This is a genomic window from Acinetobacter ihumii, from assembly GCF_900625095.1.
GTDB lineage: Bacteria > Pseudomonadota > Gammaproteobacteria > Pseudomonadales > Moraxellaceae > Acinetobacter > Acinetobacter ihumii.
Genome location: NZ_LR130760.1, coordinates 614,417 through 729,759 on the forward strand (window position 1 = coordinate 614,417; position 115,343 = coordinate 729,759).

General features: G+C 39.7%; 108 protein-coding genes (1 of these 108 cut by a window edge). 57 read left to right on the forward strand and 51 right to left on the reverse strand.

Annotation, left to right across the window (positions count from 1 at the left end):
* A partial coding sequence (locus tag E0D95_RS02845) for an FAD-dependent oxidoreductase (RefSeq protein WP_130804823.1) occupies positions 1-151 on the reverse strand: 151 nt, incomplete at its 3' end.
* 135 nt (positions 152-286) lie between these two features.
* Positions 287-1,534, reverse strand: coding sequence for an MFS transporter (locus tag E0D95_RS02850; RefSeq protein ID WP_431830752.1), 1,248 nt, complete (start codon positions 1,532-1,534; stop codon positions 287-289).
* Positions 1,535-1,884: 350 nt separating this feature from the next.
* Here E0D95_RS02850 and E0D95_RS02855 point away from each other — a divergent pair, with 350 nt between their 5' ends.
* Together E0D95_RS02855 and E0D95_RS02860 are read left to right on the forward strand one after the other, a co-directional pair.
* Positions 1,885-3,102, forward strand: coding sequence for a CaiB/BaiF CoA transferase family protein (locus E0D95_RS02855; RefSeq protein ID WP_130802453.1), 1,218 nt, complete (start codon positions 1,885-1,887; stop codon positions 3,100-3,102).
* A 130-nt stretch (positions 3,103-3,232) separates the two neighbouring features.
* Positions 3,233-4,078 (forward strand): IclR family transcriptional regulator, encoded by an 846-nt coding sequence (locus E0D95_RS02860; RefSeq protein ID WP_130802454.1) that lies wholly within the window; start codon positions 3,233-3,235, stop codon positions 4,076-4,078.
* Positions 4,079-4,208: 130 nt separating this feature from the next.
* Here E0D95_RS02860 and E0D95_RS02865 read toward each other — a convergent pair whose 3' ends face one another.
* Positions 4,209-5,390, reverse strand: coding sequence for an MFS transporter (locus E0D95_RS02865; RefSeq protein ID WP_130802455.1), 1,182 nt, complete (start codon positions 5,388-5,390; stop codon positions 4,209-4,211).
* Between the two features lie 197 nt (positions 5,391-5,587).
* On the opposite strand from E0D95_RS02865, the gene E0D95_RS02870 reads away from it, so the two are divergent.
* Positions 5,588-6,811 carry a CaiB/BaiF CoA transferase family protein gene (locus E0D95_RS02870; RefSeq protein WP_130802456.1) on the forward strand — a complete coding sequence of 408 codons (1,224 nt, stop codon included), beginning with the start codon at positions 5,588-5,590 and terminating at the stop codon, positions 6,809-6,811.
* A 42-nt stretch (positions 6,812-6,853) separates the two neighbouring features.
* Here E0D95_RS02870 and E0D95_RS02875 read toward each other — a convergent pair whose 3' ends face one another.
* The 5 genes from E0D95_RS02875 to E0D95_RS02895 all read right to left on the reverse strand — a co-directional run bounded on the left by E0D95_RS02875 (position 6,854) and on the right by E0D95_RS02895 (position 12,212).
* Positions 6,854-7,699 carry an IclR family transcriptional regulator gene (locus tag E0D95_RS02875; protein ID WP_130802457.1) on the reverse strand — a complete coding sequence of 282 codons (846 nt, stop codon included), beginning with the start codon at positions 7,697-7,699 and terminating at the stop codon, positions 6,854-6,856.
* A gap of 121 nt (positions 7,700-7,820) precedes the next feature.
* Positions 7,821-9,026, reverse strand: a complete 1,206-nt coding sequence (locus tag E0D95_RS02880) for a 3-oxoadipyl-CoA thiolase (RefSeq protein WP_130802458.1) — start codon at positions 9,024-9,026, stop codon at positions 7,821-7,823.
* Between the two features lie 20 nt (positions 9,027-9,046).
* Positions 9,047-10,564, reverse strand: coding sequence for a 3-hydroxyacyl-CoA dehydrogenase (locus tag E0D95_RS02885; RefSeq protein WP_130802459.1), 1,518 nt, complete (start codon positions 10,562-10,564; stop codon positions 9,047-9,049).
* 64 nt (positions 10,565-10,628) lie between these two features.
* Positions 10,629-11,390, reverse strand: a complete 762-nt coding sequence (locus tag E0D95_RS02890; RefSeq protein ID WP_130802460.1) for an SDR family oxidoreductase — start codon at positions 11,388-11,390, stop codon at positions 10,629-10,631.
* Between the two features lie 33 nt (positions 11,391-11,423).
* Entirely contained in the window at positions 11,424-12,212 is a 789-nt protein-coding gene (locus E0D95_RS02895) for an enoyl-CoA hydratase (protein WP_130802461.1), read from the reverse strand.
* 318 nt (positions 12,213-12,530) lie between these two features.
* On the opposite strand from E0D95_RS02895, the gene E0D95_RS02900 reads away from it, so the two are divergent.
* The 7 genes from E0D95_RS02900 to E0D95_RS02930 all read left to right on the forward strand — a co-directional run bounded on the left by E0D95_RS02900 (position 12,531) and on the right by E0D95_RS02930 (position 20,445).
* Positions 12,531-13,685, forward strand: a complete 1,155-nt coding sequence (locus E0D95_RS02900; RefSeq protein WP_130802462.1) for an acyl-CoA dehydrogenase family protein — start codon at positions 12,531-12,533, stop codon at positions 13,683-13,685.
* A 62-nt stretch (positions 13,686-13,747) separates the two neighbouring features.
* Entirely contained in the window at positions 13,748-15,028 is a 1,281-nt protein-coding gene (locus E0D95_RS02905) for an MFS transporter (protein ID WP_130802463.1), read from the forward strand.
* Between the two features lie 101 nt (positions 15,029-15,129).
* On the forward strand, positions 15,130-16,404 hold the full coding sequence (locus E0D95_RS02910) for an MFS transporter (protein WP_130802464.1): 1,275 nt from the start codon (positions 15,130-15,132) through the stop codon (positions 16,402-16,404).
* A gap of 51 nt (positions 16,405-16,455) precedes the next feature.
* Complete coding sequence (locus E0D95_RS02915; RefSeq protein WP_130802465.1) at positions 16,456-17,124, forward strand: 3-oxoacid CoA-transferase subunit A; 669 nt, start codon at positions 16,456-16,458, stop codon at positions 17,122-17,124.
* Positions 17,124-17,774 carry a 3-oxoacid CoA-transferase subunit B gene (locus E0D95_RS02920; protein WP_130802466.1) on the forward strand — a complete coding sequence of 217 codons (651 nt, stop codon included), beginning with the start codon at positions 17,124-17,126 and terminating at the stop codon, positions 17,772-17,774. Before E0D95_RS02915 ends, E0D95_RS02920 begins: the two co-directional genes overlap by 1 nt.
* A gap of 98 nt (positions 17,775-17,872) precedes the next feature.
* Entirely contained in the window at positions 17,873-19,201 is a 1,329-nt protein-coding gene (dcaP, locus tag E0D95_RS02925) for an outer membrane trimeric porin-like protein DcaP (RefSeq protein ID WP_130802467.1), read from the forward strand.
* 23 nt (positions 19,202-19,224) lie between these two features.
* Positions 19,225-20,445: an MFS transporter gene (locus tag E0D95_RS02930; protein WP_130802468.1), complete on the forward strand. Its 1,221-nt coding sequence runs from the start codon at positions 19,225-19,227 to the stop codon at positions 20,443-20,445.
* A gap of 26 nt (positions 20,446-20,471) precedes the next feature.
* Here E0D95_RS02930 and E0D95_RS02935 read toward each other — a convergent pair whose 3' ends face one another.
* Positions 20,472-20,894 (reverse strand): PaaI family thioesterase, encoded by a 423-nt coding sequence (locus E0D95_RS02935; RefSeq protein ID WP_130802469.1) that lies wholly within the window; start codon positions 20,892-20,894, stop codon positions 20,472-20,474.
* Positions 20,895-21,224: 330 nt separating this feature from the next.
* On the opposite strand from E0D95_RS02935, the gene E0D95_RS02940 reads away from it, so the two are divergent.
* From E0D95_RS02940 to E0D95_RS02955, 4 genes are all read left to right on the forward strand, one after another.
* Positions 21,225-23,027 carry an acyl-CoA dehydrogenase C-terminal domain-containing protein gene (locus tag E0D95_RS02940; RefSeq protein WP_130802470.1) on the forward strand — a complete coding sequence of 601 codons (1,803 nt, stop codon included), beginning with the start codon at positions 21,225-21,227 and terminating at the stop codon, positions 23,025-23,027.
* 62 nt (positions 23,028-23,089) lie between these two features.
* The gene (paaG, locus tag E0D95_RS02945) at positions 23,090-23,878 is read left to right on the forward strand and encodes a 2-(1,2-epoxy-1,2-dihydrophenyl)acetyl-CoA isomerase PaaG (protein WP_130802471.1); all 789 of its coding nucleotides are present in this window, start codon (positions 23,090-23,092) and stop codon (positions 23,876-23,878) included.
* 56 nt (positions 23,879-23,934) lie between these two features.
* Positions 23,935-24,693 carry a class II aldolase/adducin family protein gene (locus tag E0D95_RS02950; RefSeq protein ID WP_130802472.1) on the forward strand — a complete coding sequence of 253 codons (759 nt, stop codon included), beginning with the start codon at positions 23,935-23,937 and terminating at the stop codon, positions 24,691-24,693.
* On the forward strand, positions 24,690-25,613 hold the full coding sequence (locus E0D95_RS02955; RefSeq protein ID WP_130802473.1) for a 2-hydroxyacid dehydrogenase: 924 nt from the start codon (positions 24,690-24,692) through the stop codon (positions 25,611-25,613). Before E0D95_RS02950 ends, E0D95_RS02955 begins: the two co-directional genes overlap by 4 nt.
* Positions 25,614-25,730: 117 nt before the next feature.
* Here E0D95_RS02955 and E0D95_RS02960 read toward each other — a convergent pair whose 3' ends face one another.
* Positions 25,731-26,624 carry a LysR family transcriptional regulator gene (locus E0D95_RS02960; protein ID WP_130802474.1) on the reverse strand — a complete coding sequence of 298 codons (894 nt, stop codon included), beginning with the start codon at positions 26,622-26,624 and terminating at the stop codon, positions 25,731-25,733.
* A 169-nt stretch (positions 26,625-26,793) separates the two neighbouring features.
* Between E0D95_RS02960 and E0D95_RS02965 the strand changes: the two genes are divergently transcribed.
* Together E0D95_RS02965 and E0D95_RS15655 are read left to right on the forward strand one after the other, a co-directional pair.
* A complete protein-coding gene (locus E0D95_RS02965) occupies positions 26,794-27,963 on the forward strand; it encodes a YbfB/YjiJ family MFS transporter (RefSeq protein ID WP_228258885.1) in 1,170 nt (389 codons plus the stop codon).
* A complete protein-coding gene (locus E0D95_RS15655; protein WP_165443229.1) occupies positions 27,963-28,100 on the forward strand; it encodes a hypothetical protein in 138 nt (45 codons plus the stop codon). Before E0D95_RS02965 ends, E0D95_RS15655 begins: the two co-directional genes overlap by 1 nt.
* 339 nt (positions 28,101-28,439) lie before the next feature.
* Here the strand turns inward: E0D95_RS15655 and pcaU are convergent, their stop codons facing one another.
* Complete coding sequence (pcaU, locus tag E0D95_RS02970; protein ID WP_130802476.1) at positions 28,440-29,264, reverse strand: IclR family transcriptional regulator PcaU; 825 nt, start codon at positions 29,262-29,264, stop codon at positions 28,440-28,442.
* A gap of 297 nt (positions 29,265-29,561) precedes the next feature.
* On the opposite strand from pcaU, the gene E0D95_RS02975 reads away from it, so the two are divergent.
* The 13 genes from E0D95_RS02975 to E0D95_RS03035 all read left to right on the forward strand — a co-directional run bounded on the left by E0D95_RS02975 (position 29,562) and on the right by E0D95_RS03035 (position 44,122).
* Complete coding sequence (locus E0D95_RS02975) at positions 29,562-30,248, forward strand: 3-oxoacid CoA-transferase subunit A (RefSeq protein ID WP_130802477.1); 687 nt, start codon at positions 29,562-29,564, stop codon at positions 30,246-30,248.
* Positions 30,249-30,258: 10 nt separating this feature from the next.
* Positions 30,259-30,912: a 3-oxoadipate CoA-transferase subunit B CatJ gene (catJ, locus tag E0D95_RS02980; RefSeq protein WP_130802478.1), complete on the forward strand. Its 654-nt coding sequence runs from the start codon at positions 30,259-30,261 to the stop codon at positions 30,910-30,912.
* Between the two features lie 209 nt (positions 30,913-31,121).
* A complete protein-coding gene (gene pcaF, locus E0D95_RS02985; RefSeq protein ID WP_130802479.1) occupies positions 31,122-32,327 on the forward strand; it encodes a 3-oxoadipyl-CoA thiolase in 1,206 nt (401 codons plus the stop codon).
* Between the two features lie 11 nt (positions 32,328-32,338).
* Entirely contained in the window at positions 32,339-33,694 is a 1,356-nt protein-coding gene (gene pcaB / locus E0D95_RS02990) for a 3-carboxy-cis,cis-muconate cycloisomerase (RefSeq protein WP_130802480.1), read from the forward strand.
* Positions 33,691-34,491, forward strand: coding sequence for a 3-oxoadipate enol-lactonase (pcaD, locus tag E0D95_RS02995; RefSeq protein WP_130802481.1), 801 nt, complete (start codon positions 33,691-33,693; stop codon positions 34,489-34,491). Before pcaB ends, pcaD begins: the two co-directional genes overlap by 4 nt.
* Positions 34,492-34,532: 41 nt before the next feature.
* Complete coding sequence (locus tag E0D95_RS03000) at positions 34,533-35,888, forward strand: 4-hydroxybenzoate transporter PcaK (protein WP_130802482.1); 1,356 nt, start codon at positions 34,533-34,535, stop codon at positions 35,886-35,888.
* Positions 35,889-35,903: 15 nt separating this feature from the next.
* The gene (gene pcaC, locus E0D95_RS03005) at positions 35,904-36,305 is read left to right on the forward strand and encodes a 4-carboxymuconolactone decarboxylase (protein WP_130802483.1); all 402 of its coding nucleotides are present in this window, start codon (positions 35,904-35,906) and stop codon (positions 36,303-36,305) included.
* A gap of 39 nt (positions 36,306-36,344) precedes the next feature.
* Positions 36,345-37,070 carry a protocatechuate 3,4-dioxygenase subunit beta gene (pcaH, locus tag E0D95_RS03010; protein ID WP_130802484.1) on the forward strand — a complete coding sequence of 242 codons (726 nt, stop codon included), beginning with the start codon at positions 36,345-36,347 and terminating at the stop codon, positions 37,068-37,070.
* A gap of 17 nt (positions 37,071-37,087) precedes the next feature.
* Positions 37,088-37,717 carry a protocatechuate 3,4-dioxygenase subunit alpha gene (pcaG, locus tag E0D95_RS03015; protein ID WP_130802485.1) on the forward strand — a complete coding sequence of 210 codons (630 nt, stop codon included), beginning with the start codon at positions 37,088-37,090 and terminating at the stop codon, positions 37,715-37,717.
* Positions 37,718-37,777: 60 nt separating this feature from the next.
* Positions 37,778-38,647, forward strand: coding sequence for a type I 3-dehydroquinate dehydratase (gene aroD / locus E0D95_RS03020; protein ID WP_130802486.1), 870 nt, complete (start codon positions 37,778-37,780; stop codon positions 38,645-38,647).
* Between the two features lie 19 nt (positions 38,648-38,666).
* Positions 38,667-40,127: a NosD domain-containing protein gene (locus E0D95_RS03025; protein WP_130802487.1), complete on the forward strand. Its 1,461-nt coding sequence runs from the start codon at positions 38,667-38,669 to the stop codon at positions 40,125-40,127.
* 62 nt (positions 40,128-40,189) lie between these two features.
* Positions 40,190-41,509 carry a carbohydrate porin gene (locus tag E0D95_RS03030; RefSeq protein ID WP_130802488.1) on the forward strand — a complete coding sequence of 440 codons (1,320 nt, stop codon included), beginning with the start codon at positions 40,190-40,192 and terminating at the stop codon, positions 41,507-41,509.
* 180 nt (positions 41,510-41,689) lie between these two features.
* Positions 41,690-44,122 carry a glucose/quinate/shikimate family membrane-bound PQQ-dependent dehydrogenase gene (locus E0D95_RS03035; RefSeq protein WP_130802489.1) on the forward strand — a complete coding sequence of 811 codons (2,433 nt, stop codon included), beginning with the start codon at positions 41,690-41,692 and terminating at the stop codon, positions 44,120-44,122.
* 48 nt (positions 44,123-44,170) lie between these two features.
* Here E0D95_RS03035 and pobR read toward each other — a convergent pair whose 3' ends face one another.
* Entirely contained in the window at positions 44,171-44,986 is an 816-nt protein-coding gene (gene pobR / locus E0D95_RS03040) for an IclR family transcriptional regulator PobR (protein WP_130802490.1), read from the reverse strand.
* Positions 44,987-45,126: 140 nt separating this feature from the next.
* Here pobR and pobA point away from each other — a divergent pair, with 140 nt between their 5' ends.
* Positions 45,127-46,341 (forward strand): 4-hydroxybenzoate 3-monooxygenase, encoded by a 1,215-nt coding sequence (pobA, locus tag E0D95_RS03045; RefSeq protein ID WP_130802491.1) that lies wholly within the window; start codon positions 45,127-45,129, stop codon positions 46,339-46,341.
* A gap of 893 nt (positions 46,342-47,234) precedes the next feature.
* Here the strand turns inward: pobA and E0D95_RS03050 are convergent.
* Both E0D95_RS03050 and E0D95_RS03055 read right to left on the reverse strand, forming a co-directional pair.
* On the reverse strand, positions 47,235-47,696 hold the full coding sequence (locus tag E0D95_RS03050) for a MarR family winged helix-turn-helix transcriptional regulator (RefSeq protein ID WP_130802492.1): 462 nt from the start codon (positions 47,694-47,696) through the stop codon (positions 47,235-47,237).
* Positions 47,697-47,978: 282 nt separating this feature from the next.
* Positions 47,979-48,869, reverse strand: a complete 891-nt coding sequence (locus tag E0D95_RS03055; protein ID WP_130802493.1) for a LysR substrate-binding domain-containing protein — start codon at positions 48,867-48,869, stop codon at positions 47,979-47,981.
* A gap of 134 nt (positions 48,870-49,003) precedes the next feature.
* On the opposite strand from E0D95_RS03055, the gene E0D95_RS03060 reads away from it, so the two are divergent.
* A complete protein-coding gene (locus E0D95_RS03060; RefSeq protein WP_130802494.1) occupies positions 49,004-50,419 on the forward strand; it encodes an aspartate ammonia-lyase in 1,416 nt (471 codons plus the stop codon).
* Positions 50,420-50,477: 58 nt separating this feature from the next.
* Here the strand turns inward: E0D95_RS03060 and E0D95_RS03065 are convergent, their stop codons facing one another.
* Positions 50,478-51,677, reverse strand: coding sequence for an MFS transporter (locus E0D95_RS03065; RefSeq protein WP_130802495.1), 1,200 nt, complete (start codon positions 51,675-51,677; stop codon positions 50,478-50,480).
* Positions 51,678-51,986: 309 nt separating this feature from the next.
* Between E0D95_RS03065 and E0D95_RS03070 the strand changes: the two genes are divergently transcribed.
* On the forward strand, positions 51,987-52,985 hold the full coding sequence (locus E0D95_RS03070; protein WP_130802496.1) for an NAD(P)H-quinone oxidoreductase: 999 nt from the start codon (positions 51,987-51,989) through the stop codon (positions 52,983-52,985).
* Between the two features lie 44 nt (positions 52,986-53,029).
* Here E0D95_RS03070 and E0D95_RS03075 read toward each other — a convergent pair whose 3' ends face one another.
* Positions 53,030-53,893 carry a hypothetical protein gene (locus E0D95_RS03075; RefSeq protein ID WP_130802497.1) on the reverse strand — a complete coding sequence of 288 codons (864 nt, stop codon included), beginning with the start codon at positions 53,891-53,893 and terminating at the stop codon, positions 53,030-53,032.
* 295 nt (positions 53,894-54,188) lie between these two features.
* Between E0D95_RS03075 and E0D95_RS03080 the strand changes: the two genes are divergently transcribed.
* The 10 genes from E0D95_RS03080 (at position 54,189) to gcvH (ending at position 63,412) form a co-directional block, all read left to right on the forward strand.
* Positions 54,189-54,752 (forward strand): TetR/AcrR family transcriptional regulator, encoded by a 564-nt coding sequence (locus E0D95_RS03080; protein WP_130802498.1) that lies wholly within the window; start codon positions 54,189-54,191, stop codon positions 54,750-54,752.
* 469 nt (positions 54,753-55,221) lie between these two features.
* Complete coding sequence (locus E0D95_RS03085) at positions 55,222-55,536, forward strand: ArsR/SmtB family transcription factor (RefSeq protein WP_130802499.1); 315 nt, start codon at positions 55,222-55,224, stop codon at positions 55,534-55,536.
* A 114-nt stretch (positions 55,537-55,650) separates the two neighbouring features.
* On the forward strand, positions 55,651-56,853 hold the full coding sequence (gene sstT / locus E0D95_RS03090) for a serine/threonine transporter SstT (protein ID WP_130802500.1): 1,203 nt from the start codon (positions 55,651-55,653) through the stop codon (positions 56,851-56,853).
* Positions 56,854-56,867: 14 nt separating this feature from the next.
* Positions 56,868-57,539, forward strand: coding sequence for a YoaK family protein (locus E0D95_RS03095; RefSeq protein WP_130802501.1), 672 nt, complete (start codon positions 56,868-56,870; stop codon positions 57,537-57,539).
* 16 nt (positions 57,540-57,555) lie between these two features.
* Positions 57,556-58,092, forward strand: coding sequence for a DUF2058 domain-containing protein (locus E0D95_RS03100; protein ID WP_130802502.1), 537 nt, complete (start codon positions 57,556-57,558; stop codon positions 58,090-58,092).
* A 171-nt stretch (positions 58,093-58,263) separates the two neighbouring features.
* Positions 58,264-59,529, forward strand: coding sequence for a mechanosensitive ion channel family protein (locus E0D95_RS03105; RefSeq protein ID WP_130802503.1), 1,266 nt, complete (start codon positions 58,264-58,266; stop codon positions 59,527-59,529).
* A gap of 9 nt (positions 59,530-59,538) precedes the next feature.
* Entirely contained in the window at positions 59,539-61,401 is a 1,863-nt protein-coding gene (locus tag E0D95_RS03110; protein WP_130802504.1) for an ABC transporter ATP-binding protein, read from the forward strand.
* Positions 61,388-61,828, forward strand: coding sequence for a MaoC family dehydratase (locus E0D95_RS03115; RefSeq protein WP_130802505.1), 441 nt, complete (start codon positions 61,388-61,390; stop codon positions 61,826-61,828). Before E0D95_RS03110 ends, E0D95_RS03115 begins: the two co-directional genes overlap by 14 nt.
* A 109-nt stretch (positions 61,829-61,937) precedes the next feature.
* Positions 61,938-62,963, forward strand: coding sequence for an AraC family transcriptional regulator (locus tag E0D95_RS03120; protein ID WP_130802506.1), 1,026 nt, complete (start codon positions 61,938-61,940; stop codon positions 62,961-62,963).
* 74 nt (positions 62,964-63,037) lie between these two features.
* Positions 63,038-63,412, forward strand: coding sequence for a glycine cleavage system protein GcvH (gene gcvH, locus E0D95_RS03125; RefSeq protein WP_130802507.1), 375 nt, complete (start codon positions 63,038-63,040; stop codon positions 63,410-63,412).
* Between the two features lie 62 nt (positions 63,413-63,474).
* On the opposite strand, the gene E0D95_RS03130 is transcribed toward gcvH, so the two are convergent.
* The 3 genes from E0D95_RS03130 to E0D95_RS03140 form a co-directional block, all read right to left on the reverse strand.
* Positions 63,475-64,533 carry a 3-deoxy-7-phosphoheptulonate synthase gene (locus tag E0D95_RS03130; RefSeq protein WP_130802508.1) on the reverse strand — a complete coding sequence of 353 codons (1,059 nt, stop codon included), beginning with the start codon at positions 64,531-64,533 and terminating at the stop codon, positions 63,475-63,477.
* A 561-nt stretch (positions 64,534-65,094) separates the two neighbouring features.
* A complete protein-coding gene (locus E0D95_RS03135; protein WP_130802509.1) occupies positions 65,095-66,204 on the reverse strand; it encodes an S-(hydroxymethyl)glutathione dehydrogenase/class III alcohol dehydrogenase in 1,110 nt (369 codons plus the stop codon).
* Positions 66,205-66,222: 18 nt separating this feature from the next.
* Positions 66,223-66,498 (reverse strand): metal/formaldehyde-sensitive transcriptional repressor, encoded by a 276-nt coding sequence (locus E0D95_RS03140; protein WP_130802510.1) that lies wholly within the window; start codon positions 66,496-66,498, stop codon positions 66,223-66,225.
* Between the two features lie 314 nt (positions 66,499-66,812).
* Here E0D95_RS03140 and E0D95_RS03145 point away from each other — a divergent pair, with 314 nt between their 5' ends.
* The gene (locus E0D95_RS03145) at positions 66,813-68,303 is read left to right on the forward strand and encodes a phospholipase D family protein (protein ID WP_228258824.1); all 1,491 of its coding nucleotides are present in this window, start codon (positions 66,813-66,815) and stop codon (positions 68,301-68,303) included.
* Between the two features lie 188 nt (positions 68,304-68,491).
* Here E0D95_RS03145 and E0D95_RS03150 read toward each other — a convergent pair whose 3' ends face one another.
* Positions 68,492-69,103 carry a uracil-DNA glycosylase family protein gene (locus E0D95_RS03150; RefSeq protein WP_130802512.1) on the reverse strand — a complete coding sequence of 204 codons (612 nt, stop codon included), beginning with the start codon at positions 69,101-69,103 and terminating at the stop codon, positions 68,492-68,494.
* A gap of 201 nt (positions 69,104-69,304) precedes the next feature.
* Positions 69,305-69,508: a hypothetical protein gene (locus E0D95_RS03155; protein ID WP_130804824.1), complete on the reverse strand. Its 204-nt coding sequence runs from the start codon at positions 69,506-69,508 to the stop codon at positions 69,305-69,307.
* 308 nt (positions 69,509-69,816) lie between these two features.
* Here E0D95_RS03155 and E0D95_RS03160 point away from each other — a divergent pair, with 308 nt between their 5' ends.
* Positions 69,817-70,260 (forward strand): GNAT family N-acetyltransferase, encoded by a 444-nt coding sequence (locus E0D95_RS03160; RefSeq protein ID WP_130802513.1) that lies wholly within the window; start codon positions 69,817-69,819, stop codon positions 70,258-70,260.
* Positions 70,261-70,325: 65 nt separating this feature from the next.
* On the opposite strand, the gene E0D95_RS03165 is transcribed toward E0D95_RS03160, so the two are convergent.
* From E0D95_RS03165 to E0D95_RS03180, 4 genes are read right to left on the reverse strand one after another with little or no spacing between them, the layout of a single operon-like run.
* A complete protein-coding gene (locus tag E0D95_RS03165; protein WP_130802514.1) occupies positions 70,326-71,069 on the reverse strand; it encodes an SDR family oxidoreductase in 744 nt (247 codons plus the stop codon).
* A gap of 15 nt (positions 71,070-71,084) precedes the next feature.
* Positions 71,085-71,783, reverse strand: a complete 699-nt coding sequence (locus E0D95_RS03170; RefSeq protein WP_130802515.1) for a histidine phosphatase family protein — start codon at positions 71,781-71,783, stop codon at positions 71,085-71,087.
* Complete coding sequence (locus E0D95_RS03175; protein WP_130802516.1) at positions 71,780-72,901, reverse strand: phosphotransferase family protein; 1,122 nt, start codon at positions 72,899-72,901, stop codon at positions 71,780-71,782. Before E0D95_RS03175 ends, E0D95_RS03170 begins: the two co-directional genes overlap by 4 nt.
* 29 nt (positions 72,902-72,930) lie before the next feature.
* On the reverse strand, positions 72,931-74,172 hold the full coding sequence (locus tag E0D95_RS03180; protein ID WP_130802517.1) for an acyl-CoA dehydrogenase family protein: 1,242 nt from the start codon (positions 74,170-74,172) through the stop codon (positions 72,931-72,933).
* Between the two features lie 91 nt (positions 74,173-74,263).
* Between E0D95_RS03180 and E0D95_RS03185 the strand changes: the two genes are divergently transcribed.
* Both E0D95_RS03185 and E0D95_RS03190 read left to right on the forward strand, forming a co-directional pair.
* Entirely contained in the window at positions 74,264-75,193 is a 930-nt protein-coding gene (locus tag E0D95_RS03185; RefSeq protein ID WP_130802518.1) for a LysR family transcriptional regulator, read from the forward strand.
* Positions 75,194-75,346: 153 nt separating this feature from the next.
* Entirely contained in the window at positions 75,347-77,008 is a 1,662-nt protein-coding gene (locus tag E0D95_RS03190) for a phosphoethanolamine transferase (protein ID WP_130802519.1), read from the forward strand.
* Between the two features lie 75 nt (positions 77,009-77,083).
* Here the strand turns inward: E0D95_RS03190 and E0D95_RS03195 are convergent, their stop codons facing one another.
* From E0D95_RS03195 to galE, 4 genes are all read right to left on the reverse strand, one after another.
* On the reverse strand, positions 77,084-77,686 hold the full coding sequence (locus E0D95_RS03195) for a nitroreductase family protein (RefSeq protein ID WP_130802520.1): 603 nt from the start codon (positions 77,684-77,686) through the stop codon (positions 77,084-77,086).
* A 142-nt stretch (positions 77,687-77,828) separates the two neighbouring features.
* Entirely contained in the window at positions 77,829-78,320 is a 492-nt protein-coding gene (locus E0D95_RS03200; protein ID WP_130802521.1) for a hypothetical protein, read from the reverse strand.
* An 88-nt stretch (positions 78,321-78,408) separates the two neighbouring features.
* A complete protein-coding gene (gene fumC / locus E0D95_RS03205) occupies positions 78,409-79,803 on the reverse strand; it encodes a class II fumarate hydratase (RefSeq protein ID WP_130802522.1) in 1,395 nt (464 codons plus the stop codon).
* Between the two features lie 111 nt (positions 79,804-79,914).
* A complete protein-coding gene (gene galE / locus E0D95_RS03210) occupies positions 79,915-80,922 on the reverse strand; it encodes a UDP-glucose 4-epimerase GalE (protein WP_130802523.1) in 1,008 nt (335 codons plus the stop codon).
* Positions 80,923-80,994: 72 nt separating this feature from the next.
* Here galE and tusD point away from each other — a divergent pair, with 72 nt between their 5' ends.
* From tusD to E0D95_RS03230, 4 genes are read left to right on the forward strand one after another with little or no spacing between them, the layout of a single operon-like run.
* A complete protein-coding gene (gene tusD, locus E0D95_RS03215; protein ID WP_130802524.1) occupies positions 80,995-81,363 on the forward strand; it encodes a sulfurtransferase complex subunit TusD in 369 nt (122 codons plus the stop codon).
* A gap of 45 nt (positions 81,364-81,408) precedes the next feature.
* Positions 81,409-81,759 (forward strand): hypothetical protein, encoded by a 351-nt coding sequence (locus E0D95_RS03220; protein WP_130802525.1) that lies wholly within the window; start codon positions 81,409-81,411, stop codon positions 81,757-81,759.
* A 13-nt stretch (positions 81,760-81,772) separates the two neighbouring features.
* Complete coding sequence (locus E0D95_RS03225) at positions 81,773-82,054, forward strand: hypothetical protein (protein WP_130802526.1); 282 nt, start codon at positions 81,773-81,775, stop codon at positions 82,052-82,054.
* 31 nt (positions 82,055-82,085) lie between these two features.
* Complete coding sequence (locus tag E0D95_RS03230; RefSeq protein ID WP_130802527.1) at positions 82,086-82,397, forward strand: TusE/DsrC/DsvC family sulfur relay protein; 312 nt, start codon at positions 82,086-82,088, stop codon at positions 82,395-82,397.
* 15 nt (positions 82,398-82,412) lie between these two features.
* Here the strand turns inward: E0D95_RS03230 and E0D95_RS03235 are convergent, their stop codons facing one another.
* Positions 82,413-83,282 carry a DMT family transporter gene (locus E0D95_RS03235; RefSeq protein ID WP_130802528.1) on the reverse strand — a complete coding sequence of 290 codons (870 nt, stop codon included), beginning with the start codon at positions 83,280-83,282 and terminating at the stop codon, positions 82,413-82,415.
* Positions 83,283-83,411: 129 nt separating this feature from the next.
* Here E0D95_RS03235 and E0D95_RS03240 point away from each other — a divergent pair, with 129 nt between their 5' ends.
* Complete coding sequence (locus E0D95_RS03240) at positions 83,412-84,806, forward strand: aminotransferase-like domain-containing protein (RefSeq protein ID WP_130804825.1); 1,395 nt, start codon at positions 83,412-83,414, stop codon at positions 84,804-84,806.
* Positions 84,807-84,823: 17 nt separating this feature from the next.
* Here the strand turns inward: E0D95_RS03240 and E0D95_RS03245 are convergent, their stop codons facing one another.
* The 12 genes from E0D95_RS03245 to E0D95_RS03300 form a co-directional block, all read right to left on the reverse strand.
* Positions 84,824-85,309 carry a winged helix-turn-helix transcriptional regulator gene (locus tag E0D95_RS03245; RefSeq protein ID WP_130802529.1) on the reverse strand — a complete coding sequence of 162 codons (486 nt, stop codon included), beginning with the start codon at positions 85,307-85,309 and terminating at the stop codon, positions 84,824-84,826.
* Positions 85,310-85,404: 95 nt separating this feature from the next.
* The gene (gene modA, locus E0D95_RS03250; protein ID WP_228258825.1) at positions 85,405-86,133 is read right to left on the reverse strand and encodes a molybdate ABC transporter substrate-binding protein; all 729 of its coding nucleotides are present in this window, start codon (positions 86,131-86,133) and stop codon (positions 85,405-85,407) included.
* Between the two features lie 80 nt (positions 86,134-86,213).
* Positions 86,214-87,437 carry a molybdopterin molybdotransferase MoeA gene (locus E0D95_RS03255; protein ID WP_130802531.1) on the reverse strand — a complete coding sequence of 408 codons (1,224 nt, stop codon included), beginning with the start codon at positions 87,435-87,437 and terminating at the stop codon, positions 86,214-86,216.
* On the reverse strand, positions 87,437-88,360 hold the full coding sequence (gene moaCB / locus E0D95_RS03260; RefSeq protein ID WP_130802532.1) for a bifunctional molybdenum cofactor biosynthesis protein MoaC/MoaB: 924 nt from the start codon (positions 88,358-88,360) through the stop codon (positions 87,437-87,439). Before moaCB ends, E0D95_RS03255 begins: the two co-directional genes overlap by 1 nt.
* A gap of 21 nt (positions 88,361-88,381) precedes the next feature.
* On the reverse strand, positions 88,382-88,873 hold the full coding sequence (locus tag E0D95_RS03265; RefSeq protein ID WP_130802533.1) for a molybdenum cofactor biosynthesis protein MoaE: 492 nt from the start codon (positions 88,871-88,873) through the stop codon (positions 88,382-88,384).
* A gap of 1 nt (position 88,874) precedes the next feature.
* The gene (locus E0D95_RS03270) at positions 88,875-89,126 is read right to left on the reverse strand and encodes a MoaD/ThiS family protein (protein WP_130802534.1); all 252 of its coding nucleotides are present in this window, start codon (positions 89,124-89,126) and stop codon (positions 88,875-88,877) included.
* A 2-nt stretch (positions 89,127-89,128) separates the two neighbouring features.
* The gene (gene moaA / locus E0D95_RS03275) at positions 89,129-90,157 is read right to left on the reverse strand and encodes a GTP 3',8-cyclase MoaA (RefSeq protein WP_171478527.1); all 1,029 of its coding nucleotides are present in this window, start codon (positions 90,155-90,157) and stop codon (positions 89,129-89,131) included.
* Positions 90,158-90,317: 160 nt separating this feature from the next.
* A complete protein-coding gene (mobA, locus tag E0D95_RS03280) occupies positions 90,318-90,926 on the reverse strand; it encodes a molybdenum cofactor guanylyltransferase (RefSeq protein ID WP_130802536.1) in 609 nt (202 codons plus the stop codon).
* Complete coding sequence (locus E0D95_RS03285; RefSeq protein WP_130802537.1) at positions 90,923-93,721, reverse strand: nitrate reductase; 2,799 nt, start codon at positions 93,719-93,721, stop codon at positions 90,923-90,925. The genes mobA and E0D95_RS03285 overlap by 4 nt, the downstream gene beginning before the upstream one ends.
* A gap of 34 nt (positions 93,722-93,755) precedes the next feature.
* On the reverse strand, positions 93,756-95,378 hold the full coding sequence (gene nirD, locus E0D95_RS03290) for a nitrite reductase small subunit NirD (protein WP_130802538.1): 1,623 nt from the start codon (positions 95,376-95,378) through the stop codon (positions 93,756-93,758).
* Positions 95,379-95,389: 11 nt separating this feature from the next.
* On the reverse strand, positions 95,390-97,930 hold the full coding sequence (gene nirB, locus E0D95_RS03295; protein ID WP_130802539.1) for a nitrite reductase large subunit NirB: 2,541 nt from the start codon (positions 97,928-97,930) through the stop codon (positions 95,390-95,392).
* Positions 97,931-97,972: 42 nt separating this feature from the next.
* A complete protein-coding gene (locus E0D95_RS03300) occupies positions 97,973-99,313 on the reverse strand; it encodes an MFS transporter (RefSeq protein ID WP_130802540.1) in 1,341 nt (446 codons plus the stop codon).
* Between the two features lie 443 nt (positions 99,314-99,756).
* Here E0D95_RS03300 and E0D95_RS03305 point away from each other — a divergent pair, with 443 nt between their 5' ends.
* Positions 99,757-100,347, forward strand: coding sequence for an ANTAR domain-containing response regulator (locus E0D95_RS03305; protein ID WP_130802541.1), 591 nt, complete (start codon positions 99,757-99,759; stop codon positions 100,345-100,347).
* 1 nt (position 100,348) lies between these two features.
* On the forward strand, positions 100,349-101,380 hold the full coding sequence (locus E0D95_RS03310; protein WP_130802542.1) for an ABC transporter substrate-binding protein: 1,032 nt from the start codon (positions 100,349-100,351) through the stop codon (positions 101,378-101,380).
* Between the two features lie 81 nt (positions 101,381-101,461).
* On the opposite strand, the gene E0D95_RS03315 is transcribed toward E0D95_RS03310, so the two are convergent.
* From E0D95_RS03315 to E0D95_RS03345, 7 genes are all read right to left on the reverse strand, one after another.
* Positions 101,462-103,366: an esterase/lipase family protein gene (locus E0D95_RS03315; RefSeq protein ID WP_130804826.1), complete on the reverse strand. Its 1,905-nt coding sequence runs from the start codon at positions 103,364-103,366 to the stop codon at positions 101,462-101,464.
* A 143-nt stretch (positions 103,367-103,509) separates the two neighbouring features.
* Positions 103,510-104,781 (reverse strand): D-amino acid dehydrogenase, encoded by a 1,272-nt coding sequence (locus tag E0D95_RS03320; RefSeq protein WP_130802543.1) that lies wholly within the window; start codon positions 104,779-104,781, stop codon positions 103,510-103,512.
* Between the two features lie 261 nt (positions 104,782-105,042).
* Positions 105,043-105,771: a 2-C-methyl-D-erythritol 4-phosphate cytidylyltransferase gene (gene ispD / locus E0D95_RS03325; RefSeq protein WP_130802544.1), complete on the reverse strand. Its 729-nt coding sequence runs from the start codon at positions 105,769-105,771 to the stop codon at positions 105,043-105,045.
* A complete protein-coding gene (gene ftsB, locus E0D95_RS03330) occupies positions 105,737-106,126 on the reverse strand; it encodes a cell division protein FtsB (RefSeq protein WP_130802545.1) in 390 nt (129 codons plus the stop codon). Before ftsB ends, ispD begins: the two co-directional genes overlap by 35 nt.
* Positions 106,127-106,138: 12 nt before the next feature.
* On the reverse strand, positions 106,139-107,428 hold the full coding sequence (gene eno / locus E0D95_RS03335) for a phosphopyruvate hydratase (protein WP_130802546.1): 1,290 nt from the start codon (positions 107,426-107,428) through the stop codon (positions 106,139-106,141).
* A gap of 96 nt (positions 107,429-107,524) precedes the next feature.
* Positions 107,525-108,382 (reverse strand): 3-deoxy-8-phosphooctulonate synthase, encoded by an 858-nt coding sequence (gene kdsA / locus E0D95_RS03340; protein ID WP_130802547.1) that lies wholly within the window; start codon positions 108,380-108,382, stop codon positions 107,525-107,527.
* A 25-nt stretch (positions 108,383-108,407) separates the two neighbouring features.
* The gene (locus tag E0D95_RS03345; protein WP_130802548.1) at positions 108,408-110,045 is read right to left on the reverse strand and encodes a CTP synthase; all 1,638 of its coding nucleotides are present in this window, start codon (positions 110,043-110,045) and stop codon (positions 108,408-108,410) included.
* A gap of 226 nt (positions 110,046-110,271) precedes the next feature.
* On the opposite strand from E0D95_RS03345, the gene E0D95_RS03350 reads away from it, so the two are divergent.
* Complete coding sequence (locus E0D95_RS03350; protein WP_130802549.1) at positions 110,272-110,712, forward strand: superantigen-like protein SSL4; 441 nt, start codon at positions 110,272-110,274, stop codon at positions 110,710-110,712.
* A 61-nt stretch (positions 110,713-110,773) separates the two neighbouring features.
* On the opposite strand, the gene E0D95_RS03355 is transcribed toward E0D95_RS03350, so the two are convergent.
* Positions 110,774-111,172 (reverse strand): nuclear transport factor 2 family protein, encoded by a 399-nt coding sequence (locus tag E0D95_RS03355; protein WP_130804827.1) that lies wholly within the window; start codon positions 111,170-111,172, stop codon positions 110,774-110,776.
* A 61-nt stretch (positions 111,173-111,233) separates the two neighbouring features.
* Positions 111,234-113,258, reverse strand: a complete 2,025-nt coding sequence (locus tag E0D95_RS03360; protein ID WP_130802550.1) for an NADPH-dependent 2,4-dienoyl-CoA reductase — start codon at positions 113,256-113,258, stop codon at positions 111,234-111,236.
* A 125-nt stretch (positions 113,259-113,383) separates the two neighbouring features.
* Between E0D95_RS03360 and E0D95_RS03365 the strand changes: the two genes are divergently transcribed.
* The 3 genes from E0D95_RS03365 to E0D95_RS03375 all read left to right on the forward strand — a co-directional run.
* Complete coding sequence (locus E0D95_RS03365) at positions 113,384-113,956, forward strand: PadR family transcriptional regulator (protein ID WP_130802551.1); 573 nt, start codon at positions 113,384-113,386, stop codon at positions 113,954-113,956.
* 13 nt (positions 113,957-113,969) lie between these two features.
* Positions 113,970-114,890 (forward strand): alpha/beta fold hydrolase, encoded by a 921-nt coding sequence (locus tag E0D95_RS03370; RefSeq protein ID WP_130802552.1) that lies wholly within the window; start codon positions 113,970-113,972, stop codon positions 114,888-114,890.
* Positions 114,891-115,256: 366 nt separating this feature from the next.
* Positions 115,257-115,343: the 5' end (the start) of an MFS transporter gene (locus tag E0D95_RS03375; protein WP_130802553.1), read on the forward strand. 1,215 nt of this gene lie beyond the right edge of the window; 87 of the gene's 1,302 nt are visible here — the first part of the coding sequence; it begins with the start codon at positions 115,257-115,259; the stop codon falls past the right edge of the window.

Below are 115,343 nucleotides of genomic sequence, written 5' to 3' on the forward strand. Positions count from 1 at the left end.
CAGACCCTTTTTCGACGACGCAGACGGACAAATCGGGTAGATTCTTTTCAATCGCAAGTTGGCGAATTTTAATCGCAGCCGATAGACCGGCAGGTCCAGCACCAACGATGACGACGTCAAATTCCATTGATTCTCGTTCAAGATTATCCATAATAAAAAAGAAATTAAGTTTCGCTTGTCGATATTTTAATTTGTTAATTTAAATAAGACAAGCCTTATTTATATATAAAAAAAGCCAGTAGGGCTAATACTGGCTATAAACTGAAATGTTTTAGATAATTGTTAATTATGATTTTTGTGGATCATATTGTTTCTCTTTAATGAAAAGAGCAGGAATTACACCACAAATAAAGTAAGCAGCGCCCATGACGATAAAACCGAGTCCAATCGAGCCGCCAGAAGCGAGGAAACCGATGGTGGCTGGAGCTATAGCTGCACCTAAACGACCCACATTATATGCACCACCAATTGCTGTGCCGCGAATTGCTGTTGGGAAACTTTCTGTCATATAGGTGGCATTTACCCCGTATGGAATTCCATACAAGAAACCAAAAATGACCAATAAATACAGAATATTGTCAGGAGAGTTGTAGAAAACAATTAAAGGTAGAAAGATAGCTGTTCCAATCGCGCCAAAAGCATATGTAAATCGGCGACCCAGCTTATCTGCCATGTAACCTGCCAATATTTTCCCTAGAATCATGGCGGTATAAGTACCCACCATATAAGCGGTCATTTCTTTGAACTTCATACCGAGTTCACTTTCAAGATATGACGGCATCCAGTTATTTACACCATAGTAGCCAAACTGTAGGAAACCTGCGGTCAATGCCCATAAGATAAACATATTGCGATTCCGTTTATCTTGGAAAATCAGTTTAAATGCAGATTCTTTTTCCTGTTGTTGGTTTTGTATTGGTTGTAAGCGAGATTGTCTCCATGCTTCTGGCTCTGGCACCATAAGATGCATCAAAATTGCCATAAATACAGGAATAATCGCCACGTAAAACAACATACGCCAGCCATGATCTGGAATCAGCCAGCCAGCCAATAATGTCGCAACGATATAGCCCACTGTCCAGCCGGCCTGCAAAGTCCCTAAAACTGTGGTGCGATATTTTGTTGGAACATATTCAGCCATTAATGTATTACAGGCAATATATAATGAACCCAATCCCAATGAGGCGAAGAAACGTAAAACACCAAACTGTAAAAAGCTTTGAGTCAAGCCAAGCCCACAAGTCAATAATGAAAAGGTGAGGATTGAAATGACGACAATACGGACGCGACCAAAACGGTCACAGGCCCAGCCTCCAAAAATTCCACCAATGGCCATACCTGCCAAGGTAAAACTACCTAACATCCCCGCTTCAACTGAAGTTAATCCAAAATCTGCTTTAATGCTGTTCAAGCTATAAGACAGCAACATTAAATCGGCACCATCGACTAACAGTGCTAAAAAAGCAAATATAAATGCAATTTTCCATGTGTTCGATCCAGCTTTGGACACGGATTGATTTGAGTTCACAGCTATATTCCTTTACTACAAATGAAATGACCTGCATCTAAATCCCGTTACATACTGAACAGGCACATACATGAGGAGATTTGTAAAAATTTTTCGGATAGTAAAACAAAGATTGCAATAAAACAATAATTATAAAAATAAATATCGCATAGCGATACTTTGTTATAAATATTAAATTTATGTTTTTGAATAAGAAATTCTTAAAATGAGTACATTTAAGACTTTAGTCTTGAACTTGTCAGTATTTGCTATTAGGGATAATGAGTGTATATTAGTTCTTTAATATCGCTATGCGAAACTACGTGTTGTATTTTTGCATTAATTGATTTAGTCAGTTGTGTTTTATAGGAATAGGTATGGGTGCTCTTGAGGGATATCGTGTTCTGGATTTAAGTCGAGTTTTGGCTGGACCATGGTGTGGTCAAATTCTTGCTGATTTAGGTGCAGAAGTCATTAAAGTCGAGCGTCCTAAACGCGGTGACGATACACGTTCTTGGGGACCGCCTTGGATGAAAGATGATGCAGGTCATGACACTCATGAGGCTGCTTATTATCAATCGACCAACCGTAACAAACTTTCTGTCGCCATTGATATTGCCACTCCAGAAGGTCAAGAAGTAGTCCGTGCTTTGGCACTTGAGTCCGATGTTTTAATTGAAAACTATAAAACAGGTTCACTTAAAAAATATGGTCTGGACTATGAAACACTGTCCAAGCTCGATCCTAAACTCATTTATTGTTCGATTACAGGGTTTGGTCAGACAGGACCACGAGCAGAAGAACCAGGATATGACTTTATCATACAAGGTATGGGCGGTTTGATGTCGGTGACAGGTGAAAAAGATGATTTGCCCGGTGGTGGACCACAAAAATTAGGCATTGCATTTTCTGATATTACCACAGGATTATATTCAACCATCGCTATTCAGGCGGCTTTACTGAATCGGAATATTACAGGCTTGGGTCAATACATTGATATGGCACTGCTCGATGTGCAAATTGCGACATTAGCCAATCAGGGCATGAATTATCTGGCATCTGGTAAAGTGCCGGGTCGTTATGGTAATGCACATGCCAATATCGTGCCTTATCAAGTGTTTAAGGCATGTGATCGCGATTTTATTATTGCTTGTGGCAACGACACACAATTTATTCAGTTGTGTCAGGCGATCGGTTTACCAGAACTGCCAAATAATCCAAAATTTACTCGAAATGCTGATCGTATTAAGCACCGTGAAGAAATTACAGATTTACTTTCCGCACATTTTTCTCAAAAAACAGCAGATGAATGGGTCGCTGCAATTCATGCTGCAAAAGTGCCAGTGGGCGTGATTAATAACCTTGAACAAGCATTTGAAGAACCACAAGTCGTGGAACGTAAAATGCTGGTTGATATGCCACATCCACAACGTGAGCATCTAAAAGTGATTGGATCTCCCATTAAAATGTCACGTACCCCCATTGAATATAAACATGCGCCTCCAATGTTAGGTCAGCATACCGATCAGATACTTTCACGAATATTGTCGAAACAAACACTGGATGAGTTAAAATCGAAAGGGATTGTAGAATAATTCTACATAGAGGCGGAAATAGCAAAAGAAGTAAACGTATTTATACATGCTTCTTTTGCTATTAATAGAATAAATAGATTATAATTTTCGCAATGCGAAACATTAACTGAATTGAGTGCGCTCTAACATCATGACTGATTTAAACGAAACCGAACAAACCGAAAAACTACTGGTTCCGCTGCGCCATGAATTGCTTCATCCAATTGAAGATATGCAGGAAGAAGATGACCGTCAATTTATTACTGCGTTAGCGCGTGGTTTAGAATTGCTGCGTTGTTTTTCTGCCAAGCAGCCACATTTAGGCAATCAGGAATTGTCACAAATGACAGGCTTGCCTAAACCAACCATTACCCGTTTAACGCATACTTTGTCGCGTTTGGGTTATATTCGCCAAGTACCCAACTCAACCAAATTTCAACTGTCGGTGGGAGTCTTGGCTTTTGGTTATTCAATGCTTGCCAATGTTTCTGTACGCTCTATTGCCCAGCCTTATATGAAAGAACTGGCAGACTATGCAGGGGCGGCAGTGGCGATGTCAACACGCGATCGTTTGAATATGATTTATCTGGACGTGGTACAGGGTAAGGGTAATGTTACCATGCGTCGTCAGGTTGGAACTTATTTGCCAATACATCTCAGCTCAATGGGACGCGCCTGTTTAGCTGCAATGCCTGAAGATGAGCGTGAATTTCTACTCAACGCGATTCGCCAAAAACATAAGGAAGACTGGATTAAGATTAATCGTGATCTGGACAAGGCATTTAAAGATTATCAGGACTTTGGTTATTGTTTCTCTATGGGTGACTGGCATAAGGATGTGAACTCTGTGGCGGTACCTTTATTGCACGAACAGCATGGTTTGTTGGTATTTAACTGTGGTGGTCCAAGCTTTATTATGAAACGTGAAAAGCTCGAAGAAGATATCGCGCCACGTTTATTACATATGGTTAATAATATTAAAACAGAAATTGGTTAATCTTATTTTTGAATAGATGTTATTCACACGCTTTTTTTATTTCTTACATTTAAGAAAAATAAAAAGGTGTCAATAGTCAGAAAAGAAGTCTAATACTGAACCAGTAATACCAAAAGGGTTACTGGTTTTTTTATTGGGCTAAAACAGGGGAAAGCTTGGCATCACGAATGCAAAAAACAAGTGTCAAAACAGCCAAAACAAGACCTAAAATGCAGACACCATGCCAACCAAAATGTCGCCATGCATAGCTTCCTAGTGTGGTTCCAAGCGCACCGCCAGTGAAGTAGCCTGTCATATAAATTGCATTAAAGCGCGACTTAAGCTGTTGATTGAGTTTAAAAACAATGCTTTGATTGGTGACATGCACGGCAGATAAACATGAATAAATCAAAATAGTTCCCATCACATAAAAAATAAAGGAAATAGGTAGTAGCACATAAAACAGCCAGCTTAAAATAATCCCTAATCCACAATAGATTGAAATTTTGTGAATATAGCCTTGATCAATATATTTACCTGAAAAATTGGCAATAAATGTTCCAATAATGCCCACGAAACCAAATAAACCAATTGTAAAATCACTAAAATGATAGGGCGCTGGTGCAAGCAAAAGTGACATAGTGGTAAAAGTCATACTGATGCCTGCAAAGGTCAAAAAGCCAATATAGGTTCGAGTACGTAAACGTTGATTTTCTTTAAAAATAGCTGGAATTGAACCTATTGTTTTAAAGTAGCTTTCTGACTGTGTGGCAGGAAAAGAGCTTATTTTGTTGTACAACACAATTGCAATCAGTAGTAATAAAAAACCACTGACCAGATAAATCACATTCCATGCAAATAAAGTTGACATCAATCCAGATAAAGAACGTGCCAATAAAATACCAATCATTAAGCCGCTAATAAGAAAACCGACGACACGACCACTATGCTGAATTGGAACTAAACTGGCGGCCAAGGGCAATAAAAGTTGTGCAGATACCGAAAATAAACCCGTGATTAACGTCCCTAACATGATCAGACCGATATGACTGGAAAAGCCACTAATCAACAAACCTAAGGAGGCTAGCAACATCAGAATAAATAAGAGCCGTCTTTTTTCAAGAATATCACCTAATGGCATTAAAAAAAGCAAACCGCAGGCATAGGCAATTTGAGCGAGCGTGGGCACCCATGCGATCGTAGTTTCTGAAAGATTTAAGGCCAATGCCATTGAATGCACTAGTGGCTGACTAAAATAATTACTTCCTGAGCAAATACCAGCCGCTACTGCCATTAAAATAACGGTTGGTGTGTAGATACTCGACGATTTCATGCAAGTTCACTTGATTTTTTGCAGTGCAATCATATTGCACCAAGAAGGGATCAATAAGCTTAATCAAAAACAAAGTTTTTTACAATAATAATAGAATTTTATTTTGCAATGCGATATTTTAATTTATTATAAATATATCGGAAAGCTAAATTCGATATCAAAGCGTTACGGAATAATGAACAACAATGAGGAAGAATATGGGTGCCTTAACAGGATTTAGAGTGCTGGACTTAAGTCGGATTTTAGCTGGTCCTTGGTGCAGCCAAATTTTGGCAGACTTGGGTGCAGAGGTCATTAAAATTGAAAAGCCTTTTCAAGGAGATGACACACGCATTTGGGGACCTCCATTTCTCAAAACAGATGATGGACAAGACACGTCTGAGTCAGCCTATTATTTATCGGCAAATCGTGGCAAACACTCGGTTGCAATTGATATGGCAACCTCAGAAGGTCAGGCACTGATTAAAAAAATGGTGCTTGAAAGCGATGTTTTAATTGAAAATTATAAAGCTGGTTCGCTTAAGAAATATGGTCTGGACTATGAGAGCTTAAGCCAAATTAATCCCAAACTCGTATATTGCTCAATTACAGGCTTTGGACAACAAGGACCTCGCGCGACTGAACCCGGCTATGATTTTATTATACAAGGGATGGGTGGCATGATGAGTGTCACTGGTGAGCGTGATGATTTACCCGGCGGTGGCCCACAAAAAGCAGGTTTGGCATTTGCAGATTTGACTACAGGTTTATATGCTGCAATTGCGATTCAGGCAGCATTATTATCGCGTGTCACTACAGGGGAAGGTCAACATATTGATATGGCATTACTGGATACCCAAGTCGCTTCACTTTCAGTTTTGGCCATGAATTATTTAACTTCTGCAAAGGTACCGGGACGTTTTGGTAATGCACATGCCAACATTGTGCCTTATCAAGTGTTTAAGGCTCAACAGGGCGAATTTATTATTGCTTGTGGGAATGACCAGCAATTTAAAGCGTTGTGTGAAAGTATTGGTTTAGCTAAGCTTTGTGAAGATCCTAAATTTGCTAAAAATAAAGGTCGTGTCACCCATCGTGAGGAAATCAGTGACATTCTGCAACAGCATTTTATGACGCAAACTGCACAAACTTGGGTGGATCGTATTCATGCGGTAAAAGTACCCGTCGGCATGATTAATAATTTGCAGCAGACATTAGAAGAAGAACAGGTGGTTTTTCGGGAAATGGTGGTGAATATGCAACATCCATTGCGTGCTGACTATGTCTCGATTGGCTCACCGATCAAACTTTCTAAAACGCCAGTGCAATATGTTAAAACACCGCCTTATTTGGGTGAGGACACCGATTCCATTTTAAATCGGTTTTTATCTGCAAATGAATTGCAGGACTTAAAGGACAAAAAAGTAGTTCAACAAGGCTAATGTAAGAGGAGCATTGATATGAATCAAATGTTCCTTTTTTATTTATAAACTCTCAGTTAAAGCATCCTGAATGCTATGCACCATATATTTTAAACGTGGGCCAATCTCTTCAATGGTTTTTTCAGCACTTAATAAATAAGAGGGCGAACCACAGTTAAACACATATAAACCATGTTTTGAGCTAACCAATGGCACAGCCACAGAATTAATGCCTTGCTGCCATTCACCTAAAGAAAGGCAATAACCATGTTTTGCATATTGTTCAAAAGCACGTTCAAGCTGCTCTTTAATCTCTGGCCATTGTTCTGGTTCACGTTTTTTAATCGCTTCTAAAATTAGATTGCGTTTATATTCTGGAGTTGCTGCCAAACAGGCTCGACCCATTGAGCTTGTATGCAAAGGCAGGGTTGAGCCAATGGGACGACGTAAGGTGCTATTGGTCTGTACTACATCCAAATACAGCATATTTAAACGATCACGAGCAGCCAGTGCTACAGGTGCCTGCGCATAAAGACTCATTTCTTCCATAAATGGATGTGCTGTAGTTCGAATAGTTAGATTCGATAGCGCAGCATAACCTAAAGAAAGTACGCCGATATCCAGCATATATTTGGGAGAATCTGGCATCTGTTTCAAATAGCCTAAGCTAACTAATGTATTACAAAGGCGGGCAATGGTCGGCTTGGGTAAACCCGTCATTTTTGCCAGTTCCAGATTACCTAATACTTGATGTTGTAAAGAAAAACAGCGTAGAAGTTCTAAACCACGTGCCAACGATGCAATAAATTGAGGGTTATTTTCACGATGAATATGTGAAATAGGATCTAAACGAATTTCATCAAAATTAGGGGTTTTATCATTTTTTTTAGTATTACTACTTTGCGACATTGAATTCTCAAATTAAAGGTCTAGTGCCGATCATAGAGCATTTTATTTCGCATTGTAAAATAAATGAATCCATTCATCACTGCTGTGGTGATGAATGGATATTTTTAGGGATCAGTTAGGGTTAAGCGACGTTTTCAATCACCATGGCCAAACCTTGACCTACACCGATACACAGGCTGACAACCGCATATTTTTTATTACGGCGTTGTAATTCACGAGCAACTGTCAGTGCTAAACGCGCACCAGATGCACCCAACGGATGGCCAACCGCAATTGCACCACCATTTGGATTAACACGTGGATCATTAAAGTCAACACCTAGACCTTTTAGGCAAGACAAAACCTGTGAGGCAAATGCTTCGTTAATTTCAATAATATCCAAATCATCCAGTGTTAAGCCTGCACGAGCAACTGCTTTTTTAATGGCTTCGATTGGACCTGCACCCATAATGCGTGGTTCAACACCAGCCGCAGCCGCAGAGAGAATTTTTGCCATAGGTTTTAAACCGTATTTTTGACCAGCAGCTTCTGAACCGACCAATACCGCAGCGGCACCATCATTAATGCCTGAAGCATTGCCTGCTGTGACTACACCACCTTCAAATAAAGGCTTTAACTTGGTTAATGCTTCAACCGTTGAACTTGGGCGAGGATGTTCATCTTCAGTCACTTGTTTGGGTGGTAATTTTTTACCTTGAGAAACTTCAACAGCCGTAATTTCACCTTCAAAAAAGCCTTCCTCGAATGCTTTTTGATATTTGGCTTGAGATTGAGCAGCAAATAAATCGGCTTGTTCGCGGGTAATGCCATATTCAACCGCAACATTATCACCAGTTTCAGGCATAGAATGACCGCCATATTGCGCTACGATCTTCTTATTTGGAAAACGTGAACCAATGGTGGTGTCATAAATTTTAGCATCACGGCTATAGGCACTTTCTGCTTTGCCCATGACAAAAGGTGCACGAGACATGCTTTCTACGCCACCAGCCACGTATAAATCGCCTTCACCACACGTAATGGCACGTGCTGAATCGATAATTGCACCTAAACCACTGGCACATAAGCGGTTGACTGTTTGACCCGGAACAGTCACAGGTAAACCTGCCAATAAGGCAGCATGACGCGCGACGTTACGACTGTCTTCACCTGCCTGATTGGTATCACCAAAAATTACATCTTCAATATCTGCACCCGGTACGCCTGTTTTTTCAATCAAACGCTGAATGACCAAACCCGCAAGATCATCAGGACGTATAGACGCAAGTTCACCAGCATGACGACCAAATGGTGTACGTAAACCGTCATAAATATATGCATTTAACATGGAAAAGTTCCTTTTTAAAATTAAGCAGTAAATGTGAGTGGAAGATTCAATGCGACACGACGTTGCAACCACGGGCTAGGGCGGTAACGTGGGTCGTAAGTCAATTCGGAAATACGGTTTAAAATGAGTAAAATTTTGTTTGAACCGACTACATCGCCCCATTCGATTGGGCCATATGGATAACCTAGGCCTAAACGCACAGCCGCATTGATGTCATCGACGGTTGCGATATTTTGTTGCGCGATGTCACAACCTAAATTAATGACCATTGCCAAGACGCGTTGCGCGACAAAACCTGTACTTTCAGCAATCGTGCTGACGATTTCACCATCAAGATTGAAGATTGAATGTGCTGCTTGAGCATAATCTGCTTTAGTCGCAAGTGATGGCATGAGGGTACGATGTTTTTCAATGCCGTATAGCATATCAATCGCGACACTATGTGCAGGATTGACCTGTAAGCGTTGCGCGGCATGCGTGGTGTCTTCACCATAACAAGCTAAAAGACATAAGCTCTCTGCCTGAGGTGTTGCACCTGTATCCAGTTGAATATTTTGCGCAGTCAGATAAGCTTCAAGTGCTTTTTTGTCATCGGCAAAATCAGCCGCAATCCAGACAGTGGGATAACGTTCTAATCGCTCCACCAATTTAGCTGGTGTTTCACCCGTTTTGCTTCCCGTGCGGTAGTCATAAAAACCTTGTCCGACTTTGCGACCTAACTGTTTTGCTTCCAACATTTGTTTAGTCAATGGACTTGGACGATAACGCGCTTCTTCATAATATTGATGATAGATTGATTCCATCACAGGATGTGAAACATCCAGTCCTGTTAAGTCCATCAGTTCAAATGGACCCATTCTGAAACCGACACCATCACGTAAAATTCGGTCGATTTCGCTTATGTCTGCAACATTTTCATTTAGAATTTTTAGGGCTTCTGTACCATAAGCACGACCTGCATGATTAATAATAAATCCAGGTGTGTCTTTTGCCACAACAGGGCGATGCCCAAATACACGCGAAAGTTGATTTAAAGTTTCAACATGTTTGGGATCAGTTTTTAAACCCTGAATCACTTCAACGACTTTCATCAGTGGTACAGGATTAAAGAAGTGATAACCAATCACACGTTCAGGATGCTGACAATTCGCTGCAATCGCTGTAATCGAGAGTGACGAAGTATTTGAAGCCAAAATTGTAGTTTCAGGGACAATTGCTTCAAGTTGATCCATTAAGGATTGCTTAATATCCAGACGTTCAATAATTGCTTCAACAATCAAATCACAGTCTTTTAACTCACTAAGTTCATTGGCAATTAAAAGATTCGCATTGGCTGCATCTGCCTGTTCAGCGGTGATTTTATTTTTATCCAGCAACTTTTGAAATGTCGCAGCCAACTTTTCTTTGGCTTGCTGTGCTGCACCAGCTTTAGCATCGTATAAATAAGTGGTGTGACCTGATTGCGATGCAATTTGAGCAATACCGCTACCCATTACACCGACACCAATAATGGCCATAGTTTTGATCTGTTGAGTCATGATAACTGTCCTAAAATACGGTAATCATCTAAAAATAAAGAGATAGAAATGAAAAAAATAAAATTTACGTCAAGCGCTGTTTATCGCCATCAATCGGTAATATCTGTCCTGAGATTGAACGACCACTGTCTGATGCGAGAAAAACGCATAAATCAGCAATATGCTTTGGATTTACAAACTGTTTAAGCGACTGGTTTGCTAATGCATTTTGAGTGGCTTGTTCTAGCGAAATATTGCTGGCATCTGCTCTGGCTTGTAAAACACGTTGCACACGTTCGCCATCGACTGCACCCGGAAGTACTGCATTTACAAGAATATCAAAAGCACCAAGTTCCATCGAAAGTGTTTTGGTAAAGCCAATAATTCCCCACTTTGAAGTCGAATAGGCCAATCTAAATGGATAACCCATGCGTCCTGCAATTGAGGAAAGATTAATAATGACACCAGCATCAGATTGTTTTAGATAGGGAATCGCTAATTTTGTCATGACAAAAGTGCTGTTCAAATTCAGATTTAAGACTTGAGACCAGTCTTCAAAACTGAGTTCTTCAGCAGCCACTGTTGGGCCAGAAATTCCTGTGTTATTCACCAGAATATCTAAACCACCGAGTTGTTGCAGCGCGCTCTCAAACATCGGTTGAATGGCATCCATTTGACTCAAGTCACATGAGGCAGTCTGCAATTGTGGGTAGTCTTGTTTAAACTGATTTAAGCTTTCTTCATTGATGTCGCAAACAAAAACCTGATCACCTTGCTTGAGAAAAGCTTCAGCGATACATCGTCCAATCCCTGAACCACCAGCACTAATAAAAACTTTACGCGCCATTATTTCATTCCCTAAATATTTGCTTGCGAAGATTTATTTACCTTGGTAAGACGCCTTACGCTTCTCGATAAATGCATTGATTCCTTCATTTTTGTCTTCGGTAGAAAATAGCAATTGGAAGGATTTTCGCTCTAAAGTGAGACCAGCATTCAGAGGAACATCTTCACTCATGAGTGCAACTTCTTTAATTTGCTGTAAGGCGATTGGTGGCATTTTTGCGAGACTTTGCGCCATTTTGATGGCGGTTGGAATGGTTTGATCATCTTCAGTCACCTGAGACACTAACCCCATAACATAAGCTTCTTCAGCTGGAACCATGGCACCCGTCATAATCATACGCATGGCATGAAACTTACCCACAGCCCGGAACAAACGCTGCGTACCACCTGCACCTGGCATTAAGCCGACTTTAATTTCAGGTTGTCCAAAAATTGCGCCTTTACCTGCAATAATAATGTCGCTATGCATGGCAAGCTCACAACCTCCGCCCAATGCATAACCATTGACCGCAGCAATGACTGGTTTAGGGCACTGAGAAATTGCATTCCAGTAACGTTCAGTACGACGTAGCATCATATCTGTAGAACCAGCAGTTGCCATTTCTTTTAAATCTGCACCCGCTGCAAAAACTTCATTACCACCTGTCAACACAATGGCATGAATATCGTCATTAAAACTCAACTCAGTAAATGCCTGCGCCAGTTGTTTACGCACTTCTGTATTTAAAGCATTTTTTGATTCTGGTCGATGAATTTTAACAATTGCGATTTTTTCAATTGAATAATCAATGTTAACGAAATTTTCCTTGTTAATATCTAACATTTTTACATCCTTTGTTTCGCATATCAAAACTATATTCCTCATATAATGCTTAATCAATCAAAAATTTCAAGTGTTTTTTATAACAATAATTGATTGAAACTTTTGATTAATCAGTAAATGCCTGAAAAATAAAGGTCATACGGCATTTAATTTCGTTTAACGAAATTTATTTTTAAAAAAGTATTGAAAAATGAGTTTTAATTCTCGTAGTATGAAACAAATTTAATGCAGAACTAGATTTTGTGAAATCATTGTTAGTCAATTGCTTTGTAAAACAGTTGGCGACAATAGCGAAATAGATGATATGGGAGATCACGTATGATCCGCGATGAAGGAATGTTGCAACAATTACTCTCGACGATTCGAGATTTTGTCAAAAATGAATTGATTCCAAGAGAACATGAAGTTGCTGAAACAGATCGTATTCCTGACGATATTGTTCAGCAAATGCGTGAACTTGGTCTATTTGGTTTGACTATTCCAGAAGAATACGGCGGTTTGGGTATTACCATGGAAGAAGAGGTCAATGTTGCTTTTGAATTGGGTCATACTTCTCCTGCATTTCGTTCTTTAATTGGTACAAATAACGGAATTGGTTCAAGCGGTCTCATCATTGATGGTACTGAAGAACAAAAGCAAAAATATTTACCACGTTATGCCAGTGGCGAAATTATTGGTTCGTTCTGCTTGACTGAACCAGAAGCAGGTTCTGATGCTGCATCTTTAAAAACGACTGCGGTTAAAGATGGTGACTTTTATGTATTAAATGGCACAAAACGCTTTATTACCAACGCACCGCATGCAGCGACCTTTACCGTTATGGCACGTACAAATCCTGAAATTAAAGGTGCAGGTGGTATTTCAGCATTTTTAGTTGAAGCCAATACGCCAGGAATTACGCTGGGTAAAATTGATCAAAAAATGGGTCAGAAGGGCTCACATACCTGTGATGTCATTTTTGAAAACTGTCGCGTACCAGCATCAGCATTAATTGGTGGGGTAGAAGGTGTTGGCTTTAAAACAGCCATGAAAGTTTTGGATAAAGGTCGTCTACACATTGGTGCATATAGTGTTGGTGTTGCAGAGCGTATGCTGGATGACGCGCTTCGTTATGCAGTAGAACGTAAACAGTTTGGTCAACCGATTGCAAACTTCCAGTTGATTCAAGCCATGCTGGCAGATTCGAAAGCTGAAATCTATGCAGCGAAATGTATGGTTTTAGATGCGGCTCGTCGTCGTGATGAAGGTCAGAATATTAGTACCGAAGCATCTTGCGCAAAAATGTTTGCAACTGAAATGTGTGGTCGTGTTGCAGATCGCTGTGTACAAATCCATGGTGGTGCAGGCTATATCAGCGAATATTCAATCGAACGTTTTTATCGAGATGTACGTTTGTTCCGTCTCTATGAAGGAACAACCCAAGTTCAACAAATCATTATTGCAAAAAATATGATTAGGGAAGTCACTGCTTAACGTTTTGATATACCAACATGAGGCAATTGGATGCCTCATGTCTTTTGTCTGAGGAAAGAGACATGTCAACGGATACAATTACACCAAGTAGCCCAAATGCAGCCATTCAAACACCTAAAAAAGTCTGGATTACTGCATTTATATTTGCTTTTTTAGCATTACTTTGTGATGGCGCAGATTTAGGTTTTTTGGCACTAAGTTTGACCAGTTTAAAAGCAGAGTTTCAGTTAACAGGATTACAAGCTGGGACTTTGGGGAGTCTTACTTTATTTGGTTCAGCCATTGGTGGACTATTAGGCGGCTGGGCCTGTGACCGTTTTGGTCGCGTTCGTGTCATCGTATTTTTTATCGCTTATTCTTCTATTTTAACTGCTGCTTTAGGATTTACTCATTCCTACGAGCAATTTGCATTTGTTCGCGTATTTGGTTCGATGGGACTCGGGGCTTTATATATTGCCTGTAATGTTTTGATGTCTGAAATGGTGCCGACTAAACATCGAACCACGGTTTTAGCAACTTTAATGACAGGCTATACCTTAGGCTCGTTACTTGCCACTTTATTGGCAGGACATATTATTCCTGAGCATGGCTGGCGTTATTTGTACTGGCTGGCAATTATTCCAATAGTTTTATCTGTATTCATGCATTTTATGGTGCCTGAGCCTGAGTCTTGGAAAAAATCACGTCAACTCCGTGCTGCCCAAACTGAAGGGGGCATGAAAACGGTTAAACGTGAAAATCCATATCGTGAAATCTTCAAAGAGAAGAAACACGGCATCATGTTTGTGTTATGGGTGATTAGTACAGGGGCATTGCAATTTGGTTACTACGGTGTGAGTAACTGGTTGCCCGCTTATCTGGAGTCAGATTTAGGCATTAAGTTTAAAGAAATGGCCATGTACATGGTCGGTACTTTCATCATCATGATTTTTGCCAAAATCATTGCAGGGATGATTGCAGATCGACTGGGTCGTCGTGCTGTATTTGCGTTCGGAACTATTGGTACTGCGTTATTTATTCCAGTCATTGTGTACCTGAATACACCTGCAAATATTCTTTGGCTCATGCTGTTCTTTGGCTTGCTTTACGGTATTCCATACGCCATTAATGCCACTTATATGACCGAAAGCTTTCCAACTTCGATTCGTGGTTCAGCGGTTGGCGGGGCATACAATGTCGGTAAAGTACTATCTATTTTCTCTCCATTAACCATTGGTTATTTGTCACAAAGTGGCTCGATTGGTCTTGGGCTTTTAGTGATGGCAGCTGCATATTTTATTTGTGGTGTGATTCCTCTGTTATTCATTAAAGACCGACTCTACAACCCTCAAAAAGCAGATTAGTGCTGACTTGCAGACGAATGATGGATCATCCGTCTGCCAAGGAAAAATGACTCAATATTTAACAAGTACAACAAATTCATCTATATGAAATGGGTGGCAACATGAAAATGGAAGTTTTAGGTTTTGAGAAAGATACAGTTATTCAGACACCAAAAAGAATCTGGATGACCGCATTTGTATTTTGTTTTCTTGTACTGCTTTGTGATGGAGCAGATATTGGAATTTTGGCTTTTACACTGACCAGTTTAAAAGCAGAATTTGGATTGACCAGTGTACAGGCAGGCGCATTAGGGAGCTGGTCAATTTTTGGTATGGCAGTGGGTGGTTTGATTGGTGGCTGGGCAAGTGACCGTTTTGGACGAGTTCGTGTCATTGTCATTGCAACAGCGATGTTCGCCATTCTTTCGGCATGTACGGGTTTTGCTCAGTCTTATGAGCAAGTTGCCATTCTGAGAACCATTACCTGTCTAGGTTTAGGGTCACTTTATATTGCATGTAATACGCTCATGTCGGAATTGGTTCCCACTAAATATAGAACAACGGTTTTAGCCACCTTAATGACAGGCTACACCTTAGGTTCTTTGGTCATTACCGCATTATCTGGCTGGATTATTCCTGAGTTTGGTTGGCGGATGCTGTATTTCATTACCATTATTCCGATCATTTTTGCCATTTTGATGTTCTTTCTTGTTCCAGAGCCTGCCTCATGGAAAAAAGCACGTGCGCTCAAATTGGCTCAGCCACAGGCAGGTAAAACACAAAAATTTGAAAATCCGTATGTTGCATTATTTAAGGATAAACAACACGGCAAAATGTTGATGTTATGGACTTTTAGTTCTGGATTTTTATTGTTTGGTTATTTCGGCGTAAGTAACTGGTTGCCATCTTATTTAGAAGCTGAACTGGGTATCAAATTCAAAGAAATGGCGATCTATATGATCGGGACTTTCCTGACCATGATGTTTGCCAAAGTCATTGCAGGTTTTGTTGCAGACAAAATTGGGCGTCGCATTGTATTTGCATTTGGAACCATGGGGACTGCCTTATTTATTCCAGTCGTTGTTTACTTTCACACGGCTGAAAATATTGGCTGGTTGATGCTCATTTTCGGATTTTTATACGGCATTCCTTATGCCATCAACGCGACCTATTTAACCGAGAGTTTTCCAACTTCTATTCGAGGAACGGCAGTAGGCGGCGCATTCAATATTGGACGGATTGGTGCGATTTTTGCCCCGATTGCGATTGGTTATTTAGCGACTCACAACTCCATTGGTGCAGGCTTACTCCTCATGGGCGTTGCATACTTCTTATGCGGCTTAATTCCAACCTTATTTATTAAAGACAGATTATACGACCCACAAAAGGCCGAGTAATGAATCATTTACTCATGATTTTGTAAATGAAGACAGAAGGAATGAATTGATATGATTAATAAAATCACCAGTGATATTGAATCGGTCTTAAAAACGATTCCTGATGGTGCCACCATTATGACCAGTGGTTTTGGTACAACAGGTCAACCAGAAGCGCTACTGGAAGCACTTATTGATATTGCACCGAAAGAGTTGACCATTATCAATAACAATGCGTCCTCTGGTCCAAATGGTTTAACCAAATTATTTACCGCTGGATTGGTGAAAAAGCTGATTTGTTCTTTTCCAAAGTCGGTCAGTTCAACTGTTTTTCCAGATATGTATCGTGCTGGAAAAATTGAACTGGAACTGGTGCCACAGGGCAATCTGGCATGTCGTATTCAGGCGGCTGGTGCAGGACTAGGTGCTGTGTTTACACCTACTGCATATGGGACAAAAATTGCTGAAGGTAAGGAAACCCGTAATATCAATGGGAAAAATTATGTCTTGGAATATCCTTTACATGCAGATTTTGCGTTCATTTATGCAGACAAAGCCGATCGCTGGGGCAATTTAACCTACCGTAAAGCCGCACGTAACTTTGGTCCAATCATGGCAAAAGCCGCGACCACGACAATTGTACAAGTCAATGAAGTAGTAGAGTTGGGGAGTCTTGATCCCGAATGTATCATTACACCGGGAATATTTGTAAAACATGTTGTAACAGTGGGAGATATCTAATGAGCATACAAAAAAGAACGCGTGAAGAGATTGCCGCTGTTATTGCCAGAGACATCCCAGATGGTTCTTATGTCAATTTAGGAATTGGTTTACCGACCAACGTTGCCAAATATCTACCTAAAGACAAGGAAATTTTTTTACATTCTGAAAATGGTGTGTTGGCATTTGGCCCACCACCAGTAGCTGGTGAAGAAGATCCAGATTTGGTCAATGCCGGTAAGGAGTTGATTACCTTATTGCCGGGTGGCTGCTTTATGCATCATGGCGATTCTTTTGACATCATGCGTGGTGGGCATCTGGATATCTGCGTACTCGGTGCTTTTCAGGTCGCCATTAATGGTGATTTGGCAAACTGGCATACAGGTCGTGAAGATGACATACCTGCGGTCGGTGGCGCGATGGATTTGGCAGTGGGGGCTAAACGTATTTTTGTTTATATGGAACATACCACAAAAAAAGGCGAGCCTAAAATTGTCAATCAGTTGACCTATCCTATTACGGGAGAACAATGTGTCGATCGTATTTATACTGATTTATGCATTATCGAACTCAAAGATGGACAGGCTCAGGTCATTGAAATGGTCGAAGGTTTAACTTTTGATGAGTTGCAAGCTGTAACCGAATGTCCTTTAGTGGATGCGCGTTCTTAAAACGACTCAAAACTTTGAAACTAACTTGTATATGAAAATTTGGATATTCAGGGGCATATACAAGTTGATTGATTAAACTCTATCTTTAAGGAATAAAGATGAAAAAACTTATTTTAGCTGCGGCTTGTGCCGCGGTCTCAGGGAGTGTTTTTGCAAATTCTGTTGAAAATACCACCGAGCAACGAATTAATGCACTTGAAGCAGAATTACAGCGTTTGAAAACTGAGCTTGAACTGCAAAAAACCAATCAGCAAAAAATCTTGGCGACTACTGCCCCATTAGCTGAACAAAAAACAACAGCACCAGTAAGCACTCCAGTAAAAACAGAAAAAGCCATTCCACCGTCATGGGTCACATGGACGGACAATGTCAAAGTCTATGGAATTGCACGTCTCGATGCTGCGGTGGATTTTAAATCTTCACCAGACACAGGGGGACGTACCACCAGCAGTATTAATCGGACACCTTTTGAAAGTGATAAACGCGCGAATCATGCACGATCTGATGCCAGTATTAATGCCAGCCGTTTAGGCGTGTATTTTACCAGTCCAGATAAAAAAGTGACGGGAAATGTTGAGGCTGACTTTTTTGATAGTTCCAATATGGGAACAGGCGATGGTAAGTTCCGTATTCGTCATGCATTTTTTACCTATAAAGACTGGACTTTTGGTCAAACATGGTCACTCATGTCCAATATGGAAACCCGTACAGAATCGGTGGACTATACCCAGTTCATGGGAACATCATATACACGTTTACCGCAAGTACGTTATGACTGGAAAATTGATAAAAATCATGACTTAAAACTCGCACTCGAATATACAGGTTCACGTGTTTCTGCTTTTCCTTCTTTAACAGGTCGTTATTCTTATAAAGAAGGGCCATTATTGTTACTGGCTCAAGGTTTTGTAAATGAAAAATCAGTAAGTGTTGGTCGTGATGACGTCAAAAAGGTGAGTTGGGGTGCGGGTGGTGGACTAAAATATCAACTTAGTCCAAAGCAATCGATACAGGCGAACTATCAACATATTGTGGGCGATCAGAAATTTATGCCTTACACTTCACAAAGCGGTTTGCTCAATGCATCTAACTTAAATGCCGCAGGTGACTTTTCCTTAAATCAAGAGAAAACCGATCTAGTAATGAATACACTGGATTCATTTAATCTCGGTTATACCTATAAATTTAATGATCAATGGCGCACCAACTGGTCAGCATCAATCTTTAAATATGATGATCTTAGCCAATATGCTGAATTAAATCAGGATGCTAACGATCGGTTAACTGATTATGCGGCGAACCTGTTTTATAGTCCAACGGCACAAATGGATTTAGGCGTGGAATACCATCATGGCGAACGCAAGGTATTTGACGGCAGAACAGCAGATGTATCACGAGTCAATTTTGTGTCGATGTATAAATTCTAAATCAGTTATAGAGTAATAAACGGATGTCTAAAGTCATTCAGACCAGCACAGAACACATGGATATGTCTAAAGGTCTGATTTTTTTATTGGCCATGACCTGTGGTATCAGTGCTGGATCGAATTATTATAATCAACCGTTAATTTATTCAATCGCACATGCTCTGGGAGTCAATCCTGAACAGGCGGCATTAGTCATTGTCATCGGGCAATTATCTTATGCTGTAGGGTTATTTGTATTGGTTCCCATGGGCGATTTTTTTGAAAAAAGATCTTATATCGTTTCCTTAATGGCTTGTACAGGGCTGGCGCAAATTGGACTGTCGTTTAGTCCCAATTTAACTGCACTGTATAGTTTAACTTTTCTTTCCACTTTTTTTTCTGTTTCAACACAGGTGCTAGTTCCATTTGCCGCTGGTTTAGCAACACCGCAAAAAAGCCCGCAAGTTGTTGGTACGCTAATGAGTGGCTTATTCATGGGAATCTTGCTGGCGCGTTCAATTGCAGGATTAATTTCTACGGTATGGACTTGGCATGCCGTGTATTTATTAAGTGGCTTTATACTTTTACTATTTGCGGTGCTGGTCTGGTTTAAACTGCCTGTTGCCAAAAAAACAGTCAAATTAAAAGTCTGGCAAATTTATGCATCATTATTTACTTTGGCAGTCCATGAACCCCATTTAATTCGGCGTGGTTTAGTGGGCGGAATTGGTTTTGGTATTCTGGCACTTATTTTCACCACAATGACCTTTTTACTCGCAAATGCACCTTATTATTTTAATGATTTTCAAATTGGTTTATTTGGGATCGTGGGTTTGGCTGGGGTGTTTGCAACCCCTTGGGCGGGTAAAAAAATTGCACGACAGCAAGAAAATGTAACCGCACTGGTAAGCCTCATCTTGCTCATTTTGGCGTGGATTCCATTATTCTTTGCTCAGAAATTTCTAGTACTGTACGCGATTGGGGTTATTTTGGCGTATTTTGGTTTGTCTGCTTTACATGTGCTCAATCAAAATCTGGTGTATCGCATTTCTGCTCAGGCCCGTTCCCGCATCAATTCAATTTATATGACGTTATATTTTGGTGGTGCTGCATTAGGCTCTTTTGTCGCAGTCTATGCATGGAAGCACTGGGGCTGGGTTGCTTGTGCCAGTATTGGCATGTGCATGGCAATCATTAGTTTTGCGATTGACCGCTATGATTTTTATAAAATGAGACAGCCGCATTTGAAAAGATTAAGTCGTTAGGACTTAATCTTTGTTGGGTTTTTAGTTCAACGACGAATAATCATAAAGGTTGCAGAGGCAAAGGCATAAATTTTGCCATTGTCATCTACAATTTTTCCTTCAGTGGTAATAATATTTCGCCCAGCATGAATCAGTTCGCCATGCGCATAATATGCTGTGTCAATTTGCATAGGACGAATCATTTTCACATTAAGGTCAATCGTGCCGTATCCCACATTGCCCTCAAGTACAGAGTGTGCTGCACCACCTGTTGCCGTATCCAGTGCAGTGGCACAGAAACCACCATGAACTCCGCCTTGCACGTTTAAGTGGCTCTGATTTGGAATCACTTTATAGGTTACTTTCCCTTGTGATGCTTCAACCAATTGCATTGGAAGAGTCTGAGCCATAGGGGATGCAGAAATATCACCATTTTTTAGGGCTGTTAAAAATTCTAAACCAGTTTGCATAAGTCATCCTTGCTGTGAAACATATGCTGCACCATACTATAAAAACAAATTAATCGAAATAAAATTTTGCATAACAAAAATAAAAATTTATTTAAATTAAAAACAATAAATTCTAAATGATTTTAAGTAAATGTAATTTAATAAAAATTTTTAAATTAATTTTTTATAGTTGAAAATACAGAGTGGGAATAGCATTAAAGATTTAGTAATTTTCAAAAATTAATTTTGCATTATGGAATAAATTTATATATTTTTAGTTGATGAGGAGAATAAATTTTTAACTCACTTATCAGATGTTTTAAGTGAAATACAGACTCAAGGAAATAGGATATGCCTGTATATAAAGCCCCACAGCGTGATATGCAATTTGTTTTACATGAAATGTTAGAGGTCGAAAAAAGTTACCAACAATTCCCTAAATATGCAGATCAGTTGAATCGTGACCTGATTAATCAATATTTAGAGGCCGCTGCCGATTTTTGTGAAAATGAAATTGCGCCGATTAATCAAAATTGTGATCAGGAAGGTTGTCATTTTGATAAAGGAGTGGTGACCACACCAAAGGGCTTTAAAGAAGCCTATAACAAGTATGTTGAGTTAGGTTTTACGTCATTGACGGCTGATCCTGAATATGGCGGTCAGGGCATGCCAACCTTATTACGTATTGCCATTTCAGAAATGCTTTGTGGTTCAAATTGGTCATGGGCAATGTATCAGGGACTTTCACATGGTGCGATGCGTACACTGGAACATCATGGAACTGAGCAACAAAAGCAGACATTTTTGACTAAACTGATTTCAGGTGTCTGGACAGGAACCATGTGTTTAACCGAATCACATGCAGGTTCAGATTTAGGTCTTATTCGTACCAAAGCTGAACCACAGCCAGATGGTAGTTACAGCATTACAGGCGAGAAAATTTTTATCTCTGCTGGTGAACATGATCTGGCTGAAAATATTGTACATATCGTTTTGGCACGGTTGCCAAATGCTCCAGCAGGAACAAAAGGAATTTCATTATTTATCGTGCCAAAGTTCAATGTCGATGAATCTGGTGATCTTCAAGAGCGTAATCAGGTGGTGTGTAGTGCGATTGAACATAAAATGGGAATTCATGGTAATGCCACTTGTGTTATGAATTTCGATGCTGCCAAAGGTTATCTGATCGGCCCTGAAAATCGTGGCTTAAATTGCATGTTTACCTTTATGAATACTGCACGTATTGGTACAGCAGTTCAGGGACTTGCTGCATCTCAAATTGCTTTTCAGGGTGCACTTGAATATGCCAAAGAACGTGTTGCGATGCGTGCTTTAACTGGAGCCAAATGCCCAGAAAAAAATGCAGATCCGATTATTGTACATCCTGCTGTACGTAGCATGTTAATGACTCAAAAAGCCTTTGCTGAAGGGGGACGCGCCTTGGCTTATTTTCTGGCACAACATGCAGATATTGTTGAAACATCAACCGATGAAAATCAAAAAAAACTATCGGATGAATTGCTGGCGTTTTTAACCCCAATTGCCAAAGCATTTTTAACCGAATCAGGCAATGAATCTGCTAAACATGGTGTACAAATTTTTGGTGGGCACGGTTTTATTGTTGAACATGGTATGGAACAAATTGTTCGAGATGCACGTATTTCTACTCTGTATGAAGGCACCACAGAAATTCAGTCACTCGACTTACTGGCGCGTAAAGTGCTCAAGTCAGAAGGTAAGTTGCTCAAAAATATGACTGATTTAATTGATCAGTTTGTCATTGAAAATCAGGCTGATCGCAACTTAGCCCCTTATCTTGATCAATTATCCAAGCTCAAAAGCGAATGGCTTGAAATCACCAAGTACATTGCGGAAAAAGCACAGCACAATCCTGAAGAAATTGGAGCAGCTTCGGTCGATTATCTGTATTACTCAAGTTATATTGTTTATGCATACTTATGGGCGCGTATGGCAAAAGTGGCGCAGCAAAAACTGGATGAGAATACAACTGAAGCCAAGTTCTATCAGGCTAAACTCAAAACTGCAAAATTCTTTTACCAGAAATTATTAAATCGAACTCAACAACATCTAGCCTCAATGAAAACAGGGGCCGATGCTGTTATGGCACTGGATGCAGAAGACTTTGCTCTTTAATTATAGGTAAGATAGAGAGATGGAAAAAATCCATCTCTTCATAGAATAGATGAGTATTGAATATGAATTTTCAACATATTTTAGTTCGTGTTGAGCAGCGTATCGCTTATTTAACGTTTAATCGACCTGAAGTTTTAAATAGTTTTAATGAACAGATGCATCAGGAAGTTGCCCACATTTTGTCTGAATGGGAAACATCTGAGCAGATCAAAGTGATTGTAATTTCGGGGATGGGAAAAGGGTTTTGTGCAGGGCAGGATTTGTCTGCTCGTAATCCAGAAGTGATTGAGCATCCAGATTATGATGCAGGCGCATCTCTGGGACAGTATTACAATCCTTTAATCTTAAAAATCGCCAATATGCCTAAAGTGGTTGTAGCTGCTGTCAATGGGGTTGCCGCAGGAGCGGGAGCAAATATTGCATTGGCCTGTGACATTGTTGTTGCCAAACAGTCAGCTTCATTTATTCAGTCATTTTCCAGAGTGGGATTAATTCCAGATGCAGGGGGTACGTGGATATTACCGCGTTTGGTCGGACATGCGCGAGCCAAGGCATTAACCTTACTTGCCGATAAACTTAGTGCCGAAAAAGCCTATCAATGGGGTATGATTTGGGAGGTTTATCCAGATGATGAATTTCAGAATCAAGTGACTGCTTTGGCTGAGATGTTGGCGTTGAAGCCATCGTCCTCAATGAAATTGATAAAAAAAGCCTTGAATCTTTCTCAGCAAAATTCGCTTGAACAGCAGCTTGATCTTGAACGAGACTTGCAACGTGAAGCAGGTCAGTCGGCCAATTATAAAGAAGGCGTGCGGTCATTTATGCAAAAACGACAACCAAATTTCGACTAAATTTGTAGATTTTTATAAGATTCACAAAATAGTCATAACATGCAAAGGATGCAACTATGTCAAGTTTACAACAACAAGTTTCTGCGAGTGAGTGGGCTGCGAGATGTCAATTAGCAGCTTTATATCGTTTAATTGCCTATTATCGAATGACTGACTTGATTGATACCCATATTAGTTTGCGAGTGCCTGATGAAGAGGGTCATTTTTTAATTAACCAATATGGTATTCCTTTTGAAAAAATGACGGCTTCTCATTTGGTCAAAATTGACTATGACGGCAATATTGTCGATGAACATGATCAAGGGAAAATGGTCAATGTTGCAGGATTTGTGATTCATTCAGCCATTCATTCAGCACGTCACGATCTACATTGTGTGATTCACACCCATACGGCTGATGGCATTGCGGTATCTGCACAAAAACAAGGATTACTCCCAATCTCGCAACATGCCTTAAAGTTTTATAACAAAGTGAGCTATCACGACTACGAAGGTGTTGCCTTATTGACCGAAGAACGTGAACGCCTCGTTCAGGATTTTGGTCAGAATCGAGTCATGATTTTACGTAATCATGGATTATTGGCAGCAGGTGATAGTGTACAACGCGCTTTCCATGAAATTTACTTTTTGGAACGTGCTTGTCAGGCACAAATTAAAGCACTTGCAGGCGGATGTGAATTGCATTTTCCAACTCAACAGGTCTGTGAGCATACCGCAGCCCAGTTTGAATCCAAAGGAATTGAACGTATTATTGCAAATGCGTGGAATGCTGCATTATCACTGATTGAAGGGCAAAAAGAGGAATATTGTTCATGATTGTGATAGCAACTACTGTTCCTAAAGTACAAAAATGGCTGGAAGATGCATTGGCTGAATATGCACCGCAAAATGCTTATTGTTTGGCGCATAGCGAACAGGCGCAATATGCAACCACTGCCATTTCGTGGTTTCCAGATCTGGATTATCTGGAAACATTACCAAATCTAAAATTGATTCACTCGATGGCCGCAGGTGTTGAACACTTAAACCTAAAACGAATTGGCGAGCGTTATGCAGTATGCCGTGTGGTAGATGAATCGCACCAGAAAGGCATGTACGACTATTTGCAATGGTGTGTCTTATATTATCAGCGTTTTTTTGATGTGTTGATTCCGCAACAACAACAGCAACGCTGGAAGCAACCTCCACAGAAATCCAGTTCAGATATCAAAATTGGTATTATGGGTTTAGGGCAAATGGGAGGTTATATTGCTGAAAAATTTGCAAAATTGGGTTATCAAGTTTCGGGTTGGTCACGCAGCTTAAAGCAAATTGAAGGTGTGAATTGCTTTGCAGGCAATCAACAACGACAGGATTTTCTCTCACAAAGTGAAATTTTAATTAATTTACTTCCTTTGACAGAAGATAATTTTGGCCTATTAAATGCTGAATTGTTCCAACAACTTCCAAAAGGTGCTTGCATCATCAATTGTGGTCGTGGGCAGCATTTAAATGAACAGGATTTACTTGACGCTTTAGATTCTGAGCAATTGCGTGGTGCGGTTCTGGATGTATTTGCAAAAGAACCTTTGACGCAAGATCATGTCTTTTGGCAACATCCTAAAGTTTTAGTGACACCGCATGTTGCTTCACACGCACCTTGGTCGGCTGTGATTGGACAAATTCTTGAAAATGATCATCGTATTCAGCATGATTTGGCTTTGGTGAATCAAGTCAGTGTATTAAACGGTTATTAAAAACTACAATATCGTTTGAGTCGCATCCATATATCAAATCAGTAAAAAGATGAATGTCACATATGGCATTCATTTTTATACTTAAATTCAAGAATATATCAATGCTGTGCAAATGCCTTAGACAATTTCTAAAGTTCTCGGCTGTTCCAAAATATCGCTGACTTGTTCAATAAAATGTTTGAGATTACCACTCCAGCTTTGTGGCTTGTTGGCGATTAGATAGGTATTGATTTCACCAATTTGATCGTCAATATTAAAAAATCGCAATGCATCTTTATAAGATGATTTCTCAATGTACGAGCGTGGCAATATGGCGTAGCCCATTCCCAAATGTACACAGCTTAAAATCGCATCCAGATTGCCCATTTCAGTGAGTTGTGATGGCGGCAAATCATAACGCTGTAAAAAAGACTCGATGCATTTTCGATAAAAACAGCCCTGACGAATCGCAAGAAAAGGGGTTTTTAACAAAACCTTTTTATCAGGAAACGCATCAACTTCTTTAGGACATATCAGCACCAAATGCTCAGTCCATGCATGTAAATGATAAAAATCAGGCAAGACTTGTGAACTGGCAATAAAAGCACAATCGAGATCACCTGTATAAACGCGGTCGATCAATTCGCGTGTTGTCCCCGTATTCAAATGCAGTCGTAATTCAGGTAGTTGTAAAAGTACCGATTTAAACAATTGTGGTAGACGTGTCGCTGCCGTGGTTTCCATGCTTCCAATTTTTAATGGAATGTCCCGACATAAAGTCTGATCCGAAAAATGAAATTTGGCTTGCTGATGCAGTTCAAGCATTTGCTGCGCATAATGGCGCAATTGTTGACCTGCACTAGTAGGGCGAATAGGGGATTGACGCGACAATAATTCACAATTTAATTCATCTTCAAGCTTTTTTATATGATTGGTGATATTAGATTGCACCGTATGCATTTGTGTGGCTGCATGTGAAAAACTGCCACATTCGACAACTTTTAAAAAGATTTCCAACGACTTTAATTGCATTGTTGTTCACTCAGTAGTTCAACAATCGTTTTCTCAAAACAATACGACTATCTTAAAATAAGATACTGACTATCATTATAAATCATTTTACCAGATAGAGAGAATACGCTTTAATTTATTCAAGTTAAACAGAGATTTGTCTATGCAAAATACATCCAGATTGTTTGGGATGGCATTTTTGTCAACCTGTCTAGGTATTGGATTGTTTCGATTTTCATATAGCTCGCTAATGCCGCTTTTAGTTGAACAAAAATGGTTTACAGTGACCTTTGCCAGTTATTTAAGCAGTGCAAATTTATTGGGTTATTTGATTGGAGCCTTATTGGCGCATCCAGCCTCACGCTATATTCAAGATAAAAAGTTAATTAATATCAATGCATTTTTAGGCACTCTAAGTCTTTTACTGTGCGCTATACAGAATTTACCAGAAGCTTTATATATTGTTTTACGGCTATTTTCGGGTATCTCAGGCGCGACGTTAATGGTACTTGCACCCAGTTATGCATTAAGAGGTGTAGCGACTGAAATGCGACCTCGACTGAGTATGGTGGCTTTTAGTGGAATTGGTGCAGGCGTGGTCATTTCAACCTTTATCGTACCTTATGCCGCCAAAATAAATGTGGGATTAGGTTGGTTGTTTCTGGGCGTTTTAAGTTTGATCTTGAGTGGTTTGATTTTTTTGGGATTATTGCATCAGCCAAAAATAACTGTAAGCAATCATCAATATCACTCGACTATTTCGTTGCAACCAAAGCATATTCAAATGGCCGCATTGATTATCGCTGCGTATGCCTTAAGTGCTATGGCTTATATTCCGCATAGCCTGTTCTGGATTGATTTTATAAAAAGTGAATTACATCAAACCATTCAATTTGCCAATCAGCAATGGGCTTTTTATGGAGTGGGGTCGATGTTAGGTGCTGTTTTTGCTTTTTATTGTGTAAAGCATTGGCAGCTTACAGGTGCTTTATGGCGATGCTATTTACTTTATAGTCTTGCTATTTTTATTCCTGTTCATCTGCACAGTTTTTATAGTCTGGCACTTTCATCTTTTTTAACGGGTTTATTAAATCCTGCTGTGGTTTCCCTGAGTTCAAACGCGTTGCTAAGTATATTGGGTACTCAAAATCATCAATCTGCATGGAGTATCGCCACCGCAGCATTCGCAACAGCACAGCTTTTAGGAGGTCTGATCATGAGCTTTTTACATACACATGGCAGTAATTACCCTCATTTGTTTTTTCTTGGTGCAATGATTATGACACTCGGCTTCATGTGTAGTGGGTGTTTTTACATGATTTATAAAGCAAATTTAAGTCTAGTTAAAGGAGAAGCTTAATGCATTATATCCTTGGAACTTTAAGAATCATTGCAGTGTTAATTGTAGCGATGATGATTCTACTTGCTTTAACTGAATGGGATCAATTTTTTGCTCCTCAACATCTGAGTAGTCATCCAGAATCTTTTCTACAATAAAAATCTGCAATTAAAATACCAAATTATGCTCTGAGATATGGAATCATTCATTCAAGCATAAACTGAGGTATCGAATAGATTTCTTTCATCGTTGTTTAGACACTATTTATTTTTCTTCACAACAAGGAAATAAATAGGGCAGATGAAAGAAATCTAATGACTATTCACATAAATCATCGAAATATGTTTAGCCATCCAATTTATCGCAGTGTTAATTTATAAAGCAAAAGTTAATGAAATATAGATATTTATGTATTTTTTCTAATCAAAAACAACCATTAGATATTTCCAAAAAAAATGTAAAAGTTCGATCATCGAACATGAAGTTTAAATTTTGAATTATAAAATATTGCGTAATTCTCGCGCTGTTTCCTGCAATAGCGGCAAGATATGCTGGATTAAATATTCTTTTGTGGTTCGCATAGTGGGGGACACAATGTTGAGTGCCGCAACTACACGGGATTGTTGCCCATAAATCGGTACAGCCAAGGCATGTACGCCTAATTCATGCTCCTCACAGGAATAACACCAGCCTTGTTCCTTAATTTCAGATAGAAGCTCAAGAAACTCGTGATTATTGGTATGCGTATACTTGGTAAGTCGTTGTAATGGATGCTGTGAAAGCCATTCTTGTTGTTCATGATCATCTAGATAGGCTAAAAGAATTTTTCCAGCCGAAGTAGCGTGTGCGGGCAAGCGATTGCCTAAATGCAGACCGTAAGGATTGACGCGATCGGTTTGTTGATGTGCAGCACTTCTGGCAATTGTAATGGCTTCATAACCGTCAAGTACCATCACAGAATAGATCAGCGAAGTTTGTGTGGTCAACAAATTGAGCAATGGTTGAGAAATCTTTGGAAGATGTGCGCCACCCAAATAAGAGCCTGAAAATTTTAATATTTTTGGTGTTAAATAAAAATAATGACCATCAGATTCAAGATAACCGAGATATTCTAATGTAAGTAAATGTCGACGTGCAGCAGCGCGAGTCATTCCTGTTTTTTCGGCAGCCATGGTAATATTTAAACGATGGCGGTCTGTACCAAAACTATCTAAAATAGCCATGCCTTTACCAATACCCGCAACAAAATCTTCATGACGAATGGTTTTTTTATTACTTGAATTATGAATAATTTTTTCTTGTTTCTCTGTGTTTTTGTCCATATCTACTCAAATTCCTATCATTTCATGCATTCGTCTCGTTGATCACAATACTATAACGCCAAACTTGAGTAATTAAATCAGGTTTTGTTCGATAGTCGAACAAATTATTCATACATCGAACAAAACCTACCAAACTACTCTGGAACTGGAACAAAAAATTATAAAAAATGATCAGACAAGGGAATCCTAGCGAATGACTAAGGAATAGTATTTGAACTTTTATGAAATGTTCTTCCTTAGCCATGCTCTAGTTTTTCTACTTTCTAATTTTGCTTGATGCACAATGGAGTTATCTAAATGATAGATAAAAGTGCAGCGACCCTAACGGAAGCGCTTTCCCAGATTAAAGACGGTGCCACTATATTAATTGGCGGCTTTGGTACAGCAGGCCAACCTGCTGAACTGATTGATGGACTGATCGAACTTGGACTCAAAGACCTGACCATCGTCAGCAACAACGCAGGCAATGGCGACTATGGACTGGCCAAGCTCCTCAAAGCGGGTGCAGTCAAAAAAATCATTTGTTCTTTCCCACGTCAGGCCGACTCTTACGTGTTTGATGAACTGTACCGTGCGGGCAAAATCGAACTGGAAATCGTACCACAAGGTAACCTCGCATGTCGTATGCAAGCCGCAGGCATGGGACTTGGCCCGATCTACACCCCAACCGGCTTTGGAACACTACTGGCAGAAGGTAAACCAACTGTTCAATATGAAGGCAAAGACTACGTACTAGAAAACCCAATCAAAGCCGACTTCGCCTTAATTAAAGCGCATAAAGGCGACCGCTGGGGCAATCTGGTCTATCGCAAATCTGCACGCAACTTCGGTCCAATTATGGCGATGGCTGCCGACATTACCATTGCCCAAGTCAGTGAAGTGGTCGAACTGGGCGAACTTGACCCAGAAGTGATCGTGACCCCAGGCATCTTCGTCCAACACGTGGTACAGGTACAAGCTGCACCAGCACCTGTCTCAGCATAAGGAGAACGACATGAGTTACCAAAAACTAAGCCGTGACCAGATTGCACAGCGTGTGGCACAAGACATCCCAGAAGGCTCTTATGTCAACCTCGGCATCGGCTTACCGACCAAAATTGCCAGTTACCTGCCTGCGGACAAAGACATCTTCCTGCATTCAGAAAATGGCTTATTGGCTTTTGGCCCACCGCCTGCAAAAGGCGAAGAAGATCCAGAACTGATCAATGCAGGCAAAGAATACGTCACCATGTTCAAAGGCGGTAGCTTCTTCCACCATGGAGATTCCTTCGCGATGATGCGTGGCGGACACCTCGACATCTGCGTATTGGGTGCTTTTCAAATTGCAGCCAATGGTGACCTGGCCAACTGGCATACCGGTGCGCCTGATGCGATTCCATCGGTAGGTGGAGCGATGGACTTGGCAGTGGGTGCCAAGAAAGTTTTTGTGACCACGGATCATGTCACCAAAAAGGGTGAACCGAAGATTGTGGCAGAACTGACTTACCCTGCTACAGGACAAAAATGTGTGGATCGCATCTACACCGATCTTTGCATCATTGATGTCACACCAGAAGGCCTGAAAGTGACTGAGAAAGTGGAAGGTTTAAGTTTTGAAGAATTACAAAGCTTGACGGGTGCAACGTTGATTGATGCAACGACAATCTAACTTAAAAGTTTTTAAATGTAATGAACTATCGTGACAGGCGACATGGATGTCGCCCGTTGGGCAGGGAGGCAAGGAAGCTTCCTCTGTTCAACAACGGGTTTTGTCACTTTTCCCTGTCAAAAGTGAGGCGTTGCCTACGCGAAGGAAGAATGACTAAACTCGTAATTTGTGGCAGTGATCACAATAGCTTTAGAAATGGAAATGTAAGAATGAAAAACGCCTATATCGTAGATGCGATTCGTACCCCATTTGGCCGTTATGCAGGTGGTTTAGCTCCTGTACGTGCTGATGATTTGGGTGCTTTGCCAATTGCTGCATTGATCGAGCGCAACCCAACTGTCAACTGGCAACAAGTCGATGACGTGATCTATGGTTGTGCCAATCAAGCCGGTGAAGACAACCGTAATGTTGGACGCATGTCAGCACTGCTTGCAGGCTTACCTGTTGAAGTCTCTGCAAACACAGTCAATCGTTTATGTGGATCATCGCTGGATGCGATTGCTATGGCGGCTCGTGCCATTAAAGCAGGTGAAGCTAACTTAATCATTGCAGGCGGTGTCGAAAGCATGAGCCGTGCACCGTATGTGATGGGCAAATCAGAAGGCGCATTTGGACGTACTCAAAAGATTGAAGACACCACCATGGGCTGGCGTTTTATCAATCCAAAACTCAAAGCCATGTATGGTGTCGATACCATGCCACAAACGGCTGAAAACGTAGCAGAGCAGTTTGGCATCAATCGTCAAGATCAAGACCAGTTTGCCTATACCAGCCAACAACGCACAGCGGCAGCACAAGCCAAAGGTTACTTTGCCAAGGAAATCGTGCCTGTCAGCATTCCACAGCGTAAAGGTGATCCTGTCGTAATCGATACCGATGAACATCCACGCGCATCAACCACATTAGAAGCATTGGCCAAACTCAAAGGCGTGGTTAAGCCGGAAGGTACAGTCACCGCGGGCAATGCTTCAGGCATTAACGATGGTGCAGCAGCCTTACTGATTGCTTCTGATGAGGCGATTGAACAATACAATCTAAAACCACGTGCCAAAATCATTGCAGCCACCACAGTGGGTATTGAACCACGCATTATGGGTTTTGCACCGGCACCTGCGATTAAAAAATTACTCAAACAAACCAACATGACTTTAGATCAGATGGATGTGATTGAGCTGAATGAAGCATTTGCAGCGCAAGCTTTGGCATGTACCCGTGATTTAGGTCTACAAGATGATGATGCACGGGTTAATCCAAATGGTGGTGCGATTGCACTCGGTCATCCCTTGGGTGCATCAGGGGCGCGTTTGGTCACAACCGCATTGAATCAGCTTGAACAAACCGGCGGTCAGTATGCTTTGTGTTCAATGTGTATTGGTGTGGGTCAGGGCATTGCCCTGATTATTGAGCGGGTTTAAAGGAAGCCATCATGAGCCAGTTATATGCCAGCTTGTTTTACCAAAAAGAGGTGACTGAAATTTTCAGTGATCGCGGCTTGGTTTCATACATGATTGAGGCTGAGGTTGCGTTGGCGCAAGCACAGGCGGAGGTTGGGGTAATTCCTCAATCTGCTACTAACGTGATTGAACATGTTGTAAAAACAGCGATCGATCAGATCGACTTCGATGCCTTAGCCATTGCCACAGGTCTGGCAGGAAATATCGCGATTCCTTTTGTAAAACAGTTGACTGCGATCGTCAAAAAAAATGATGAAGATGCGGCTCGTTATGTCCATTGGGGTGCAACCAGTCAGGATATTTTGGATACAGCCTGTATTTTGCAATGTCGTGCGGCATTAGACATTGTGCAAAACCAAGTCCAACAATGTTATGACGTTGCATTAACGCAAGCCCAAACCTATCGTCATCAAGTGATGATGGGACGTACATGGCTCCAACAAGCTTTACCGATTACTTTAGGTCATAAACTGGCACGTTGGGCCTCTGCTTTTAAACGTGATCTGGATCGTATTGATGCCATGAAAGATCGTGTTTTAACGGCGCAACTGGGTGGTGCTGTAGGTTCATTAGCATCATTGCAGAATCAAGGCTCAATGGTTGTGAAGGTTTATGCAAAGCAATTAAATCTGACTGCGGCAGCTTGTACATGGCATGGTGAACGTGATCGGATTGTTGAAATCGCAAGTGTACTTGGCATGATTACAGGCAGCGTAGGCAAAATGGCTCGTGATTGGTCATTGATGATGCAGACTGAGATTGCAGAAGTTTTTGAGCCAACAGCCAAAGGGCGTGGCGGTTCATCCACCATGCCTCATAAGCGTAATCCTGTCGCGGCGGCATCTATATTGGCAGCAGCAAATCGTGTGCCAGCACTGATGTCGAGTATTTATCAGAGTATGGTGCAAGAGCATGAGCGCAGCTTGGGTGGTTGGCATGCAGAATGGTTGTCTTTGCCTGAAATTTTTCAACTCAGCGCAGGTGCATTAGAGCGCACTTTAGATGTATTGCAAGGCATGCAAGTCAATGCTGAAAACATGCATCGTAATATCGAATGTACTCATGGCCTCATTATGGCTGAAGCGGTGATGATGGCTTTGGCTCCACATATGGGGCGTTTAAATGCGCATCATGTGGTTGAAGCTGCTTGTAAAAAAGCAGTCGCAGAACATACCCATTTAAAAGATATCATTTCAAACATTGAAGAAGTGACACAATATTTTAATGCGTCACAACTTGATGAGATTTTTAAACCAGAGTCGTATCTCGGCAATATTCAAGACCAGATCGATGCAGTCTTGCAGGAAGCAAAAGGAGAGGCAAAGTGAGCGAACACAACAGCATCATGATGACCAATCGTCAAGGCAAAACATTATCTGTGCAGATCAATGGACCTGAAAATGCGCCTGCAATCGTATTTTCAAACTCATTGGGTACAGATCACAGCATGTGGCAACCTCAACTTGAAGCCCTAAAAAGCCAATATAGAGTAGTGACTTATGATACTCGTGGTCATGGTCAAAGTGATGTGATTAAAAATACAACACTGCAAAATCTGGGTGAAGATGTCATTGATATTCTGAATGCACTCAACATTGAAAAAGCGCATTTTTGTGGAATTTCAATGGGTGGCATGACCGCACTTTGGTTAGGAATCTATCAAGCTCAACGCTTTCATAGCATTACCGTAGCCAACTCAGCTGCCAAAATCTGGACAGAAGAGGGCTGGAATGCACGAGCGGATGCCGTTGAAGCCAATGGTTTGTCTGATCTAGTTGCATCTACGCATACTCGTTGGTTTAGCGATAAGTTTGATTATCAAAATAATGTGCTTGCACAACAAACCATCCAAAGTCTAGCTCACACACCGGCGAAAGGTTATGCCAATGCCTGTCGAGCTTTAGCAACAGCCGATGTCCGTGAGCAAATCAGTTCGATTACAGTTCCAACTTTGATTATCGCAGGAGCTGCTGAACCTGTGACCACCATTATGGATGGTGAATTTATGCAGCAGCATATCAAGGGAAGTCAGCTTTATGTGATTGAAGCATCGCACCTTTCCAATATTGAACAGCCTGAAGCCTTTACTCAAGTCTTCAGTCAATTTATTAAGTCTATTCAGTAGTTTAGATATTTAAAAGGACTTTAGGCCTTAAGGAGGCAATTATGGCGTCTCAGGATTACGCTACTTCAAAGACAAGTTTAGATGCACAAGCACTGATTAATGATGCACCTTTGAGCAAATATCAGTGGTTGATTGCAATTGTTTGTTTTTTCATTGTTTTTGTAGATGGTATTGATACTGCTGCAATGGGTTTTATTGCACCTGCATTATCTCAGGATTGGGGAGTTGATCGTTCTCAACTCGGCCCAGTGATGAGCGCTGCATTAGGTGGGATGATTATTGGGGCATTGGTTTCAGGCCCAACGGCTGACCGTTTTGGTCGTAAAATCGTTCTGTCTGTATCGATGCTTATTTTTGGTGGTTTTACGCTAGCTTGTGCCTATTCAACAAGTTTGGATAGTTTGGTGGTTTTCCGCTTTTTAACGGGTATTGGTCTTGGCGCAGCAATGCCAAATGCAACCACACTATTTTCTGAGTATTGCCCAGCACGTGTGCGCTCGCTTTTAGTGACGTGTATGTTCTGCGGCTATAACTTGGGTATGGCTATGGGTGGCTTTATTAGTAGCTGGCTCATTCCTGCTTATGGTTGGCACAGTCTATTTTTATTAGGTGGCTGGGCTCCACTCATTTTGATGATTTTGGTGATTTTCTGTTTGCCTGAATCATATCGCTTCCTGATTGTAAAAGGTGGCAATAACGAAAAAGTACGTCAAATTCTGAGTCGTATTGCACCACAGCAAGTACAAGGCGTGACTGAATTTCATGTACCAGAAGAAAAAGCCAATCCAGGTGATAAAAAAGGCGTATTTGGCATGTTGTTTTCGCCTAAATATGTCAAAGGTACGGTTTTACTTTGGGTCACTTATTTCATGGGGCTAGTGGTCATTTATCTATTGACCAGTTGGTTACCAACCTTGATGCGTGAAACAGGTGCATCGCTTGAGCGCGCTGCATTTATTGGTGGTTTATTCCAGTTTGGTGGTGTACTCAGTGCTTTGTTTATTGGCTGGGCAATGGATCGTTTCAATCCAAACCGTATTATTGCTGGTTTCTACTTAGCTGCGGGTATCTTTGCAGTCATTGTAGGTCAAAGTTTATCTAATCCTACATTGCTTGCTGTCTTTATTCTTTGTGCAGGTATTGCGGTCAATGGTGCGCAATCTTCTATGCCAGTGCTGAGTGCGCGTTTCTACCCAACTCAATGTCGTGCGACAGGTGTCGCTTGGATGTCAGGTATTGGACGTTTTGGTGCAGTATTTGGTGCATGGATTGGTGCGGTTTTATTAGGAAATAACTGGTCATTTACCATGATTCTGAGCATGTTATTTATTCCTGCTGCCGCTGCTGCTGTCGCAATCTTTGTTAAATCTGTTGTTGCACATACGGATGCAACTTAATCTGAGGTTTCTCTAATGAATGACGAACAACGATATAAACAAGGGCTTGAAGTCCGCACTGAAGTTCTGGGTGAAAAGCATGTCAATCGTTCACTTGAGAACCTGAATGATTTCAACTCGGATTTTCAAAATTTTATTAGCCGTTATGCGTGGGGCGAGGTCTGGTCACGTCCGGGTTTACCACGTCATACACGCAGTTTAGTCACGATCGGAATTTTACTTGCACTTGGGCGTGAAGCCGAACTGCGTATGCATATCCGTGCATGTTTTAACAATGGCGTGACTAAAGATGAACTTAAGGAATTATTTCTTCATTCATCGCTTTACGCAGGTTTACCCGCAGCAAATGCAGCCATGCACATGGCAGAAGAAGTTTTTGCGGAGCTAGGGATTGGCTCAGACCAAAACGGTCAATAGTAACGGTTTAAGGATTTTACTTTTTAAAGGAGAGATATAATGTCTCAAATTATTTGGGGAGCTTACGCTCAGCGTAATACAGATGACCATCCGCCAGCATATGCACCCGGTTATAAAACCAGTGTGTTACGCTCGCCTAAGAATGCGCTCATTTCAATCGCAGAAACTTTAAGTGAAGTGACTGCACCGCATTTTAGCGCGGATAAATTTGGCCCTAAAGATAACGATTTGATTTTGAACTATGCCAAAGATGGTTTGCCAATTGGTGAACGCGTCATTGTACATGGTTATGTCCGTGACCAGTTTGGTCGCCCTGTAAAAAACGCACTTGTTGAAGTATGGCAAGCCAACGCTTCTGGTCGTTATCGTCATCCAAACGACCAATATATTGGTGCGATGGATCCTAACTTTGGTGGTTGCGGTCGTATGTTAACGGATAGCAATGGTTACTATGTATTCCGTACCATCAAACCGGGCCCATATCCTTGGCGTAACCGTATCAACGAATGGCGTCCTGCACACATCCACTTTTCATTGATTGCAGATGGTTGGGCGCAGCGTTTGATTTCGCAGTTCTATTTTGAAGGCGATACGCTCATTGATTCTTGTCCGATCCTGAAAACCATTCCTTCTGAACAGCAGCGTCGTGCGTTGATTGCCTTAGAAGACAAGAGCAATTTTATCGAAGCTGACAGCCGTTGTTACCGTTTTGACATCACGCTACGTGGTCGTCGCGCGACTTACTTCGAAAATGACTTAACTTAATGGATGGAGTAAATAATATGAATGGTTGGAATTTTCAGGAATTAAAAGAAACCCCATCTCAAACAGGTGGGCCATATGTACATATTGGCTTATTACCAAAACAAGCCAATATCGAAGTATTTGAACACAATCTGGATAACAACCTTGTGCAGGAAAATACACAAGGTCAGCGTATCCGTTTAGAAGGTCAAGTCTTTGACGGACTTGGTTTACCACTGCGTGACGTACTGATTGAAATCTGGCAAGCAGATGCAAATGGTATCTACCCAAGTCAGGCTGATACGCAAGGCAAACCAGTCGATCCGAACTTCTTGGGTTGGGGGCGTACAGGTGCAGATTTTGGTACAGGTTTCTGGAGTTTTAACACCATTAAACCGGGCGCTGTTCCGGGACGTAAAGGTTCAACTCAAGCACCGCATATTTCCCTGATTATTTTTGCACGTGGTATCAACATTGGTCTACACACTCGCGTTTATTTTGACGATGAAGCCGAAGCCAATGCGAAAGATCCAGTACTGAACAGTATTGAATGGGCAACTCGTCGTCAGACGTTGATTGCCAAACGCGAAGAACGTGATGGTGAAGTCGTTTATCGCTTTGATATTCGTATTCAAGGCGAAGATGAAACTGTCTTTTTTGATATTTAACGATGGAAGCAACTGTGCGCCTTAGGCGTACAGTTCTCTTGGTTACAAGGAAACGTAAAAATGTTTAATGCAAATCAACTCGTGAAACAACTTTGCATCAGTGGTGCATTGTTCATGTCAATGCCTTTTGCTGCAACCCATGCCGCAGAGCCGACTGTCGCACCAGCGAAAGCCTCTTATGTGGTCAAAAATCTCAACATTGGTGATCTACCAGTCAAAACCATTGTGCCGATTACCGCAAAAACCAAAGAGCAGGCGATTGCGCAAGCCAAAGTGATTGCTGCCAATAAAGATGCAGATATTGCCGAATTCCGTATTGATTTACTCGAATTTGGGAGTGATACCAAACAAGTAATCGCTTTAGGGCAAGAACTGAATCAGATTTTAAAAGATAAACCTTTACTTGCAACTATTCGTACTACAAACGAAGGCGGTAAATTAAAAGTAACAGATCAAGAATACGAAAAAATTTACGCTGAATATTTGAAAAAGCCATTTATGCAATTGCTTGATATCGAAATGTTCCGTGATCAGGCAGCCGTTGCAAAACTGACCAAACTTGCTCATCAGAAAAATGTGTTGGTGGTGATGTCAAATCATGATTTTGATAAAACCCCAAGCGAGCAGGAAATTGTCAGTCGCTTACTCAAACAGGATCAAATGGGTGCAGATATTTTAAAGATTGCCGTCATGCCAAAGTCTAAACAAGATGTCTTTACCTTAATGAATGCGACCTTAGAAGTCAGTGAACAAAGCAAAAAACCACTCTTGACCATGTCAATGGGTCGTTTGGGTACGATTTCTCGTATTTCTACTGCCAATATGGGTGGTAGCTTAAGTTTTGGCATGATTGGTGAAGCATCAGCTCCAGGGCAAATTGATGTTACCCAATTGAAACAATTCCTTAAAACCGTTCAACCTACACCTTAATCAAGACAGGGAACATGTCATGAAATTAACTTCTTTACGCTTGTCAGCTTTGGCATTGGGCTTGGTGACTTCTGGTTTTGCTGCGGCAGAAACCTACGTGGTCGATCGCTATCAGGATGACAGTGAAAAAGGTTCTTTACGCTGGGCGATTGAACAGTCTAATACCAACACAGCTCAGGAAAATCAAATCCTGATTCAAGCGGTAGGCAAAGCCCCTTACGTGATCAAAGTCGATAAGCCACTACCACCGATCAAATCTTCTGTAAAAATTATAGGTACAGAATGGGATAAAACAGGTGAGTTTATTGCGATTGACGGTTCTAACTATATAAAAGGTGAAGGCGCTAGAGCGTGTCCGGGTGCAAATCCTGAGCAGTATGGAACCAACGTGCGTACGATGACACTTCCGGGGCTTGTGCTTCAAGACGTGAATGGCGTGACACTGAAAGGTATTGATGTGCATCGTTTTTGTATTGGTGTCTTGGTCAATCGCTCAAGTAACAACCTGATTCAGCATAACCGCATTAGTAATAACTACGGTGGTGCTGGTGTGATGATTACAGGTGATGATGGCAAGGGCAATCCAACCTCAACCACAACCAACAATAACAAAGTATTGGACAATCTATTTATTGACAATGGCGATGGCTTGGAATTAACCCGTGGTGCGGCATTTAACCTTGTTGCAAACAACCTCTTTACCTCAACTAAAGCCAACCCTGAACCATCGCAAGGTATCGAAATCTTGTGGGGTAATGACAATACAGTTGTCGGCAATAAATTTGAAAACTATTCCGATGGTTTACAAATTAACTGGGGTAAGCGTAATTATGTTGCGTATAACGAACTTACCAACAACTCAATTGGCTTTAACCTAACTGGCGATGGCAATATTTTTGATAGCAACAAGGTTCACGGTAACCGTATCGGAGTGGCTGTTCGTTCTGAAAAAGATGCCAATGCACGTACCACTTTGACCAAAAACCTGATTTGGGATAATGCTAAAGACATTAAACGCTGTGAAGCAGGCGGTTCTTGTGTACCTAATCAGCGTTTAGGTGCAATTGTTTTTGGCGTACCTGCACTTGAACATGCTGGCTTTGTTGGTTCTCGTGGTGGCGGTGTGGTGATTGAAGCTGCAAAACTTCAAAAAACCTGTAGCCAACCGAATGAACAAAACTGTAATGCAACACCTAATCAAGGCATTGAAGCGCCTAAGTTAAGTGTAAATAAAAAGCAATTAACCATTGAAATTAAAGGAACACCAAACCAACGCTACAATGTTGAATTCTTTGGAAATCGTAGTGCATCTCTAACTGAAGCTGAACAGTATCTTGGTTCAATGGTTATGGTCACCAATGCGCAAGGTATTGCAAAAGCAAATTGGACACCAAAAGTAACTGCACCGTCAATTACTGCCAGTGTCACAGATCACTTAGGAGCGACTTCTGAGTTAAGTTCTGCGGTTCATTTCAAATAACAAAATTAAGGATAAAAGTGGTGTCTTCTTTTTGAAGGCACCCAAATTAGAAAGGAACAAAGATGCATCACATTTTTAAATTGGGTTTGATTTCAGCGGCGGTTTTAAGCAGTCAGATTGCACTGGCGAATGAATTTTGGTCACAAGATCGTCAATGGTTATTGGGTGATTGGGGCGGTGAGCGTCAACAACTCGAAAATAAAGGTTATAAATTTACAGCGTCTATTATGAGTCAGGCTGCAACTAATCTTGATGGTGGCTATAATGATAGCAACACACTTGAAAATGCAGGACAGTTAACTTTAGGTGCAAATTTTGACCTAAACAAGATTGCAGGTTGGGAAGATACAACAGCAGCCATCATGATCACCAAACGTGATGGTAACTCTTTGACACTGGAGCGCATTAAAGATCCTCGTTCAAGTACCTTAGGAAATACACAAGAAATTTATGGACGCGGAAAAATCTGGCGTTTGACGCAAGCGTGGATTAAAAAAGGTTTTGATGACAATACGGTTCAGGTCAAAATTGGTCGTATGGGCATGTCAGATGATTTCAATAGTTCACAATGTGAATTTCAAAACTTACTCCTTTGTGGCGGACAACTGGGTAAATCAATTGGTTCGATCTGGTACAACTGGCCAGTCGGGCTTTGGGGTGCAAATGTAAAATACCAATTTGCACCTGAATGGACGCTGGGTTTAGGGGTATATGAAGTGAATCCCGACAATGTTAAAACCAAATCGAATAGCGATGGTTTTAATCTTGACATGAATAATGTCAAAGGTGCGACCATTCCTGTTGAATTGGCATGGAAACCAAAACTTGCAGTATTTAATGGTTTAGCTGGCGAATACAAACTAGGAGCCTTATATTCTACCGCAGATGCCAATGATGTAGGCACCGCAGGCAAAGAACATAGTAGCAAACATAGTTTCTGGATTAACACGCAGCAGCAGTTGACCCAACGTGGTGGTGATCCAAAGCGTGGCTTATTCGTGAGCTTTAATGGTGTTGTCAACGATAAAGCGACTACCACGGTGCAAAGTACACAGCAACTTGCACTTTGGTATAAAGGTGCTTTTGATAGCCGTCCTAACGATTCAATCGGTTTTGGTTTAGCCAACTATTTGGTCAATGATCGCGCTCGCGATCGTCAAATTGCAACCAATGAAAGTCGTGGCTATTACGAGTACGACGCATTTGCGACCAACTATATTCCTATTCAGCGTGATGAACTTAACGTTGAGCTGAATTATACCTATCAATGGTCACCAGCCGTGATGCTGCGCCCAAATATTCAATATATCCATCAACCCGCAGGTGTAAAAGAGGTGGATGATGCATGGGTTGCAGGTTTAACTATGCGTTTAAATTTCTAACAATATCGAAATTTCAATAGTTATATTGACTAAAATATAAGCAAAGATATTGTTGAATTTAAGCATTATTCGAACAGCTAAAGTGGTGAGAGCTACTTTAGCTGAATGTGTTTAAACATAACAATGACGATCTGATGATGTTTATCGATTTTCACTGTTATGATACGTGGAGAAAGATGTATGTCTGACCCTCAAGAAAAATCTCACATCATATTGAAAATATGGTGCTTTATACTTGGGCTAGCTTTATTAATAACGGGCTTATTCTATATCATCGGCGGTGGCAAACTGGTTAGCCTCGGTGGTTCATGGTACTTCCTGATCGCAGGTTTACTTACAACCGCATCCGCATTTTTTATCTTTAAGAAAAAGGCATTGGGCGTCTGGATATTCGCCTTGGTCTTTGTTGGAACGATCATCTGGGCATTGATTGATGCAGGATGGGAATTCTGGCCATTACATTCGCGTCTAATGTTCCCAGCAGGATTATTCGCAGCATTACTACTGACTTTACCTTCTATTCGTAAATATCAGTATCAAATGCCGACATTATCAACACCAGCTTATGTGATTGCTGGCCTTACCATTCTAGGCATGATTGGGGGGCTGTATGGCATGTTTATCCCACATCCAACCGTGAAAGCATCTGGTACAGAATTGCCTTTAATTCCAGTGGATCCCGCTAAAAAACAGGTTAATTGGGATCATTATGGTAATGACACTGGCGGTAGCCGTTTTGTTGCCTTAGATCAAATTAATCGAAATAACGTATCTAAACTTAAAGAAATCTGGCGTTTTCGTACTGGTGACTTTACCACAGGCACAGGTAACGGTGCAGAAGATCAAATGACTCCACTTCAAGTGGGCGATAAAGTATTCTTATGTACCCCACATAATAATATTTTTGCACTTGATGCTGATACAGGGAAACAACTCTGGAAGGCAGAAGTTAATTCAAAAGCGGATGCATGGGAACGCTGCCGTGGTGTTGCTTATTTCGACTCTACACAGGCATTGGTACAACCTACACTTGCAGGCGCGACACCTGTTGCAACAGTCGCTGCAAATACACAATGCCCACGTCGTGTATATACCAATACACCAGATGGTCGTTTAATTGCAGTCAATGCAGATACAGGTGAACGCTGTAAGGACTTTGGCGTTGATGGTACCGTGGATTTACTGCAAGGTCTGGGAGATGGTACCAAAGCACCACGTTTTGAAGTCACTTCAGCACCGACTGTTGCAGGTTCAGTATTGGTTATTGGTAGCCGTATCGCCGATAACGTTGCAGCAGATATGCCGGGCGGTGTTATTCGTGCATATGATGTCATTACAGGGCAATTGCGTTGGGCATTTGATGCGCGTAATCCAGATCCAAACTATGTGTTAAAACCAGGTGAAATCTATAAACGTAGCTCTGCAAACTCTTGGGCTGCTATGTCTTATGATCCGCAAATGAATACCGTGTTCTTGCCAATGGGCAGTTCATCCGTAGACGTTTGGGGGGGTAACCGTACTGCACCAGATCATAAGTACAATACCTCTGTGTTAGCACTTGATGCATCAACAGGTAAAGAAAAGTGGGTTTATCAAACTGTTCATAATGACCTTTGGGATTTTGACTTACCAATGCAACCAAGTCTGGTTGATTTCCCAATGAAAGATGGTTCAACCAAACCTGCTGTAGTCATTGGAACAAAGTCTGGTCAATTTTATGTACTTGATCGTGTTACAGGTCAACCTTTAACAAAAGTTGAAAATCAGCAAGTAAAAGTTGCAGATATTCCAGCTGAACAATACAGTAAAGTACAACCACGTTCAGTTGAAATGCCGCAGATTGGTAATCAAACTTTAACTGAATCAGATATGTGGGGTGCTACACCATTTGATCAATTGATGTGCCGAATTAGCTTTAAATCTATGCGTTACGATGGATTATATACTGCGCCAGGTACAGATATTTCATTAAGCTTTCCAGGTTCACTGGGCGGTATGAACTGGGGTTCAATTGCATTTGATCCTTCGCACCGTTATATGTTTGTCAATGACATGCGTTTAGGCCTTTGGATTCAGTTGATCAAGCAAACGCCTGAAGATGTGAAGATTCAGGCAAGCGGTGGTGAAAAAGTTAATACAGGCATGGGGGCTGTACCTATGGCAGGAACTCCATATAAGGTGAATAAAAACCGCTTCATGTCAGCTCTTGGTATTCCTTGCCAAAAACCACCATTTGGTACCATGACGGCAATTGATATGAAAACTCGTCAAGTCGCATGGCAAGTGCCTTTGGGTACCATTCAGGACACAGGTCCAATGGGCGTTAAAATGGGCTTGAAAGCACCAATTGGTATGCCAACCATCGGTGGTCCAATGGCAACTCAAGGTGGTTTAGTGTTCTTTGCTGCAACGCAAGATTACTATTTACGTGCCTTTAACTCATCAAATGGTGAGGAACTTTGGAAAGGGCGTTTACCTGTGGGTAGTCAAGGTACACCTATCAGCTATGTATCACCAAAAACAGGAAAACAATACGTTGTGATTTCTGCTGGTGGTGCACGTCAATCTCCAGATCATGGTGACTATGTCGTGGCATATGCTTTGGAGAAGTAAGTAAAAAAATTAAAAAAAGGGATTCATCAGAATCCCTTTTTTTTTATACTAAACTATATTTCTAAGTTCATTGGCAGTATTTCTTAAAAGCGGTAATACCTGATCAATCAAATAGCTTTCCTGAACCCGATTGGTTTGTGACATACAATTCAACGCAGCAATGGCGCGACCTTGAGCATTCATTATGGGAACTGCAATGGCAATCACACCAAGTTCATGTTCTTCCTTGGATAAACAATAATCTAATAATGAAATTTGTTTTAAAGTTTCCATAAAAACAGACTCATCAATCAGCGTAAATGGCGTCAGGCGTTTTAAACCATAACGTTGAATCCACTGCATTTGCTCATCGCCAGATAAAGCTGATAATAAGATTTTGCCTGTCGAGGTTGCATGTGCAGGTAAACGATTACCTAAATGCATGCCATAAGGGCTGACGCGTAAATTATCCTGCTGTGGCAAATAGCTTCGAGCAATAGGAACAACTTCATGATCATCCAGCACCACAATAGAAAAGGTGAGGGTGGTTTGGGCACATAACAGATTTAAAAAAGATTGAGCCACTTTAGGCAAATGCGCAGAACTTAAATAAGAACTGGAAAAACGCAATACGCGGTGTGTCAGCCAGAAGTAATGTTCGTCAGTTTCCAAATAACCTAAAAACTTTAATGTCTTGAGATAACGTCGGGCTGCGGTTCGGCTGATACCTGTGCGCTCGGCAACTTGTGTCACATTTAAACGCTGACGATCTATGCCAAAGGCTTCAAGCAAGGCTAATCCTTTAGCTAAACCTGCAATGTAATCTTCAGTCCGGATGTGCTCATTTGAAGAAGAATGGTAAATCACCTCATTTTGTCGATCCATAACAAAATTCCTAGCCTACAAGTTGGTTTTGTCCGCATAGCGGACAATCATGATGATATACGGATTATACTGCGATTTAAATATAGAGCTTAATCCTATAAATACGTAATTTAACAATAGGAAATTACAAGGATAGAGTTATGGAAATCATAAAGACTCGCGTTGCGATTATTGGTTCAGGACCAGCAGGCTTATTGCTTGGACAACTATTGTATAAAGCTGGTATTGATCACATTATCATTGAACAGCGTAGCGCAGAATATGTTGCATCACGTATTCGTGCAGGTATTTTAGAACAAGTTTCAGTCGATTTACTTCAACAGGCTGGTGTTGATGAAAACCTCAAACTAAAAGGCTTACCACATTCAGGCATAGAAATTTTAACCCATGGGCAGAAACATCGTGTTGATTTATCAGCATTAACCAACGGAAAACAAGTCACGGTTTATGGTCAGACAGAAGTCACCAAAGATCTCATGCAAGCACGTGAACAGGCTGATTTAATCTCATTTTATGAATCAAATAACGTCCAAATTTTTGATTTTTATGAAAAGCCCAAAGTTAAATTTGATTCACAAGGGAAAAACTACCAAATTGAATGTGATTTTATTGCAGGTTGTGACGGCTATCATGGCATCTGTCGTGCCAGTATTCCACAAGATAAAATCAAAACCTTTGAAAAAGTCTATCCATTTGGCTGGTTAGGGGTTTTAGCAGATGTGCCGCCCGTCGCAGATGAGTTAATTTATGTACAATCAGAACGTGGCTTTGCGCTATGTAGTATGCGTTCAGAAACCCGCAGTCGTTATTATTTACAAGTACCATTAACGGACAAAGTGGAAGATTGGTCAGATGAAAAGTTTTGGGAAGAATTAAAAAACCGTCTTGATCCTGAAAGTCGTGAACATCTAGTAACAGGAGCTTCTATCGAAAAAAGTATTGCACCTTTAAGGAGTTTTGTGACTGAACCTATGCGCTTTGGTCAGCTATTTTTAGCAGGCGATGCAGCACACATCGTACCGCCAACTGGTGCAAAAGGCTTAAATCTAGCTGCTTCAGATATCGCTTATTTATCGAGTGCCTTAATTGAATATTATAAAGATGGGTCAGAAAAAGGGATTGATCAATATTCTGAAAAATGTTTAAAGCGCGTGTGGAAAGCAGAACGTTTTTCTTGGTGGATGACTCATTTATTACACCGTTTTGAAAATGAAAGTGAGTTTGACCATAAAATTAAGCAAGCAGAATTAAGCTATATATTAGGTTCAACTGCGGGACAAACTACATTAGCTGAAAATTATGTTGGACTACCATATGAAATAAATTTATTTAACGATTTTAAAGTTGCGAGTTAAATAAGTGTAGGTGAGGAAACATGAGAATGTGTTTTCTCATCTTTTAAATATTATTTTAGAATATTGACAGTAGTAAATCCCATTCAAAAAATAAATAAAAAATAACTTAATAATTTTAAAATTAAATCTACTAATTTTTATGAATAGATATTTTCTAGTTATAGAAAATTTATTTTTATTATGAGATTAAATTAAATTAAGTAATGTGATTCATACTAATCGAGCAGATTCAGGCAGTATTAGAATAATGTGCAGGAAGTAGAAATTCAATTTGTAGAGAGCCAAACTAAGTTCGGTGCACAGATGCAAATCTATAGCATCAAACCGTTACCTAAGAAGAATCCAGATGGATCAACACAAACACAAAAAACTTTATAAACAAAAGGCTTATAATAACATAACTTCGTATAATGTATATTATGTTAAATAAAATGCGAACTATCATGATGCACTACACTTGCTCCCCAATTGCTTTAAGAGCTTACTAGATCAAGTCACAGTGTTGTTGATGAGTATCATAAACACAATATATAAATAATCTAAAGTCTGACATGAAATTTACAATTCGAAAAAATCAAAGTATATTATGAATATTCAGATGGTATGTGAACATCTTTACTCGGCTGAATCACTATGAAAATAAATATTAAGATTACCATTCAATGTTTAAAAGATAAAAAATCAAATTACAATCAAAAGCATCTTACACTTTATAAAAATCAAGTGCTCTTTCTATCCATCTATTTTCTATTTATAATTTTACTTACTTTAAAAATCTTTATATTTTAATTGACTGTAGATCTTAATCATATTTATGATGAACCTTTGACTACGTAGGTTCATCATAAATATCCAGAAAATAATTCTTTTAATAAATAAAGAAAATGACCTTATTACTCAAGGTTTGATTTAATTTTTCTTAGAGCTTCGTTTAAACGATCAACATCCGAAGGCTTTAGGCCATCAAAAGTATCATTCAGTAATAAAGCTGTCATTTCATTGATTTTGGTTACCATTTCCTCACCCTTTTCTGTCAATATGACACGAGTAACACGGTTATCTTCAGCACACAACATGGTTTCGACAAGTAATTCTTCTTTTAAACGTGAAAGAATTTTAGTTGTGGTAGAAATTTTAATGAGTGTCATTTCAGACAAATCTGAAACACTGGCATTCGGATGGAGATTTGCTGCCAATAAAATACGCCGTCTAGAATTATCTAAACCATATTTTTTTAGAGAATTATCCATTTTTGCAACATACAAAGCATAAATCTGCGAAATCCAGTAATAAGGAAAATTTTCTAGATTAAATTCATCATGATTTGGAAAAAATTTAGCATATTTGTTTGACATAAGAATAAACGTTCATCCATAAAAGATAGGATAAGAAAAACTAAAAACTCAGACAATAAACCGCAACTTCATTTTAAGATGTTTATCTTTTGTAAATCAATCTCCTATTTATAATTTTTCATCTAAAATAGTCTTTTTATGACGATTAAATTTTCTACTAATTTTCTCGTCTTTTAAGAAAACTTAAATTTAATCACCTATATATTCAATGTCTCTACACCTAACTTAATTAAATTATACTAAAGAATATCCGAATCTAATAATCAGATATGCGTAAGGATTTCATAATTTTACTTTTTTAAGAAAATTCCAGATTTGTTGGAGAGAATGATCTTTATTTAACTTGTTCTTTAAAATAAAAATCTCTTGCTTAATTTTAAATCGATCATCTGGCAAAATTTTTACTTGATTTAAAGATAATTCATTTTCAATGGTAATTCTTGGCAACCATGCAACCCCAGCACCTTGCATTACAAAATCTTTTAAGTTATTTGCATGATCAGTTTCATATAAAACTCGATAATTCAATTTATTAGTAATTATTTGATCAACAAGATTTCTTAAATAAGCATTCTTACTATAAGACAATAGTGGAAAATGCTGAGTTATATCAAATTTAGCTTCACCATTTTTATTGGTAATCGAAACAGGAATAATATCAGTTTGACCTAATTTTAAATAATCTAGAATTTCCTGATTTATTAAATTAAGTTTATTCTGATCGATATAGCAGATTAGAAAATCACAGGATCCTTCTTTTAATAATTTAAAACCTTCACCAACATTTGCTGCTATTAATTCAATTTTATACTCTTGTAAGTGTTCCGGAAAAAGATGTATGAAATTAGAAAAAAACGTTGAAGTTAGAGAGTGTACAACAGCAAAACGAATAGTGATTTCTTTGGTTTTATTTAAATTATTGAGTAATGCCAATGTGGCCTGTAATTGATCTTCAATACTTTTGGCTGTTGCAAGTAAAATTTGTCCTGCATCCGTAAACTCAATGTAACGACTATCCCTGACTAAAATGGGATAACCTAGAGCGTGTTCAATTTGCTGGATTCGTCTGGTAAATGCAGATTGACTTACAAATCTTTTTTCTGCTGCTTTTGAAATAGACCGTTCTTCTTCAAGGGTAAGAAGATCTTCAATCCAGCGAATTTCTAGGCTCATTTGTGTAGTCTTGATGTACGATCGACTGATTATAATCACAGTATGCAAAATTTGCATAGTAAATTTAATCTATGCATTAGAAATTATTTCTTACCAAATTTATGATGAATTATCTCCCTCAGATAGACTAAAAAATGAACGCTGAAATTTTAACACGTACAGAAAAAGATCTTTTAGGATTTCGTGAAGTACCTAATCAATGTTATTTTGGGATTCAAACTCTAAGAGCCATAGAAAACTTTAATTTAAGTTCAAATAAAATAGAACAATTTCCAAATTTGATTAAATCTTTAGCAATGGTTAAATTGGCATGTGCTCAAGCCAATAATCAACTAAATAAACTCGATAATACTAAGCTTGAAGCAATTAAATATGCATGTGAACAGCTTAAAAATGGTTCATTTCATGAGCAGTTTCCAATTGATATGATTCAAGGTGGTGCAGGTACATCAACCAATATGAATGCAAATGAAGTTATTGCAAATATTGGTCTTGAATTTTTGAATCATAAAAAAGGTGAATATCAATATTTACATCCTAATAATGATGTCAATATGTCGCAATCCACCAACGATGTCTACCCTACTGCCATTCGTTTGGGTTTGCTCTTTAGTTTAGATGAGCTAAATAAACCATTTCAAGAGTTGATTGAGAGCTTACGTGCTAAAGGTCAAGAGTTTTCTCATATTTTGAAAATGGGACGAACTCAACTTCAAGATGCAGTACCCATGACTTTAGGCCAGGAATTTCACGCTTTTGCCGCTACACTTGAAAAAGATTTAGGCAAAATCAACAGTATTGCGCCAGATACCTTAAATTATATGAATTTGGGGGGTACTGCGATTGGTACAGGGATCAATACTGAATATCGTTATACCCAACTAGCCATTCAGGCATTATCTGAAATTAGTCAAAAAGAGATTAAATCTGCTCCAGACTTGATTGAAGCAACCTCAGATATGGGCGATTTTGTTCTTTTATCTGGTTTGCTTAAACGTACAGCAACCAAGCTTTCAAAAATTGCCAATGATCTACGTTTACTCTCTAGCGGTCCACGTACTGGAATGAATGAAATTAACCTTGAGGCGCGTCAACCGGGTAGCTCAATTATGCCGGGTAAGGTTAATCCCGTTATTCCTGAAGCGCTTAACTTAGTTTGTTTCCAGATTATTGCGAATGATTTAGCCGTTACTTTGGCAGCCGAAGCGGGTCAACTTCAGTTAAATGCCATGGAACCTTTGATTGCATTTAAATTGTTTGAATCGATCGAATTGTTATCTCGCGCTTTAGTCATGTTTAAAACTAAATGTATTGATAGCGTGACAGCCAATGCCGAACATTGTAAAGCGCAAGTAGAAAACTCAATTGGTATCGTGACTGCGCTGAATCCATATTTAGGTTATGAGACCACAACGCGTATTGCCAAAACTGCAAATGAATCAGGTTTAAGTGTGCTCAGTTTGATTCGTGAAGAACAACTTTTATCTGATCAAGTAATTGCTGAAATTTTAGCGATCGACAATATGGTTAAGCCTAAAGACGCAGCTTAATTTTATTTATAAGAATCAAGGCGCTTTTAAAGCGCCTTTTTTATTACTCATTAAGGTATTAATCATGAGACACAAGCAAGCGATGTTGAGCCTTTTGACGTTTTGGAATAAGGATAAGTGAGCTCATCAACAATAGGGCTGCAATCCAATAAGGTAACTCGTTTTTATAATGATAAAGTAATGTGGCAATAAATGGTGAAAACAGCATCGACAGGCCTTGTGCCGCAGAAATTAAGCCTGATGCAGCCCCCTGTTCATTGGCATCAACAGCCAGCGAAGTCATGGTATTAATCATGGGTAAAATTAAACCAGCACCAACTCCCATAATGACAGCACTAACAATAAACAGAAATAGACCGTGCGTAAGAGTAAACATTACTGTACCCAACACCATAGACGCCATACCAATACCGAGTAGCAATAGATGACGTTTGGGTTTCAATTTAGAAATTAAAATTTGCACAATAATTAAAGTTAAACCGACTGCACTGAGTGTTATTCCTGCAACAGAAGCGCTTTGCTGTTGGGTTGCCAAATTTAAATGGTCTTTACTAAAAAAACCGATACACATATTAAAGGTAAAAATGCAGTTCATGGTCAGAAACATCACTAACACTTCAAACCAGATGCGCGAATCAGTCATTTTTAAGCTTGATTTTTTAGTGACATTTAAAACCAGCTTACCACTTTCCTTTACTTTAAAATACGTCAATATCAGTGCAAATAACGGTAAAATCGCTGCAAAATAAAAGGCATAGCTTAAGTCAAAACCAGAAAGTACCCCACCAATAAAAGGTCCAAGAAAAATAGCAATACCTGCTGCTGCACCAAGCATTGCGATTTTGGAAGCACGATCTTCAGGCTGATAATGGTCTGCAATATAACCGACCATAACAGGATTGATGCCAGAGAAAAATGCAGCGATGATGCAACGTAAAATTAACATCACCGCGAGCATGGTTAAAATACTGAGTAGATGTTGCAATGTATAACCAATAAATACGGCCCAAATCAGATAAAAAACAAAGAAGCCAAACATAAGCGGTAATAACACTTTCTTTCGACCAACTTCGTCACTACGTTGCCCCCAAAATTTTGCGCTGACCATCCAGAAAAAACCGGAGAGGCTCACAATTAAACCGGCATGCCACTCTTGTAATCCCTGCGTTCTGATAACAGGTCCAATTACGGGAAGAATCATCATAAATGCCATCTGTAAAAGCATATAACTCAAAAATAAGACTTTAATATTATTCATTTTCTACCAGATCGATCATGAGTATAGATTGATCATTCAATTATTTGGACATTTATTATAATGATAATTATTATCATTTAAAAGTATTTATTGCCCCGTCTCAGGATTGGCTTTCCCAATCATGCCCTTTTACAAAATCATTCTAATCGCAATCATTAAAATCACATTATGCTCTATTGCAATCTGTCTAAAAAACTCAATATATCGTCTTAGTCAGCAGTAAGACGAAATTAAAAACTGATCTTAGAACTTAAAACTATCTATTTAATTAATGACTTCATCATTTTTTAAATTTTAAAGGAGTTATTCATGACGGCACTTCCAAATACAATGCGACATATCGAAATTTCACATCCCGGAGAACCCGATGTTTTAAAAGTGGTAGAAGCTAAAACTCCTCAGCCTAATGCTAATGAAATATTGATTCAGGTCAAAGCTGCTGGCATTAATCGTCCTGATATATTACAGCGTAAAGGCTTGTATCCTATGCCCAAAGACGTTACGCCTATTCCAGGGCTAGAAGTTTCGGGTGTTGTGGTTGCCATCGGTGAAAGCGTTAAAGATTTTAAAATTGGTGATCGGGTTTGTGCATTGACCAATGGAGGTGGATATGCAGAATATTGTGTAGTGCCTGCAACTCAAACCCTCATCATTCCAGAGAATTTAAGTTTTGTGCAGGCAGCAGCAATTCCCGAAACTTATTACACCGTCTGGGCAAACTTATTTGATATTGGTCAATTAAAAAAGCATGAAACGGCCTTAATTCATGGTGGTGCAAGCGGTATAGGAACAACGGCTCTTGCGCTGTGTCATGCAATGGGCATTCAGACTTTTTGTACTGTGGGCAGTGATGAAAAAGTCAATGAACTTCAAACGATTACAACGGCAATTAATTACAAAAAAGACAATTTTGAACAAGTGATTTTGGAAAAGACCGATCAACAAGGTGTAGATGTTATTTTGGATATCGTCGGTGCAAAATACTTTAGTCAAAATATGAATGTGCTTAAACGTGATGGACGTCTGGTGATTCTCGGATTTATGGGTGGGCGTATGGCAAAAGAGTTTGATTTACAACAACTGATTTTAAAACGTGCTACGGTAACTGGTTCCACCATGCGTGCCCGCAATGATCAGGAAAAAGCTGAGATTACCCATTCGTTAAAACAAAAGGTTTGGCCGTTATTGGAACAAGGACAAAGTCTTCCTATTATTTATAAAACCTTTGCATTTGAAGATGTTGCAAAAGCGCATGCCACTATGGAACAAAGTGAGCATATCGGCAAAATTGTTTTAAGTCTTGAGTAATGATTAAGTAAACTTTGAAAGCTTTGCCTGACAAAGCTTTCAACCTATCCTTCCGAAGCAATATTTTCTAAAGTCAATGAACGCATTTTGATCCAGAATTTAGACCACAGCTCAAGATAATCCTCTAAAACATTGTAAATTACTTGTTGGTTTTCTATTTTAAAAGCTTGCACAAACAAGCACCATAGATCATTTTCATGGTTATCATCATTGGCTAAATTGGCTTGACCATCTGCCAAACCATGACATGTGTAGTAACCTTGTTGAAATGCAGGATTAAACTTGGCTAAATTGATACTTAAGGCTTCACTAAACACAATGACCTGTTTTTCGGTAATGGATAAAATAAGCAATAACGCTACATAGTTGTCATAATTTTTTTGAATAAAGTTTGCTATATCAAGCGCTTGTGGCTGCACGTGTTGTGTTTTTAAGAGATCAATCCCGAGTTGATTTAAAAGATGTAGATAATAAGCCAGATGTGATTTTGCTGGAGAACTACATTCTAAGTTGCCTGTATCAAAACCGAGTTCATCCAATAAGTTTAAAGACAATAAATAACGTGCATAAATCTTAGACAACACACGTTTTTCAGGCTGAATATTTGGGTTATTCTCTAAGCTGCATGTTTGATAAATCAGCATGGACAATGCATCCGTAAAAATTTTGACAATGCTATTTAAATAGTTGATATGAATGATTTTTAGTTGTTCGATGGACAGCTTTTGAGCTTTTAAATCATTTAAGATTTCTAATTTAAATAAATAATGTTGATCAATACGCTTTTTTAAATCTTGCTCTATTTCTGCATTTTCAGTCCAAAGTGCCGCATCTATAGAAGATTGAATATAACCAAGAGCTTCGTCACGTGAACTTTTAGATTGAGTAAACGATAAATGGTGACTCATGATTTTTTATTTCGCATACAGAGTATTCAGTATATAAAAAAGTGCATGCTGAATCTACAAAAAACAACTTAAAAAATATCTAAAATTAATGTAGTTAGCTGATTTTAATCTTCATATTGTTTAAAAAATTACGTGAAAAATTAAGCACTGTTTTGGTCATTGCTTATTTTATCTAAGTGGTTAAATTTTTATCAGTTTTTCACTTTTACTTAAGCTTGAATGTTATAATATAAGATTATCTAAGTTATACCTGCTATGCGCCAAATGACGACGGATTTAAGAGGAATCTCTACGCATGTCTAAAAAACAAGACATTATCAACACCGCATTACGATTATTCAATGCCAACAGCTACAACTCTGTAGGTGTTGATCGAATTATTTTGGAGTCAGGCGTGGCAAAAATGACTTTTTATAAGTATTTCCCGTCTAAAGCAAAATTGATTGAAGAATGTCTGGATCAGCGTAATTCAAACCTGCAAGAGTCTTTATCTGCATCGCTCGAAAATTGCGATGAACATGACTCTATGGGTAAAATCAAATCAATTTTTTTCTGGTACTCTGCTTGGTTTCATACCGATGATTTCAACGGATGTATGTTTCAAAAAGCAGTAGAAGAAGTCTTTAAAATTTACCCTTCAACCATTCGCCCTGCCCTTGAATATAAAGAATGGTTAACTCATATTATTTTGGATTTACTCACTCAACTCGGGATTAAAACACCAAGTTCATTGGCTAATTTGTTGGTCAGTATTTTAGATGGTATGACCATGCAGGCTCAAATCGATAAAAATTCTGTTGATATTGATCAATATTGGAAAAGAGTCGAACGCTTAATTGACTTTGAAAAACAGGTATGAAAGAAATAAAGCGTGAATAGTCTTATTATTGTTTTATTATTTTAAGTATTTTATTTCACGCTTGCGTCTGAAATCTTTTCAACCTTTTGAATAAATTAAATTTACTTAAAAGGTTGCACGTGCATAATTTATAATTATGCCTTCTTATGATTAGTACATTTAGAGAATTCCTCATTGTACTAAACTGCATTATAGCTTTCGTGTTATGACCCTCTGTTTCACAAACTTAAGGTTATTTATAAAAATATACATACTGATCTGTATGAATATTTTTCATTATAATTAAGTTATCAAAAAGTACAACTTTTTTTTAACACCAAAGCTTTGTTATGCTCTTTTCACTATTGTTAAATTTATTTATAGAATAAGAAAGTGAATTTTATTTAAATTTAAAAATTCATTTAGTGAAATTAAAGTGTATTCATTTTATAGTTACATCAGCTGATATATATGAGGGAGGCGTTGATCGATGCAAGAAGAGTTTCAAATTTCCCAGATGAGGGATTCGGCTGACGCAGTGGTTAAAATATTGAAGTCACTGGCCAATACAGATCGTTTACTCATTCTATGTCATTTGGTTCAAGAAGAGTTGAATGTCTCTCAAATTGAAGAGAAAACCCAAATTAATCAGCCCACTCTTTCGCAGCAATTGATGTTACTTAGAAAAAGTGACATGGTGAATACGCGTCGTGATGGTAAACAAATTTTTTATTCTTTGAAAAATGAAAAATTAATTGAAGTTTTAATGACATTACATCGTTTGTATTGCCCTCAGCCCAATTAAATCGTGTTTTAAAATGATCGTACTACGTCTTTACACCGATTAAAAAATTTAAGCTGCGACGTGGTTGTGTATAATAGCGCGCTTGTTTAGCCGCTTACGTTTTAAGGCGCGTGTATGTTTTCATTTATCTTTCGCTTGAGTCTGGTTACCAAGATTCTGATTGCAATCATCTTAGGCTTTTGTGTCGCATTATTTTTTCCTCAAATTACGCCCTATTTAAGCCTGTTGGGTGAGTTATTTATTAAAGCTTTGAAATCGGTTGCGCCTATTCTGGTGTTTGTTTTGGTGATGAGTTCAATTGCCAATTTCAAAGTTGGTCATACAGCAAATCTGAAACCGATTTTATTGTTATATGGCATAGGCATGCTATTGGCTGCCTTAAGTGCTATCGTGGCCAGTCAATTTTTTCCAAGTACTTTATACTTAAATATCAACACTCAAACAGCTTTGCAACCCGCTGGAAGTTTAGCGGAAATTTTAAAGAATTTATTGTTAAGCTTTATCGCCAACCCAATTCAAGCACTGGCAGATGCTAATTTTATTGGCATTTTAGCGTGGGCAGTTGGTTTGGGTATGGCTTTGCGACATAGCTGTGAAACGACAAAACAAGTGCTGACAGATGTCTCTAATGCAGTGAATCAAATCATCAAAGTGGTCATTAATTTTGCACCTATTGGTATTTTTGGCTTAGTCGCAGTGACTTTTGCAGATACTGGTTTAGCGACTTTACGAAACTATGCTCAATTAATTGCAGTGCTTTTAGGTACGATGTTTTTTGTTGCACTGGTGATTAATCCTATACTGGTTGCTATTGTGATTCGTTCTAATCCTTATCCATTGGTACTTAAATGTTTAAGGGAAAGTGGGATCACTGCATTCTTTACCCGAAGTTCTGCTGCAAATATTCCTGTCAATCTGGACTTGGCAAAACGTTTAGGGGTTAACGAAGCGATTGCAAGTGTTTCAATTCCATTAGGCGCAACCATTAATATGGCTGGTGCGGCGGTCACCATTACTGTATTAACCTTGGCAGCAGTACATACCTTAAATATTCATGTGGACTTTGTCACCATGATCATACTCTCGGTAGTGGCGACTGTTTCAGCATGTGGTGCATCGGGGGTTGCTGGAGGCTCTTTACTGCTTATTCCTGTTGCTTGTGGTTTATTTGGGATTCCTTCTGAAATTGCCATGCAAGTTGTGGCGATTGGAATGGTGATTAGTGTGCTACAAGATTCCACAGAGACTGCCCTAAACTCTTCAACTGATGTAATATTTACAGCAGCCGTAGATATGGCTTCACGTAAAAATGAATGATGATTTGAGATCTTATGCCTTTTCAAAGTCTGCCTAACTGGGTGCAATTCGCCGCTTTTTTGCTTGCGACCAATGCCGGAATGATTAATGTTTTATCTTTAATCACGGTTTTGCATCAGTCTATTTCGCACATGACAGGAAATGTCAGTATGCTGGCAATGGATTTGGTGGACTGGAAAACTCATAATATTGTTTATCTACTGTTGGTCATTTTGTGTTTTGTTTTAGGCTCTTTTTATAGTGGTTTTATTCTGGGCAATAGCCAATTTCAGTTGGGACGCCGTTATGGTATCCCATTGAGTCTGGTTTCACTCTTTATCTTTATCTCATGGCTGTTACTTCCCTATTTTCCACGTTACGGCTTGTTGTGGGCGTGTGCCGCTATGGGAGTACAAAATGCGATGGTCAGCCACTACAAAGGTACGATTATTCGAACCACACACTTATCTGGTGTCCTCACCGATATTGGATTGGCACTGGGATATAAAGCACGTGGACTGCGTATGGATAAACGTCGCATCACTTTACATTTATTAATTTTGGCTGGTTTTTTTGTTGGCGGTCTTATTGCAGCCCTTATCCATCCATTTTTATCGATTCAGGCTTTTCTGGTACCCGCGATTCTCAGCTTAATGCTCAGTATTGCGTATTGGATTATTTATTTACGTCATTCATCTTTACATTAATCATTTAGGTTTAATTATGGCTAAAAATGCATTACAGGCTCAACTGCTCAAAGCAGGTTTGGTGGATAATAAAAAAGCAAAAAAACTGAACAAACAAAATCAGCATGAACAACGTACAGGTCAGAGTCATGAAGCTGAGCTAAAAGCCAATATTGAAAAGAATAAACTGGAAAAGCTGGAAAAAGATCAGGCATTGAATCAGGAAAAACAACGCCAACTCGAAGAAAAGGCGTTAAAAGCAGCCATTGTTCAAATGATTTCTCAGCATAAGATTAAAGATTTTGCTGGAGATGTTAGCTACCAATTTATCGATGAAAATAAAATTAAAAAGGTCTATATCTCCCAAACAGTTTATAACGCATTGGTGTCAGGCAGCTTGGTGATTGCCAAGGATCATGACAATTATGCTTATTTACCCAAAGCATTGGCTGAAAAAATTAACCAGAAAATGGAAGGCTTTATCTTGATTAACAATGCTGAGAAAAATGAGCAAACCACCAATGAAGAAGATCCATATGCAGCGTATGTCATTCCAGATGATTTGATGTGGTAATGAACATCCTTGAAACACATCCAAAATTGAGAAGTCTTACATATTTAAGCTATTGATTTTTCTATTGTAAAAAAGGCTTTCTAAATCGTATAAAAAAAGTAGTTTTATTTTAAGTTCATGATCCAAGCCTTTACACTTGATCCAAATTATTGATGTAGCAAGGTGTAAGGTTTGGATTTTTTAAAACTTTTTCGAGATATTGAAAACTGGATTGATCAATTTCCATGGCTAGAAATGCTTACCTCTTTAAGCATTTTGATCCTGTTTGCAATTCTTGCAAATTTTATTGCCAAACAAATCGTAGTTCGTGGCATTCGTAAACTCATTAGTAAAATAAAATTTGCCAATCAATCTATTTTTGCACAGCACAGCGTGATTCGTCGTATCGCCAATATTGTTCCTGCAATTGTCATTATGAACGGTATTACTACCGTGCCACATTTGTCAGAGAAAATTATTGTGTTGGTGCAAATGGCATCACAAGCCTTTATTTTCCTTACCATCGCACTTGCCATCAGTGAGATGCTGAATATTTTTAACTTGGTTTATCAACGCAATCCGAATGCGAAAAACAAGCCGATTAAAGGGTATTTGCAACTTGTTAAGTTGATGATTTTTATTGTCTGTGCCCTTATGGTTTTGGGGACTTTTCTTAAAAAAGACGTATTTACGCTGTTAGCAGGTTTTGGTGCGATGGCGACGGTTCTCATGCTGGTCTTTCAAAATACTATTTTGTCTTTAGTAGCAAGTGTCCAGATTTCGTCGTATGACATGGTGCGTATAGGTGACTGGATTGAAATGCCATCCTTAAATGCGGATGGCGATGTCATTGATATGTCATTACATACGGTGACTGTACAAAACTTTGATAAAACGTATACCACCATTCCAACCAATAAGCTGATTACAGATACGTTTAAAAACTGGCGTGGTATGAGTCAGGCGGGTGCTCGTCGCATAAAACGATCTTTATTTATTGATCAAAGCAGTGTTCATTTTATGACGGTCGAAGAGCAGGAAAAACTCAAAAGCTTTTTGTTACTTGATCAATATCTGGATACCAAAACTTCCGAACTGGAAAAGTTTAATCATCAGCTGAGTAATCAAACGGTTTATAACCAACGCCGTCTTACCAATTTAGGGACGTTTCGTGCCTATATTGAATTTTATTTAAAACAGCACTCAGGCATCGCTCAGAATCAGTCATTGATGGTTCGCCAATTACAGCCAACCAGTGATGGTTTACCGCTTGAAATTTATGCTTTTACCAATACTACTGTTTGGACAGCTTATGAAGCGATTCAATCTGATATTTTTGATCATTTATTGGCAATTATTCCTGAATTTGGACTAAAAATCTTTCAGGTACCTTCGGGTTCAGATGTGAAATCTTTATCTTCAGGTATAATCATTCAAGATACGATGCGAAACTTCTAAGAGAAAATTATGCTTCTGCAATGGTTCGAAAAGCTGGTTAACCCCTATCCTGAAAAAAACTTGAATCAACCATTGCCGACCTCTTTTTTTGCTTTTGTGTGGCAATCGACTAGAGGGGTTCGCCCATTTCTTTTTGTACTTATTTTATGTACGGCTGGTGCCGCTAGTTTTGAAGCTTTGTTATTTTCACAAATCGGAAAACTAGTGGACTGGTTAAGTACCAGCCAGCCTAGTACTTTTCTGGAGCATCATGCCGAACATTTGATTGTGCTTACACTGATATTAGGCGCAAATATTTTCTTTGTTTGTTTACAGTCAATTGTGAAGCACCAGATTTTATTTAGTAGTTTTCCAATGCGTTTGCGCTGGCGTTTTCATAATTTACTATTACAACAGGGACTCGAATTTTTCCACAATGATTTTGCTGGACGCTTATCTGCCAAAGTGATGCAAACCGCATTGGCTGTGCGTGAATTTTGGATGATTTTGGGTGATATGCTGGTGTATGTCATTGTCTACTTCGTGACCATTAGCGCAGTACTGGGTGCAGTCTCCCCGATCTTACTTATGCCGCTTGGCTTATGGTTAGGGTTATTCATATTAAGTGCATGGTATTTTATTCCGCGTTTAAGCAAAGTTTCACAGGAACAAGCTGATGCCCGCGCGGTAATGACAGGTCGCGTTACAGATGCCTATACCAATATTCAAACCGTTAAACTCTTTGCGCATGCTGGACGTGAAAGTAAATATGCCAAAGAGTCCATGATGGAATTTATGGACACTGTGTTTCGGCAAATGCGTTTGGGTACTCTGTTTGAAATTAGCACCACCATTTTGAGTGCAGTGTTATTTATTGGCGTGATTGGAACTGCGGTCTGGTTATGGATTCAGGGGCAAGCAGGTTTAGGCGTTATTGCTGCAACGACAGCCATGATCTTAAAACTCAATAGCATGTCCGAGTTCATGATGTGGCAAATGTCGATGCTGTTTGAAAATGTCGGAACCATTCAAGACGGTATGCGTACCCTTGGAAAACCAGTCAATATTCAAGACAAAGCTGATGCTAAACCTTTGGTGGTAACTCAGGGTGAGATTAAATTTGATAATGTTTGTTTTGCCTATAATGAAAAAAATGTCATTGATCATTTTAATCTCAACATCCGTCCGGGTGAAAAAATTGGTGTGGTTGGACGTTCAGGTGCAGGTAAATCAACATTAATTCAACTTTTACTGCATTTTTATCGACTTAATCAAGGGCGTATTTCGATTGATGGTCAAAACATTGAAGATGTAACCCAAGATAGTTTAAGAGCCAACATTGCTTTGGTTACGCAGGATACATCCCTATTACACCGGACTGTAGCGGAAAATATTAAATATGGTAAACCCGATGCAACATGGGAAGAAATTTATCAGGCTGTAAAAAAAGCCCAAGCAGAAGATTTTATTCCTCAATTGACCGATATGCGAGGACGCCAAGGTTATGAAGCCTATGTAGGGGAACGTGGCGTAAAACTTTCTGGAGGACAACGTCAGCGTATCGCCATTGCGCGCGTATTCCTAAAAGATGCACCCATTTTAATACTAGATGAAGCGACCAGTGCGCTAGATTCGGAAGTAGAAGCTGCAATTCAATCCAGTCTGGATGCTTTAATGCAAGATAAAACTGTGATTGCAATCGCGCATCGCCTTTCAACCATTGCCCAAATGGATCGTTTGGTCGTATTGGATGAAGGCCGAATTGTGGAACAAGGAACCCATGATGAACTTATTGAGCAAAATGGTTTATATGCTCATTTGTGGAAACGCCAAACAGGTGGTTTTTTGGTAGAACATCATGCCGATGAGGAAAATAACCATGTTATATCTTGAAGATCTCAAGATCGGAGATCGTTTCATTAGTCGTGAATATGAAATGACCATAGAAGAAATCAAGCAATTTGCTGGGCAATATGATCCACAGCCGTTTCATTTAAATGAAACTGAAGCAGAAAAAAATCCGATTTTTCATGGCTTGGCTGCAAGCGGATGGCATACTTCTGCGGTCACCATGCGTTTATGGACTGAGTGTTTTCCAGTTGCAGGTGGGTTAATTGGTTCTGAATCCAATTTACGTTGGCCTCGTCCAACCCGACCGGGGGACAAAATTCATGTTGAAGTTGAAATTGCCTCTATTGCACCCTCAAAAACTAAAGATGATCGAGGCATCGTCAGTTATATTACTCAAGCCTTTAATCAAAAAGGTGATGTTTTATTAATATCTAACACAAAAATTGTAGTATTTAAGAAAAAAGGATAAATTGTTTGCTAAAGATTTTGTCAAACAATTTATAAGTTTATATTTTAAATCTCATGCCAAGATATAAAAACTTTATGCGAAGCAAGTGTTTTTTAGCCACGGATAGCGAATGAAAATTAATTCAGCTCGTCAAGAACAAGGAATACCAGGCGTTTATGGCTTATTGCTATTAGACGTGGTATCACGATGGGGATATAACGATGATACCCTATTCGCACCATTTCATTTAAATAGTGAACAATTGGCTGATCCTGAATATCGCATTCCCATTCATGTTGCCAATGAACTGGTCAAACATGCCATGCGTTTAACGGGTGAGCAAACATTAGGTTATCATTTAGGTAATCAGATGCGCATCTCTATTCACGGCTTTATTGGCTATGCAATTATGACTGCGCATAACATTACGGATGCACTCGCACTTGCCACCCGCTTTATTCAATTACGTTTGCCTTTTTTACAGCTTTATTTTTCGACATTTGGCCCTAAAGCGACCATACAGTTACAGTGTGACTTCGATTTAGAACCTTTGCGTACCGAAATTATACTCTCACTCACCATTGGCATTATGAGTATGGCCAAGGCTTTAACAGGCATAGAAGATATGCGGGGTGAAGTCGATCTGGATTTTGATAAACCTGAAGGCTTTGATAAATATCTCAATAAAATGTCACTGGAAATGCGTTTTAATCAGCCACATTTGATTTCAAGCTTTGACAAGCAATATTTAGGTTTGAAAATGGTCAATGCCGATCCAATTGCCAGTCAGATTGCGATTAACCAATGTGAGGCTGAACTTTCAGCATTGGGTGAACGCCGTCGTTTGGCGATGCGTGTACGTGATATTTTAACCAATTCAGAGCAGCACTATTTAAGCATTGAAAATGTTGCTGAACGCTTACATATGTCTGATCGAACGTTAAAGCGACAGCTTGCCGCGGAAGGTACATCTTTTTCTACATTGGTTGATGAAGTACGTTATCGACATGCTACATCTTTATTGTCACGAACTGATTATAGTCTTGAACAAATTGCAGACGAATTAGGCTACTCTGATGTCGCCAATTTTAGTCGCGCATTTAAACGCTGGAGTGGTCGAAGTCCAAGTAATTGGCGTAAAGACCCCTATTTATAAGCTTTTATTTTCTTTTAAAAGCCTGTATAACCCCTATCAAAAATAAATGAATGTAAAAATGTTAAGGAGTCATCATGAATCATCCTTCTGAATTGAAGTATGCAGCTACCCACGAATGGGCAAAAATTGAGGGTGATCTGGTCGTTACGGGTATCAGTGACCATGCACAAGATGCTTTGGGCGATCTGGTTTACGTCGAAGTACCAGAAGTAGGCAGTCGTGTCACTGCTGGTGAACAGGCAGGTGTGGTTGAATCTGTAAAAACAGCTTCAGATATCCATGCCCCTGTTTCTGGCACAGTGGTTGAATTCAATACAGCTTTGGAAGATGATCCAGATTTTATTAATGACGAACCTTATGGTAAAGGCTGGATTTATAAAATTAAGCCAGACAATATTGCTGATGTAGATCAATTGTTGTCAAATACAGACTACGAAGCAGGTCTGTAAAAGTTGGAAGGACTCTCTTTGAGTCAAGAGAGTCTTTCTTTGTTAAGCGTTTTGTCATTCTATTAAGCAGATGCTAATAACTCAATTTGACTGAGTTGATGAGACACATCCAATAATAATTTTTCGGTTTTATCCCATCCTAAACAACCATCTGTCACTGATTGACCGTAGGTCATATCACATGAAATTTTTTGATTGCCATCGATCAAATGACTTTCTAGCATGACGCCACGAACATTAGTTTTCGCTCTTTCCGCAATAATTTGTTTGAGTACTTTCGGCTGATTAAGAGGATCTTTAGCACTATTGCCATGACTACAGTCAATGACTAAAGCAGGTAGCTCAAGCTGATGCTTGGCTTTAATTTGCTGAATCGACTTGAGTTCATAATTTTGGCCATGATTTGCACCACGTAAAATCAGATGTGGGAGTGGATTACCTGCACTTTGTAAAATGGCAGGTCGACCTTGTTGGCTTAAACCCAAAAACTGATGTTGATGCTGTGCAGACTGAATGGCATCCAGTGCAATCTGGATCGAGCCATCTGTCCCATTTTTAAAACCAATTGCATAAGGCATATGGCTTGAAATTTCACGATGAATCTGAGACTCGCTGGTGCGCGCACCTACTGCGCCCCAAGCCAGCAAATCATCAAAGTAGCCTGTTGCCATCGGACTTAAAATCTCGCCTGAAATGGGTAAACCCATTTCTATTATTTGTAAAAATAACGCTCGTGATTTTTCTAAACCTAGTTGTAAGTCAGAAGAACCATCCAGATGAGGGTCATATAAGAAACCTTTCCAGCCGACAGTTGTACGAGGTTTTTCAATATAGGTACGCATGACCAGTACCATCTGATTTTTCACTTGTTGTTGTAATTGAAGCAGTTTTTGTGCGTATTCAAGTGCAGCAACTGGATCATGAATCGAACACGGACCCGTAATCACTAATAGACGTGAATCTTTGCCCGATAATATGTTTTGAATGGTTTGACGCTGTTCAGCAATCTGAAGGGCAAAAATGGGAGCAAGCGGATATTTCGCTTTTAATTCATGCGGCAAGCTCACCGTAATTTCTTTTGAACTATTTTTTTCAATTAAAGTTTTATTCAGGGCGTTCATTCAATTCTTCCTTAGGACTGATTTGCTGTTCAGTCCGAACGTTTATTTAAGCGATAAATGTCTATTCAATTGGGCATTTTGACTAAAGTAAAACCAATAAACGTTGCTAAAATATGAAGTCATTAAGTGGTACATAAGAAATCTCCAAATAAAATTTAAATTGAAACAGACATAAAAAAACCTGATCGGGGTTGCCGATCAGGTATTAACTTGAAGGGCAACCATTTTGCTGCCCGAATGCGTTCAGGCAACTATTTAAATTGCCAAAAATAATAAGCGTTGTTGATCATAGGGTGCTTTAACATGTCTGTTTCAGTCAAATAAAACGTATCTTGATGCTCAACATACTCTGTGTTGTAACGATTAGCAAGTGTTTGATGATTAATTTTATTAGTAAATTTTGATTTTGTTAAGTTGTTGGCTACTCATACATAAATAATTGATTCAAAGCTTTCATCTAATTGCGGTGCTTCAATCGTCAGCAATATCTAGTATTTTTTTTCTTAAAGCCTCAGAGATAATTCTTCCCTGAGGGGGTTGTAGGATTAATATGGATCACTTTTAGAAATGAATCACACTACGGATTGACTTACCTTCATGCATTAAATCAAATGCATGATTGATCTGATCAAGCGACATAGTATGTGTTACAAATGGCTCAAGTTGGATATCGCCAGCCATGGCATCTTCTACCATTTTAGGTAGTTGACTACGACCTTTTACTCCACCAAAAGCAGTTCCCATCCATTTACGACCAGTGACTAGCTGAAATGGACGTGTTGAAATTTCCTGACCAGCACCAGCGACACCAATAATAACCGATTGTCCCCAACCACGATGTGCTGATTCGAGCGCAGAACGCATGACATTGACATTGCCAATACATTCAAAGGAATGATCAACACCCCAGCCAGTCATTTCAACAATCACTTGCTGGATCGGCTTGTCATAGTCTTTCGGATTTAAGAAATCTGTAGCACCAAACTCTTTTGCCAATTCAAATTTATCAGGGTTGGTATCTACTACAATAATCCGACCCGCTTTTGCCTGACGGGCACCTTGTACCACAGCTAAACCAATACCACCTAAACCGAATACCGCAACACTATCACCTTCCTGCACTTTTGCTGTGTTATGTACTGCACCAATACCTGTGGTGACACCGCAGCCAAGTAGGCAAACTTGTTCATGATTGGCTTCAGGGTTAATTTTTGCCAAAGATACCTCGGCAACCACAGTATATTCACTAAAGGTCGAGCAGCCCATATAGTGATAAATCGGTTCACCATTATAGGAAAAGCGAGTCGTTCCATCTGGCATAACACCTTTACCTTGTGTTGCACGGACAGAAACACAAAGATTGGTTTTATTCGATTTACAAAATAAACATTCACCACATTCGGCGGTATAGAGAGGAATAACATGATCGCCCGGTTTGACACTGGTCACGCCTTCACCCACTTCTACCACAACCCCAGCCCCTTCATGCCCCAAAATAGCTGGAAAGATGCCTTCCGGATCATCACCCGATAGTGTAAATGCATCGGTATGACAAACACCTGTATGACTAATTTTGATGAGCACTTCACCAGCTTTGGGTGGCGCAACATCCACTTCTACAATTTGTAAAGGTTGACCTGGACCAAACGCGACAGCAGCACGAGATTTCATTACTCTCTCCTTTCCTCTTTACTTTAAATATGATTTCAATATCTTACTAATTTCAGTTAATTCATCATGGCGTTGTTGTTCAGTGGTTTCACCAACCACTAAACTATCTTTGAGATGAATTTCGAGTACTTCATTCATTAAACCATTGATTGCACCACGTACAGCGCAGATTTGTTGCAGAATTTCAGTACACGGTTTTTCCTGATCCAATGAACGTTCAATCGCTTGAACTTGCCCTTGAATTTTCCTGACACGCAGAAAAATTTTATGTTTATCTTCAGCTTTTTTTGGCATAGCAAAGCCTATTTTGCTAGATGAATTAATACTATACCCCAGTATAGTATAATCCAACATATATTTTGCAAAAAAAACAGATCTTTTGTGTCAGTATTGATGAGAAAATCGATTAGAAATTAATTTCATTCAAATTAAATTTGCTAAACATCAACAATGAATTTGAAAGATAATTGATACAATTCAGCTTGATACTAAAAAATTTGCTTTCAATTTTACAATGCTTAAGGAATTGTTGAATGCTGATCAATAAAAAAAGTGATTACTTTCCCAAAGTAAAAACATGGCTTATTTCAGTATTTTTGATCATGACGATGACAATTGCAAATTATGGCTATGCTGCTCAAGGAAATCATATTTTGACAAATAATAGCTGGTTAAATGATCCACAAAGTCAGGAAAATCTAAAAAAAGGACTGACTGCTTTCATTCCATTGGATGATGCTTTTGTAAGTATTGCATCACGTATTCATTTAATTCGAAATGCACAGCATAGCATTGATCTACAATACTATATCTGGAACAACGACTACGTTGGTCAGTTAATGCTTAAAGAATTATTGAAAGCGGCTGATCGCGGGGTAAAAATTCGCTTAATCATTGATGACCAAAATGGTAATAAACTCGATCCAACCTTACGTGCCCTTTCGCAACATCCTAATTTTCAAATAAAATTATTTAATCCCTATCAATTTAGACATTTTAGAGTATTGGATTATTTATTTCGCTTAAAGCAAATTAATCATCGTATGCACAATAAACTGATCCTTGCTGACAATATGGTTGCAGTAACAGGTGGTCGTAATATTAGCGGTGAATATTTTGATGCCAGTGACGAGTTTCAATTCACCGATCTGGATATTTTATTTTATGGGGACTCAGCGCAACATGCGACACAGGTTTTTAATCAGTTTTGGAATAATGCCTTGAGTGTGCCCGTGCATGAGCTTATCGGACGGGGTAACTCGCAGGACTTACAGCAACTTAAACAAGATTATGAACGCAACAATAACAGCCATCGCATCACTCAGGACAAAATTAATGAAGCACAAGCCGAATTGAATGAAGCTTTGCAGCTTCGCTCGGTACAATGGGCCAAAGCACATTTTGTAGCAGATGCGCCTGATAAAATATTGGATCAGGCTGTTGATCAACAATTGATTTATAACCAGATGCTTCACATTATGGGATATCCTACACAACATCTGGAATTAGTTTCGGCTTATTTTGTTCCAACACCATCTGGTACTCAATATTTAAGTCAATTATGCCGCCAAGGAGTAAAGGTACGCGTACTGACCAACTCTTTTGCAGCAAATGATGTTGCAATTGTTCATGCATTTTATAGCCAATATCGTAAACAACTTTTGGAAAATGGCGTAAAACTCTACGAGTTTAAACCCACGCTAAATAGAACAAAGCCAACTTGGTATGAAAAAATTACAGGTCGGGTGATTCCAGCCAAAGGTAAAAGCAGTTCAAGTTTGCATGCAAAGTTCTTCGATATTGATGGTAAAGTTTTTATAGGTTCGTTTAATTTTGATCCGAGATCAGCCTATTTAAATACCGAAGTTGGTTTGGTGGTTGAATCAGATCAATTACAAAATGAAATTACCCAAGTCCTTGATGAATATCTACCGCAAGTTGCTTATGAGTTACAACTAGATAAGCAAGGCAATATCATTTGGGTAGAACACAAGGAAAATGGTGAAACCAAGATTTATGATCATGATCCCGGAACAACAAAATTTCAACGGTTTATGATGAAAATGGTGGCTTATTTACCGATCGAATGGATGATGTAATTTGCAATGTAATTTAAATCTGACATTCGAATAAACACAGTCCGTTTATCTCCATTGCTAGGCTAATCGTGTTAAATCCTGCCAATGTTAAAGCATCGCAATGTTCTTGTTTGGACATATACATATAGAGTTGGTCATTTTGCATCAATTGGACTCGGTACATCTTTAATCATTTTGATTGCTCCTTTTTAAACTGATGTATGAAGTCCAATGCTTTCAAATAACACACGGTAACTTTCAGATTTCTTCTCCAATGCCAAAGGATAAGCTCTGGAGGAAGATGGCATACGATACAAATTAAGTTTTCGTCCCAAAAAAATCGTTTGGCTAGGCTGTCCAATTTGAGGCTTTTCCGTATTCTCCGTAAAAGATAGCATAAGCGTATCGGTCGCTTTATCACCCGTGGTCATAATTGTATGACAATCAGGAATTTGATCTAATAAATTTTGCAAGTTCGTAGGTTTTACAATTTCAAGAAATTTGTCAGAGGCATTACCTTTTAAACGTCTCACTTGAACTGCCGTATCAAAAATTGCAATTCCCTTTTCATGAAGAAAATCACGAATAATTTGTTCTTTGAAATTCTTATGTTGTATATCTAAAAAATAGTTTCGATCATCAAAAAAGATAAGTCCTAAAATACGCCACATGTCGTTTTGATAATTTGGATAATAAAAATCCATTTTCCAGCGATTTTTAGGCGGCGGAAAACTGCCCAACATGAGTAGTTTTGCGTTTTTTGGTAAAAATGGTTGAAGTGGATGAAACTCTATATCCCATTGGTTTTCAGAATGATTCATTATTGATCTATATAATTAATTGATGATATGGATAAAGTCTGTTATTCAAAATATCAACAACTGAATATCGATACAAGATTAATATGAGCGAGAAGAACACGATAATGGAATAAAATTTATTGCGATATAAAATGACTAAAGCCCATCATGTAATGGGCTTTAGAAAACAATTAGGTGGTGACTAAAAAATAAGTTCTGAGTTTACTGAACAGTCTCTGGGCTAAGCTCGTCATCTGAAGCAAGTAAAACTGAAGTAATAATAGGAATACCCAGAATTAATGGAACAATAATAATCCAAAGATCTACTGTGAATTTTGCTGGGAATAAGAAGTGAATCGCTAATGCTGATAAAATGAGCACAGCCAACAGGACACCCATAAAACGAATTGCAAATTTAAGAAGCATTTTCTTCATCTCATGTCGTTAAAATTATGACTCAAGTATAATCCTGTCTGGTTTAAATTCGCTATTTATTCGACAAATACGTTTAATAAAAATACAAAATATAAACTTTATTTTTCCTGTTTCTTAAAATAAGATTATTATTAATATTAAGAAAAAAATATATTTAAATATCAATAAATTAAAACTCATTATATGTGTTTTGTTTTTAGAATATTCGACTAAAATACTTGGTTTTATATAGCTACTTTGTTATTTTAATTTAGTTTCATTAAAACAATTGTGGCAATAAAAATTTATTTGAGAGCAATATGAATATACGTCCGATTACACCAGATGATTTTGAAAACTGGCTTCAACTTTGGAAAGGCTATCAGACATTTTATAAAACCAGCATTGATGACAAAACTACAAAAATCACATTTGACCGATTTCAGGATATCAATGAACCGATCTTTTGTCTGGTTGTCGAAAATGACGCCAAAGAGCTTGTCGCATTCGTGCATTATATCTTTCATCGTAGCACATGGACTGTAGGCAATTATTGTTATTTACAAGATTTGTATGTTGATCCAGCACAGCGTGGCACAGGTTTAGGACGAAAATTAATTGAAGCAGTCTATGCCCAAGTTGAACAGAATGATTGTTCACGAGTGTATTGGCTGACTCAGGAAAATAATCATCAGGCAAGACTGCTGTATGATCGTGTAGCAGAGCAATCAGGCTTTATTCAATATCGAAAATTATTTAAATAATAGCGGATCAATGATCAATCGTCTGTACACGGTTTTTTCCAGACGATTGAGCATAAAATTTGCGGCTAGCCTAACTTATTGACCAAACGTAAAGGCAAAACCTTCATTGCCAAGCCCATTGGTAGCCAAGGCCACTGTGGGACATACGCTTTTACAGGTTGTTTTTCAATGGCTTTCACCAATAATCGTGAACCCGTTTTTTCATCGACTTCAAAAGGTAAATGTTTTGCACCTTCGTTGAGTTCAGTTCGGATGTAACCTGGGAAAATCGTGGATACTTTAATGGGGGTATTTATCAATTCAGCACGAATTCCTTCTGCTAGATGAGCAACTGCCGCTTTACTGGCGGCATAGGTCGACAAATGCTTGGGTAGCCCACGCATCGCACTCATGGACGAAATAACCACCAAGTGACCTGAGTTTTGTTCGCGAAAAATTTCCACCGCAGCTTCACATTGGGCTAAAGCCGAAATAAAGTTGGTTTCTGCTGTAGCTTTATTAATTGCAAAATTACCTTTACCAATGCGACGGCCATCGCCCACACCCGCATTAACAATAATGCGATCAATTTGCCCCAACTCTTGTTTAAATGCTTTAAACACTTCAAAAACTTGATCATAATCAGTCACATCAAGTGTTTTTACTGCAACTTTGATCTGATATTGCTGTTCAAGTTGTTTTTTTAACTCTTCTAAACGTTCCAAACGTCGAGCACAAATGGCCAAGTTATAGCCTTTGCTCGCAAATTCACGTGCCATGCCAGCACCCAACCCTGAACTTGCGCCTGTAATTAAAATTGTTTTCGCCATTTTTCAAATCCTTTTTTAGATCCAAGTTAACAAATCAGGGTTAACTGCTTTGATAAAATGATGTTCATTTAAACTCAATAACTGCGGTTCATTTCCGACCAGTCTTAAGGTGGTTAAACTGGTATTGGCAATGGCCCAATTCAATGCAAAAGTATGAGCAGCATCAAGTTGCAATATCTTGCCTGCTGCCACAGAAATCACACCACCAGAAGTAAAAACCACCGCATAGCGCGGTTTACTTTGTGCAAGTTCATCACATAAGCTTTGTAACGCCGTTTCTACACGATGTTTAAAATGAGGCCAAGACTCATCATACTCATGATGATATTCGCCGTCTGTCCACCGTTGAACCGCACCTGCAAAAATTTTGGCTAAATAAGCTCGTGGATTTTCCTCTTTTGCAACGTCGGCTTTAAGCAATTCAGGTTGTTTAAAACGCGGTTCATACTGTGCAAAAACTTGCTGATGATTAAATTCATTCCATGCAGGGTTGCGATGAATAGTGGTTTCAGGAAAACACGCTTTGAGTGCACCTTCGGCCGTTTGTAAATGTCGTTGCATGGTGCCTGCCACGACATAAGGCTGCTCTTTTAAAATTGTTTTAAAGTACTGACCTAATACTGTCGCTTGAGTTTCACCATGTGCAGAAAGTTCGTCATAATTACTTGTGCCAAAAGACGCCTGACCATGACGGACTAAGTAAATGGTTGTCATTTTTTCAATAACCCCTGAACTTTTGCCAGATACTTTTGTGCTACATCTGAATCTTGTAATTTCTGCTGTCCGATTAATTTTAATGCACGAACATGTAAGGCATGAATGACGATCCAGAAATCTTTAAAGGCTGGATTTCGAGTCTGTTTGTGGAAATAACGATAATAAATCTGTTGAGCAATGACAGCCAAACGGAATACACCAAACACTTCATAAAATGTCCAGTTTTGAGTGCTTAAACCCGTTTTATCTAAATAGTAATTTACGACTTGTTGACGGGTAAACATGCCCTTTAGGTTGGTAGGTTGACGACGGGTAGATTTAAAAATCATATTATCTGTATCTTCTACCCAATAGGCCAACGCACTTCCCAAATCCATGAGTGGATCACCCAATGTTGCCATTTCCCAATCCAACACACCAATCACTTCAGTAGGATGTTCAGGATTTAAAATCACATTATCAAAACGCCAGTCATTGTGAATGATACAAGTGGTTGAGTCTTGGGGAATGTTATTCAGCAACCATTGACGGACATATTTAAATGAAGGGACATTAATGGTCTTCGCTTTTTCATAACGTTGATCCCAACCCTCAACCTGTCGACGACAATAGCCTTCCCCTTTACCAATACTAGCAAGCGGTGTGTCCTGATATGGGACCTGATGCAGTTCAATCAACTTATCCAATACATTGATACACAGTGCATGTACATCTTGTTCGCTATAGTTTAGCTCAGGTGGTAGTTTGGCACGTGGAATAATCCCTTCAATACGTTTCATCACGTAGAAATCACAGCCAATAACAGATTCATCCTGACACAAGGCAACCATTTCAGGAACAACGGGATAATAGGGCTCCAGATTTTTTTGAACCATATATTCACGTGCCATGTCATGTGCAGATTTGGCTTTGGTTCCAGCAGGTGGACGACGTAAAATCAGGTCTACATTGTCATACTGTAAACGATACGTCCAATTCGATGCACCGCCGGTATATTGTGTAGTTTTCACAATACCTTCTAACACAACACCCTGCTCTTTTAACCAATTCTCAATGGCTAAAATATTGAGCTCCTCACCCTCTCTGACTTCACCGCCGACATCAATAATGGACATATTTTTTCCTTCAATGGTTTAAGTCTGTTTTATGCTTTCTTTTTGCTACTGTAGCCGCGTTTAGCCAATTCAAGTTTGGCAATCATCCCTTTATGAACTTCATCTGGACCATCCGCCAAGCGTAAACTACGCGCCTGAGCAAAAAAGCCTGTCAGTGGTGTATCCCTAGATACCCCAGCACCGCCGTGAAGTTGCATTGCCATATCAACGACTTTTTCCAGTACACTTGGCGCGACCACTTTAATCGCTGAAATTTCTGTTAACGCGGCCATATTGCTCAAAGTGTCCATTTTATATGCAGCATACAATGTTAATAATCTTGCCTGATCTATTGCGACACGGGCTTCTGCAACACGTTCCAGATTACCGCCCAGCTTTAACAATTCTTTGCCAAAAGCTTTGCGTGACATACCCCGATCAATCATCAATTCAAGTGATTTTTCAGCCGCACCAATACAACGCATGCAATGATGAATACGTCCTGGCCCTAAACGTCCCTGAGCGATTTCAAAGCCCTGTCCAGCACCGCCAATAAAGTTTTCTACAGGTACACGCACATGATCAAAACTAATTTCACCATGACCATGCGGTGCATCGTAGTCTCCAAATACAGGTAACATACGTTCAATGGTCACACCTTGGGTCTCCACAGGAACCAATACCATGGAGTGTTGATGATGACGATCTTTACTTTCGTCTGGAGTATGTGCCATGAAAATAATGATTTTGGCATTCGGGTCACCTAAACCAGAAGACCACCATTTACGTCCATTCAGGACAATTTCATTCCCTTCAACCACCGCAGTTGCTTGCATATTGGTCGCATCACTTGAAGCAACGGCAGGTTCAGTCATACAAAATACTGAACGGATTTTTCCTGCGAGCAAAGGCATTAACCATTGCTGTTTTTGTTGCTCAGAACCATAACGCCACAATACTTCCATATTTCCACTGTCTGGCGCATTGCAATTAAATACAGTGGGTGCAATTAAACTACGACCAGAAAGTTCGGCGATGTGAGCATATTCCTGAACAGATAAACCCGCCCCAAGCTCAGCATCTGGCAGGAACATATTCCATAGTCCTGCTTGTTTCGCTTTATCTTTTAAAAGCTCAAGTTGCGCTGGCCACGCCCAATTTTTCCAATTACCATCTGGATTAAGTTGATGCACTTCATGCCAAAATTCAGCTTCGACTGGCTCTATTTCATTTTCGATAAAGGCTTTGGTTCTTGAAATAAAATCCTGTGCGCGTTCAGATAAATTAAACATGCCATTTCCTTTCATTCATTTGTCATTTTGCTTTACATCAAGATACGCTTAAATCTATTATGCATGAAATGATTTTATTCAATATGTAACTATGAATTATATTCATAATAATGACACTACACATCCTTATTTAGATTTAGCTCTATTTCATCGCATTGATATCAATTTATATCCACTCTTTGTTGCAATTTTTGAACAAAAAAGTATTTCACATGCAGCATCGACCCTTTCGATTAGTCAATCGGCAGCAAGCCATGCTTTACAACGACTTAGATCACAACTGGATGATGAGGTATTTGTCCGTTACGGCAATAAAATGCAACCGACTCCTTTTGCAGAGCAGATTTACCCAATCATTAAAACTGCATTACTTTCAATTCAGAGTATTAATCAACAAAAACAAAATTTTGACCCAAGCCTAATTAAAACTTTAAGGGTTGCAATTCATGATGAAATTGAGCCACTTATTTTTCCTCGACTCATCCACCACTTTCAAAAGATTGACCCACATATTCAGTTTAATAGCATTAAGCTGGATCGAAAAACGATTCAGAATGATCTGGCAACACAACAGCTTGATTTTGTGATTGATCTGGAAAAAAACTTAGGGGATAAAATTGGTTTTAGCGCATTGGTTCAAGATCATTATGTCGTATGTACTCAGCAAAGCAGCATGAGCAAACAGGCGTATCAGGCAGCTCCACATATTGGAGTTTCATCGCGTCGTACCGGAGTTTTACTTGAAGATATCTATTTGAATAAAGACGATATTTCAAGACATATTTTTTTAAGATGCCAACATTATTCAACAGCGTTACAAATTTTGGAACAAAATGCTGAAGCCATGTTAACTTTGCCTAAAGCGGTGCTTGAGCATTTATTTTATCAAGATCATTTATATGTGCATGAACTTCCTTTTGATATTCCTTCTATTGAAATTGGTATGTTTTGGTCTAAAGAATTAAGTGATAATTTAAGGTATCAATTTTTAAAAAAAGAAATTATTTCTTTATTTGCTTAGGCTATTTTGACCTCCTTAGGGCTTTAAAAAATATTGCCAATGGAGGTCGCAAACTTAAAATGTAGACGATTGCGCTACATTCAAATTATATTCAGTTAAGAAAAAATTAAGTTGTAATCCTTAAATTGCGAGATTCTCTTTCGGTGCTCATTTATGTTGCGTTTATTTTCTCAAATTAAGGCAGCCCTCCCCAAAATCTCTTTGAGCTGTTTTAATTTAATCATTGCAACATGGTTAGCACTGGCTCTTAATTTTTGTTTTTATCAACATGTACAGCAATTATCTGGTTTTCACGGCTGGTTTGCTGCAATTTGGATTGTGATTGTCGCGATCGCATTAACGGCTTATTACAATATTTATTTGCAATTATTTTGCTGGAAATGGACAGCCAAACCCATTGCAATTATTTTGCTGTTATTGGGTGGAATAGCAGCGTATTTTACTAATACCCTCGGTGCATACATCTCCCCTGATCAAATTCAGAACATCATGCAAACTGATGTCTCAGAAACGAGACAACTTTTGACACTGCCCTTTTTGATATGGTGTCTGTGCATGGTGGTCTTACCAATTTTAGTGATCTGCTTTATTCCTTTGGAATATCCAGCTTTTAGTCAAAATATTCTTAAAAAGCTGATACAGATTGGGCTCTCTATTGCAGTTTTACTCGTTTTAATTTTGACCAATTATTTAAACTTTACCAATTTGTTCCGTCAACACAAAGATGTTCGCCAGTTGATTGCTCCAGACAATGTCCTGAGTTCGACTTATAAATATTTCCATCATTTGCATAAAAGAAATGAGCCACTGATTCATTACGGTCAAGATGCTAAAGTTACAGGCACAGCAGAAACAGCTCAGCCGAAAATGGTGGTTTTAGTCGTCGGTGAAGCTGCACGTGCTGAAAGTTTTTCTTTAAATGGCTATGCGCGTAATACCAATCCAGAACTGAGTCAAATTGAAAATCTGGTCAATTTTAATCAGGTGACGTCTTGTGGTACAGCAACCGCTGTTTCAGTTCCCTGTATGTTTTCAGGTATGCCACGTCAACAATATGACGAAAATCTGGCAGCACATCGTGAAGGTTTACTCGATATTGCGCAACGTGCGGGTTATAAAGTGACTTGGATTGACAATGATTCTGGCTGTAAAGGTGCTTGTGATCGAGTCAATAACATTAAAATTAGTAAAAAGTTAAAAAAACAATATTGCCAAAATGACGGCTTTTGTCTGGATGATGTGCTATTGATTAGTCTGCAACGTTATTTAGCCAGCATTCCGCATCAGGATAAAACGCCGCAGCTTGTAGTTCTACATCAGCGAGGCAGTCATGGTCCAGCTTATTATAATCGGACAACAGCAGCATATTCACCATTTCAACCAAGCTGTAAAACCAGTGCCATTCAAACCTGTGATCGTCAGCAACTGATAAACAGCTATGACAATACCATTGTTTATACGGATCATATATTAAGTAAAATCATCCAAACCATCGATCGTCATCAACGCTATCAGTCTGCACTTTGGTATTTGTCCGATCACGGTGAATCGACAGGTGAAAATGGCATCTATTTACATGGAACAGTCTATGCACTGGCCCCTTCTCAGCAAACACATATTCCAATGTTGATGTGGTTTTCAAATGAATGGAAAGCGAAACACAGTGCAGAGTTTGAATGTTTAAAATCTAAACAAAATCAGGCACTAAGTCAGGACAACTTATTTCCGACGTTACTCTCACTTTTAGATATTCAAAGTAGCGTCATCAATCCAGAGCTAGATATGCTCAGTCAATGTCAACCAACGGCAGATTAAACCCAATAGAAATAAAAAACCGAATTTAGACATGAGCTAAATTCGGTTTTGTTTATTTGTTTAACAGCTACAGATTTATTTGAATACTTTAAAACGTGTTGCGTCATCAATATATGATTTTTCACCTGCTGGTGCTTCAATTGAGCCAAACACCAATTGAGCACGAAGCTTCCAGCTTGTTGGAACTTCCCATTCTGCATGTACCTTATCATCTACAATCGGATTGTAATGCTGTAACGATGCACCCACATTTTCTGCGGCTAGAGCTGTCCAAACTGCAAGTTGTGCCATTGCAGTAGAATGTTCGGCCCAGACAGGGAAATTATCAGCATAAAGTGCAAACTGCTCTTGTAGACCTTTAATGACATCCTGATCTTCAAAAAATAAAACCGTACCGACACCCGCAGCAAAACTGTCCATTTTTGCACTGGTTTTAGCAGCAGCTGCATCATCAGTTGCATATTCACGTAATTTTTCTTTAACAAAGTTCCAAAATTTTTCGTGTTCATTATTGAATAAAATAACAGCACGTGAAGACTGAGAATTAAAAGAGGATGGACTTTGACGAATTGCTTCCTGAATTAAGTCAGTCAGTTGCTCAGGTGTTTGAGGGATATTTTTGCCAATGGCATAAATAGTGCGACGATTTTGTAAAAGTGAAAGAACGGTATTAGACATTGTATTTTTTCCTGATGATACGCAACAGAATTTTAAAGAAAATGAAAACCAAGTTTCATTTTCTTTATAGCATTATTTATGCCAGCTGTTGGTATAATTTCTTTAGAAAAAATACAATAATACTTTGATTTTTTAATAATAATTAAAATTTACTCAATAGAACCTGTTCAGAAACTTCATTCTTCCACAACTGACGCAAAGTAGGTAAATAAAAACTTTCACCAATTTCAATCAGTTCTGCATCAAGTAAGCTATGTACTTCGTGAATAAAAATATAATCCAGATCTACCAAAGAAAGTTGATGCTGTTTAGCAGAAACTTGTTTACGCTTAATTTGCGCTTTTTTAACCAATTGATTGGCAAACTCTTTATCTTTAAATGCAGTGATCGCGTTTAAACGTAATTCAATGATACCCCATGCTTCCAGCAACTTTTTAAAGGTTTCAAAATCTGAAGAAGTTGATTCCCAAGTCACATTTTCTAAATCATTATCTTCAGGTAAAACAGGAAGTAATAATTCAGCAGTACTCGGAAAAATTTTTTTTAGATTTATGAGGAATTTAACAGGTTGTTCGCTTGGATAATCATTAAATTGAATATGTTTTTGAACATCTGTTAAATAAACATCAAGCATAGTAAATATCATCAGCAGTGAGTATCAAGAGGCATATATTGTACGCACATCCAGACCAGATACAAACTGCTGATGTGTTTATTTCAACTTATTTCGCGTTAGGATGAACCATTTTTTCTGGTTTCACCACTTCATCAAACTGTTCCGCTGTCACTAAGCCCAGTTCTACCGCTACCTGTTTCAAGGTTTTATTTTCCTTATATGCTGTTTTGGCGACTTTGGCCGAGTTTTCATAGCCAATAACAGGATTTAAGGCCGTAACTAACATGAGTGAGTTATGCAAGAAATAATCAATTTTCTCTTTGTTGGGTTCGATGCCGACAGCACAGTGCTCATTAAAGCTATTACATGCATCACCCAAGAGTTGAATTGATTGTAATAAATTAAATGCAATGACTGGCATAAATACATTCAGTTCAAAGTTACCTGATGCACCTGCAACATTAATGGTCGTATCATTCCCTAGCACCTGCGCCACCACCATCGTCATGGCTTCGCTTTGTGTTGGATTGACTTTACCCGGCATAATACTTGAGCCTGGCTCATTTTCAGGAATTCGGATTTCACCAAAACCACATCGTGGTCCACTGGCTAACCAACGAATATCATTGGCAATTTTATTGAGGCTTGCGGCTAGCGTTTTAAGTGCGCCAGAAGCAAAGACCGCAGCATCACGACCAGCCAATGCTTCAAACTTATTTGGTGCAGTAACAAATGGCAAGCCTGTCAAACTTGCCAATTGTTGTGCAGCTTGAACCGCATAATCTGGGTGTGCGTTTAAACCTGTGCCTACTGCTGTACCGCCCAATGGTAACTCGTACAAACCTTCAAGTGCTTGTTGTAGACGTTTTAAACCATGATCTAGCTGGGAAACATAGCCACTAAACTCCTGTCCTAAAGTTAAAGGCGTTGCATCCTGTAAATGGGTTCGACCAATTTTAACAATATCGGCAAATTCATCAGATTTCTGTTGGAGTGTTTCTCTTAAACTTTTTACCGCAGGAATAAGTAATTCATTGATTTGTATAGATGCAGCCACATGAATTGCAGTTGGAAAAGAATCATTAGTCGATTGTGCACGATTGACATGATCGTTTGGATGTACAGGAGACTGTGAGCCAAGTGCATTGCCTAGCTTTTGGTTAGCAATATTGGCGATGACTTCGTTACAGTTCATATTACTTTGCGTACCAGAACCAGTTTGCCAAACCACCAACGGAAATTGAGCATCCCATTGTCCTGCAATGACTTCTTCAGCAGCACCGACAATATATTGACTTAACTCTTGCGGAAGCTGCCCTAACTCAGCATTGGTGATTGCAGCAGCTTTTTTTACTAAACCCATGGCACGAATCATTGCACGTGGTAAACGTTCCTGACCAATCTTAAAGTTTTGCAAACTGCGTTGCGTCTGGGCACCCCAAAGTGCATCGTTTGGGACTTCAACTTCACCCATGGTGTCATGTTCAATTCGAGTTTGCATAAGAACCTCTATTTCATAATTTAAGACAATACGGGCTGGAGCAATCAAGTTGCTTGGCTAGTGGCATGATACTAATCAACCCATCTATTTTTGTAAATAAGAATCATTTTCTTATTGTCCTTTTAAGGTATTTTGATAATAGCGCCATTGATCTTCAATCATTTTTTCAAGCCTACGCTTTGGTTTCCAGTTTAATTGTTGTTCAGCTTTAGAAATATCACCACCTATTTTTGCTAATTCAGTATGCGTATAAAGAGCATCATGGGTTTCAATCACGGCTTGGGTCTGCCCACTGATAATGTTGATTAACTGCTGGATTGAAGTCAGCTCATTGTTAGCAATATTAAAACTTTCACAGCAATGCTGCTGCGTATTGAGCCAATACAAACTTGCAAATATAGCTTCACATACATCTAAAACATGAATAAAACTACGTTCAGCGGTCTGATCGTCAGTCTCTGAATTTTTTTGTAGCTCAAGTGAGTCACGTTGCATCGCTGCAACTTGTAAGGCTAAAGGCACAATATTTTTTGGCAATTGAACAATATTTTCACCCAGCACACCATGTTCAAAAGCACCGACGACATTAGACAGTCGCAAAATGGCGACTTTCCATTCGTTATCAGTTTTTGCTGTATCACGAATAATTTCCTCAACCATTTGCTGTGATTTGATATAAGGATTGTCATAAGCAAAATTGAAAGTTTCTTCTTCTATAAAAGCATCTCCACTTTTGCCATATACAGCGATGCTGGACAAATGAACCAGTGTACGAACCCCAGTACGTTGCATTGAACGCAGTAAGCTCATAACACAGCTTACGTTATCATTATAATATTCAAGAGGTTTCAGTCTGGATTCTTCAATTGATTTAAAGCCCGCAGTATGAATAACTGCGTCTATTGAATATTGCTCAAAAACTTTATTTAAGGCTGGCGTATTACGCACGTCCACTTTTACAAATGGAACATACATACCGGATATAAATTCAAGCCGCTCTAAAGTCTGTAAGGTTGCATTCGCCAAATTATCGACCAGAATAACTTCCTGACCTTGCGCCATTAGACTCAAAGCAATATGTGAACCAATAAAGCCTAAACCACCTGTCACCAAAATCATTGTATACTTACCTACTTATTACGATGTGTAATGACTCGTTTTAACTGGACTCATCACCATAGTGAAATTTCAATGAGCACATTGCTGTTAATTACCTCTGCTCCTACATCTGTTCATGCATGGCATGCGTTGGGGGTTGCGCAGGCACTTCTTAAAAAAAGCGAAGTGTTTCATATTTTCTTTTACCAAGACGCGGTCAATGTTGCAAATGATTTGCAGTGGTTTCCCGATGACCAACGACTTTTGACTCAAGAATGGCAAAAGCTTGGAATTCCGTTGCCTGTTTGTGTCAGTGCTGCACTTAATCGTGGCATAAGCGACGATGAAAATGCCAAACGGCATCAACTTTCCAAATCCAATCTTGCCCAAGGTTTTGAGTTAGTGGGTCTGGGACATCTAGCAGATGCATTACAGTCTTCAGCACGTGTTATTCAATTCTAAACATGTTTTGAAAAGACAGCGTGTTGCTTTTAAAAGGTAAATTGTGTGAAAACTGTACTCGTCATTTTAACCCAGTCCAATTTAAGTAGTTTGCAGGTGAATGAAAGCCTTTCCGCAACGATGGTACTTGCAACTTTTGGCACTCAAATTAAGGTGCTATTACAAGATGCTGCCTTAAGTTTGTTAAATTCAGACGTCCTATTTGATGGACTGAAACAAGCTTTCAAGCCAGCTTCTAATATGTTAGACAGTTTTGAATTTTATGATTTAACCCCAATTCTGGTTGAATCCAGATTTCAGGATCATGCTTTTGTTCGTGATTCAAATCAAGAGATTGAATTTATTCAATTTGATGCCGAGTTTATTCAATCTTTTAATCATGTATTGTATTGGTAAGGATAAACTGAAAATGAAAGAGACCTTGTATCTGGTTCAGTCATCATCTGCTGCCACCCTACATGTTTTAAATAAACTTAAGCAAATTTATACCCGACAGGACCATGTCGTATTTTTAGGAGAATCTTTGGCGGTTTTGACTGCTGCGGATTTAGCAGTATTTGCTTCTGCATATTGCATAGATTTTGAACACGTGTTGCTCAATCCAGATTTAACTTCTCAAATGAAAACTTTAAACTACGCACAATTTGCAGATTTAATTTTGCAATTTGAGCGTTGTATTTCTCTTAAATAATTTAAATTTTTAATATTGCTTAGGCTATTTTATGCAGTTAGAACTCGATCAAGATGGTCATTTGGTGGATTATTCAATCTGGAATGAACAAGTGGCTCAGCAGTTGGCTCAGTCTCTGGATTTAGAACTGAGCGCATGGCACTATGAAATCTTGGCTGCTGTACGTCAGTTCTATCAACAATTTGGGCATTCCCCAGCCACACGCCCTCTCATTAAATTTTTAATGAAAACAGTCAGTTCCGACATTGACAATGCCCTGCTCCAGCAAAGATTTAATACAGGTTTAGTGGCTCGTCATTTAAGTCGTTTAGCGGGAATTCCTAAACCTGCAAATTGTCTATAGGCTGCTTTCTGGTTTTTATGCAAAGCGCTTTGCACAAGCGACGCAAAAAATAATACCTATTGTAACGACTAACATGAGTGAAGTAATGGGTTCGTGTAGAAGCACAGCCGCTAGTCCCAACCCCATCAAAGGTTGTAATAATTGTAATTGTCCAACTGTGGCGATTCCACCCTGCGCTAAGCCTTGATACCAGAAGAAAAAACCAATTAACATACTAAATAGCGAAACATACATTAGCGCAAAGAAGCCTGAAATAGACAGCTCAATATTGTCCTGCTTGGCATAACTTATGTACGTTAAAAGCAGCATCGCGGGCAATGAAATTACTAAGGCCCAGCATATCACCTGCCAGCCGCCTAATTTCCTAGAAAGTTTCGCGCCTTCTGCATACCCCAGACCACAGACAATAATCGCTGCAAGCATATATAAAGTTCCCCAGAGATTTGCAGCATCTGGCGTGGCTTCCAAGCCGATATATAGTACGACTAATGCACTGCCAGTAAGTGCAAATAACCAAAACATCATTCTTGGTCGCTCACCACCGCGTAAAACAGCAAATACGGCGGTACTTAAAGGCAATAAACCCACAAACACAATTGAGTAAGCAGCATGAACATATTGCAAAGCCAATGCAGTAAAAAGTGGAAATCCGATCACCACACCGATTGCCACATAAATGAGTGAATATTGATCTTGTCTGCTCGGTCGTTTGACCTTGAAATATTTTAGCAATAGTAGCGCAATAACAGCCGCAATCGTAGCCCGAAGTCCAGTGACCAGCCATGGATTTAAATCCATGACGACAATGCGTGTAGCAGGTAAAGACCCTGAAAATATCAATACTCCCATAAAACCATAGAGCCACGCTAAAACCTGTGAATTCATTTCTTTTATCCTGATATGACTTATTGTTTTTATAAAGGCATGCTATGTTATGAACCACACACAATCCAATACAATTTTAAATAACTGTATTGGTACATTTAAAAGTACAGTACAGGTTGATTCATGCATATGACCAAAATCGAACGTGTTATCTCACATATAAATGGTCAAATCAGAAGTCGTCATTTACAACCCGGCATGCGTCTGAGTTCAGTCAGAGCATTGGCAAAAGAATTGAATTTTTCGATATCAACTGTAGTTGAAGCTTACGAAAGAATGGCATCCATGGGAATTATTGAATCACGTGTGGGTTCTGGTTTTTTTGTTAGTACACCGCTTGAACCGCTTATGTTGTCTCATGTTAATAGCAACCGAGATAAAGAGCTTGATCCCTTACATATTTCCAGACAACTTCTTGAGGCTGCACCGAACTTAATCAAACCGGGTTGCGGCTGGTTACCAGATGAATGGATGCCACATGAAAGTTTACGCAAAGCAATTCGTGACGCATCCAAAATTGCAACTTTTGAACTAATGAACTATTCCTCTCCATTAGGTTTATTAAATTTACGTGAACTGCTGGCACGCCGATTATATACAAGAGGTATAGAAGTTAATGCTGAACAGGTGTTATTAACCGATTCAGGATCATATGCACTTGATCTCATTTGTCGTTTTTTATTAAAACCTGATGATGTTGTTTTAGTCGATGATCCTTGTTATTTCAATTTTCAGGCTTTACTAAAAGTACATCAAGTCAAGGCAGTGGGAATTCCGTTTACAGCTTACGGCCCTGATATACAGGCATTTAAACACGCTATTCATGAGTTTCAACCCAGACTTTACATTACTAATTCGGGCATTCATAACCCTACAGGGGCAACGGTATCACATGCTGTTGCTCATCAACTGCTTAGTTTGATTGAACAGTCCCAAATGATTGTGGTGGAAGATGATATTTTTGCAGACTTTGAAAGCACGCCTTCTCCAAGGTTAAGTGCTTTGGATAATCTTCAAAACAGTATATATATTGGTAGCTTTTCCAAAACCCTTTCTGCTTCGGTGCGTTGTGGTTATATTGTGACAAAAAGTGAATGGATTGACCGTTTAATTGATCTAAAAATTTCAACCAGTTTTAGCCATAGCAATTTTTCTGCCCAGATTTTATACAAGGCTTTGACTGATGGGGGGTATCGTAAACATATGGAACAACTCAGATTACGATTGTCTGAGGCCACTCGATATACCATTCAAAAGCTTGAATCTATGGGTATTAAGCCGTGGATTGTGCCGAAAGCAGGTATATTTATATGGTGTGAATTGCCAAAAGATATCGATGTGAAGAAAATGGCAGCTTACTGCGCTGAACATCAAATGATACTTGCATTAGGAAATTCATTTAGCCAATCAGAAAAGTTTAGCCAATATTTAAGATTTAATGTCGCACAATGTATGAATCCAGATGTTTTTAAAGTACTGAAATCTGCACTTGAGGTGGCAAAAGTAAAATCTGAACATTCTTGAAATGACACGTAAGAGATTTATGCTTTCTTATCCTGAGCATATGGCATCGCATCAAAATAGCGAGGGTTCGGTTGAACCATAACCTGTTTCGCCGAAATAGGCTCACCGCATTCTGAACAAATTAAAACAGGTTTAAAAACTTTCCCGCAGCTTTTATGTTGGTATAGCATAGGAGCACCGATACCCTGATCCATCCATTTATCCGCCCAATTTGCCATTGACAGCAAAACAGGATAAAGCTCCAAACCTTTCTCAGTAAGTCGATATTCAAATCGCTCCTGACGGTCCACATACGGGGTTTTAACTAAAATTCCATGATCAACCAAACGTTTTAAGCGTTCTGAAAGTACATGCCGTGTTACACCCAAATTCGCCTGAAAATCGTCAAAACGGCGAATCCCCATAAAACTATTGCGCAAAATCAGCATGGTCCAGCGATCACCGATAATGGATGATGTACGCGCAATCGAACAGGGTTGTTCACCAATATTATCCCATTTCATGACCAATCCTTTATTCTGGGTTATAACAACGCTCTATTACATACCATGATTGATAAGATCACAATATGAAATTGTATGCTTTGTTCAGGCAATGACTATCGACGCTTGTAGGTAAATCCATAATTAAGCCACAAGGCTTTTACCTGAGCATTGTTTAAAAGCAACTTTTCAAACTGATTTGCATCTTTATTATTATCGCCTTGTTTTGTCAAAGTTATATAATAATCAATGGGGTCATGAGTTTTGGCTGGGAAAATGCCCATCATTTTGACTTTTTTACTGGTCAACGCTTGAGTTTGATAACTAATACCGACATCACACTTACCATTTTGTACAGCATCAATGAGTGTCTGATCGTCACTATTTTCCACAATGCGTGAACCTAGATTCGACATCCATCCCAAACTATTTAAACTTTGTTTAGTGAATGAACCTAATGCACTTTTATTGAGATCAGCAGTACATAAATAACCTTTGAATGCCTGAGCAAAGTTAAAATGTCGGCTCGGTCCAAAAGGAATATCCATATTGACTGATGTAATAGCAACCAATTGATTACTCGTTAAATATTTAGGACGATTTTTATTAATTCCATTATTTTGCGCGAGAGTGTGCAAACTTGCTTTATTGGTTGAAATAAAAATATCCGCCCCATAACTTTGTTGCATGTGTTGAGTAAGACTCATCTCTTCTTCAAATACAGCTGTGACTTTACTGCTCGGATATTGCTGCTGGTATAATTTAATGATGTCATTTAAAGCATGATCTACACTGGATTCAGCATAAATTCTGACTTCCCCAGCACATACAAAACTTGTGGTCATACACAAACATGAAAACAAACCCAATTTTTTAAACATGATCGCCCTTTTATTTTAAATCGCTATCTCACTTTTTGATCAGCTTAAATAAATAACCCATGTACAAGCTCACCTGTTTCAATTTTACGTCCCGCAGGAATACGAATCAAACAGTTGCTTTGTATCAGATTACTCAGCATATGCGATTGTTGCTTGGGTAAGGCTCTAACTTCAAGTGTGCTTTCATTAAAAGTTGCAACCATGCGTAAAAAACGTTCACGTGCATCTGGTTTAATCGCATGGGTTATTTTGGCAGTGAACCATGAAGGAATTTGGCGTTTATTTTGCAATGCATCGAGTAAAAGCTTGCCATAGATTTGCATACATACATACACAGCGGCTGGGTTGCCCGGTAAGCCTAGCAAGTAGCAATGATGCTCAAGATTCTGATATGAACCAAAATACAAAGGCTTACCCGGCTTTTGTGCAACTTTCCAGAACATTTGTTTGAAACCTGCTTCAAATGAACATGGACGTACAAAATCATAATCTCCTACAGAGACACCACCTGTCGTAATAATCACGTCATATTCATTTTTTAAACGTTCAAAATGTGCTGTCACATCATGTGCCTGATCTGCGACATGAATGATTTGAGCAGTAATGCCATATTGCTGTAGCCAATTTTCTAATAATGGACCATTTGCATCAAAAATTTGTGATTCACTTAGGCTATTTTGATCCAGTGCAATTTCATCCCCCGTAATAAGAACCGCGACTTTGGGCGGACGATAAACATTTAAAGTTTGAATGCCTGCCATACTCAGCGCAGCTAAACTCCCGATATTCAGAAACTGTCCGACATCGGCCAATAATTGCCCTTGAGCCAATTCCTCACCTGTTCTTCGGATATCGACATTTGCTGCCAAGTGATCGGTAATACAGATTTGATGTTTCGATAACTGCTCTACAATTTCCTGTCGGGCAACTGTCGTGGTGCCTTGCGGTAGTTTACCACCGGTAAAAATACGAACTGCCTGACCATGTTCCAGCACCAACGGGCTTGCACTGCCCGCTCGAATCTCACCAATGAGTTCAAAAGTTTGATGCCTTGCATCACTTTGATCTGAACATAAGGCATATCCATCGACTGCACTCTGATCAAAATGAGGTAAATTAATTGAGGAATAAACCGTACCTGATAGATATCTGCTTAGGCTATTCTTTAAGGGCATGGCCACACTTGGCAACGTTACAGGTGTATTTACAATGCTTTGTATCGCCTCATCGACTGTCATTAAGCCATGCTCATAACCACATGCGGACATTATTCGTAACCTCCAGGATGCGGTAAATCACGGCAGACCTCAAAAATATGAACCAATGCTGGCAAAAGTGCTGCCATGGATTCTGTTGCACCGCCCCGACTACCCGGCAAAGTCAATATCAATGAACGGTCAATAAACCCAGCTACACCACGTGACATTGCCGCATATGGTGTACGACGCTGACCAAATGCACGCGCAGCTTCCATCAAACCATCAAGTTTACGTTCCAGTAAAGGTTCAAGGGTATCTACTGTAATATCCCGTTGACCTATGCCTGTTCCGCCGACCGTAATCACACAGGCATAAGACTGGGCGAATTCAAGCACGACATCTTTGAGTTGATCAGATTCATCAGGCAATACCTGATAATGAATAGGGCTAAAACCTGCTTCTTCAAGCGTATCAACCACTGATTTGCCTGCGGTATCTGGTTTTCTCCCTGAAGCAACACTGTCGGAAAGTACAATCACAGCAGCAGAAACGGCTTGTTTTAAAGTCCGTTTAAAATGAGATTTACCCCCTTTTTTCTTTAATAATTTACACTGATCCAAGACCAAATCTTCAGGTTCACAGTGTGGTTTCAACATGTCGTATAAGGTCAGTCCTGCAATGCTGGCTGCGGTCAAAGCTTCCATTTCGACGCCTGTAGGACCAATGGTTTCGACCGTAGTTAAAATTTCGACAAAGTTTTCGTGCAATTCATAGTCTACTTCAGCACGATAAATAGGCAACGGATGGCAAAGTGGAATCAACTCATCTGTCCGTTTTGCCGCTAAAATGCCTGCGATACGACCTGTTTTTAACGCATCGCCTTTTTCAGTATTTCCCTGACGTAGTAACTCGATACAATGTGGCGGTGCATATAAAATTGCTTGTGCTTCTGCAACACGATAACTTTCAGGTTTCATGCCTACATTTTTCATTGATTATCCTGCTGATCAAAATTAGTGCTGGTGATCGTGTTGATGGTGTCCAATATGTGGTTCACTATGATGATGATCGTGATCTTTACGAATGCAACAGCCCTCTACGAACTGACTGCTTCCATCGGTATAAAACTCTTCCTTCCAAATCGGAACTTCGTGTTTAACTCGCTCTACGGCCTCTTCACAGGCAGCAAAAGCTTCACGGCGGTGAGGCGCATAAGCAACGGCTAAAATAGCGGTGCCGCCAACGTCCAAATAACCGATTCGATGAATCACACGTACATAGGATACGCCATATTTTTCAGTAATTTCCTGTTCGATCTGTCGGATCATTTTTTCTGCAACAGGTGTATAAGCTGTATATTTTAATGCTTGAACACCACGCCCTTGATGATGATTTCTCACCGTGCCCTGAAAAATACCAATTCCTCCGCACTCAGGAAACTGCTGAATTGAATCAAAATGATCCAGATCAAATTCATTCGGCTGTATTCGTTGAAACGCTTTCATTTCAGCCTCCAGCCACAGGCGATAATAGAACTAAAGTACAGTCATGTTTTAAACTCAGCTGACGTGCAATAATATCTTCACCAATGGCACAAGCACATCGCTCCACTGCTTTTTCTGCTTGAGGGAATTGTAGAATAATTTCATCCAGTACATCCTTCACCAGAATGTCAGTTGGACAATCCAGCACCAATTGGGAAGGAAGTTGTCGTTGTATCGCGCCATAGCCTTCAATTTTAATTTGAATCGCAGACATGCTTATCCTCCAATCATGTGCATACTAATTTTTCGGTGTTGCCGATCAATACTGTGAAAACCTTTGGCTTTTCTCCAGATATACGCTGTGGTCTGCTCAGAAAGTCGCTGCTGCAAATGCTGATGAACCTCTTGATCATTTTGCTGAACCAATTGATCTAAAATCGGTTTTAGCTTTAAGCCTTGGGTTGCAAACAAACAATTATAGAGTTCACCTTGCGCAGTCAAACGGATTCGGTCACATTCCCCACAAAATGAATGGGTAATGGTCGAGATAATGCCAACATCATATGTTCCATTTAAACGATATAATCTGGCAGGCTCATGCGCTTGTTTTAATTCCTGAATCTGAAATTGAGTTGCCAAAACATCAAGAATATCCTGTTCAGATACGACATCTGCCTGTGTCCAGTGCTGGTCACCATCCAAAGGCATAAATTCGATAAATCTTAAAGGAACCGACTGTGCTTTTGCCCAATGAACTAAAGCCAAAATCTGACTCTCATTTTTACCTTTTATCAGCACGGTATTGATTTTAAATGGCAGCCCTGCTTGTTTCGCCGCAGCAATGCCTTCAAGTACGGGCTGTATGTTCTTTTGAGTTAATTGAAAAAATTGAGCAGGATCCAAACTATCCAGACTAATATTTAAATCATCCAGCCCAGCACGTTTTAAATCGTGTGCATACTTTGCCAAATAGTGCGCATTGGTGGTCATCGAAATCCGTTTAAGCCCTTTGCTACGTAAGGACTGTAAATCTTGAATAAAATGTACAATACCGTGTCGCATTAAAGGTTCACCACCGGTAATGCGAATATTTTCAATGCCACTTTGCACCATAAAATCACAAAAGTAAAAAAGCGACTCAAAACCAAGCAAGTCTTTTTTATTCATCCATTCAGGATGTTCGGGCATACAATATACACATTTAAAATTACAACGATCCGTTACGGAAATTCTGAGTTTCCGTTTTGTTCGCCCATATTGATCCTGTAGGAGTATCATGGGCAATCTCGAATCAACATCTTGCATGCCTTTGCACTCTTTTGTATTTCCAGTTGAAGTTTGGCACTTTTCAGGTGCAAAACCTATCTATCTTTAAACTATAAATGATCTATGTTTCAAGTCATCTTGCAATGCAGTGACTTGACTATGCTAAATAAGGGTTTTACTGCATTGGATACCCGTTAAGTTAAGCAAGATAACTTAACTGCTTGTATTGTTGAAGCTCATCCAGTGAATTAATACTATGAAAGAATAAATGATGCTTACGAAAATAAGCAGCCTGAGCATGCAAATCCTTCACCACGCCCTTTATACTATACTGCTGTTGGTGCAGATGTTGCTGGAGAATGGAAAATGCTTGTCTTTTCATTAAGCAAAATGGATACAGGGCTTTACCATTGATTGCCACGTATGACATTAAGCTATCAGAATCTCGTAGTAACGCTTCATGCAAAGTGCTCATGACTTTAGCTGGAATGTAGGTCACATCGCAAGGGACAAACAATACATAATCTGCTTTGACATGTGACCATGCGCTTTGCATTCCGATCATCGGGCCTAGAAAACCCGATTGATCATCTTTAAAGCATTTTACACTCGGAACAATTTGCTTATAAATAGTTTCATCACGGTGGCTGTTGACCCAGACTTGATTGACCTGATCGGCAAGTTTCTGATAAATTTTTAAAAGTTGCATCTGGTGGTCAAATGTCTGAAGTAATTTATTTACGCCATTCATGCGCTTTGCTTGTCCACCGGCCAAAATCACCAGATCGGTTTTTGGATATTTATTCATACCTCAGCCTCCTGCTGACATTGTTTAATGAGACCACGAATTTCAGGTAAGCAAGAACCACAGTTACCACCTGCTTTTAAACATGCAGTGACCTGTTTTTCATGTGTGATCTTTTGAGTTTTGATTGTTTCAATAATTTTATTTTTTCCCACTTTAAAGCAACTACAGACTAATGGACCATCATGATTTGCCATGCTCATTGGCATGCCCGCAAGCAATGCTTTTCGATGCAAAGCGCTTAAACGCTCTCGCTTAAATAATTGAGCCACCCAATCCCGATCGGGTAGCATTTCAATTGGAGCGATATACAAACTAGCAATTAGAATGCCATCTTTTAATACAATGTGATGTGACATGTGCATAGAAGCATCATTCAGGCTCATCCATTCATAAGATGCATCTTCAAAAGGCAGAAAAGTTTTAAGATCATGTAAAACTTGCTCTAATTTGTTGCGTCCTGCAATTTCATAACGATGAACCTGCGTCATCTTAAGCGTCGTCCACCACGTGATTTGTTTTAAACCTGCCTGTATCAGATGTTGCATACCGTCACGAATGAACAATACTCCTTGCCATTGTGTATAAAATGGTTCAATCATCACAGGCGTATGTTTAAACTCTGGTTCGCCAGAAATTGCATCGACAACTGGATTAACCACTTTGCCAATACGTGCATCTGACGCAAACTGATCACTCCAATGAATAGGTGCAAATATTTGACCACGGCGTACGCCTTCAGAAAGTTGCACTCTCAAAACACAAGTGCCCCACCGAGATTGTAGTTCAACTAAGCCATGTTCCTTCACGCCATATGTTAAGGCATCCTGCGGATGAATTTCACAATACGGTTCAGCACGATGCGTGGTTAACTGAGCTGAAAGTCCTGTACGTGTCATGGTGTGCCACTGATCACGAATTCGTCCGGTATTTAAAATAAGCGGATATTCTGTAGATGTGGCGTGAACAGGAGCAACAACAGAAGTTGCGACAAACTTTGCTTTTGTAGAGGCGTGACTGTATTGACCTTGAGTAAATAAACGCTCACTTTGCTGAAGATTAAGGTCATTGAGCGGTTTTAAAACAGGCCATTGCACGGGCTGGAGCTGGTCATAATCAGTTTTTGAAATTCCGACCAGACCTGATAAATTAAAATAACGAAATGCTTTTTTCGGATCACACTGGCTAGCTTCTGAATTTTGATAGGCCGATAATGCTGCATGTTCCTGAAAAATTTGATGTGCATTTTCAAAATCAAAGCCTGAAAAACCCATTTTCCTAGCGACTTGACAGATTGCCCACCAATCCGCTTGACTTTGACCGGGCGCACCCAAAAATGCACGTTGTCTGGAAATACGCCGTTCCGAATTGGTGACAGTCCCGTCTTTCTCGCCCCAGCCCAGTGCAGGCAATAAAACATCTGCAAATGCAGTGGTATCAGTATTCTGACAAATATCAGACACCACCACAAAATCACATTTTTCTAGAGCGCGTCTAACTTGATCCGCATCAGGTAAACTGACCACGGGATTGGTCGCCATAATCCAGATCGCTTTGATTTGTCCTGACTCAACCGCCTGAAACAAATCAACAGCCTTTAAACCCGCTTGTGTTGCAATGCGTGGGCTTTGCCAAAAATCTTGCACTATGTTTTGATGTAAAGCTTGATCCAGTTCCAAATGCGCAGCCAACATATTGGCTAAACCACCGACTTCTCGACCGCCCATGGCATTGGGCTGACCCGTCATGGAAAATGGTGCTGCGCCGATTTTTCCGATTTTTCCAGTCAATAAATGACAGTTAATAATGGCATTGGCTTTATTTACGCCTTGAGAGGATTGATTCACTCCCATGGAAAACAAAGTCATGACTTTATCTGTTGCTGCGAATAGCTGATAAAACTGTTGTAACTTTTCCAGAGAGATCCCTGTTTGTTCTGCAACTAAGGTAATGTCCGATTCCGTCTGGCTCGCGACTAAAGCAGCATCCAGATTTTCAGTATGCGCACTGACAAATGCATGATCGTGATGACCTTGCTGGTGTAAATATTGCAATAAACCATTAAACAGCGTCACATCCTGACCCGGTAAAATAGGCAGATGCAAATCCGCTTGTTCACAGGTTGCTGTAAAGCGAGGGTCAATGACAATGACCTTTAAATCTCGCTCAGTTTTAGCTTGCATGATGCGTTGATACAACACGGGATGACACCAAGCGGTATTTGAACCGACTAAAACCACCAAATCCGTATGTTCAAAGTCGGTATAACTGGCAGGTACTAGATCTTCTCCAAAACTACGTTTGTGTGCAGCGACAGCAGATGACATACACAGCCTTGAATTGGTATCAATATTGGCGGTTCCCAGATAACCTTTTACCAACTTATTGACCACATAATAATCTTCTGTCAATAACTGCCCAGACACATAAAAGGCAATACTTTCCCTTCCGTAGCGATCAATACATTGCTGAAATTGTGCTGCAATATGCTCAGTCACATGCTCCCATGTCGTGTTTTGACGTAAATCTCCACGCCCGAGCATAGGCTCAAGTAGTCTGGTGTCTAGTCCGAGGGTATCGGCTAGGTTACTGCCTTTAATACATAAGCGACCATAGTTCGCAGGATGTTCACGATCTCCTGTCACTGTGACCTTTTGACCAGATGCAGTCTGCTGAACTGTGGCTGAAACACCACAACCCACACCACAATAAGGACAGGTGGTTTGAGTGGTTTGAATTAAACCATTCATTGCATCAGCACTGTCGCTTTGGAGTTCCACACAGGGAATGGTGTTCATGAATACTCCTTGATCGCCTATTGACACAGCTTTTTTAACCTACTTTTTTCAATGCAAAATCGCGACCAAATAGCAATTTATTACGGATAGAAGAGATGGGCGTTTGATCTGCGATCAATTCGGCATACCACGCCCCATCGTCAGTATCGCCAAATAAAACTGCGCCAATCACACGCTGATCCTGAATAATAATCCGTTTATAAATCTGGCGTTTTTCATCATTGAGAATAATATCTTCACAATCACTTGAAGCTTCAATCTGACCTGCTGAAAACACATCGACACCACTGACTTTTAGCTGGGTGGGAACAGTCGGTGCTTTAAATGTTAAGCGACCATGTTCAGCCAAATGACTGGCACAAATAAAAGCCTGTCCCCAAAGCGGTTCGACCAGACCAAAAGTTTGACCACGATGTTCAATACATTCACCCACCGCATAAATACTCGGGTCAAATGTTTGCATGGTGTCATTAACCAATACACCACGGTTGCATCTTAGTCCTGCACTTTGAGCCAGATCAATATGAGGTCGTATTCCCACTGCAAACACGACCAAATCTGCATCCAGTAAAGTGCCATCTTTTAAGCGTAATTGGCTTACATGTCCTTGCTCATTGCCAAGTAAAACATCGGTATTGGCTTCGGTCATCACCCGAATACCTTTTTGCTCAATACTGAACTTGAGCATTTCAGAGGCACGTTGATCCAGTTGACGATCCATAATTCGATCTGTTAAATGCAATACAGTAACATTCATGCCGCGCTGTTTTAAACCATAGGCAGCTTCTAAGCCCAGTAAACCGCCACCAATCACCACTGCATTTTTCTGGCTTTGGCAATAGTTGATCATGGTATGTACATCATTCATATCACGAAAGCTCATGACACCTTTTAAATCAGTACCCGGTATTGGAGGAATAAAAGGTTTAGAGCCTGTTGCAAGAATCAGGCGGTCATATTCTACCTTGTGACCATTTTGTGTAATGACTTTTTTACAGATACGATCAATACTGACGGCTGGATCACCTGCAATGAATCGAATGTTTTTTTGCGCATACCACTGAGGCGGATGCAACATAATCTCGCTCATGGTTTTTTCACCTGACAGCACAGGCGACAGCATAATCCGGTTGTAATTGCCCCATGGTTCTTCACCAATCACTGTGATTTCGTAGCGATCAGCATTCATATCCAGCAAATCTTCCAGACAGCGCATGCCTGCAAGTCCATTCCCCACAAGAACCAGTTTCAATTGATCCTGTGCCATCCCATTATTGGTAATATAGGTTTTCTGTGCCACAGGACACACATAGACTTGACCATTTTCAATTTTAGTTGGGAATACTCGCAATTTTTGGTCTTTGTCTTCTAAACAACGTCCAGTGGCTAAACTAAAATGCTGCTTATATATTGGCGAAGCTACAACTCGTTCCCCTTGTACATCTCCCAATATTCCGCGTGACATCACATTGGCACCGCTAAAAGGATCTTGATTGCTCAAAGCATAGACTCGTTTCTCATGTCCTACACGAAACAGGGCCATTTGCTGTTGATCAACCCAGGCACCCACGCCTGTATTTGGCGTAATATCATCAAGTGCACAGACTTCAATCCAGTTTGCCTCTGCTGATCGTTTTAATTCTGCTAAGCTGCTCATACATGACCTCCTTATGCTTCAACGACAGGAATACGGGTTGCATCTCGTTCACTGGCTTTCAATGGGCGAATTTGACCACGTTCCTGAGCAAACTGAATATACGGATCAGGCTGCTGTTTTTGATTGATGAATGTTTGAAAACGCTTACGCACATTTGGATCTTCAACCGCAGTTTTCCACTCATCCTGATAGGTATGAATGATGTGTGACATGCGGCGTTCAAGTTCTTGAGCCAAGCCAAGAGAATCTTCCACAATAACGGATTTTAAATAATCCAGACCACCTTCCATATTGTCACGCCAGACACTGGTACGTTGTAAACGATCTGCGGTTTGGATATAAAACATAAAGAAACGATCAATGTAACGAATTAATGTATCGGTATCCAAATCGGATGCTAAAAGTTCTGCATGACGTGGTTTCATACCACCATTACCACAGACATATAAATTCCAGCCTTTTTCTGTGGCAATTACCCCAACATCCTTGCCTTGTGCTTCAGCACATTCACGTGTACACCCCGAAACCGCCATTTTCAATTTATGTGGAGAACGTAAACCTTTATAACGATTTTCTAAAAAGATGGCTAAACCGACCGAATCATCGACACCATAACGGCACCATGTACTGCCGACACAAGATTTCACTGTGCGTAGCGACTTGCCATAAGCATGCCCTGATTCAAACCCGGCAGCAATGAGTTCCTCCCAAATAAAAGGTAACTGATGCACCTGCGCACCAAACATATCGACGCGCTGACCACCGGTAATTTTGGTATATAAATTATATTTTTTGGCAATTTGACCCACCGCAATCAGACCATCAGGAGTTACTTCCCCACCCGCCATACGTGGCACAACAGAATACGAACCATCTTTTTGAATATTGCCCAAATAGTAGTCATTACTGTCTTGTAACCCTGCATGGCTCGGTTTCAGCACAAAATCATTCCAGCAAGAAGCTAAAATATTGGCAACAGTTGGCTTACAGATGTCACAGCCTAATCCATGACCATGCTGCTGAATCAAATCATCAAAGGTTTTTATTTCATTGACGCGAATTAGGTGATACAACTCTTGACGCGAATAAGCAAAGTGTTCACATAAATGATTATTGACTGTGACCCCTTGACGCTGTAACTCAGATTTTAAAACCTGAGTCACTAATGGCGCGCACCCACCACAGGCCGTGGCTGCTTTAGTACATTTTTTCAAAGCACCCAAGGACGTTGAGCCATCCTCAATGGCTTGGCAAATATCTGCTTTAGACACATTATTACATGAGCAAATAGTGGCACTGTCTGGGAGTAAATCGACACCACTGCCAGACTTCGCTGATGATGACTGAGCAAATCCCGGCATAATCAGACTTTCGGGTTGTTCAGGCAGAGCCAGACCATTTAAGGTCATTTGTAGCAAGTCATTATATTCTTTGGCATCACCGACCAACACAGCACCGAGTAGCTTGGTTTTCTCTGCATTGACTACAATTTTCTTATAAATCAATGCATCTTCATCGGCATAAAAGTAGCTCAGTGAATTTGGTGTCATGGCATGTGCATCGCCAACAGATGCAACATCAACGCCCATTAACTTAAGCTTGGTGCTCATATCTGCACCAGCAAAACACGAACATTGTTCATCCAGTACATGCTTGGCAGCAATACGTGCCATGTCATAACCCGGTGCCACTAAGCCATAAATTTTATTGTTCCAAAGCGCACATTCGCCTATGGCATAAATATCTGGATGAGACGTCTGACAATAATCATTAATGACTATACCGCCACGCTCACCCACCGCCAAACCTGAGCGTTTTGCCAACTCATCGCGTGGACGAATTCCCGCAGAAAACAAAATAATATCGGTTTCGAGTTCCGAGCCATCGGCAAATTTCATGATGTGATGCTGTGTTTCACCATCTTCAATGCATTGCGTGGCTTTTTGGGTATGCACTTTTACGCCTAAATCCTCAATTTTACGGCGTAACACTTTGCCACCCAAATCATCAATCTGAACGGCCATGAGGCGTGGTGCAAACTCCACCACATGTGTTTCCAGATTTAAATCACGCAACGCTTTGGCAGCTTCAAGCCCCAATAAGCCACCACCAATGACCACACCGGATTTGGCATTTAAACTGGCAGCACGAATCGCATCCAGATCTTCTATGGTCCGATAAACAAAACAGTTATTTCGGTCATTCCCTGATATAGGCGGTACAAAAGCATAAGAACCTGTCGCCAGTACCAGCTTATCGTATTCAATCACAGCCCCAGTATCAGTCGTGACAGTTTTTGCAACAGTGTCAATTGCACTGGCTTTGGTGTTTAGACGCAAATCAATGCCATAGGCATCTGCAAAATCTGTCCGTGCCAATGACAAATCTTTTGCACTTCGACCAGAAAAATACTCGGTCAAATGTACACGGTCATAAGCAATACGGGGTTCTTCTGCAATGATGGTGATTTCAAGTTCATCATCGGCTTTTTCCAACAGACTTTCGATAAATTTATGGCCAACCATACCATGGCCAATCATGACAAGTTTCATGGGGCATCTCCTCAGACGATGGTGTTGTTCGGGTTTAGTCAATTAAGCAAGGTTATTTCGTTCAAGTACGGCTTGTTCAAATAAGCGTTGCTCTTTCACCTTATGTTCTGGTGAGAAACGAATCAGCATGACAAATCCTGCTGCAATCACCACCAGACCACCGAGTACCATCAAACAGGTTTGAATATCCAGCATGCCTTTTAAAAGGAAACCTGCTGCAACCGCCCCCACATTTCCGCCAGCCCCAATGATGCCTGCCACACCACCTAATGCATCACGGTCAATAAATGGCACCAACGCATAGGTCGCACCACATGCCATATGGGTAAAAAGTGCAAATACCGTCATGGTCATAATCGCCAATGCTGCGGTATTCATTTGAGAGAATAAAACCAGAAATAAACCTTCACACAAAATCATGGCAAACAATACTTTGGTGCGTCCATCCAGTCCTTTTTTAAGTGCGACTTTATCAGAAACAATGCCGCCCAATGCACGAGCAAACAGTGCCAACAGACCAAAGATACCTGCTGCAAGACCTGCTTCTTTTAATCCAAATTCAAAATGATTGACGTAATACATCGCAATAATATTGTGAATAAAAATTTCGATGCCAAAACAAGCTGCGTATGCACCAAATAAAATCCAGACGCGATAGTTACGTGCCGCATGCATTAAAATTGCGACACCACTTTTTTTATCATTACCGACTTGAATGCCTTCTGCACGAAGTTCTTTAAAATTACCTTGTGGGCAATCCTGAGTCAGTTTCCAGTAAAAAATTCCCACAATGACCATCATGATACCGGGAACCAATAGCGCAATACGCCACCCCATTGCCTGCTCAACACCGAACATCACCAGCGCGGAAAGCAACAATGGCATAATGGCTTGGGTTGCACCACCACCAGCATTGCCCCAACCCGCAGAAGCAGCGTTGGCTGTCCCCACGACATTTGGAGCAAACATCACACTGGTGTGGTATTGAGTAATGACAAAGCTCGCGCCAATTGCCCCAATCAGTAAACGGAAAAATAGGAACGATTCATAACTATTGGCAGCAGCGACACCAAAGACTGGAATACTGCCGATTAACAATAAAGCAGTATACGTTTTACGCGGGCCATATTTATCACACAACGGCCCAACAATCAGTCGAACCAAAATAGTAATGGCAACGGCAGCAATATTAATATTGGCAATTTGATCTTTAGTGAGATGAAACTCGCCAGCAATCACTGGCATAAGAGGTGCAAACCATGCAAAGAAACAGACAAAAAAAGCGAGCCAACTCATATGGAAGGCTCGCATCGCTGGAACACTAAAATTGAATAAATTTATTTTAGTTGCTTTTTTAGCTGTTAAATCTAAATTTGAAGACATCGCCTTCTCTCCTGAACTGAACGTAATATGGGCTTTACAGCACAATGCTGCATGGCAATCGATCAGAACGGACGTCGTTGGCCGTCTTACAAATTTTCAAAATGAGTCATCTTTGACTCGATTAAATTTATGCAAATGCTATGCCAGTTTATAAAAAATGACCTTTACCTAGGGTAACTCACTTAATTTTATAGAATAAATAGATTCAATTTTTTTTGAATGAAAGCTTTTGGTTCTTTTTTTTAATTGAGTGATTTATAAAATACTGATTGATACTGCTTCAAAATAATTCAGTTATGCGCTATAAAAGGTCAAACCCAGATATGGGTTGAATAAAATACATCTAAACCAATCGATTGTCTGGCATTGATTTTGCTTCAGAAAAATTTTACGAGATCTTTAGACCCAATCGGGCGATTAATACTTATGTTTAATTCACGATTATGCCAAAACTAAAAATTGCACTGATTGATGATGACATTGAACGTGCTGAGTTTGTTCAACAAAATTTACGCGCGCATGACTTTGATGTGGTGGCTTGCTTAACGCTGGACCATTTAAGCGAATTCCAGCTTCATGATTTACAAGCAGATGTCATTTTACTGGATATGGATCATCCACACCGAGATTTGATTGAAAGCTGTGTGAGTCACTTCGATTTACCTACGGTTCTATTCACTAAAAATACCAATAAAGACACCATTAAACAGGCCATTGCAGCAGGTGTAACAGCTTATATAGTAGATGGCATTGACCCTGCTCGCTTAGATACCATTCTGGAAATTTCGATTGAACAATACAAAAAACATAAACAGCTTGAAAGTGATTTAAAAGAAACCAAACTCAAACTGGCCGATCGTAAAGACATCGAAAAAGCCAAAGTGCTGCTCATGCAATTACATCATTTGAGTGAAGATACAGCCTTTCAATTGTTGCGCAAAAATGCCATGAGCCATCGCATCACAATGGGCGAAATGGCTCGACGTTTAATTGACGCGCAGCAGTTACTTAGCCACCCACTCAAGGAAGATTAAGATGCAAGCTCTTGAAATAAATAAAGTTCAATTGGGTTATATTCCTCTTTTAGACTGTATTGCACTGCTTTGGGCCAAACAGCGTGGTTTTTTTGAGGAAGTTGGACTGGATGTAACCCTGGTTAAAGAAGCATCATGGGCAAGTTTAAGAGATCGTTTGGCATTTGGTGTGTTAGATGCTGCCCATTGTTTATCTGCCATGTTACCTGCTGCTGCGGTTGCCGATGACCAAATCGGTATTCCACTGAAAACACCATTGGTACTAAGTGTTAACCGTGCTTACATCAGTTTAAGCCAATCTTTAAGTTATGCATTGGCCATTGAAACGACCGATTCTGCACAGGATTCTGCAAAAAAACTCGTTCAATATATCCAGCAAGGGCATTCAGTTACTTTAGCCCATGTGTTTAAACATTCTATCCACCATTATTGTCTACGTGAATGGCTGGCCTTGGCTGATTTAACACTGGCACAGCAGATCAATATGAAAACGCTGCCCCCTCCCTACATGGTTGAAGCGATGTCTTCTCACTCCATAGATGGTTTTTGTGTAGGTGAACCATGGAATACTCAAGGTGAAATTGAAGGTGTGAGTCAGGTGGTTGCCTCTAGCCGCGATGTGATTCCAGCCATTGCTGATAAAGTGTTAGCTGTCACAGCAGAATGGGCCACTCAACATCCAAATACCTTAACTGCTTTAACATCTGCGGTGCTTAAGGCACAGCAAGAATTAAAAACTCTGGAAAATTTTGAACCCGTTTGGCAACTTTTGCATGAATTTCATATTATTCGTTTTCAATGTTCGGCACAGGTTCATGTGAAAAAATATGCGGAAATCGAATCTATTATTCGTCATTTCGTAGAAGATGCTGCACCTCATGCTACAGATTTTATCTGGTTGTTTGAGCAAATGCATAAATGGACACATTCAGCGCATGATCTTGTTTTAGATCAAAACTCTATTGAACAATGGAGTCAAAGCTGTGTTGAGCATAGTATTTATAAAAACGCACTAAAACAACTTGAACGCTAAATGTATTCATCTATGAGCTTTGGTCATTGTTATTTCGACCTAAGTGAAAATCAACAAGCTTTAAACAATCAACAAAGACATCTATTCATGCTTTAAATGCAACAATAATATTCTACGCATTTCATTAATCGCTGAAGTAGTCATTTGCACATAATGATCACCACGAATTACTTTTTCTGAAGCAGCGCCAGCCAGATGTGAGCTATTATATGGCACGATGCCATCATTCATAAATGAAGGCAATTCTGAATGTGCTGCATTACCCATAATTGAATGATACTCAACGGTTTGAGCAGGCATAATAGCTTGAGTAAGCAACATAAAATCAGAATGCTCGCTTAGGTTGCTGGCTCCGTTTTCAATCAACCCATGATGTCGGGCAGTATTGGTCTTATCCAAAAGTGAGCTGGATTGCACATTGTCATAAAATTCATTGGGAATTTTAATGATATTACGAGCTAAACGCGTAAACCAGCGATCCGCATAACTTGTGCCCCGATGTGGCGCAGCAATAAAAATAGCACGGGAAAAATTTAGAATGGGTTTAAATATAAATCGCTCACGAATCACAGGATGTTCATTGAGCATCGCATATTGTGATTTGGTCATTTTGGTGATCGCTGCTTCTGAAATATCCTGATCACTCACCAATAAACGACTAATTACACCGCCCATACTATGACCAATCAGTACCGCATTTTCTACAGGTGGATATACAGTCTGAATATTTTGAAAGGCTTGTGTGAGTAAAGTATAAATCTGATAACGACTTTCAAAGATCGGCATATTGGTCGAATAAAAAACTTGCCAGACTTGATAGTTCTCCCGAAGTTCCTGATCTCCCATAATGTCATTGGTCAAAGAAACCCATGCTTCAGGGCTGCTGGCTAAACCGTGAATAAACACAATCACTTTTTTATTGGGGTTATAGGGTTCCAGCATATAGACATGCGGCATTAACAAATCATGTTCTTTATTCAGTAATGTCCAATAACCCGCTTTACCCAAATGATTTTGCGAAAGCCAATAACCATAAGGCGCAGAATAATTTGCAGTTAAAGTGTAATCCGCCTGATTCACCTCAACCTGATGATACAAATAAGGATCAATTAACCTGATCTTAAAATGACTATGTTTGACATCAAAAGGAATATTTTCATCTTCTGGCACCATCAATGCTGTTAATGGCAATACTTTGGGTGCATGAATATTGGGAGAAATTGCATCCTGATAAAACTCGACTGGATCTAAAATAAAACCATTATTTTGAGTATGTTCAGCAAATTCAATTACAAACTCAGCACCTAAACCATCGGTACGGTTGACGGTATGAAAGCCTGAAAAGTTCATGTTATAGCTGGATTTAAGACTGATAATACGATGTTCTTTAAGATGCGGAAATTGTGAAGCATCAATTGTATAGTCATGTTCTGCAATCGAAACTTTATCTGACCACAGTGTTTGTGGGTGAAGCTCATCGTAGCGACTTAATAATTTTGAAATGGCAACATTGTAAAATATACGCACCTGATTCTGACGATAGTCAAAGGCACGATGCGACGGTGTATTTTTAGAGGCAAATAAATAAGCATAACTATGCCTCAGACTCAGATCCAGATATTGCAGTTCTTTCTCGCTACAAGTCACTGATGCTGCCCTTTCATCACATGACTGTTCGAGTGCTTTTGCCAGATAAAGTTCACTTAAAGCTGCATGATACGCATCTTGATCATTCGAATGAATTGCATCCACGGCTTTTAAACAAGCCTCAAACTCAGCCAGACACGTCCTTTGATTTAAATTAGTCAAATAAATGATGTTTGATGTTGCCGAACTTAAATGTTGACTGGTTAAAATGTTTGCGGCTTTATGATTTAAAGATTGACTCAACTGATTTTCACGCAACTCAACCAATTGGCAACCTGAAAGCATGAGTATTGATGTCAAAAAAATGATTTTAAACACATTCATCACACCTGTATTCATGCCATTTCCCCAAATCAGCACGTTATTTTTCTTTGAATGGATCATCCATTTTCAAAAATGAGCTTAATCATCATAAAGCGAAAACGTTGAATTTCCACGAACAATTGTTAGACCAAATCTGCTTGCTTTGAATTTTACACAATTTAAAAATGTATATGTTTCTCGTAACGTTCAATGCTTAAATCATCTGCTTGAATTTGCGGCGTCTGCCGGGAAATTAAGTCAGACAATAATTTTGCAGAACCACATGACATGGTCCAGCCCAAAGTGCCATGCCCTGTATTGGTAAATAAATTTGAATACTTGGTCTTACCGACAATCGGCGTACCATCAGGGGTTGCAGGTCTTAAACCTGTCCAGAAACTGGCCTGATCCAAACTACTGGCAAAAGGAAATAACTGATGTAAGACCATTTTAAGCGTGTCTTCACGCGAAGTATCCAGTGAACGATCAAAACCGTTAATTTCTGCCATTCCACCGACACGAATACGATCATCAAAACGTGTTAAAGCAATCTTGTAACTCTCATCCAGTATGGTCGAAACAGGTGACTTATGCGCATTTAAAATTGGGGTGGTAATTGAATAACCTTTAAGCGGATAAACAGGTGCAAATAGCCCAATCTGTTTCAGCATTTCATGACTATAACTCCCAAGTGCCATGACATAAGCATCGCCTTTGATCTTGTTTCCATCCTGTAACACCACCGAAGCAATTTGGTCAGCCTGTTTTTCAAGATGACGAATGCTGGTATTCAACATAAAATGTACACCTTGCTTCGCAGCAAGTTCTGCCAATTCAACGGTAAATTTTTGGCAATCTCCAGTCTGATCATTAGGTAAACGTAATCCACCAACAAAATCAACTGTTGCTTCAGCCAATGCAGGTTCAACCTGAATCACGCCTTGTTTGTCCAAAAGTTGATAAGGCACACCTTCTTCTTTTAATACCACTGTATCTTTTTCAGCTGCATCCAGTTGTTGCTGTTTACGAAATAACTGTAAGGTGCCCAACTGCCGCTCATCAAAATGAATCCCTGTTTCCTGACGTAATTCATCCAGACAATCACGGCTATATTCTGAAATTCTAACCATACGTTCTTTATTAATTTTATAACGATGAATATTACACTCTGCCAACATGCGTACCATCCAGTGATATTGGTACATATCTCCTGTAATTTTAATAGTTAAAGGAGCATGATGCTGAAACATCCACTTAAATGCCTTGAGCGGTACACCCGGTGCAGCCCATGGGGACGCATAGCCCGGTGAAATTTGTCCTGCATTGGCAAAACTGGTTTCCAGTGCCACACCCGGCTGTCGGTCAATGACCGTAACTTCATGGCCTGCCTGTCTTAAATAATATGCTGAAGTGGTTCCAATAACGCCTGCGCCCAACACGATGATATGCATATACGGCCTGCTATTTTTATCGATGACAAAGACTAAAATGTTCTATATTTTTAATGGTGAAGATGTCAGTCAAATTGAAATAATCAAAATATAGATGAGAGTTCTTTCAAAAAGTCCCGTTTTATTTTCCCTTAGAAAGAAAAATAAACAGAGACCAAATCATGCTGAATAAAACCTATTATTTAAATTAGTTCTGAACAGAACTGATGACAAGCCGTTTTATGTGAAGGCTTGTCACGCAGGATTACAATTTAGATTTTTTTATCCGATTGATGACGCCTGTTGCGATGCCAATATTAAACGTGCCAGTTCCAGATCATCCGTATAAGTAATTTTAATATTATCTGAACGACCTTGTACCACATCCACCGGAACACCAGCATGTTCAAGCGCGCTGGCTTCATCGGTAATATTCACTTGAGCGACAAGTGCCTGTTCAATTGCCTCTCGAAGTACGCCCAACTTTGCCATTTGTGGGGTTTGTGCTTGCCATAACTGTTCACGGCTAACCGTATTTTGAATCCGTTGATGCGTTGCAAACTTCAAAGTGTCACGCACAGGAATCGCAAGAATGGCGGAAGTGTCATGTTCAACACAATAATTGACCAAAGTATTGAGATTTTCAGCACTGACACATGGACGCGCAGCATCATGTACCAACACATAATCATCATCGGATGCAATACCCGTCAAATAATACAATGCATTTAAAACGGAATGCACCCTTTCAGCACCACCTAAACAAAAATGCGCTTTCTCTGGCACAGTAAAATCCAGTGTTTTTGCAACGGTGTCTTGCTGACTAATTGCCAGCACATAACCCGCTAATGGCAAAGTATTTAGCCGATCAAGCGTATGTTCAAGTACGGTTTTATGCTGAATGGTCTGATATTGTTTAAGTTCGGTCTTTGAAAAACGGCTTCCAGAACCCGCAGCAGGAATCACTGCCCACAACTTAGTCTGGGACATCTGGATTTGGTGGGGTTTCATTGGTTTCCAAGTCTACTTTAGCATTTGGATCAATATAAATTGGTTTATAATGGGTACTGATGGTACTCATTTGGACAAAAGTTTCACGAGGCTTAATCAGACCGAGATCTAAACGTGCATGTTCTTCAATGGCTTCACTACCATTTTTAAGATCAAACACTTCTGCCGCCAATATACGGTTACGTTCTTTTAATTCTTCGTTTATTTCAGCTTGTTGAGTAATTTGCTGACGTAAAGTCTGGTGAGCAAAGTAACCACCTTCGCCCCACCAGAAACTGTACTGTAAACTCGCAACTAAAATAATTGCGAGTAACAGTATCAATTTGTTCGAAGTCGATTTAAATACTTCTAACATAGCATCCAAAGATTAGTTTAGGCCTTTGAATTCAGCTTTACCGCGATATGCAGCATGAGTCAATTCTTCAATACGAAGTAATTGGTTATATTTTGCTACACGGTCAGAACGGCACAGTGAACCTGTCTTGATTTGACCTGCCGCAGTACCAACTGCCAAATCCGCAATGGTTGAATCTTCTGTTTCACCAGAACGGTGAGAAATAACCGTCGTATAACCATTGGCTTTGGCAAGGTAAATGGCATCTAAGGTTTCAGTCAATGTACCAATCTGGTTGTATTTGATCAGAATCGAATTACCCACTTTCTCATCAATACCACGTTGTAAAATCTTTGGATTTGTAACGAATAAATCATCACCTACCAATTGGATTTTATCGCCAAGAATTGAAGTTAAATAGCTCCAACCTTCCCAATCAGATTCATCCAGACCATCTTCAATCGAGATAATTGGATATTGATTGACTAGACCTGCTAAATAATCAGAGAACTGGTTGCTTGTGAATGCTTTATTGCCTTCACCTGCCAGAATATATTGACCATTTTTATAAAATTCAGACGATGCACAGTCAAGTGCAAGCATAATGTCAGAACCCGCTTTGTAGCCAGTTTGACCAATTGCTTCAAGAATCACCGTAATCGCTTCTTCGTTCGAACGTAAGTTCGGCGCAAAACCACCTTCATCACCCACCGCAGTGTTTAAACCTTTTTTGTTTAAAACTGATTTTAGAGAATGAAAAATTTCAGCACCCGCACGTAACGCTTCAGCAAAAGAAGTGAAACCCACTGGCTCAATCATGAACTCTTGAATATCAACATTGTTGTCTGCATGTGAACCACCATTGATGATGTTCATCATAGGTACAGGCATAGACAATGTAGTTTGACTACGTAAGTCTGCGATGTATTGGAAAAGAGGGATTTTCTTTTCAGTCGCAGCAGCGCGTGCAGCCGCTAGCGATACCGCTAAAGTTGCATTTGCACCTAATTTTTCTTTGTTTTCAGTACCATCAAGCGAGATCATCGTGTTATCGATGTCTTTTTGTTCAAATACTGATTTGCCCACTAAAGCGTCACGGATTAAAGTGTTTACGTTGTTAACCGCATTTTTAACACCTTTCCCTAAATAACGAGCTTTGTCACCGTCACGAAGTTCTAAAGCTTCACGAGAACCAGTTGAAGCACCAGATGGTGCACATGCACGGCCAACAACGCCAGATTCTAAAATGACATCAGCTTCGATGGTTGGGTTACCACGAGAGTCCAAAATTTCACGTGCACGAATGTCAACGATTTGGCTCATGAACAATTCCTCGGTTAAATGAATATGAAATAAGTCTTTTACAATTTAAACAACCCTAAACTGATTTATGGTCGTTTTTAATCTAAATGTAACAACTCAATGAGTATCTAAGGTTTTGAATCCTTTGACTAAGGTATCCAATTCTTTAATTTGCGCCAAAAATGGCTCAAGTTGCGATAAACGTAACGCTGATGGCCCATCACATTTGGCAACGTCAGGATCAGGATGCGCTTCTAAAAACAATCCAGCTAAACCTGTTGCCATGCCTGCTCGTGCCAAAGTGGTGATTTGCGCACGGCGACCACCAGCCGAATCAGCACGACCACCCGGTGTTTGCAAGGCATGGGTGACATCGAAAAACACAGGAACATTCATGTCTTTCATAATGTCAAAGCCAAGCATATCGACCACCAGATTGTTATAGCCAAACGCTGAACCACGCTCACATAAAATCAGTTTGTCATTTCCTGCTTCCAGACATTTATGCAAGATATGACGCATTTCATGTGGTGCAAGAAATTGTGCTTTTTTAATATTAATAATGGCTTGGGTTTTTGCCATCGCTACAACCAGATCAGTCTGACGGCTTAAAAATGCAGGAAGCTGAATAATATCGGCGACTGAAGCCACTGGCTCTGCCTGATAAGGCTCATGCACATCGGTAATAATTGGAACATTAAATTGTTTTTTAATTTCACCCAGCCATTCAACGCCTTTTTCTAAACCCGGCCCACGAAAAGAGTTCAAGCTAGAACGATTGGCTTTATCAAAGCTTGCTTTAAACACATAAGGAATATCAAGACGTTTGCAGATATCAATATAGGTTTCTGCAATTTCAAAAGCTAGGTCTTTGGACTCAAGTACGTTCATACCGCCGAATAATACAAATGGCAAATGATTTGCCATTTGTATATCGCCTAAACGTACAATTTCTTGTGGTTTTAATTGTGACATTTAAACTTCCTAGTTTATGCGTCGATTACTTGCTCTTTTGGTACTGCTTTTTCGCAGCATCAATAAAGCTTGCAAATAAAGGATGTCCATCACGAGGTGAACTTGTAAATTCTGGGTGGAATTGTACAGCAATAAACCACGGATGTTCAGGAATTTCGACTGTTTCTACCAAATGCTGCGCCGTTGAATAACCTGAAATTTTCATACCTGCTTTTTCAAGAGGTTCGATAAAACGGTTATTCATTTCATAACGATGGCGATGACGTTCGGTAATTTCAGCTTTACCATACACTTCACGGGTTTTGGTGCCTTCAACCAATTCAGACTTTTGTGCACCTAGACGCATGGTACCGCCTAAATCTGACTCAAGACTACGCTGTTGTAATTCACCACGTTCATCTAACCATTCAGTAATCAGACCAATTACAGGTGATTTAGTTGTACGGTTAAATTCTGTCGATGTAGCATCAGCTAAACCTGCCACATGACGCGCATATTCAACCACAGCCAGTTGCATACCGAGGCAAATTCCCAAAAATGGCACTTGTTTTTCACGGGCATACTGAATGGCTTTCATCTTACCTTCAGTTCCACGCTCACCAAAACCACCCGGAACTAAAATCGCATCAGCACTGTCTAATACAGACACATCTAAATCTTCAAATTTCTCAGCATCGACATAATCAATCTGAACTTTAACTCGATTCTGAATACCTGCATGTAACAAGGCTTCATTGACTGATTTGTATGCGTCTGGAAGCTCAACATATTTACCCACCATCGCAACGCGAACGGTATATTCTGGGTTAAATAATGCTTCACACACCTGATCCCAATCGGTCAAATCTGCTTCTGGCAAGTCATTGAAACCAAAGCGTTCGCAGATTAAATCGTCAACGTTTTGCTCATAAAAATCACGAGGAATCTGGTAAATGGTTTTCGCATCTTTACAGACCACAACCGCGCGAGCTTCAACATTGGTAAACAATGCGATTTTACGTTTGGTATCCGCATCGACATCGTGTTCAGTACGACAAATTAAGATATCTGGCTGAATACCAATCGACAGTAATTCTTTGACAGAATGCTGGGTTGGTTTGGTTTTCAATTCAGCAGCAGATTTAATATAAGGAAGTAAGGTGAGATGCATCAGCATGGTACGTTTATGACCAAGCTCTACCATCAACTGACGTACAGATTCCATAAAAGGCAGTGATTCGATATCACCCACTGTACCGCCAATTTCAACAATCGCAACGTCATAGCCTTCGCCTGCGGCGAGTACGCGTTCTTTGATATTGTCGGTAATGTGCGGAATCACTTGTACCGTACCACCAAGATAATCGCCACGACGTTCTTTGTTTAGAACGTCCTGATAAACACGACCACTGGTAAAATTGTTCAATTTGGTCATTTTCGCACGACGTAGGAAACGTTCGTAATAACCCAAATCTAGGTCAGTTTCGGCACCATCCTCTGTGACAAAAACTTCACCATGCTGGAAGGGACTCATTGTTCCCGGATCGACATTAATGTATGGATCCATTTTTACCATGGTCACTTTTAAACCACGGGCTTCTAAAAGTGCAGCAACTGAAGCAGCTGAAATACCTTTACCTAGTGATGAAACCACACCACCAGTCACGAAAATAAAATGGGTCATTGAGTTTCTCGTACAATCGAGCCTAAATCGGCCTACAATGTTGGGCAATTTTACTTTACTCTGTACCAATAAAGCAAAGTCAATCCACCGCAATTCATAGAACAATAAACAATTGGCTATTCTATCAGCATTTTCGATAAAAAATTAGCTACATAGCGCAGGATTTTCAATCTCATATTTGCTGCTATAATAGCTTTACCTTGATTAAGCATAGATTTGTGCGAGTATGAATAAGAAATTTCTAATATGTGGCTTGATTGCAACAGGTCTCCTTCTCACTGCATGTGTTAAAAAAGAACCACCGAAAGAAGAAGAGCAAGAACAGGTTGAAACCACCACTCAGGATCAACCCGAACAACCAGCCGAGTTTAAATCACTAGATAGTGCTGAAACACAACCAGAAACTCCAGCACAAGTACAGATTGAACGTGAAGAAACACCACACACTACGACCGAAGTGCGTCGCGAAGTAACTCCACCTACGCCAACCGATACGAATGTTACGGCGGCTCAACCGAAGAAAGAAGAAAGTAAATCAGATTCGGTTAAACCTGCCACTGAGCAATCGTCTTCTACCAAAGCTGCAACGAATAATAGTGATGCTCAAAGTGAAGATGATGCAGTTGCAGCAGCCATTGCAGCAGCTACTCCTGCTTTAAAAAATTAATTTAAACATCGGTACTATAAAAGCAAGCTAAAAGCAGATACTTCATTTGTATCTGCTTTTTTTATGGCGTGTAATTTGCCATACGCTGTCCCATTTTCTCAGCTAATGCCTGTAGACCACTCATGGGACGAATCATCACTTCAAAGTCAGTCATTTTCCCGTCCTGATTAAAACGAATCATATCGATACCTTTTAAACTTTTTTCTCCCACATTGGCACTAAATTCAAGCACGACATTCTGACCATCTTCGGTATAAAACTCGCGGTGATAAGTAAAGTTCTCAAAAATCGTAATCACATTACTCAAAATAAAGAAAACCACCTGTTTACCCTGATAAGGCTTAAATGCAACGGGCGAGTGAAAGCAAACGTCATCTGCCAACAGTTCGTTGAGAATGCTTATATCACGAGTGTCGAGCATCTCATGCCAGCGTTGTACTGATTGTTCAATTTTTGACATTTCTTCATCCTGAATAGTTAAATCAGGCTTAAGTCTACTCAATGCTTAAGCCTGATCATGTTTAAATTGTAGCTGCTAGCTCAGCACCCTGACGAATGGCACGCTTGGCATCCAGCTCGCCTGCTTCTTTGGCACCGCCAATCAAATGTACATTTTTTCCGCTTTGACGTAGCGCATCGTACATGGCTGTGTAGGATTCCTGTCCTGCACAAATCACCACGTTGTCTACATTTAAGGTCATTGGTTTATCTGCAACCATAATATGCAAGCCGTCATCATCAATTTTTTGATAATGGGCACCTGCAATCATTTTTACCTGACGATGTTTGAGCCCAGTACGATGAATCCAGCCTGTAGTTTTACCCAGATTCGCTCCAACAGATGAATCCTTACGTTGCAATAAGAATACTTCTCGCTCAGAAGGCTCAACTGTTGGCTGTTTTAATCCACCCACATTGGCATATGAGGTATCAATGCCCCATTCATCATAGAATTTTTCCGGATTGGTGGTTGCACTTTCACCATGTTGAGTGAGGTACTCTGCTGTATCAAAACCAATTCCCCCCGCACCAATAATCGCAACATGTTTTCCAACAGGCACACGCTCTCTTAACACTTGGATATAAGACAAGACTTTCGGATGATCAATTCCTTCAATTTGCAATTGGCGTGGTGTGACACCCGTAGCAACCACGATATCGTCAAAATTTGAATTGACCAGTTCATCAAATGTTGCCGTGTGATTTAAAACCAGTTGGATATTCGGCTGTAACTCAATTTGACGTTTGAAGTAACGTAATGTCTCGTAAAACTCTTCCTTACCCGGAATTGTTTTTGCAATATTAAATTGACCACCAATTTGATGACTGGCTTCAAACACTTTAACTTTGTGACCACGGCTGGCGGCATACACTGCAAAACTTAAACCTGCTGGACCTGCACCAATCACTGCGATCTGCTTTTGTGTAGTTGATTCTTTAAAAATAAGTTCTGTTTCATAGCAAGCACGTGGATTGACCAGACAAGTCGCGGTACGCATTGAAAAAATATGATCCAGACAGGCCTGATTACATCCAATACAGGTATTGATTTCATCACTACGACCTTCTTTTGCTTTTAAAACAAATTCAGGATCGGCAAGCATTGGGCGCGCCATGGAAATCATGTCTGCCTGACCCTGAGCCAAGACATGTTCAGCCATTTCAGGGGTATTAATACGGTTTGATGTGATCAATGGAACTTTCACTACACCTTTTAATTTTTCAGTGACCCATGTAAATGCTGCACGAGGAACTTTAGTTGCAATCGTCGGAATACGTGCTTCATGCCAGCCAATACCTGTGTTGATAATTGTTGCACCCGCTTTTTCAATTTCTTTAGCAAGATGAATCACTTCTTCAAGCGTCGAACCACCTTCGACTAAATCCAGCATCGATAAGCGGTAGATAATGATAAAGTTTTCACCCACTTCTGCACGGGTACGCTTGACGATTTCAATCGGGAAACGAATACGATTTTCATAGCTGCCACCCCACTCATCATCACGATGATTGGTTCGTGCCGCAATAAATTCGTTAATGAGATAACCTTCCGATCCCATAATTTCCACCCCATCATAACCTGCATATTGTGAAAGCTTGGCGCAGTTCACAAAGTCAGCAATGGTTTGTTCGACTTCAGCAGAACTCAGTTCTTTAGGTTTCACAGGATTAATTGGGGCTTGAATAGCAGACGGTGCAACATTTTCAGCCTGATAAGAGTAACGACCTGTATGCAAAATTTGTAAGGCGATCTTACCCCCAGCCTCATGCACCGCCTGAGTAATCACCTTGTGATGTTCTGCTTCTTCTAAGCTATCGAGTTTAGAGCCACCTGCAAAAGTTACGCCATCATCATTGGGAGAAATACCACCCGTCACAATCAAGCCAACTTCACCTTTAGCACGTTCTGCATAAAAAGCAGCCATACGCTCATAACCACCGGGTACTTCCTCTAACCCCACGTGCATTGACCCCATCAATACACGATTTTTTAAAGTCGTAAAACCTAAATCCAGCGGTGCTAATAAATGTGGATAGGATGACATAACTACTCCTTGGCTTGCTTTTATGCTTGCTTAATGCAACTTGTTGCATAAATTTATAATCAAATTTTGATTTTTATGCAACATGTTGCATAATCTGATCAGTCACAATTTGTGAGTAGAGTACCATGTCACTGTCCCATGTTTTATTAACCAGCTTGCTAGAAAAACCCAGTACTGGTTTTGAACTTGCACGGCGTTTTGATCGCTCCATGGGATTTTTCTGGAATGCCAGCCACCAACAAATTTATCGTGAACTGAATACGATGCTTGGTAAAGGCTGGATTTCCACTATAGAGGATGAACACGATCAGGGTCGTAAAAAAACCTATCAGGTTGAACAGCCCGGACGAATTGAACTGGCAGACTGGTTGATGCAGAAAAGTGAACCTGCTCAACTACGTGAAGATTTAATGGTACGTTTACGCGCTGATGCACAATTAGGTAGTCATCAAATTATTGAAGAGCTACAGCGACACTTGTCTTTACATCAAGATACATTAACGATTTACCAAAGCATGTACGACAAGGATTTTAAAAATACCACCAATCACAATCGGGTGTTATTTATTCACAAAAAAATTCTGGAACTTGGTATACACTCAGAACAAGGCTGGGTTGACTGGCTTGAAGAAGTTATTCCGCAACTCAAGCAATTTGAAATGACTGAAGTTCAACCTGAAAATGAGTCAGTAGACTAAAGAGGAATTATTCATGCCCTTTTATACCATGTCTGATCAGGAACAGTTATTTGTACGCCGTATTGGTCATGGCAAACCTGTTCTGGTGCTATCAGGTTTAGGTATGGTCAGTTGGCAATGGTTGCCTTTTATTTTTACTGAGCTCAATAAGTTTGAGTTCATTATTCCCGATTGGCGTGGTTTTGGTCGCTCTAAAAACTGTGCTATTCCTGAAAATATGGATGCCATTTCAAGTCATTGGCGTGATGTAGCCTGTTTAATTGAACAACTCAAGCTTGAAAACTTTATCGTAATTGGATATTCCATGGGCGCGACGACTGCCATGCATGGCATGCAACATGGTCATTTGACCCAGCAATTGGCTGGATATTTACACATTGATCAAACCCCAAAAATTGTTGTTGATGATTCATGGCAGTTTGGTTTATTTGGAGCGAAACACGCACAGTTTAAAAGTTTATTGGCCAAGCTGGATCATTTACTGAGTCTTTATCCTGATGCAATTTATTTGGATGATCTTGAATTTGAACATCGCCAAGCTTTGGTCAAATCTTGGGCAGAATTTATCGAACTTCAGGGAAGCAATAAGTACAGTCCTATTATTTTTAAAATGGCACTCAATCGGCCCCCTTTACAGAAATACTTATTGCCTATTCAACGGGTCGATTATTTACATTGGTATATTAAAAACTATCTTTATCACCAAGAGGATTACCGGCAGGCATTGACGCAGCTTCAATGTCCAACCACCTTTTTTATAGGGAAAAATTCAAGCTTGTACCCCGAAGCAGGACAAACCATTGTTGCCAACAGTGTGAAAAAATCTCAACCTGTCTATTTTAAACGTTCGGGTCATACGCCATTAATTACTGAACCTAAAAAATTTAGTCAGGAAATTCGCAACTTTTTATCGGATTGGACTTCTGCTCACTAAGCCATTTATTTGTACACTTAACTGATAAAACTTAAAGTAGCGCAGTCAACTGAATTTCATAGTTGCATCCTCCTGAATATTTTACGTACGACAGCTAAAAATAGATGCCGATTTTATGTGCAAGTAGATAAGATCCCATAAACAGCTTAAACAAAAATATAAATCAAATACTTAAGCTTATATAGCATAAGCCTTGAGATTCCGGGCTTTCCTTAAATCCTTTAAATGTAAACTTTTACTATAGATTGCCGATCTACAACAGGAGTATGCTTTTATCTTTCTCATGATATGAGAATAAGTTTGGGCGATCAGTCAAGTCAGGTTTAAGCCATGACAAGACCAAAATTGAATCATAAGGATATAAGCATGAGTGAAACCGAAGTAGTTTATAGCAAAGAAGAAAAAAAGAAGCGTGTCCTCGGGATTGTAGGTGCATCATCAGGTAATTTAGTG

Coding starts and splice junctions, on each gene's coding strand:
- E0D95_RS03050 (WP_130802492.1), bottom strand. CDS start 47,696: ATGTCAAACAAATATGCTAAATTTTTTCCAAATCATGATGAATTTAAT.
- E0D95_RS02865 (WP_130802455.1), bottom strand. CDS start 5,390: ATGAAATCGTCGAGTATCTACACACCAACCGTTATTTTAATGGCAGTA.
- catJ (WP_130802478.1), top strand. CDS start 30,259: ATGAGTTACCAAAAACTAAGCCGTGACCAGATTGCACAGCGTGTGGCA.
- E0D95_RS03070 (WP_130802496.1), top strand. CDS start 51,987: ATGACGGCACTTCCAAATACAATGCGACATATCGAAATTTCACATCCC.
- E0D95_RS02965 (WP_228258885.1), top strand. CDS start 26,794: ATGGCATTTTTGTCAACCTGTCTAGGTATTGGATTGTTTCGATTTTCA.
- pcaU (WP_130802476.1), bottom strand. CDS start 29,264: ATGGACAAAAACACAGAGAAACAAGAAAAAATTATTCATAATTCAAGT.
- E0D95_RS03300 (WP_130802540.1), bottom strand. CDS start 99,313: ATGTCTTCAAATTTAGATTTAACAGCTAAAAAAGCAACTAAAATAAAT.
- E0D95_RS03055 (WP_130802493.1), bottom strand. CDS start 48,869: ATGAGCCTAGAAATTCGCTGGATTGAAGATCTTCTTACCCTTGAAGAA.
- E0D95_RS03100 (WP_130802502.1), top strand. CDS start 57,556: ATGGCTAAAAATGCATTACAGGCTCAACTGCTCAAAGCAGGTTTGGTG.
- dcaP (WP_130802467.1), top strand. CDS start 17,873: ATGAAAAAACTTATTTTAGCTGCGGCTTGTGCCGCGGTCTCAGGGAGT.
- pcaB (WP_130802480.1), top strand. CDS start 32,339: ATGAGCCAGTTATATGCCAGCTTGTTTTACCAAAAAGAGGTGACTGAA.
- E0D95_RS03130 (WP_130802508.1), bottom strand. CDS start 64,533: ATGAACGCCCTGAATAAAACTTTAATTGAAAAAAATAGTTCAAAAGAA.
- E0D95_RS02885 (WP_130802459.1), bottom strand. CDS start 10,564: ATGACTCAACAGATCAAAACTATGGCCATTATTGGTGTCGGTGTAATG.
- E0D95_RS03160 (WP_130802513.1), top strand. CDS start 69,817: ATGAATATACGTCCGATTACACCAGATGATTTTGAAAACTGGCTTCAA.
- E0D95_RS03155 (WP_130804824.1), bottom strand. CDS start 69,508: ATGCTTCTTAAATTTGCAATTCGTTTTATGGGTGTCCTGTTGGCTGTG.
- E0D95_RS02895 (WP_130802461.1), bottom strand. CDS start 12,212: ATGTTAGATATTAACAAGGAAAATTTCGTTAACATTGATTATTCAATT.
- E0D95_RS03060 (WP_130802494.1), top strand. CDS start 49,004: ATGAACGCTGAAATTTTAACACGTACAGAAAAAGATCTTTTAGGATTT.
- E0D95_RS03270 (WP_130802534.1), bottom strand. CDS start 89,126: ATGTCTGCGATTCAAATTAAAATTGAAGGCTATGGCGCGATACAACGA.
- tusD (WP_130802524.1), top strand. CDS start 80,995: ATGAGCACATTGCTGTTAATTACCTCTGCTCCTACATCTGTTCATGCA.
- pcaF (WP_130802479.1), top strand. CDS start 31,122: ATGAAAAACGCCTATATCGTAGATGCGATTCGTACCCCATTTGGCCGT.
- nirB (WP_130802539.1), bottom strand. CDS start 97,930: ATGAAACTTGTCATGATTGGCCATGGTATGGTTGGCCATAAATTTATC.
- E0D95_RS03080 (WP_130802498.1), top strand. CDS start 54,189: ATGTCTAAAAAACAAGACATTATCAACACCGCATTACGATTATTCAAT.
- sstT (WP_130802500.1), top strand. CDS start 55,651: ATGTTTTCATTTATCTTTCGCTTGAGTCTGGTTACCAAGATTCTGATT.
- pcaH (WP_130802484.1), top strand. CDS start 36,345: ATGTCTCAAATTATTTGGGGAGCTTACGCTCAGCGTAATACAGATGAC.
- E0D95_RS03180 (WP_130802517.1), bottom strand. CDS start 74,172: ATGTTTAATTTATCTGAACGCGCACAGGATTTTATTTCAAGAACCAAA.
- E0D95_RS03195 (WP_130802520.1), bottom strand. CDS start 77,686: ATGTCTAATACCGTTCTTTCACTTTTACAAAATCGTCGCACTATTTAT.
- E0D95_RS03345 (WP_130802548.1), bottom strand. CDS start 110,045: ATGACCCATTTTATTTTCGTGACTGGTGGTGTGGTTTCATCACTAGGT.
- E0D95_RS03190 (WP_130802519.1), top strand. CDS start 75,347: ATGTTGCGTTTATTTTCTCAAATTAAGGCAGCCCTCCCCAAAATCTCT.
- E0D95_RS03370 (WP_130802552.1), top strand. CDS start 113,970: ATGCCCTTTTATACCATGTCTGATCAGGAACAGTTATTTGTACGCCGT.
- E0D95_RS03170 (WP_130802515.1), bottom strand. CDS start 71,783: ATGACAACCATTTACTTAGTCCGTCATGGTCAGGCGTCTTTTGGCACA.
- E0D95_RS03035 (WP_130802489.1), top strand. CDS start 41,690: ATGTCTGACCCTCAAGAAAAATCTCACATCATATTGAAAATATGGTGC.
- E0D95_RS03075 (WP_130802497.1), bottom strand. CDS start 53,893: ATGAGTCACCATTTATCGTTTACTCAATCTAAAAGTTCACGTGACGAA.
- fumC (WP_130802522.1), bottom strand. CDS start 79,803: ATGCAAACTCGAATTGAACATGACACCATGGGTGAAGTTGAAGTCCCA.
- E0D95_RS03065 (WP_130802495.1), bottom strand. CDS start 51,677: ATGAATAATATTAAAGTCTTATTTTTGAGTTATATGCTTTTACAGATG.
- E0D95_RS03305 (WP_130802541.1), top strand. CDS start 99,757: ATGCCAAAACTAAAAATTGCACTGATTGATGATGACATTGAACGTGCT.
- E0D95_RS03175 (WP_130802516.1), bottom strand. CDS start 72,901: ATGTCCATTATTGATGTCGGCGGTGAAGTCAGAGAGGGTGAGGAGCTC.
- ispD (WP_130802544.1), bottom strand. CDS start 105,771: ATGAAACCCCACCAAATCCAGATGTCCCAGACTAAGTTGTGGGCAGTG.
- E0D95_RS03140 (WP_130802510.1), bottom strand. CDS start 66,498: ATGCCAAAAAAAGCTGAAGATAAACATAAAATTTTTCTGCGTGTCAGG.
- E0D95_RS02880 (WP_130802458.1), bottom strand. CDS start 9,026: ATGTTAAATGCATATATTTATGACGGTTTACGTACACCATTTGGTCGT.
- E0D95_RS03000 (WP_130802482.1), top strand. CDS start 34,533: ATGGCGTCTCAGGATTACGCTACTTCAAAGACAAGTTTAGATGCACAA.
- pobA (WP_130802491.1), top strand. CDS start 45,127: ATGGAAATCATAAAGACTCGCGTTGCGATTATTGGTTCAGGACCAGCA.
- E0D95_RS02920 (WP_130802466.1), top strand. CDS start 17,124: ATGAGCATACAAAAAAGAACGCGTGAAGAGATTGCCGCTGTTATTGCC.
- E0D95_RS03245 (WP_130802529.1), bottom strand. CDS start 85,309: ATGAAATGGGATAATATTGGTGAACAACCCTGTTCGATTGCGCGTACA.
- gcvH (WP_130802507.1), top strand. CDS start 63,038: ATGAATCATCCTTCTGAATTGAAGTATGCAGCTACCCACGAATGGGCA.
- E0D95_RS15655 (WP_165443229.1), top strand. CDS start 27,963: ATGCATTATATCCTTGGAACTTTAAGAATCATTGCAGTGTTAATTGTA.
- moaCB (WP_130802532.1), bottom strand. CDS start 88,360: ATGAAAAATGTAGGCATGAAACCTGAAAGTTATCGTGTTGCAGAAGCA.
- E0D95_RS03360 (WP_130802550.1), bottom strand. CDS start 113,258: ATGTCATCCTATCCACATTTATTAGCACCGCTGGATTTAGGTTTTACG.
- nirD (WP_130802538.1), bottom strand. CDS start 95,378: ATGAGCAGCTTAGCAGAATTAAAACGATCAGCAGAGGCAAACTGGATT.
- E0D95_RS03350 (WP_130802549.1), top strand. CDS start 110,272: ATGAATAAGAAATTTCTAATATGTGGCTTGATTGCAACAGGTCTCCTT.
- E0D95_RS03115 (WP_130802505.1), top strand. CDS start 61,388: ATGTTATATCTTGAAGATCTCAAGATCGGAGATCGTTTCATTAGTCGT.
- moaA (WP_171478527.1), bottom strand. CDS start 90,157: ATGCAAGATGTTGATTCGAGATTGCCCATGATACTCCTACAGGATCAA.
- E0D95_RS03030 (WP_130802488.1), top strand. CDS start 40,190: ATGCATCACATTTTTAAATTGGGTTTGATTTCAGCGGCGGTTTTAAGC.
- E0D95_RS03025 (WP_130802487.1), top strand. CDS start 38,667: ATGAAATTAACTTCTTTACGCTTGTCAGCTTTGGCATTGGGCTTGGTG.
- E0D95_RS02875 (WP_130802457.1), bottom strand. CDS start 7,699: ATGTCGCAAAGTAGTAATACTAAAAAAAATGATAAAACCCCTAATTTT.
- E0D95_RS03230 (WP_130802527.1), top strand. CDS start 82,086: ATGCAGTTAGAACTCGATCAAGATGGTCATTTGGTGGATTATTCAATC.
- mobA (WP_130802536.1), bottom strand. CDS start 90,926: ATGAATAAATATCCAAAAACCGATCTGGTGATTTTGGCCGGTGGACAA.
- pobR (WP_130802490.1), bottom strand. CDS start 44,986: ATGGATCGACAAAATGAGGTGATTTACCATTCTTCTTCAAATGAGCAC.
- modA (WP_228258825.1), bottom strand. CDS start 86,133: ATGACCACAAGTTTTGTATGTGCTGGGGAAGTCAGAATTTATGCTGAA.
- E0D95_RS02890 (WP_130802460.1), bottom strand. CDS start 11,390: ATGGCGCGTAAAGTTTTTATTAGTGCTGGTGGTTCAGGGATTGGACGA.
- ftsB (WP_130802545.1), bottom strand. CDS start 106,126: ATGTTAGAAGTATTTAAATCGACTTCGAACAAATTGATACTGTTACTC.
- E0D95_RS02950 (WP_130802472.1), top strand. CDS start 23,935: ATGTCAAGTTTACAACAACAAGTTTCTGCGAGTGAGTGGGCTGCGAGA.
- E0D95_RS02900 (WP_130802462.1), top strand. CDS start 12,531: ATGATCCGCGATGAAGGAATGTTGCAACAATTACTCTCGACGATTCGA.
- E0D95_RS02915 (WP_130802465.1), top strand. CDS start 16,456: ATGATTAATAAAATCACCAGTGATATTGAATCGGTCTTAAAAACGATT.
- pcaC (WP_130802483.1), top strand. CDS start 35,904: ATGAATGACGAACAACGATATAAACAAGGGCTTGAAGTCCGCACTGAA.
- aroD (WP_130802486.1), top strand. CDS start 37,778: ATGTTTAATGCAAATCAACTCGTGAAACAACTTTGCATCAGTGGTGCA.
- E0D95_RS03320 (WP_130802543.1), bottom strand. CDS start 104,781: ATGCATATCATCGTGTTGGGCGCAGGCGTTATTGGAACCACTTCAGCA.
- E0D95_RS02955 (WP_130802473.1), top strand. CDS start 24,690: ATGATTGTGATAGCAACTACTGTTCCTAAAGTACAAAAATGGCTGGAA.
- E0D95_RS02910 (WP_130802464.1), top strand. CDS start 15,130: ATGAAAATGGAAGTTTTAGGTTTTGAGAAAGATACAGTTATTCAGACA.
- E0D95_RS03255 (WP_130802531.1), bottom strand. CDS start 87,437: ATGTCCGCATGTGGTTATGAGCATGGCTTAATGACAGTCGATGAGGCG.
- E0D95_RS03135 (WP_130802509.1), bottom strand. CDS start 66,204: ATGAAATCTCGTGCTGCTGTCGCGTTTGGTCCAGGTCAACCTTTACAA.
- E0D95_RS02935 (WP_130802469.1), bottom strand. CDS start 20,894: ATGCAAACTGGTTTAGAATTTTTAACAGCCCTAAAAAATGGTGATATT.
- paaG (WP_130802471.1), top strand. CDS start 23,090: ATGAATTTTCAACATATTTTAGTTCGTGTTGAGCAGCGTATCGCTTAT.
- E0D95_RS03165 (WP_130802514.1), bottom strand. CDS start 71,069: ATGGCGAAAACAATTTTAATTACAGGCGCAAGTTCAGGGTTGGGTGCT.
- E0D95_RS03310 (WP_130802542.1), top strand. CDS start 100,349: ATGCAAGCTCTTGAAATAAATAAAGTTCAATTGGGTTATATTCCTCTT.
- E0D95_RS03185 (WP_130802518.1), top strand. CDS start 74,264: ATGAATTATATTCATAATAATGACACTACACATCCTTATTTAGATTTA.
- E0D95_RS02905 (WP_130802463.1), top strand. CDS start 13,748: ATGTCAACGGATACAATTACACCAAGTAGCCCAAATGCAGCCATTCAA.
- E0D95_RS02975 (WP_130802477.1), top strand. CDS start 29,562: ATGATAGATAAAAGTGCAGCGACCCTAACGGAAGCGCTTTCCCAGATT.
- E0D95_RS02960 (WP_130802474.1), bottom strand. CDS start 26,624: ATGCAATTAAAGTCGTTGGAAATCTTTTTAAAAGTTGTCGAATGTGGC.
- E0D95_RS02855 (WP_130802453.1), top strand. CDS start 1,885: ATGGGTGCTCTTGAGGGATATCGTGTTCTGGATTTAAGTCGAGTTTTG.
- E0D95_RS03110 (WP_130802504.1), top strand. CDS start 59,539: ATGCTTCTGCAATGGTTCGAAAAGCTGGTTAACCCCTATCCTGAAAAA.
- eno (WP_130802546.1), bottom strand. CDS start 107,428: ATGAGCCAAATCGTTGACATTCGTGCACGTGAAATTTTGGACTCTCGT.
- E0D95_RS03150 (WP_130802512.1), bottom strand. CDS start 69,103: ATGAATCATTCTGAAAACCAATGGGATATAGAGTTTCATCCACTTCAA.
- kdsA (WP_130802547.1), bottom strand. CDS start 108,382: ATGTCACAATTAAAACCACAAGAAATTGTACGTTTAGGCGATATACAA.
- pcaG (WP_130802485.1), top strand. CDS start 37,088: ATGAATGGTTGGAATTTTCAGGAATTAAAAGAAACCCCATCTCAAACA.
- E0D95_RS03315 (WP_130804826.1), bottom strand. CDS start 103,366: ATGAATACAGGTGTGATGAATGTGTTTAAAATCATTTTTTTGACATCA.
- E0D95_RS03240 (WP_130804825.1), top strand. CDS start 83,412: ATGACCAAAATCGAACGTGTTATCTCACATATAAATGGTCAAATCAGA.
- E0D95_RS02930 (WP_130802468.1), top strand. CDS start 19,225: ATGTCTAAAGTCATTCAGACCAGCACAGAACACATGGATATGTCTAAA.
- galE (WP_130802523.1), bottom strand. CDS start 80,922: ATGATTTTGGTGACAGGTGGTTTAGGCTTTATTGGTTCACATATTGCT.
- E0D95_RS03285 (WP_130802537.1), bottom strand. CDS start 93,721: ATGAACACCATTCCCTGTGTGGAACTCCAAAGCGACAGTGCTGATGCA.
- E0D95_RS03355 (WP_130804827.1), bottom strand. CDS start 111,172: ATGTCAAAAATTGAACAATCAGTACAACGCTGGCATGAGATGCTCGAC.
- E0D95_RS02940 (WP_130802470.1), top strand. CDS start 21,225: ATGCCTGTATATAAAGCCCCACAGCGTGATATGCAATTTGTTTTACAT.
- E0D95_RS03120 (WP_130802506.1), top strand. CDS start 61,938: ATGAAAATTAATTCAGCTCGTCAAGAACAAGGAATACCAGGCGTTTAT.
- E0D95_RS03235 (WP_130802528.1), bottom strand. CDS start 83,282: ATGAATTCACAGGTTTTAGCGTGGCTCTATGGTTTTATGGGAGTATTG.
- E0D95_RS03095 (WP_130802501.1), top strand. CDS start 56,868: ATGCCTTTTCAAAGTCTGCCTAACTGGGTGCAATTCGCCGCTTTTTTG.
- E0D95_RS03265 (WP_130802533.1), bottom strand. CDS start 88,873: ATGAAAGCGTTTCAACGAATACAGCCGAATGAATTTGATCTGGATCAT.
- E0D95_RS03365 (WP_130802551.1), top strand. CDS start 113,384: ATGTCACTGTCCCATGTTTTATTAACCAGCTTGCTAGAAAAACCCAGT.
- E0D95_RS02860 (WP_130802454.1), top strand. CDS start 3,233: ATGACTGATTTAAACGAAACCGAACAAACCGAAAAACTACTGGTTCCG.
- E0D95_RS02870 (WP_130802456.1), top strand. CDS start 5,588: ATGGGTGCCTTAACAGGATTTAGAGTGCTGGACTTAAGTCGGATTTTA.
- E0D95_RS03085 (WP_130802499.1), top strand. CDS start 55,222: ATGCAAGAAGAGTTTCAAATTTCCCAGATGAGGGATTCGGCTGACGCA.
- E0D95_RS03225 (WP_130802526.1), top strand. CDS start 81,773: ATGAAAGAGACCTTGTATCTGGTTCAGTCATCATCTGCTGCCACCCTA.
- E0D95_RS03145 (WP_228258824.1), top strand. CDS start 66,813: ATGACAATTGCAAATTATGGCTATGCTGCTCAAGGAAATCATATTTTG.
- E0D95_RS03200 (WP_130802521.1), bottom strand. CDS start 78,320: ATGCTTGATGTTTATTTAACAGATGTTCAAAAACATATTCAATTTAAT.